Annotated in this window: 128 protein-coding genes, 2 tRNA genes, 1 pseudogene and 1 riboswitch (2 of these 132 running past the window's edge); of the genes and pseudogenes, 55 read left to right on the plus strand and 76 right to left on the minus strand. The window is 71.9% G+C overall.

Annotated features, from left to right (window positions below):
* The 3 genes in view from FHX45_RS13875 to FHX45_RS13885 are tightly spaced (at most 19 nt apart) and all read right to left on the minus strand, a layout consistent with a single transcriptional unit that may run on beyond the window.
* Window positions 1-203, minus strand: the beginning of a protein-coding gene (locus tag FHX45_RS13875) for a molybdopterin-dependent oxidoreductase (protein ID WP_341771451.1). Its footprint begins 1,306 nt before the window's first position; 203 of the gene's 1,509 nt are visible here — the first part of the coding sequence; its start codon is at window positions 201-203; its stop codon lies off the left edge, out of view.
* A gap of 19 nt (window positions 204-222) precedes the next feature.
* Window positions 223-459, minus strand: a complete 237-nt coding sequence (locus tag FHX45_RS13880) for a glutaredoxin family protein (protein WP_167101018.1) — start codon at window positions 457-459, stop codon at window positions 223-225.
* A gap of 7 nt (window positions 460-466) precedes the next feature.
* Window positions 467-1,960: an AMP-binding protein gene (locus FHX45_RS13885; RefSeq protein WP_167101021.1), complete on the minus strand. Its 1,494-nt coding sequence runs from the start codon at window positions 1,958-1,960 to the stop codon at window positions 467-469.
* 189 nt (window positions 1,961-2,149) lie between these two features.
* Between FHX45_RS13885 and FHX45_RS13890 the strand changes: the two genes are divergently transcribed.
* Both FHX45_RS13890 and FHX45_RS28405 read left to right on the plus strand, forming a co-directional pair.
* Window positions 2,150-2,764 carry a sigma-70 family RNA polymerase sigma factor gene (locus FHX45_RS13890; protein WP_208407029.1) on the plus strand — a complete coding sequence of 205 codons (615 nt, stop codon included), beginning with the start codon at window positions 2,150-2,152 and terminating at the stop codon, window positions 2,762-2,764.
* A gap of 40 nt (window positions 2,765-2,804) precedes the next feature.
* Window positions 2,805-3,800: a DUF5667 domain-containing protein gene (locus FHX45_RS28405; protein WP_167101027.1), complete on the plus strand. Its 996-nt coding sequence runs from the start codon at window positions 2,805-2,807 to the stop codon at window positions 3,798-3,800.
* A gap of 3 nt (window positions 3,801-3,803) precedes the next feature.
* On the opposite strand, the gene FHX45_RS13900 is transcribed toward FHX45_RS28405, so the two are convergent.
* The gene (locus tag FHX45_RS13900) at window positions 3,804-4,118 is read right to left on the minus strand and encodes an SMR family transporter (protein WP_167101030.1); all 315 of its coding nucleotides are present in this window, start codon (window positions 4,116-4,118) and stop codon (window positions 3,804-3,806) included.
* A 30-nt stretch (window positions 4,119-4,148) separates the two neighbouring features.
* A riboswitch (guanidine-III (ykkC-III) riboswitch) is annotated at window positions 4,149-4,210 on the minus strand.
* Between the two features lie 137 nt (window positions 4,211-4,347).
* On the opposite strand from FHX45_RS13900, the gene FHX45_RS13905 reads away from it, so the two are divergent.
* Complete coding sequence (locus FHX45_RS13905) at window positions 4,348-5,184, plus strand: HAD family hydrolase (protein WP_208407031.1); 837 nt, start codon at window positions 4,348-4,350, stop codon at window positions 5,182-5,184.
* On the opposite strand, the gene FHX45_RS28410 is transcribed toward FHX45_RS13905, so the two are convergent.
* The 17 genes from FHX45_RS28410 to FHX45_RS13985 all read right to left on the minus strand — a co-directional run bounded on the left by FHX45_RS28410 (window position 5,169) and on the right by FHX45_RS13985 (window position 21,424).
* Complete coding sequence (locus tag FHX45_RS28410; protein ID WP_279588869.1) at window positions 5,169-5,297, minus strand: hypothetical protein; 129 nt, start codon at window positions 5,295-5,297, stop codon at window positions 5,169-5,171. The two genes, FHX45_RS13905 and FHX45_RS28410, sit on opposite strands and share 16 nt — an antisense overlap.
* 19 nt (window positions 5,298-5,316) lie before the next feature.
* A complete protein-coding gene (locus FHX45_RS13910; RefSeq protein WP_167101036.1) occupies window positions 5,317-6,303 on the minus strand; it encodes a 1-acyl-sn-glycerol-3-phosphate acyltransferase in 987 nt (328 codons plus the stop codon).
* A 28-nt stretch (window positions 6,304-6,331) separates the two neighbouring features.
* A complete protein-coding gene (locus tag FHX45_RS13915) occupies window positions 6,332-7,357 on the minus strand; it encodes an NAD-dependent epimerase/dehydratase family protein (RefSeq protein WP_167101039.1) in 1,026 nt (341 codons plus the stop codon).
* 190 nt (window positions 7,358-7,547) lie between these two features.
* Window positions 7,548-7,649: a 30S ribosomal protein bS22 gene (locus tag FHX45_RS13920; protein WP_017986394.1), complete on the minus strand. Its 102-nt coding sequence runs from the start codon at window positions 7,647-7,649 to the stop codon at window positions 7,548-7,550.
* A gap of 226 nt (window positions 7,650-7,875) precedes the next feature.
* Complete coding sequence (locus FHX45_RS13925) at window positions 7,876-8,088, minus strand: helix-turn-helix domain-containing protein (protein WP_167101042.1); 213 nt, start codon at window positions 8,086-8,088, stop codon at window positions 7,876-7,878.
* A 297-nt stretch (window positions 8,089-8,385) separates the two neighbouring features.
* Window positions 8,386-9,192: a pyrroline-5-carboxylate reductase gene (proC, locus tag FHX45_RS13930; protein WP_167101045.1), complete on the minus strand. Its 807-nt coding sequence runs from the start codon at window positions 9,190-9,192 to the stop codon at window positions 8,386-8,388.
* A gap of 23 nt (window positions 9,193-9,215) precedes the next feature.
* Window positions 9,216-10,043 carry an acyl-CoA thioesterase domain-containing protein gene (locus FHX45_RS13935; protein WP_167101048.1) on the minus strand — a complete coding sequence of 276 codons (828 nt, stop codon included), beginning with the start codon at window positions 10,041-10,043 and terminating at the stop codon, window positions 9,216-9,218.
* On the minus strand, window positions 10,040-10,966 hold the full coding sequence (locus FHX45_RS13940) for a proline dehydrogenase family protein (RefSeq protein ID WP_167101051.1): 927 nt from the start codon (window positions 10,964-10,966) through the stop codon (window positions 10,040-10,042). Before FHX45_RS13940 ends, FHX45_RS13935 begins: the two co-directional genes overlap by 4 nt.
* 71 nt (window positions 10,967-11,037) lie before the next feature.
* Window positions 11,038-11,808, minus strand: a complete 771-nt coding sequence (locus FHX45_RS13945; RefSeq protein ID WP_167108901.1) for a sugar phosphate isomerase/epimerase family protein — start codon at window positions 11,806-11,808, stop codon at window positions 11,038-11,040.
* Between the two features lie 25 nt (window positions 11,809-11,833).
* Window positions 11,834-13,468 (minus strand): hypothetical protein, encoded by a 1,635-nt coding sequence (locus FHX45_RS13950; RefSeq protein ID WP_208405919.1) that lies wholly within the window; start codon window positions 13,466-13,468, stop codon window positions 11,834-11,836.
* An 88-nt stretch (window positions 13,469-13,556) separates the two neighbouring features.
* Window positions 13,557-14,564 (minus strand): Ppx/GppA phosphatase family protein, encoded by a 1,008-nt coding sequence (locus tag FHX45_RS13955; protein ID WP_167101054.1) that lies wholly within the window; start codon window positions 14,562-14,564, stop codon window positions 13,557-13,559.
* Between the two features lie 67 nt (window positions 14,565-14,631).
* Window positions 14,632-15,321 carry a response regulator gene (locus FHX45_RS13960; protein WP_167101057.1) on the minus strand — a complete coding sequence of 230 codons (690 nt, stop codon included), beginning with the start codon at window positions 15,319-15,321 and terminating at the stop codon, window positions 14,632-14,634.
* The gene (locus FHX45_RS13965) at window positions 15,321-16,538 is read right to left on the minus strand and encodes an ATP-binding protein (RefSeq protein WP_167101060.1); all 1,218 of its coding nucleotides are present in this window, start codon (window positions 16,536-16,538) and stop codon (window positions 15,321-15,323) included. Before FHX45_RS13965 ends, FHX45_RS13960 begins: the two co-directional genes overlap by 1 nt.
* A gap of 521 nt (window positions 16,539-17,059) precedes the next feature.
* A complete protein-coding gene (locus FHX45_RS13970; RefSeq protein ID WP_167101063.1) occupies window positions 17,060-17,800 on the minus strand; it encodes a phosphoglyceromutase in 741 nt (246 codons plus the stop codon).
* Between the two features lie 534 nt (window positions 17,801-18,334).
* Window positions 18,335-18,847: a type III secretion system chaperone family protein gene (locus FHX45_RS13975; RefSeq protein WP_167101066.1), complete on the minus strand. Its 513-nt coding sequence runs from the start codon at window positions 18,845-18,847 to the stop codon at window positions 18,335-18,337.
* The gene (gene mshA / locus FHX45_RS13980) at window positions 18,844-20,151 is read right to left on the minus strand and encodes a D-inositol-3-phosphate glycosyltransferase (RefSeq protein ID WP_424923806.1); all 1,308 of its coding nucleotides are present in this window, start codon (window positions 20,149-20,151) and stop codon (window positions 18,844-18,846) included. Before mshA ends, FHX45_RS13975 begins: the two co-directional genes overlap by 4 nt.
* 97 nt (window positions 20,152-20,248) lie before the next feature.
* Complete coding sequence (locus FHX45_RS13985) at window positions 20,249-21,424, minus strand: Ig-like domain-containing protein (protein ID WP_167101069.1); 1,176 nt, start codon at window positions 21,422-21,424, stop codon at window positions 20,249-20,251.
* 95 nt (window positions 21,425-21,519) lie between these two features.
* Here FHX45_RS13985 and FHX45_RS13990 point away from each other — a divergent pair, with 95 nt between their 5' ends.
* Window positions 21,520-22,254: an SDR family oxidoreductase gene (locus FHX45_RS13990; protein ID WP_167101072.1), complete on the plus strand. Its 735-nt coding sequence runs from the start codon at window positions 21,520-21,522 to the stop codon at window positions 22,252-22,254.
* On the opposite strand, the gene FHX45_RS13995 is transcribed toward FHX45_RS13990, so the two are convergent.
* Window positions 22,255-23,277 carry a UDP-N-acetylmuramate dehydrogenase gene (locus FHX45_RS13995; protein ID WP_167101075.1) on the minus strand — a complete coding sequence of 341 codons (1,023 nt, stop codon included), beginning with the start codon at window positions 23,275-23,277 and terminating at the stop codon, window positions 22,255-22,257.
* Window positions 23,278-23,303: 26 nt separating this feature from the next.
* Between FHX45_RS13995 and FHX45_RS14000 the strand changes: the two genes are divergently transcribed.
* The 7 genes and pseudogenes from FHX45_RS14000 to purU all read left to right on the plus strand — a co-directional run bounded on the left by FHX45_RS14000 (window position 23,304) and on the right by purU (window position 28,387).
* Window positions 23,304-23,804: a DUF2505 domain-containing protein gene (locus FHX45_RS14000; RefSeq protein ID WP_167101078.1), complete on the plus strand. Its 501-nt coding sequence runs from the start codon at window positions 23,304-23,306 to the stop codon at window positions 23,802-23,804.
* Complete coding sequence (locus FHX45_RS14005; RefSeq protein ID WP_167101081.1) at window positions 23,783-24,583, plus strand: class I SAM-dependent methyltransferase; 801 nt, start codon at window positions 23,783-23,785, stop codon at window positions 24,581-24,583. Before FHX45_RS14000 ends, FHX45_RS14005 begins: the two co-directional genes overlap by 22 nt.
* A gap of 111 nt (window positions 24,584-24,694) precedes the next feature.
* A complete protein-coding gene (locus tag FHX45_RS14010; protein ID WP_167101084.1) occupies window positions 24,695-25,420 on the plus strand; it encodes a GNAT family N-acetyltransferase in 726 nt (241 codons plus the stop codon).
* Window positions 25,421-25,497: 77 nt separating this feature from the next.
* Window positions 25,498-26,181: a 1-acyl-sn-glycerol-3-phosphate acyltransferase gene (locus FHX45_RS14015; RefSeq protein WP_167101087.1), complete on the plus strand. Its 684-nt coding sequence runs from the start codon at window positions 25,498-25,500 to the stop codon at window positions 26,179-26,181.
* Between the two features lie 103 nt (window positions 26,182-26,284).
* Window positions 26,285-26,596, plus strand: a pseudogene (locus tag FHX45_RS28085) (VTT domain-containing protein); the annotation flags it as partial.
* Between the two features lie 172 nt (window positions 26,597-26,768).
* Window positions 26,769-27,509: a maleylpyruvate isomerase family mycothiol-dependent enzyme gene (locus FHX45_RS14025; RefSeq protein ID WP_208405921.1), complete on the plus strand. Its 741-nt coding sequence runs from the start codon at window positions 26,769-26,771 to the stop codon at window positions 27,507-27,509.
* A gap of 17 nt (window positions 27,510-27,526) precedes the next feature.
* Window positions 27,527-28,387, plus strand: a complete 861-nt coding sequence (gene purU, locus FHX45_RS14030; protein WP_167101090.1) for a formyltetrahydrofolate deformylase — start codon at window positions 27,527-27,529, stop codon at window positions 28,385-28,387.
* Window positions 28,388-28,410: 23 nt separating this feature from the next.
* Here purU and FHX45_RS14035 read toward each other — a convergent pair whose 3' ends face one another.
* The 3 genes from FHX45_RS14035 to FHX45_RS14045 all read right to left on the minus strand — a co-directional run bounded on the left by FHX45_RS14035 (window position 28,411) and on the right by FHX45_RS14045 (window position 30,966).
* Window positions 28,411-29,418: a zinc-binding dehydrogenase gene (locus tag FHX45_RS14035; protein WP_167108914.1), complete on the minus strand. Its 1,008-nt coding sequence runs from the start codon at window positions 29,416-29,418 to the stop codon at window positions 28,411-28,413.
* 85 nt (window positions 29,419-29,503) lie between these two features.
* The gene (locus FHX45_RS14040) at window positions 29,504-29,938 is read right to left on the minus strand and encodes an SRPBCC family protein (protein WP_167101093.1); all 435 of its coding nucleotides are present in this window, start codon (window positions 29,936-29,938) and stop codon (window positions 29,504-29,506) included.
* A gap of 110 nt (window positions 29,939-30,048) precedes the next feature.
* A complete protein-coding gene (locus tag FHX45_RS14045) occupies window positions 30,049-30,966 on the minus strand; it encodes an ABC transporter substrate-binding protein (RefSeq protein ID WP_167101096.1) in 918 nt (305 codons plus the stop codon).
* 116 nt (window positions 30,967-31,082) lie between these two features.
* Here FHX45_RS14045 and FHX45_RS14050 point away from each other — a divergent pair, with 116 nt between their 5' ends.
* Together FHX45_RS14050 and FHX45_RS14055 are read left to right on the plus strand one after the other, a co-directional pair.
* A complete protein-coding gene (locus tag FHX45_RS14050) occupies window positions 31,083-31,769 on the plus strand; it encodes an ABC transporter permease subunit (RefSeq protein WP_167101099.1) in 687 nt (228 codons plus the stop codon).
* Complete coding sequence (locus tag FHX45_RS14055; protein ID WP_208405922.1) at window positions 31,766-32,491, plus strand: ABC transporter permease; 726 nt, start codon at window positions 31,766-31,768, stop codon at window positions 32,489-32,491. Before FHX45_RS14050 ends, FHX45_RS14055 begins: the two co-directional genes overlap by 4 nt.
* On the opposite strand, the gene FHX45_RS14060 is transcribed toward FHX45_RS14055, so the two are convergent.
* The 10 genes from FHX45_RS14060 to FHX45_RS14105 all read right to left on the minus strand — a co-directional run bounded on the left by FHX45_RS14060 (window position 32,488) and on the right by FHX45_RS14105 (window position 39,743).
* Window positions 32,488-33,039 carry a YbaK/EbsC family protein gene (locus FHX45_RS14060; protein WP_167101105.1) on the minus strand — a complete coding sequence of 184 codons (552 nt, stop codon included), beginning with the start codon at window positions 33,037-33,039 and terminating at the stop codon, window positions 32,488-32,490. The two genes, FHX45_RS14055 and FHX45_RS14060, sit on opposite strands and share 4 nt — an antisense overlap.
* A 37-nt stretch (window positions 33,040-33,076) precedes the next feature.
* Entirely contained in the window at window positions 33,077-33,373 is a 297-nt protein-coding gene (locus FHX45_RS14065; RefSeq protein WP_167101108.1) for a DUF2516 family protein, read from the minus strand.
* Between the two features lie 208 nt (window positions 33,374-33,581).
* The gene (locus FHX45_RS14070; RefSeq protein ID WP_167101111.1) at window positions 33,582-34,199 is read right to left on the minus strand and encodes a hypothetical protein; all 618 of its coding nucleotides are present in this window, start codon (window positions 34,197-34,199) and stop codon (window positions 33,582-33,584) included.
* 5 nt (window positions 34,200-34,204) lie between these two features.
* Window positions 34,205-34,636, minus strand: coding sequence for a helix-turn-helix domain-containing protein (locus FHX45_RS14075; protein WP_167101114.1), 432 nt, complete (start codon window positions 34,634-34,636; stop codon window positions 34,205-34,207).
* A gap of 152 nt (window positions 34,637-34,788) precedes the next feature.
* Window positions 34,789-35,412, minus strand: coding sequence for an AAA family ATPase (locus FHX45_RS14080; protein WP_208407043.1), 624 nt, complete (start codon window positions 35,410-35,412; stop codon window positions 34,789-34,791).
* 26 nt (window positions 35,413-35,438) lie between these two features.
* The gene (locus FHX45_RS14085; protein WP_167101117.1) at window positions 35,439-35,816 is read right to left on the minus strand and encodes a zf-TFIIB domain-containing protein; all 378 of its coding nucleotides are present in this window, start codon (window positions 35,814-35,816) and stop codon (window positions 35,439-35,441) included.
* 57 nt (window positions 35,817-35,873) lie between these two features.
* Window positions 35,874-38,105, minus strand: coding sequence for an FtsX-like permease family protein (locus FHX45_RS14090; RefSeq protein WP_167101120.1), 2,232 nt, complete (start codon window positions 38,103-38,105; stop codon window positions 35,874-35,876).
* Window positions 38,102-38,776, minus strand: a complete 675-nt coding sequence (locus tag FHX45_RS14095) for an ABC transporter ATP-binding protein (protein WP_167101122.1) — start codon at window positions 38,774-38,776, stop codon at window positions 38,102-38,104. Before FHX45_RS14095 ends, FHX45_RS14090 begins: the two co-directional genes overlap by 4 nt.
* The gene (locus tag FHX45_RS14100) at window positions 38,773-39,297 is read right to left on the minus strand and encodes a PadR family transcriptional regulator (RefSeq protein ID WP_167101125.1); all 525 of its coding nucleotides are present in this window, start codon (window positions 39,295-39,297) and stop codon (window positions 38,773-38,775) included. Before FHX45_RS14100 ends, FHX45_RS14095 begins: the two co-directional genes overlap by 4 nt.
* Before the next feature lie 80 nt (window positions 39,298-39,377).
* The gene (locus FHX45_RS14105) at window positions 39,378-39,743 is read right to left on the minus strand and encodes a VOC family protein (protein WP_167101128.1); all 366 of its coding nucleotides are present in this window, start codon (window positions 39,741-39,743) and stop codon (window positions 39,378-39,380) included.
* Window positions 39,744-39,833: 90 nt separating this feature from the next.
* Between FHX45_RS14105 and FHX45_RS14110 the strand changes: the two genes are divergently transcribed.
* Window positions 39,834-40,292 (plus strand): CGNR zinc finger domain-containing protein, encoded by a 459-nt coding sequence (locus FHX45_RS14110; RefSeq protein WP_167101131.1) that lies wholly within the window; start codon window positions 39,834-39,836, stop codon window positions 40,290-40,292.
* Window positions 40,293-40,475: 183 nt separating this feature from the next.
* On the opposite strand, the gene FHX45_RS14115 is transcribed toward FHX45_RS14110, so the two are convergent.
* Window positions 40,476-41,762: a DUF445 family protein gene (locus FHX45_RS14115; RefSeq protein WP_167101135.1), complete on the minus strand. Its 1,287-nt coding sequence runs from the start codon at window positions 41,760-41,762 to the stop codon at window positions 40,476-40,478.
* Window positions 41,763-41,791: 29 nt separating this feature from the next.
* Between FHX45_RS14115 and FHX45_RS14120 the strand changes: the two genes are divergently transcribed.
* On the plus strand, window positions 41,792-42,958 hold the full coding sequence (locus tag FHX45_RS14120) for a pyridoxal phosphate-dependent aminotransferase (RefSeq protein ID WP_167101138.1): 1,167 nt from the start codon (window positions 41,792-41,794) through the stop codon (window positions 42,956-42,958).
* A gap of 12 nt (window positions 42,959-42,970) precedes the next feature.
* On the opposite strand, the gene FHX45_RS14125 is transcribed toward FHX45_RS14120, so the two are convergent.
* Complete coding sequence (locus FHX45_RS14125; RefSeq protein WP_167101148.1) at window positions 42,971-43,516, minus strand: RNA polymerase sigma factor; 546 nt, start codon at window positions 43,514-43,516, stop codon at window positions 42,971-42,973.
* Between the two features lie 331 nt (window positions 43,517-43,847).
* On the opposite strand from FHX45_RS14125, the gene FHX45_RS14130 reads away from it, so the two are divergent.
* On the plus strand, window positions 43,848-44,645 hold the full coding sequence (locus FHX45_RS14130; protein WP_243869040.1) for a hypothetical protein: 798 nt from the start codon (window positions 43,848-43,850) through the stop codon (window positions 44,643-44,645).
* A gap of 420 nt (window positions 44,646-45,065) precedes the next feature.
* Here FHX45_RS14130 and yczR read toward each other — a convergent pair whose 3' ends face one another.
* Window positions 45,066-46,493, minus strand: coding sequence for a MocR-like transcription factor YczR (yczR, locus tag FHX45_RS14135; RefSeq protein ID WP_167101154.1), 1,428 nt, complete (start codon window positions 46,491-46,493; stop codon window positions 45,066-45,068).
* A 63-nt stretch (window positions 46,494-46,556) separates the two neighbouring features.
* Here yczR and yczE point away from each other — a divergent pair, with 63 nt between their 5' ends.
* Window positions 46,557-47,180 carry a membrane protein YczE gene (gene yczE, locus FHX45_RS14140; RefSeq protein ID WP_167101157.1) on the plus strand — a complete coding sequence of 208 codons (624 nt, stop codon included), beginning with the start codon at window positions 46,557-46,559 and terminating at the stop codon, window positions 47,178-47,180.
* Here yczE and FHX45_RS14145 read toward each other — a convergent pair.
* Together FHX45_RS14145 and FHX45_RS14150 are read right to left on the minus strand one after the other, a co-directional pair.
* Complete coding sequence (locus FHX45_RS14145; protein WP_167101160.1) at window positions 47,172-47,699, minus strand: Clp protease N-terminal domain-containing protein; 528 nt, start codon at window positions 47,697-47,699, stop codon at window positions 47,172-47,174. The two genes, yczE and FHX45_RS14145, sit on opposite strands and share 9 nt — an antisense overlap.
* The gene (locus tag FHX45_RS14150) at window positions 47,699-47,908 is read right to left on the minus strand and encodes a helix-turn-helix domain-containing protein (RefSeq protein ID WP_020419540.1); all 210 of its coding nucleotides are present in this window, start codon (window positions 47,906-47,908) and stop codon (window positions 47,699-47,701) included. The genes FHX45_RS14145 and FHX45_RS14150 overlap by 1 nt, the downstream gene beginning before the upstream one ends.
* 62 nt (window positions 47,909-47,970) lie before the next feature.
* Here FHX45_RS14150 and FHX45_RS14155 point away from each other — a divergent pair, with 62 nt between their 5' ends.
* Both FHX45_RS14155 and FHX45_RS14160 read left to right on the plus strand, forming a co-directional pair.
* Window positions 47,971-48,729 (plus strand): protein phosphatase 2C domain-containing protein, encoded by a 759-nt coding sequence (locus FHX45_RS14155; protein WP_167101163.1) that lies wholly within the window; start codon window positions 47,971-47,973, stop codon window positions 48,727-48,729.
* Window positions 48,730-48,789: 60 nt separating this feature from the next.
* Entirely contained in the window at window positions 48,790-49,425 is a 636-nt protein-coding gene (locus tag FHX45_RS14160; RefSeq protein WP_243869043.1) for a DUF998 domain-containing protein, read from the plus strand.
* Window positions 49,426-49,464: 39 nt separating this feature from the next.
* Here FHX45_RS14160 and FHX45_RS14165 read toward each other — a convergent pair whose 3' ends face one another.
* Window positions 49,465-49,908 carry a nitroreductase family deazaflavin-dependent oxidoreductase gene (locus FHX45_RS14165; RefSeq protein ID WP_167101166.1) on the minus strand — a complete coding sequence of 148 codons (444 nt, stop codon included), beginning with the start codon at window positions 49,906-49,908 and terminating at the stop codon, window positions 49,465-49,467.
* 124 nt (window positions 49,909-50,032) lie between these two features.
* Here FHX45_RS14165 and FHX45_RS14170 point away from each other — a divergent pair, with 124 nt between their 5' ends.
* Both FHX45_RS14170 and FHX45_RS14175 read left to right on the plus strand, forming a co-directional pair.
* On the plus strand, window positions 50,033-50,713 hold the full coding sequence (locus tag FHX45_RS14170; RefSeq protein ID WP_167101169.1) for a TetR/AcrR family transcriptional regulator: 681 nt from the start codon (window positions 50,033-50,035) through the stop codon (window positions 50,711-50,713).
* A gap of 30 nt (window positions 50,714-50,743) precedes the next feature.
* Complete coding sequence (locus FHX45_RS14175; protein ID WP_167101172.1) at window positions 50,744-51,586, plus strand: SAM-dependent methyltransferase; 843 nt, start codon at window positions 50,744-50,746, stop codon at window positions 51,584-51,586.
* Here the strand turns inward: FHX45_RS14175 and FHX45_RS14180 are convergent.
* Genes FHX45_RS14180 through FHX45_RS14190 form a run of 3 tightly spaced genes read right to left on the minus strand, consistent with a single transcriptional unit; the run spans window position 51,583 to window position 53,155 of the window.
* On the minus strand, window positions 51,583-52,200 hold the full coding sequence (locus FHX45_RS14180) for a dienelactone hydrolase family protein (RefSeq protein WP_167101175.1): 618 nt from the start codon (window positions 52,198-52,200) through the stop codon (window positions 51,583-51,585). The two genes, FHX45_RS14175 and FHX45_RS14180, sit on opposite strands and share 4 nt — an antisense overlap.
* Window positions 52,197-52,838 (minus strand): phosphoribosyltransferase, encoded by a 642-nt coding sequence (locus FHX45_RS14185; protein WP_167101178.1) that lies wholly within the window; start codon window positions 52,836-52,838, stop codon window positions 52,197-52,199. Before FHX45_RS14185 ends, FHX45_RS14180 begins: the two co-directional genes overlap by 4 nt.
* A gap of 29 nt (window positions 52,839-52,867) precedes the next feature.
* A complete protein-coding gene (locus FHX45_RS14190) occupies window positions 52,868-53,155 on the minus strand; it encodes a DUF6343 family protein (RefSeq protein WP_167101181.1) in 288 nt (95 codons plus the stop codon).
* A gap of 139 nt (window positions 53,156-53,294) precedes the next feature.
* Between FHX45_RS14190 and FHX45_RS14195 the strand changes: the two genes are divergently transcribed.
* Both FHX45_RS14195 and FHX45_RS14200 read left to right on the plus strand, forming a co-directional pair.
* Window positions 53,295-54,446 carry a glycoside hydrolase family 3 N-terminal domain-containing protein gene (locus FHX45_RS14195; protein ID WP_167101184.1) on the plus strand — a complete coding sequence of 384 codons (1,152 nt, stop codon included), beginning with the start codon at window positions 53,295-53,297 and terminating at the stop codon, window positions 54,444-54,446.
* Between the two features lie 238 nt (window positions 54,447-54,684).
* Window positions 54,685-55,296 (plus strand): TetR/AcrR family transcriptional regulator, encoded by a 612-nt coding sequence (locus tag FHX45_RS14200; protein WP_341771452.1) that lies wholly within the window; start codon window positions 54,685-54,687, stop codon window positions 55,294-55,296.
* A 40-nt stretch (window positions 55,297-55,336) separates the two neighbouring features.
* On the opposite strand, the gene FHX45_RS14205 is transcribed toward FHX45_RS14200, so the two are convergent.
* Together FHX45_RS14205 and FHX45_RS14210 are read right to left on the minus strand one after the other, a co-directional pair.
* Window positions 55,337-55,618, minus strand: coding sequence for a helix-turn-helix domain-containing protein (locus FHX45_RS14205; RefSeq protein WP_341771453.1), 282 nt, complete (start codon window positions 55,616-55,618; stop codon window positions 55,337-55,339).
* Between the two features lie 80 nt (window positions 55,619-55,698).
* On the minus strand, window positions 55,699-56,682 hold the full coding sequence (locus tag FHX45_RS14210) for an AraC family transcriptional regulator (protein ID WP_167101187.1): 984 nt from the start codon (window positions 56,680-56,682) through the stop codon (window positions 55,699-55,701).
* A 369-nt stretch (window positions 56,683-57,051) separates the two neighbouring features.
* Here FHX45_RS14210 and FHX45_RS14215 point away from each other — a divergent pair, with 369 nt between their 5' ends.
* From FHX45_RS14215 to FHX45_RS14260, 10 genes are all read left to right on the plus strand, one after another.
* Window positions 57,052-58,746: an EAL domain-containing protein gene (locus FHX45_RS14215; RefSeq protein ID WP_167101190.1), complete on the plus strand. Its 1,695-nt coding sequence runs from the start codon at window positions 57,052-57,054 to the stop codon at window positions 58,744-58,746.
* A 143-nt stretch (window positions 58,747-58,889) separates the two neighbouring features.
* Complete coding sequence (locus FHX45_RS14220) at window positions 58,890-59,165, plus strand: GntR family transcriptional regulator (protein ID WP_341771454.1); 276 nt, start codon at window positions 58,890-58,892, stop codon at window positions 59,163-59,165.
* Between the two features lie 142 nt (window positions 59,166-59,307).
* Window positions 59,308-60,054 carry a lipase family alpha/beta hydrolase gene (locus FHX45_RS14225; RefSeq protein WP_167101193.1) on the plus strand — a complete coding sequence of 249 codons (747 nt, stop codon included), beginning with the start codon at window positions 59,308-59,310 and terminating at the stop codon, window positions 60,052-60,054.
* An 82-nt stretch (window positions 60,055-60,136) separates the two neighbouring features.
* A tRNA-Ser gene (locus FHX45_RS14230) sits at window positions 60,137-60,223 on the plus strand.
* Between the two features lie 73 nt (window positions 60,224-60,296).
* On the plus strand, window positions 60,297-60,536 hold the full coding sequence (locus FHX45_RS14235) for an ATP-dependent Clp protease adaptor ClpS (protein WP_167101196.1): 240 nt from the start codon (window positions 60,297-60,299) through the stop codon (window positions 60,534-60,536).
* A gap of 262 nt (window positions 60,537-60,798) precedes the next feature.
* Window positions 60,799-61,008, plus strand: a complete 210-nt coding sequence (locus FHX45_RS14240) for a hypothetical protein (RefSeq protein ID WP_167101200.1) — start codon at window positions 60,799-60,801, stop codon at window positions 61,006-61,008.
* Between the two features lie 133 nt (window positions 61,009-61,141).
* A complete protein-coding gene (locus FHX45_RS14245; RefSeq protein ID WP_167101203.1) occupies window positions 61,142-61,402 on the plus strand; it encodes a hypothetical protein in 261 nt (86 codons plus the stop codon).
* A complete protein-coding gene (locus FHX45_RS14250; protein WP_167101206.1) occupies window positions 61,403-61,651 on the plus strand; it encodes a hypothetical protein in 249 nt (82 codons plus the stop codon).
* A gap of 7 nt (window positions 61,652-61,658) precedes the next feature.
* The gene (locus FHX45_RS14255) at window positions 61,659-64,382 is read left to right on the plus strand and encodes an FtsK/SpoIIIE domain-containing protein (RefSeq protein WP_167101209.1); all 2,724 of its coding nucleotides are present in this window, start codon (window positions 61,659-61,661) and stop codon (window positions 64,380-64,382) included.
* Entirely contained in the window at window positions 64,379-64,735 is a 357-nt protein-coding gene (locus FHX45_RS14260; RefSeq protein ID WP_167101212.1) for a hypothetical protein, read from the plus strand. Before FHX45_RS14255 ends, FHX45_RS14260 begins: the two co-directional genes overlap by 4 nt.
* Here FHX45_RS14260 and FHX45_RS14265 read toward each other — a convergent pair whose 3' ends face one another.
* Complete coding sequence (locus FHX45_RS14265; RefSeq protein WP_167101215.1) at window positions 64,736-64,903, minus strand: hypothetical protein; 168 nt, start codon at window positions 64,901-64,903, stop codon at window positions 64,736-64,738.
* Between the two features lie 94 nt (window positions 64,904-64,997).
* Between FHX45_RS14265 and FHX45_RS14270 the strand changes: the two genes are divergently transcribed.
* The gene (locus tag FHX45_RS14270) at window positions 64,998-65,249 is read left to right on the plus strand and encodes a YbaB/EbfC family nucleoid-associated protein (protein WP_167101218.1); all 252 of its coding nucleotides are present in this window, start codon (window positions 64,998-65,000) and stop codon (window positions 65,247-65,249) included.
* 37 nt (window positions 65,250-65,286) lie between these two features.
* Here FHX45_RS14270 and FHX45_RS14275 read toward each other — a convergent pair whose 3' ends face one another.
* Window positions 65,287-67,662, minus strand: a complete 2,376-nt coding sequence (locus FHX45_RS14275; protein WP_341771455.1) for an endonuclease/exonuclease/phosphatase family protein — start codon at window positions 67,660-67,662, stop codon at window positions 65,287-65,289.
* A 122-nt stretch (window positions 67,663-67,784) separates the two neighbouring features.
* Window positions 67,785-68,177: a hypothetical protein gene (locus FHX45_RS14280; protein WP_167101220.1), complete on the minus strand. Its 393-nt coding sequence runs from the start codon at window positions 68,175-68,177 to the stop codon at window positions 67,785-67,787.
* 212 nt (window positions 68,178-68,389) lie between these two features.
* Here FHX45_RS14280 and FHX45_RS14285 point away from each other — a divergent pair, with 212 nt between their 5' ends.
* Window positions 68,390-69,271, plus strand: a complete 882-nt coding sequence (locus tag FHX45_RS14285) for an ABC transporter permease (RefSeq protein ID WP_341771456.1) — start codon at window positions 68,390-68,392, stop codon at window positions 69,269-69,271.
* 90 nt (window positions 69,272-69,361) lie between these two features.
* Here the strand turns inward: FHX45_RS14285 and FHX45_RS14290 are convergent.
* The 4 genes from FHX45_RS14290 to FHX45_RS14305 all read right to left on the minus strand — a co-directional run bounded on the left by FHX45_RS14290 (window position 69,362) and on the right by FHX45_RS14305 (window position 70,693).
* Window positions 69,362-69,448: transfer RNA gene (locus FHX45_RS14290), tRNA-Ser, on the minus strand.
* 45 nt (window positions 69,449-69,493) lie between these two features.
* On the minus strand, window positions 69,494-69,706 hold the full coding sequence (locus FHX45_RS14295; RefSeq protein WP_167101223.1) for a CsbD family protein: 213 nt from the start codon (window positions 69,704-69,706) through the stop codon (window positions 69,494-69,496).
* A 50-nt stretch (window positions 69,707-69,756) separates the two neighbouring features.
* Entirely contained in the window at window positions 69,757-70,209 is a 453-nt protein-coding gene (locus tag FHX45_RS14300; protein WP_167101227.1) for a deaminase, read from the minus strand.
* Between the two features lies 1 nt (window position 70,210).
* Window positions 70,211-70,693 carry a tRNA adenosine deaminase-associated protein gene (locus FHX45_RS14305; protein ID WP_167101230.1) on the minus strand — a complete coding sequence of 161 codons (483 nt, stop codon included), beginning with the start codon at window positions 70,691-70,693 and terminating at the stop codon, window positions 70,211-70,213.
* A gap of 58 nt (window positions 70,694-70,751) precedes the next feature.
* Between FHX45_RS14305 and FHX45_RS14310 the strand changes: the two genes are divergently transcribed.
* A complete protein-coding gene (locus FHX45_RS14310; RefSeq protein ID WP_167101232.1) occupies window positions 70,752-71,978 on the plus strand; it encodes a M20 metallopeptidase family protein in 1,227 nt (408 codons plus the stop codon).
* Window positions 71,979-71,999: 21 nt separating this feature from the next.
* The gene (locus FHX45_RS14315; protein WP_167108939.1) at window positions 72,000-72,953 is read left to right on the plus strand and encodes a prephenate dehydrogenase; all 954 of its coding nucleotides are present in this window, start codon (window positions 72,000-72,002) and stop codon (window positions 72,951-72,953) included.
* A 3-nt stretch (window positions 72,954-72,956) separates the two neighbouring features.
* Here the strand turns inward: FHX45_RS14315 and FHX45_RS14320 are convergent, their stop codons facing one another.
* Complete coding sequence (locus tag FHX45_RS14320) at window positions 72,957-73,259, minus strand: antitoxin (RefSeq protein ID WP_167101235.1); 303 nt, start codon at window positions 73,257-73,259, stop codon at window positions 72,957-72,959.
* A 92-nt stretch (window positions 73,260-73,351) separates the two neighbouring features.
* Here FHX45_RS14320 and FHX45_RS14325 point away from each other — a divergent pair, with 92 nt between their 5' ends.
* Entirely contained in the window at window positions 73,352-73,792 is a 441-nt protein-coding gene (locus FHX45_RS14325) for an SRPBCC family protein (RefSeq protein ID WP_167101238.1), read from the plus strand.
* A 52-nt stretch (window positions 73,793-73,844) separates the two neighbouring features.
* Here FHX45_RS14325 and FHX45_RS14330 read toward each other — a convergent pair whose 3' ends face one another.
* A complete protein-coding gene (locus tag FHX45_RS14330; RefSeq protein ID WP_243869045.1) occupies window positions 73,845-74,552 on the minus strand; it encodes an SGNH/GDSL hydrolase family protein in 708 nt (235 codons plus the stop codon).
* Between the two features lie 78 nt (window positions 74,553-74,630).
* Window positions 74,631-75,266 (minus strand): NAD(P)-dependent oxidoreductase, encoded by a 636-nt coding sequence (locus FHX45_RS14335; protein ID WP_167101244.1) that lies wholly within the window; start codon window positions 75,264-75,266, stop codon window positions 74,631-74,633.
* 91 nt (window positions 75,267-75,357) lie between these two features.
* On the opposite strand from FHX45_RS14335, the gene FHX45_RS14340 reads away from it, so the two are divergent.
* Window positions 75,358-75,921, plus strand: a complete 564-nt coding sequence (locus FHX45_RS14340; RefSeq protein WP_167101247.1) for a TetR/AcrR family transcriptional regulator — start codon at window positions 75,358-75,360, stop codon at window positions 75,919-75,921.
* Here the strand turns inward: FHX45_RS14340 and FHX45_RS14345 are convergent.
* Window positions 75,918-76,382, minus strand: a complete 465-nt coding sequence (locus FHX45_RS14345; protein ID WP_167101249.1) for a GbsR/MarR family transcriptional regulator — start codon at window positions 76,380-76,382, stop codon at window positions 75,918-75,920. The two genes, FHX45_RS14340 and FHX45_RS14345, sit on opposite strands and share 4 nt — an antisense overlap.
* A gap of 92 nt (window positions 76,383-76,474) precedes the next feature.
* Between FHX45_RS14345 and FHX45_RS14350 the strand changes: the two genes are divergently transcribed.
* From FHX45_RS14350 to FHX45_RS14365, 4 genes are all read left to right on the plus strand, one after another.
* Window positions 76,475-77,371: an ABC transporter ATP-binding protein gene (locus FHX45_RS14350; RefSeq protein ID WP_167101252.1), complete on the plus strand. Its 897-nt coding sequence runs from the start codon at window positions 76,475-76,477 to the stop codon at window positions 77,369-77,371.
* A complete protein-coding gene (locus tag FHX45_RS14355) occupies window positions 77,368-78,963 on the plus strand; it encodes an ABC transporter permease (RefSeq protein ID WP_167101255.1) in 1,596 nt (531 codons plus the stop codon). Before FHX45_RS14350 ends, FHX45_RS14355 begins: the two co-directional genes overlap by 4 nt.
* Window positions 78,964-79,076: 113 nt before the next feature.
* Window positions 79,077-80,336 (plus strand): MFS transporter, encoded by a 1,260-nt coding sequence (locus tag FHX45_RS14360; protein ID WP_167101258.1) that lies wholly within the window; start codon window positions 79,077-79,079, stop codon window positions 80,334-80,336.
* The gene (locus FHX45_RS14365; protein ID WP_167101261.1) at window positions 80,333-81,784 is read left to right on the plus strand and encodes an NAD-dependent succinate-semialdehyde dehydrogenase; all 1,452 of its coding nucleotides are present in this window, start codon (window positions 80,333-80,335) and stop codon (window positions 81,782-81,784) included. The genes FHX45_RS14360 and FHX45_RS14365 overlap by 4 nt, the downstream gene beginning before the upstream one ends.
* A 25-nt stretch (window positions 81,785-81,809) precedes the next feature.
* Here the strand turns inward: FHX45_RS14365 and FHX45_RS14370 are convergent, their stop codons facing one another.
* The 3 genes from FHX45_RS14370 to FHX45_RS14380 are packed head-to-tail and all read right to left on the minus strand — an operon-like array spanning window position 81,810 to window position 84,681.
* Window positions 81,810-82,613, minus strand: a complete 804-nt coding sequence (locus tag FHX45_RS14370) for an ABC transporter ATP-binding protein (RefSeq protein WP_167101263.1) — start codon at window positions 82,611-82,613, stop codon at window positions 81,810-81,812.
* A complete protein-coding gene (locus FHX45_RS14375; protein WP_167101266.1) occupies window positions 82,610-83,659 on the minus strand; it encodes a FecCD family ABC transporter permease in 1,050 nt (349 codons plus the stop codon). The genes FHX45_RS14370 and FHX45_RS14375 overlap by 4 nt, the downstream gene beginning before the upstream one ends.
* Entirely contained in the window at window positions 83,656-84,681 is a 1,026-nt protein-coding gene (locus FHX45_RS14380; RefSeq protein ID WP_167101269.1) for an iron chelate uptake ABC transporter family permease subunit, read from the minus strand. Before FHX45_RS14380 ends, FHX45_RS14375 begins: the two co-directional genes overlap by 4 nt.
* Window positions 84,682-84,771: 90 nt before the next feature.
* Here FHX45_RS14380 and FHX45_RS14385 point away from each other — a divergent pair, with 90 nt between their 5' ends.
* Entirely contained in the window at window positions 84,772-85,749 is a 978-nt protein-coding gene (locus tag FHX45_RS14385; protein WP_208405927.1) for an ABC transporter substrate-binding protein, read from the plus strand.
* 55 nt (window positions 85,750-85,804) lie between these two features.
* Window positions 85,805-86,131 (plus strand): putative quinol monooxygenase, encoded by a 327-nt coding sequence (locus FHX45_RS14390; protein ID WP_167101272.1) that lies wholly within the window; start codon window positions 85,805-85,807, stop codon window positions 86,129-86,131.
* Here FHX45_RS14390 and FHX45_RS14395 read toward each other — a convergent pair.
* Entirely contained in the window at window positions 86,128-86,688 is a 561-nt protein-coding gene (locus tag FHX45_RS14395; RefSeq protein WP_167101275.1) for a TetR/AcrR family transcriptional regulator, read from the minus strand. The genes FHX45_RS14390 and FHX45_RS14395 overlap by 4 nt on opposite strands.
* A 15-nt stretch (window positions 86,689-86,703) precedes the next feature.
* Entirely contained in the window at window positions 86,704-87,468 is a 765-nt protein-coding gene (locus tag FHX45_RS14400; RefSeq protein ID WP_167108945.1) for a metal-dependent hydrolase, read from the minus strand.
* A 21-nt stretch (window positions 87,469-87,489) separates the two neighbouring features.
* Here FHX45_RS14400 and FHX45_RS14405 point away from each other — a divergent pair, with 21 nt between their 5' ends.
* Entirely contained in the window at window positions 87,490-87,918 is a 429-nt protein-coding gene (locus FHX45_RS14405; protein ID WP_424923807.1) for a PPOX class F420-dependent oxidoreductase, read from the plus strand.
* A 62-nt stretch (window positions 87,919-87,980) separates the two neighbouring features.
* On the plus strand, window positions 87,981-88,517 hold the full coding sequence (locus FHX45_RS14410; RefSeq protein WP_243869047.1) for a hypothetical protein: 537 nt from the start codon (window positions 87,981-87,983) through the stop codon (window positions 88,515-88,517).
* A 23-nt stretch (window positions 88,518-88,540) separates the two neighbouring features.
* On the opposite strand, the gene FHX45_RS14415 is transcribed toward FHX45_RS14410, so the two are convergent.
* From FHX45_RS14415 to FHX45_RS14425, 3 genes are all read right to left on the minus strand, one after another.
* Entirely contained in the window at window positions 88,541-89,620 is a 1,080-nt protein-coding gene (locus tag FHX45_RS14415; protein ID WP_167101284.1) for an MBL fold metallo-hydrolase, read from the minus strand.
* Between the two features lie 115 nt (window positions 89,621-89,735).
* Window positions 89,736-90,059 (minus strand): divalent-cation tolerance protein CutA, encoded by a 324-nt coding sequence (gene cutA / locus FHX45_RS14420; protein ID WP_167101287.1) that lies wholly within the window; start codon window positions 90,057-90,059, stop codon window positions 89,736-89,738.
* Window positions 90,060-90,086: 27 nt separating this feature from the next.
* A complete protein-coding gene (locus FHX45_RS14425) occupies window positions 90,087-90,449 on the minus strand; it encodes a hypothetical protein (RefSeq protein ID WP_167101290.1) in 363 nt (120 codons plus the stop codon).
* A gap of 145 nt (window positions 90,450-90,594) precedes the next feature.
* On the opposite strand from FHX45_RS14425, the gene FHX45_RS14430 reads away from it, so the two are divergent.
* Together FHX45_RS14430 and FHX45_RS14435 are read left to right on the plus strand one after the other, a co-directional pair.
* Complete coding sequence (locus FHX45_RS14430; RefSeq protein ID WP_341771457.1) at window positions 90,595-91,530, plus strand: Ppx/GppA phosphatase family protein; 936 nt, start codon at window positions 90,595-90,597, stop codon at window positions 91,528-91,530.
* Between the two features lie 10 nt (window positions 91,531-91,540).
* Entirely contained in the window at window positions 91,541-93,328 is a 1,788-nt protein-coding gene (locus FHX45_RS14435; RefSeq protein WP_167101296.1) for a thiamine pyrophosphate-requiring protein, read from the plus strand.
* Between the two features lie 91 nt (window positions 93,329-93,419).
* Here FHX45_RS14435 and FHX45_RS14440 read toward each other — a convergent pair whose 3' ends face one another.
* From FHX45_RS14440 to nicT, 5 genes are all read right to left on the minus strand, one after another.
* Window positions 93,420-94,562, minus strand: a complete 1,143-nt coding sequence (locus FHX45_RS14440) for a CoA transferase (RefSeq protein ID WP_167101299.1) — start codon at window positions 94,560-94,562, stop codon at window positions 93,420-93,422.
* Between the two features lie 10 nt (window positions 94,563-94,572).
* Window positions 94,573-95,601 (minus strand): flavin-containing monooxygenase, encoded by a 1,029-nt coding sequence (locus tag FHX45_RS14445; protein WP_167101302.1) that lies wholly within the window; start codon window positions 95,599-95,601, stop codon window positions 94,573-94,575.
* Window positions 95,602-95,667: 66 nt separating this feature from the next.
* Window positions 95,668-97,863: a heavy metal translocating P-type ATPase gene (locus FHX45_RS14450; protein ID WP_167101305.1), complete on the minus strand. Its 2,196-nt coding sequence runs from the start codon at window positions 97,861-97,863 to the stop codon at window positions 95,668-95,670.
* 4 nt (window positions 97,864-97,867) lie between these two features.
* Window positions 97,868-98,077 (minus strand): heavy-metal-associated domain-containing protein, encoded by a 210-nt coding sequence (locus tag FHX45_RS14455; RefSeq protein ID WP_167101308.1) that lies wholly within the window; start codon window positions 98,075-98,077, stop codon window positions 97,868-97,870.
* Window positions 98,078-98,108: 31 nt separating this feature from the next.
* Window positions 98,109-99,146, minus strand: coding sequence for a Nickel transporter NicT (nicT, locus tag FHX45_RS14460; protein WP_167108948.1), 1,038 nt, complete (start codon window positions 99,144-99,146; stop codon window positions 98,109-98,111).
* Window positions 99,147-99,297: 151 nt separating this feature from the next.
* Between nicT and FHX45_RS14465 the strand changes: the two genes are divergently transcribed.
* Window positions 99,298-99,579 (plus strand): metal-sensitive transcriptional regulator, encoded by a 282-nt coding sequence (locus FHX45_RS14465; RefSeq protein WP_167101311.1) that lies wholly within the window; start codon window positions 99,298-99,300, stop codon window positions 99,577-99,579.
* A gap of 63 nt (window positions 99,580-99,642) precedes the next feature.
* On the opposite strand, the gene FHX45_RS14470 is transcribed toward FHX45_RS14465, so the two are convergent.
* Window positions 99,643-100,185, minus strand: coding sequence for a TetR/AcrR family transcriptional regulator (locus FHX45_RS14470; RefSeq protein WP_167101314.1), 543 nt, complete (start codon window positions 100,183-100,185; stop codon window positions 99,643-99,645).
* Window positions 100,186-100,270: 85 nt separating this feature from the next.
* Here FHX45_RS14470 and FHX45_RS14475 point away from each other — a divergent pair, with 85 nt between their 5' ends.
* Window positions 100,271-101,428: an MFS transporter gene (locus tag FHX45_RS14475; RefSeq protein WP_208405928.1), complete on the plus strand. Its 1,158-nt coding sequence runs from the start codon at window positions 100,271-100,273 to the stop codon at window positions 101,426-101,428.
* Between the two features lie 22 nt (window positions 101,429-101,450).
* Entirely contained in the window at window positions 101,451-102,059 is a 609-nt protein-coding gene (locus FHX45_RS14480; protein WP_167101317.1) for a D-sedoheptulose-7-phosphate isomerase, read from the plus strand.
* A 182-nt stretch (window positions 102,060-102,241) separates the two neighbouring features.
* Here the strand turns inward: FHX45_RS14480 and FHX45_RS14485 are convergent, their stop codons facing one another.
* The gene (locus FHX45_RS14485; RefSeq protein WP_167101320.1) at window positions 102,242-102,463 is read right to left on the minus strand and encodes a DUF2188 domain-containing protein; all 222 of its coding nucleotides are present in this window, start codon (window positions 102,461-102,463) and stop codon (window positions 102,242-102,244) included.
* A gap of 119 nt (window positions 102,464-102,582) precedes the next feature.
* On the opposite strand from FHX45_RS14485, the gene FHX45_RS14490 reads away from it, so the two are divergent.
* From FHX45_RS14490 to FHX45_RS28615, 3 genes are all read left to right on the plus strand, one after another.
* The gene (locus FHX45_RS14490; protein WP_167101323.1) at window positions 102,583-102,957 is read left to right on the plus strand and encodes a helix-turn-helix domain-containing protein; all 375 of its coding nucleotides are present in this window, start codon (window positions 102,583-102,585) and stop codon (window positions 102,955-102,957) included.
* On the plus strand, window positions 102,954-103,547 hold the full coding sequence (locus tag FHX45_RS14495) for an ImmA/IrrE family metallo-endopeptidase (protein WP_167101326.1): 594 nt from the start codon (window positions 102,954-102,956) through the stop codon (window positions 103,545-103,547). The genes FHX45_RS14490 and FHX45_RS14495 overlap by 4 nt, the downstream gene beginning before the upstream one ends.
* A 124-nt stretch (window positions 103,548-103,671) precedes the next feature.
* Window positions 103,672-104,562 carry an HNH endonuclease gene (locus tag FHX45_RS28615; RefSeq protein ID WP_208405929.1) on the plus strand — a complete coding sequence of 297 codons (891 nt, stop codon included), beginning with the start codon at window positions 103,672-103,674 and terminating at the stop codon, window positions 104,560-104,562.
* A 6-nt stretch (window positions 104,563-104,568) separates the two neighbouring features.
* Here the strand turns inward: FHX45_RS28615 and FHX45_RS14505 are convergent, their stop codons facing one another.
* The 4 genes from FHX45_RS14505 to FHX45_RS14520 all read right to left on the minus strand — a co-directional run.
* Complete coding sequence (locus FHX45_RS14505; protein ID WP_167101329.1) at window positions 104,569-105,069, minus strand: hypothetical protein; 501 nt, start codon at window positions 105,067-105,069, stop codon at window positions 104,569-104,571.
* A 75-nt stretch (window positions 105,070-105,144) separates the two neighbouring features.
* The gene (locus FHX45_RS14510) at window positions 105,145-106,326 is read right to left on the minus strand and encodes a CoA transferase (protein ID WP_167101332.1); all 1,182 of its coding nucleotides are present in this window, start codon (window positions 106,324-106,326) and stop codon (window positions 105,145-105,147) included.
* Window positions 106,323-106,652 carry a putative quinol monooxygenase gene (locus FHX45_RS14515; protein WP_167101335.1) on the minus strand — a complete coding sequence of 110 codons (330 nt, stop codon included), beginning with the start codon at window positions 106,650-106,652 and terminating at the stop codon, window positions 106,323-106,325. Before FHX45_RS14515 ends, FHX45_RS14510 begins: the two co-directional genes overlap by 4 nt.
* Before the next feature lie 37 nt (window positions 106,653-106,689).
* Window positions 106,690-106,767, minus strand: the 3' end of a protein-coding gene (locus tag FHX45_RS14520) for an SDR family oxidoreductase (protein ID WP_167108957.1). The gene runs 612 nt beyond the window's last position; 78 of the gene's 690 nt are visible here — the last part of the coding sequence; the start codon falls outside the window, past its right edge — the gene reads right to left on this strand; the stop codon is at window positions 106,690-106,692.

A 106,767-nucleotide genomic window follows, 5' to 3' on the forward strand; every position in this document is an offset into this window, starting at 1 on the left:
GCGGTGCCGAACGCCGCGACCGCGAAGTCCTTGAGCCAGACCGGGGCCAGGTCGATCGCCGCATCACCCACCGCGACGAACGGCGAGGCGCCGGCGCCGACGAACCCGGCCACCAGGTGCCCGGCACCGAGTGCCGCGACCAGGGAGACCACCCCGGTCAACGCGGCCACGGGTGCGGACAGCCGGGGCGAGTCGGTGCGCACCCCACCAGTCTGACCCCGGTCAGGCCAATGCGGCGCGGAAACGGTCCTCCTCGACCTTCCAGTAGCCGTGCTCGGCACCGTCGACGAGGATCACCGGCACCCGGTCGCCGTACTCGGCCTGCCAGTCCGGGTCGCTGTCGACGTCCTCGGCGCGCCACGGCACGCCCAGCTCGACGCAGATCCGCTCGACGTCCCGCTCCGCCTGGACGCAGGACGGGCACCCCTGCCGGGTCATCACGGTCACTTCGTGGGCCATGGCGACATCATCCCCGCAGCTGGACCCGGCGCAGCTTGCCGGTCGGGGAATGCGGCAACCGCTCGGCGAACTCGACGGCGTGCGGCACCTTGTACCCGGCGAGGCTGGCCGCGCAGTGCTCGACGACCTGCTGCTCGGACAGCGAAGCCCCCGCCGACGGCACGACCACCGCCTTGACCGCCTCCCCACTGCGCTCGTCGAGCACGCCGACCACGGCGACCTCGGCGACCTCCGGCAGCTGCGCGATGACCTCCTCCACCTCGTGCGGGAAGACGTTGAAGCCGTTCACGATGATCAGGTCGTTGGCGCGGTCGACCAGGTGCAGGTCGCCGTCGCTGTCCAGGAACCCGACGTCGCCGGTGCGGAACCAGCCGTCGGCGTCCGGCCCGTGCGCCCCGTCCGGCCAGTAGCCGGAGAACAGGTTGGCGCCGCGGATCGCGACCAGGCCGGTGCCGTCGCCGTCCTCCTCGAAGACGTCCTCCGGGTCCTCCGGATCGAGCGGCACCGGTTCGCCCGAGCCGTCCGGGCCGACCAGCCGCACCTCCACACCGGGCAGCGGGCGCCCGGTCGAGCCGGGCTTCGGGTAGCCGGTGACCAGCGTCGATGTCACCACCGGCGCGGTCTCGGTGAGCCCGTAGCCCTCGAAGACGCCCAGCCCGGTCTTCTCCCGGATCGCGGCCAGCACCTTCGGGTGCAGCGGTGCGGCGCCGGAGGTGAGCAGCCGCACCGTCGCCAGGCCGGCGGCCAGCTCGTCCGGTTCCAGCTCGGCCAGCTCGGCGTACATCGCGGGCACGCCGCCGATGACGGTGACCCGGTGGTCGGCGCACGCGCGCAGCGCCTGACGGGCGTCGAACCGCTCGGCGAGCACCGCGGTCGCGCCGGACGCGGCGCTGAGCAGCAGACCCGGGCCGAGGCCGTAGACGTGGAACAGCGGGATCGCGATCAGCACCCGGTCGTCGTGCCCCACGGGCGCCGGGTCGAGCCGGCTCAGCTGGTCGAGGTTGGCCAGCAGCGCGCGGTGGGACAGCATCACGCCGCGCGGCGGACCGGTCGTGCCCGAGGTGTAGGACAGGACAGCGATGTCCTCTCCCCCGCCCGCGGCGGGGAAGCCCGCACCGGGACCGAGTTCCGGCCGCAGCACGGGCACCGCGGCGGTGCCGTCGTCGGGGTTCCGGCTGATCACCAGGTTCGCGCCGCTGTGCGCGAGGACGGGGTCCAGCTCCGGCCGCGGTGCGAGCGGCGAGACCGGCACCGCGATCGCACCGGAACGGGCGACACCGAACAGGCTGACCGCGAAGTCCGCCGAGGTGGGCAGCCGCAGCGCCACGCGGTCACCGGCGCGGACGCCGTGGTCGGTGAGCCGCTGCGCGAGCCCGCCCGCGGCGGCGTCCAGCTCGGCCCAGGTCAGGCTCACCCCGCCGGTGGTGTCGATCACCGCGACGGCGTCCGGCCACCGGTGCGCGGCGCCGGCGAGCAGGTCGGCGATGTTGACCGTGTGCATGTGGCCAGTGTGGCACCAGCGCCGCCCGTCATGGGGTGGCCCGGCGATCGTCGCTCTTCCGGGAGCCAGCACTACCTACTTCCGGGTAACTACCCGTATGCTGCTTCTCGCGCGTCGGAGTGGTGGTGATCACTCGGGTCGGACAGAGGAGTCGCCGTGACGAACTGGCTTGCCGCCCGCCCAGCGGGCCTGCACGTCGGCACGGTCGCCCGCACGGCGGAAGTGCCGGACGAGCAGGCGGGGCCGTGGGCCCTGGTCCGCGCCGCCCAGCAGGGCGACACCGCCGCCTTCGGCGTGCTCTACGACCAGTACGTGGACGTGGTGTACCGCTACGTGTACTTCCGGCTCACCGACCGCGAGCTCGCCGAGGACATCACCAGCGAGACGTTCCTGCGGGCGCTGCGCCGGATCTCGTCGGTGAGCTACCAGGGGCGTGACGTCGGCGCGTGGTTCATCACCATCGCCCGCAACATCGTCCTCGACCACCTCAAGTCCAGCCGCTACAAGCTCGAGATCGTCACCGGCGAGATCGGCGACTCGGGCACCGCGCCGTTCGCCGCCGCGAGCGGGCCGGACGCCGGGCCGGAGCAGCAGGCGGTCACCAGCGCCACCCGCGACGCCCTGCTGTCCGCGATCGCCGGCCTGGGCGACGACCAGCGCGAATGCATCGTGCTGCGGTTCATCCAGGGCCTGTCGCTGGCGGAGACCGCCCGGATCATGAAGCGCAACGAGGGTGCCATCAAGGCGCTCCAGCACCGCGCGGTGCGCAAGCTCGCGCAGCTGCTGCCGGACGCGTGGCGCTGATGGGCGTAACGACCGCGCGGTTTCCCTCGTTGCAGCACATGTGGACGAGCCCCGGTGGTCGGCGCGTGAGCTGGAGGTCATCTCCGGACTGCGCGGACTCGGTCGTGCCGGCGAACCGGACGACGACACCCGGGCCCGCATCCGCGCGGACATCTCCCGCAAGCTCGCGGCCGAGCCGAGTCGGCGGCGGCGGGCCGTGGCGACGGTCCTCGCCGCCGCGGCCGCGCTGATCGTTCTCGCGGGCGGGCTCGGGCTGGTCCTCTCCCGCGGGGCGCTGCCCGGCGACCCGCTCTACGGCGTGAAGCTGGCCGGCGAGAACGCCGAACTCCAGCTCACCTTCGACGACGGTGCGCGGGGGGCGAAGCACCTGGAGTTCGCCACGCACCGGCTGGCGGAGCTCTCCGCGATGCGGTCCCCGGTCGCCCGTGATTTCCTGACAACGTTGTCGGCCTTCACGTCGGAGGCGAAGGCCGGCAGCGCGCAGCTCACCGTGCTCGGCGTAGCCGGCGACAGCGGGCGGCTGGACCAGCTGCGCACGTGGACGCACGAGCAGAGCGGCAAGCTGGACCGCCTCGCGGTCCCGGACGGAGCGCGGCCCGAGTTCACGCAGGCGGCCGCGTTGCTGAACCGCATCGACGAGCGCGCCGTGGCGCTGTCCGAGCGCCTGCCCTGCTACCGGATCACCACCGGCGCGGCCGACGAGCTCGGCGCCGTGCCCGCCACCGGCGAGTGCACCGGGCCGCCGGAGGCCACGCCCGGCACCCCGTCCGGCGTCCCGCTGCCGCCGGTCAGCGCGGTGGCACCGCCGCCGGTCGCGATCCCGGCCAACCCGGCCACGCCGGGCACGACGCAACCGGTGGTGCCCCCGGCGACCGGTCCGGTCCCGTCGGCGGGCGGGCACGCGCCGACCGTGGCGCCGCCGCCGATCAGCGCGCCCACCGCAACCCGTCCACCGACGACGCCGACCACCACGCCACCGCCGTTGATCTCGGTGCCGCCCCTGCTGCCGGGCCTGCCCGGGCTGGGGATCGGCTGACGATCAGTGCAGGACCTTGAGTCCGAGCACCCCGGCGACGATGAGTCCCAGGCACACCAGCCGGGTCGCGGTCACCGGGTCGCCGAGGGCGACCATGCCGTAGACCGCGGTGCCGATCGCACCGATGCCCACCCACACCGCGTAACCGGTCCCGATGGGGATCGACCGCATCGCGACCGATAGCCCGGCCATGCTGGCGACCAGGGCGACGGCGAACACCACGGTCGGCAGCGGACGGCTGAACCCGCGGGCGGCGTTGAGGGCGGCCGCCCACACGGTCTCGAGCAGGCCGGACACGATGAGCACGAGCCACGCCACGGGTACCTCCGAAGACTGAAGCGACGTTGTCCTGCGTCGTCTTGTCCTGCCGGGTACGACGTCCCTCGTCCGGGGTGGCGTGCCACCACCGCCGAGAATACCCGCCGACGCCATCGCCTGATCCGGATCTGTGACGTGCTCGCTACGCTGATCCCTAGGACAAGCGCAGGAGGCGGTGTGCGTGTGGCGGAGCAGGGGTGAGAGCCCGGAGCGCGAGCGGCTCGCCGAGATGGCCGGGGAGGCGTCGGCCGACGCCGCCGTGGCCATGGAGTCCCAGCCGGACGCACCGCCGGCACCGCCGGACCTGACCGCCGCCGCGTTCTTCGACGTCGACAACACGATGATGATGGGCGCGTCGATCTTCCACTTCGCCCGTGGCCTGGCGGCCCGCAAGTACTTCACCACCTCGGACCTGGCCGGGTTCGCCTGGCAGCAGATCAAGTTCCGGGTCGGCGGACGTGAATCGCACAGCGGCGTGCAGACCAGCCGGGAACAGGCGCTGTCGTTCGTCGCGGGCAAGACCGTCGCCGAGATGAACCAGGTCGGCGAGGAGATCTACGACGAGCTGATGGCCGACAAGATCTGGTCGGGCACGCGGGCACTGGCGGAGATGCACCTCAACGCCGGCCAGCGGGTCTGGCTGGTGACGGCCACTCCGGTCGAGCTGGCCGCGATCATCTCCCGGCGGCTCGGGCTGACCGGTGCACTGGGCACGGTCGCCGAGCACGTGGACGGCGTGTACACCGGCCGCCTGGTCGGCGATCTGCTGCACGGCAGGGCGAAGGCGCACGCGGTGCGGGCGCTCGCCGCGCGGGAGGGCCTGAACCTGCGCCGCTGCACGGCGTACTCGGACTCGTCGAACGACATCCCGATGCTGTCGGTGTGCGGCACGGCGGTCGCGGTCAACCCGGACGCCGGGCTGCGCGAGGTGGCGCGTGCCCGCGGCTGGGAGATCCGCGACTTCCGGACCGGCCGCAAGGCGGCGAAGATCGGGGTGCCGTCCGTGCTGGGGGCCGGTGCCCTGGCGGGCGCCGTCGCGGCCGGGATGGCCTACCGCCGCCGCTGACCCCGGTCGTGGGTCGATTCGCCGGCGGCAATTCCGGTGATCAGGTTCGCCAGCTTCAGCACCGTGCCCACGGCCCGGCCCACCGTGTACCCGACACGCTTGATCAGCCCCATGCCTCCCAGCATGGCACGGTCAGTCCCGGAACGGGCTGCGCCGGTGCGCCAGCCGCCGGTACAGCGTGGTCTGGATGACCTCCCGCACCTGGTCGGTCAGCGAGAACACCAGCATCGGGTCGTCGCGGTCCTCCTCGGCGTAGGAGTCGGTCCGGATCGGCTCCCCGAACTCGATGTGCCACTTCGTCGGCAGCGGGATCGCGCCGAGCGGCCCCAGCAGCGGGAAGAACGGCGTGACCGGGAAGTACGGCAGCCCCAGCAGCCGCGCCAGCGGCTTGAGGTCGCCGATCTTCGGGTAGATCTCCTCCGCGCCCACGATGGCGCAGGGGATGATCGGAACCCGCGTGCGCAGCGCGGCGGACACGAAGCCGCCACGCCCGAACCGCTGCAGCCGGTACCGGGCCGAGAACGGTTTGCCGATGCCCTTGTAACCCTCCGGCCACACGCCCACCAGCTCACCCGAGCACAGCAGCCGCTCCGCGTCCGCCGCGCACGCCAGCGTCTGCCCGGTCTTGCGGGCGAGCGTCCCGAGCAGCGGTGTCTGGAAGACCAGGTCCGCGCCGAGCATCCGCAGGTGCCGGCCGGGGGTCTCGTCGTGCACCGCGATGGCGGTCATCACCGCGTCCAGCGGCAGCGTGCCGGAGTGGTTGCACACGATGAGCGCGCCGCCGTCGTCCGGCAAGTTCTGCGTGCCGTGCGTGGTCACCCGGAAGTACTTCTCGTACAGCAGCCGCAGCGGCGGCAGCAGCAGGGTGTCGGTCAGCTCGGCGTCGAAGCCGAACTGGTCGACGGCGTAGTCGCCGGTCAGCCGGTGCTTGAGGAACCGCACGAGCCGGGAGACGGCGTCCGGTGCCGGCTCCGGCTCCGCCGCCGGTGCGGTCCGCCCCGGAAAGGCCACCACGGGCGCGTCGGCCGGGGTCTGCCCAGGCCGGGGCGGCTCGTCCGCCGGCTTCTCGCGCCCGGGTGCGTGCAGGGGGATGACCCGTGCTTGCGCGCTGGTCGTCACTTCTTCGGCCCCGCTTTCCTCTCTCTGGTCATCGGATCGCCGCCAGCACCTTGCCGGCCGCCGCGGCCAGCTGCGCACCGTCCAGCACGGGCCGCAACCCGCGTCCGGTGACGTAGTCGTCGAAGGCCGCCGCGGTGGACCACCGCGGCCGGTAGCCGAACACCTCGGCCAGCCGGGTCGTGTCGACGACCCGCCCGTAGTTCAGCAGCCGCACCTGGTCCGGCGAGAAGTCCGCCTTCGCACCACGCAGCACCTTGGCCACCGTGCCCACCGCGGCCCGCGGTACCGGCAGCTCGACCCGGCCCGCGCGCCGGATCGCCTGTGACAGGGTGAGTACCCCGTCACCCCCGGCGTTGAACACCCCCGGCTTGTCCTCCAGGGTGGCCTGCTCCAGGATCGCCAGCGCGTCGGAGGCGTGCAGCAGCTGCAACCGCGCGTCGTAGCCCAGCACGGTGGGCACGACGGGGAGCGCGAAGTAGCGGGCCAGCACGGTGTCCACGTCCGGCCCGATGACGTTGGTGAAGCGGGTGGTGGTGATGGTCAGGTCGGGGCGGCGGCGGGCCAGCCCGCGCACGTAGCCCTCCACCTCGACCGCGTCCTTCGCGTAGCCGCTGGACGAGGCCGGGATGAGCTCGGCGTCCTCGGTGAACACGGCCGGCGACCGCGGCCCCGCGCCGTAGACGGCGGCGGTCGACTTCACCACGAGTTTGCGCACCTTGGGGGCCCGCTGGCACGCGGCGAGCAGGCGCATGGTGCCGATGACGTTGACTTCCTTGATCGCCGTGCGGCGCGCGGGTCCCGCCGGGTGCACGGTGGTGGCGCAGTGCACGACGGTGTCGACTCCGGCGGAGTCGAGGATCCGGGCGATCAGCGGGTTGCGGATGTCGGCACGGACGAACTCGCCGTGGCCGAGGCGCTGCAGGATCGCCTTCGGTGGCGGCGCGGTGTCGACACCGATCACCCGCTCGACATCCGGGTTGTTGCCCAGCCGTACCAGCAGCCTGCCGCCGAGTTCGCCGCCGACCCCGGTGACCAGCACGACAGTGGACGCCATGAAACCCCCTGACACGGGTGTGGGACGTGGTGTTCGCGGCAGTGGCCGATGCTACCCCGCAACCCGGCCCGAGTCAGGTGCGCTCACCCCCTGTTAACCCAGGTCAGGGACTTACGCCGGGAATGCCGGAAAAGGCACGCGGCCCGCCCAGGATCTGGACGGGCCGCGTGCGGAACTTTCGCGCAGGGACTTACTTGCCCTGCTTGCGCCGCTGCATCCGCGTGCGGCGCAGCAACTTGCGGTGCTTCTTCTTGGACATGCGCTTGCGGCGCTTTTTGATCACCGAGCCCACGGGCGCTCCTTCACGTTTCGTCTGCTTCACACGCTGCCCAGCGCAACGTCCAAAGAGTTGAAGCGCTACAGGCACGAGCGGGCTTCAAGGTTACCGGGCGGGCCCGCGCACCGGCGCGGGCCCCCGGCCTAGTGGATGTTTCGAGCGGCGGAACCGTCGGCGCTCCTCCAGCGAGGGGCCGCCTCAGGTTCCGCTGCCCGCACCACGCACGAGGCTCTTCCTGGTCTCAGCCCACATCGAAGTAGGCGCTCTCCAGGTACTCGTGGACTGCCTTCTCGGGCACCCGGAACGACTTGCCGACGCGAACGGCCGGTAGCTCGCCCGAGTGCACGAGCCGGTAGACGGTCATCTTGGAGACCCGCATCAGCGCAGCCACCTCGGCGACCGTCAGGAACTGGACCTGCCCGACAGCGGGCACGTCCTTGTTGTTCGACGGCATACGTCACCGTGCCCTTCGACACGTGTCGTGCCGCTCGGCTTCCCCACCGGGCGGTACCGACACGCACGTGCTTCACCCTTGAGGGTAGCGGGACAGCTGGGGCCAATGCGACGCCCGGACGGTACTTTCCCGCGAAAGTGCCCGGTCGGCGGCGCCCGTTCGGCCTAGTCGGAGAAGCGGCTGGTGGCCGCCGACCCGCGGGTCGGACCCGGACAGCGAGAGGCATTCGGCCGCACCCCCGGCGGCCGAATGCGCCGGGAGCCTACCAATCCGGCAGCCTCTTGAACAACGTTTCCGCTACTCGTGGGCCTTGCCGAGCTCCACCGAGCGGTCCCGGGCCGCCTCGATGGCGGCCAGGAGCGCCGCCCGCACGCCGTGCTTCTCCAGCTCCCGGATGGCGTTGATCGTGGTGCCCGCCGGCGACGTGACGGCCTCCCGGAGGATCACCGGGTGCTCGCCGGTCTCGGCGAGCATCTTCGCCGCCCCGACGGCCGACTGGATGATCAGCTTCTCGGCCACCGCGCGCGGCAGGCCGAGCAGGATCCCGGCGTCGATCATGGCCTCGACCAGGAAGAAGAAGTACGCAGGGCCGGATCCGGACAGCGCGGTGACCGCGTCCTGCTGCGACTCGGGCACCTCGACGACCTGGCCGACGGTGGACAGCATCTCCGTCACGAGCGCGACGTGCTCGCGCGTGGCGTGCCTGCCCGGCGACACGGCGCTCATCGCCTCGCCGACGACCATCGGCGTGTTCGGCATCACCCGCACCACCGGCACGCCGTCCGGCAGCCGCCGCTCGTACAGGCTCGTCGGCAGGCCCGCGCACAGCGACACGACCAGCGAATTCGGCCCCACCAGCGGTGCCAGCTCGGCCAGCACCGGCTCGATGTCCTGGGGCTTGACCGCGACGACCAGCACGTCGGCGCGCTTGGCCGCCTCCGCGACCTCGACCCCGGCGATCCCGTACCGCTCGGTCAGGTCCGCGGAGCGCTCCGGGTGGCGTTCGGTGAACAGCAGCTCGGCCGGGCCGCGCCCGCCCTGCAACAGGCCCGCCAGCAGCGCCTCACCGATCTTCCCCGCCCCGAGAACCGCAATCACCGTCATGCCACCAGCGTGCCAAAGCCACCTCAGGGCGCCGGTGCCAGGGCCAGCTGCCGCGCCTGGCAGACGAGTTTCCCGGCGGAATCGATCACCGTCGCGTCCGAGTCGAACCACGCTTCCTGCACCGTCCGGCAGTCGACCTGGACGCGGAGCCAGCCGGGCGCCGGGCGCGCGCGGACCAGCGCGGTCAGCTGGGCGGTGGGGGCCCAGCCCGCCCGGCCCAGGTTGACCACCACGGGCGGGTTGATGTCGCCCGCGAGCAGCGCGAAGAAGGCGTCCGGCGCCGCATGCCGCGGCTTCACCCACAGCCGGAGGCGGGGCGGGTCGCCGGGCCGGCCGGTCAGGAAACCGGCGGTCGCGGGGTCCACCCGCACGTCGCAGCCCTTGGCCAGGTTGAACACGCCTTCCGCGGTCTCCCCGGCGAGGTGGATCGCCCGCGGCGGCGGCTCGGCCGGCATCCGCGGGAGGTCCGTCCAGTCCGGCCGCCGCACCGGCAGCCGCCCGGTGGTGACCGTCGCCTCGACGCAGCTGCGCCCGCGCTGCTCCAGCCGGACGGCGACGACGGTCGCGCGGCGGCCGACCTTGCGGATGTCGGTGCGCAGCAGCGCCGGGCCGATGGCGGGCGGGCGCAGGAACTCGGCGCTCACCGCGAGCGGATCGGTGGAGGGCTCGCCGTGCTCGGACAGCACCGCGAGCGCCGCGCGTGCCATCAACGCGATCACGAATCCCCCGTGCGGGTGGGTACCGATGGACCACTCGTGCCGCAGGTCGGCGGTCAGCGTGCCGTCCCCCAGCGACCGGACCGCGCACGCCACTTCGAACGCGGCGGGGTCGGGGACCTCTGCGACGCTCACGAACGGCTGACCAGCGCGCGCAGGAAGAACAACAGGTTCGCGGGCCGCTCCCCGAGCCGCCGCATCAGGTACGGGTACCAGTGCTCCCCGAACGGCACGTACACGCGCACGGTTTCCCCCTCGCCCGCCAGGCGGCGCTGCTCGTCGGGCCGCACGCCGTAGAGCATCTGGTACTCGTAGCTGCCCGGCTTGCGGCCGTACCAGCGGGCGCGTTCGGCCAGGATGGCGATCAACCGGGGGTCATGGGTGGCGAACATGGGGTAACCATCCCCCGCCAGCAGGAGATTCGCACAACGGACATAAGCCAGGTCCACCTCGTGGACACGCGAGTACGCCACCTCGTCCGGTTCGGCGTAGGCGCCCTTGCACAGCCGGATCCGCGAGCCCGCGCCCGCCAGTGCCCGCACGTCGTCGCCGGTCCGGCGCAGGTACGCCTGCAGCACGCCACCCACCCATGGCCAGGTGCGGCGCAGCTCGCCGAGCACCCGCAGCGTCGCGTCCGTCGTGGTGTGATCCTCCATGTCGAGGGTCACGGTGGTGCCGCACTGCTCGGCCGCCGCGCACACGCGGTGGGCGTTGTCGAGCGCGAGCCGCTCGTCCAGCCGCAGCCCGAGCGCGGACAGCTTCACGCTGACCTCGGCCCGCCCGGCCAGCCCCGCACCGTAGAGGCGGTCCAGCAGCGCGAGGTAGGTCTGGACCGTCTGCTCGGCCTGCGCGGGCTCGGTCACGTCCTCCCCGAGGTAGTCCAGGGTGACCGCCAGCCCGTCGCCGGTCAGCCGGGCCACGCGGGTGACCGCGTCGGCGACGGTGTCCCCGGCGACGAATCGCGCTACGACACCCGAGGTCCCCGGGGCGGCCGCCACGATGCGGCGGACCGCGTCGCTTCCGGCGGCGGCGAGAATCGGTGATCGCAGCGGGTTCACAGCCGGAACTTTACGTGTTCATCCATCGGAATCCCACGATCCAACTCGGAAAGTTGATCTTGTAGGGGGGCTCACCGGCCGAGGTGGAAGCGCGCGAACAACAGCGCTTCGGCCAGGTCACGGGCGCGGTCGGCGCTCGCCGCGCGGCGCGTGTTGACCTCCAGGACCACCTGACCGGTGAACGACGCCGCCACCAGCTTCTCCAGCAGCTCCGCGCACGGCTGGTTCCCCCGGCCGGGAACCAGGTGCTCGTCCTTCGGGACTCCGGTGCCGTCCGCGAGGTGCACGTGGGTCAGGCCCGGCCCCATGCGGTCGGCGAGCGCCAGCGCGTCCATCCCCGCGGCGGCGCTGTGCGACAGGTCGAGCGTGTAGTGCCGGTAGCCGACCTCCGTCGGGTCGATCGACGGCCGGAACGCGGACACGCGCGCGTCCCGGCGACCGCCCGGCGGCCGGACCTTGAACATGTTCTCGACCGCGATCTCGACGCCGGTGTCGTCCTCCAGCTCGGCCACGAGGTCGGCGAACGCGTCGCCGTAGCGGCGCTGCCAGCGGAACGGCGGATGCACGACGACGGTGCGCGCCTCCAGCTCGAGGGCCGCCTCGACGCTGCGGCGCAGCCGCACCACCGGGTCCGGCGACCACACCCGCTGCGTGATCAGCAGCGACGGCGAGTGCACCGACAGCACCGGCACGCCGGTCCGCCGGGAGAGGCGCCGCAGCGCCCCGACGTCCTGGCTGAGCGGGTCGACCCAGACCATCACCTCGACCCCGTCGTACCCCAGCCGCTGGGCCAGCTCGAAAGCCGCGCCGGCCCGCAGCGGCCAGACCGACGCGGTGGACATTCCGATCGGTACCGGCACGCTCGCCTTACCTCGACAACAACAGCAGGGCCGCGGGCGAGACGGTCACCACGAGACCGACCAGCACCGCGAGGACCGTGGTCTGGATGTCGTCGGCGCGGCGGATGCGCCGGACGATCCACACCAGCCCGACGATCACCACCAGCGCGGCGATCAGCGCCGCCGCCGGGATCTTGCCCCACAGCCAGTTGAAGCCCAGCCACACGGCCGCGCCACCGACGACCCCACCGGCGAGCTGAGCGGCCATCGAGAGCCACTGCTTCGCCGGCGAGGGCTCCGTCTCCGGTTCCGCGTCGGGTTCGGCGGCGGCCTCCTCCGGCTCCGCGGCCTCCTCGTCGTAGTCGTAGCCGGGTTCGGCCCCCTCCTCGGCTGGGCCGAACTCGCCGAACTCGTCCGCGTCCTCGACGTCGTCGAGGTTCTCGACCTCCTCGATGTCCTCGGCGAACGGGTCGTGGAACCCGGTGGCCTCCAGGTCCGGTCCGGGCTCGTCCGGCTGCGGCGGACCGCCGGGCGGGAACGTCGCCGGGTGGAACCCGGTCGGCTCGTCGGGACCGCCCGGGTCCCGCACCGGCGGCATGATGCCGACCTCGGTGTCCTCCTCGGCGCGGGCCGCCTCCCGGCCACGGCGCCAGCGTTGCAGGCCCGCGGGCGGAGCGGCCAGCCCGGCCGGCGGCGCGTCCGGCGACGGCTCGTCGGCCGGCTTGATCTCGCCCACCGGCTCGAACTGCTCGGTGCTCGGGTCCGGCGGCGGGGTGACACGCGCCGGGGCACGCCGCGGGCGGCCCGGCGGCGGGAACGTACCGGTGGCCCGCCCGCCGGTGGGCGGGACGTCCGGGTCGACCGGCGCGTCGAGCCCGTCCAGCCGCGCGGCGAGACCGGTGCTCGTCTCCTCGCCCGGCGGACGGCGGCGCAGCGGTGGCGGTACCGCCTCGACGGGCGGCACCGGCAGGGCGCCGGAGTCCTGCGGCGGCAGCGGCAACGCGCCCGACTCCTGGGGCGGGCGGCGCAGGTACGCGGAGTCCTGCGGGTGCGGGCGCCGCAGCGGCATCGAATCCTGCGGCGGCGGCAAGGCGCCGGTGTTCGGGCGCGCGAAGCCGCCCGAGTCCTGCTGGCGCCGCGGGAGGGCACCCGGGTCCGGACGAGCCGGGCCCGGCGGCTCCGGCGCCGGCGGGCGCGGCATCGCGGCGGAACTCTGCTGACCGGGCGGTATGGGCGAACCCGGCGAGTCCGGCAGGACCGGCCGCGGCATCGCCGCGGAGCTCTGCTGACCCGGCGGCACGGGCTGGCCCGGGGGAACGGGGTGACCCGGCGGCACGGGCTGACCCGGCGGTACCGGCGGCGGGCCCTGCTCGGGCCGGCGGAACCCGGCCGGGTCCGGACGGCCCGGCGAGTCGGGCACGGCCCGGCGGCCGCCGTTGCGCCCCGGGGGCGCACCGTTCGCGCGGACCCGGTCGATGATCGCCTGCGGGCCGGTCTCGGTGACGTCGTGGCCGCGGCGCGGGCCGTCGGCCTCCTCGGGCGCCACGTCCTCGTCGTCGGCCGCGCGACGGCGCCGCCGCCGGCCCTCGATGTTCCCCCCGTGGAGGGCGAGCAGCTCGGCGACGGTCTTCTGCGACCGGTCTTCTCGGCTCTCTCGGCTCATCGTGTCATCCCAACCAGCGCGTAGGGCCACAAGACGCGGGCTCGTGTACCGCACACGCCCACCACCGCCTTACGCATCCTTCCGCCTTTCACCGTGCCTGATCGAGCTCACCGAGGTCCAGCCGTGTGCTGTCACCGGTGGTTCTGCCGCGGCGAACAGCCGCCTCGTCACCGTTGGAGTGATCAAGCCGCCGCAGGATGACGCCCTCTCGCAGCGCCCAGGGGCAGATCTCCAGTTCGTCCAGCGACAGCGCCCGCATCGCGGCCTGGGCCACCAGCGCGCCACCGGCCAGCTGGTGCGCGCGGCTCGCGCTGACGCCCTCCAGCTCGGCGAGGTCGGCCGCCTCCATCCGGGAGATGAAGGCGATGAGCTGCCGCAGTGCGGTCTGGGACAGGGTACGGCGTACCCGCGGGCCGGCTGCGGAGGGCGCCGCCCCGGTCAGTCTGGCCAGGGAACGAAAGGTCTTCGAGGTCGCCACCACGCGGTCCGGCGGGCCGAGCTTGGCGACCCGTCTGGCCAGCGGCGCGAGCTGGTCCTCCAGCCACGCCGAGGTGGATACGAGCTCGGACCGGGTCGGCGGGTCGTGCGCGAAGCGGGTGCGGCTGATCCGGCCCGCGCCGAGCGGCAGGGACTCCGCCAGCGCCGGCTCCTCGTCGATCCCCATCGCCACCTCGAGCGAACCGCCCCCGATGTCGAGCACCAGCAGCTGGCCGGCCGACCAGCCGAACCACCGCCGCACCGCGAGGAAGGTCAGCCGGGCTTCGTCGACCCCGGACAGCACGGTCAGCTCGACACCGGTGGCGTCGGCGACCTTGCGCAGCACCTCGGAGCTGTTGTCGGCCTCGCGCACCGCGGAGGTGGCGAACGCCATCAGCTCCTCGCAGCCCAGTGCCGCCGCGGCGACCTTGGCGTTCTGCACGGCCTCGACCAGCGCCTGCGCACCCTGCTTGGCGAGGTGGTTGTGCTTGGTGATCTGCTCCGCCAGCCGCAGCACGGTCTTCTCGGAGTGCATCGGCGTCGGGTGGGCACCGCGGTGTGCGTCCACCACGAGCAGGTGGACGGTGTTCGAACCGACGTCGAGTACCCCTAAGCGCACAAAACCCTACGGTACCGGTACCTCCCGTGTGCGGCCGCAAAGTGCCGGATAGGCCACCTCGGCTTGCTCAGGACTCGAACTTGTACCCGAGACCGCGCACGGTGACCAGGTGGCGCGGCGAGCCCGGATCCGGCTCGATCTTCGAGCGCAGGCGCTTGACGTGGACGTCGAGCGTCTTGGTGTCGCCGACGTAGTCCGCGCCCCACACCCGGTCGATCAGCTGCCCGCGGGTGAGCACCCGGCCGACGTTGCGCAGCAGGTATTCGAGCAGGTCGAACTCCTTGAGCGGCAGCGACACCTCGCCGCCGTCGACGGTGACCACGTGCCGCTCGACGTCCATCCGCACCGGACCGGCCGCCAGGACGGGCGGCGACAGCTCGCCGTCGCCGCCGGTCTCGCCGCCACGCCGGAGCACCGCGCGGATGCGGGCGATCAGCTCCCGCGCCGAGTACGGCTTGGTGACGTAGTCGTCGGCGCCCAGCTCCAGGCCCACGACCTTGTCGATCTCGCTGTCCCGCGCGGTCACCATGATCACCGGCACGGCCGAGCGCTGCCGCAGCTGCTTGCACACGTCGGTGCCGCTCATCCCGGGCAGCATCAGGTCCAGCAGGACGATGTCCGCCCCGTTGCGGTCGAACTCGTCCAGGGCCTGCTGGCCGTTCGTGGCGACCGCGGCCGTGAACCCCTCCTTGCGCAACAGGAAGGCCAACGGGTCGGCGAAGGACTCCTCGTCCTCGACGATGAGCACTCTCGTCACTACTTTCCTCCCTGGTTCCGGCCGTCCTTGGCGGCGGTCACGAGCCGCGACAGCTGTGCGGTGGTCTGGTCGTCGCGAGCGTCGGGGGTTCCGTCCCCGTTGCGCCCGGACTGGTGCATCGGGATCCGCAGTGTGAACGTCGATCCCGTGCCCGGCCTGCTCCACAGCTTCACGTCGCCGCCGTGGTTGGCGGCGACGTGCTTGACGATGGCCAGGCCGAGCCCGGTGCCGCCGGTGGCGCGCGAGCGCGCCTTGTCCGCCCGGTAGAAGCGTTCGAAGACGCGCTGCTGGTCCTCCTCGGCGATGCCGATGCCGCGGTCGGTCACCGCGATCTCGACCATGCCGCCGGACAGGCGGCGGCTGATCGTCACCGGGCTGCCCGGCTGGGAGTAGTTGACCGCGTTGTCCAGCAGGTTCGACAGCGCCGTGACCAGCAGCGTGCGGTCGCCCTCGATGAGCAGGCCGCTGGGCTCGTCCGTGGTGATCTGGATTTCCCGGGACTCGGCGGAGAGCCGGGTGCGGCCCAGCGCCTCCCGCACCACGGCGTCCACCTCGACCACGTTCAGATCGGGCAGCCGCTCGGCGCCCTGCAGCCGGGACAACGCGATCAGCTCGCTGACCAGGGTGCCGAGCCGGGTCGACTCGTGCAGGATCTTGCCACCGAAGCGGCGCACCTCCGTCACGTCCTCGGCCGCGTCCAGGACCGCCTCGGCGAGCAGCGCGATCGCGCCCACCGGCGTCTTGAGCTCGTGGCTGACGTTCGCGACGAAGTCGCGCCGCACCGCCTCCAGCCGGGCCGCCTCGGAGTGGTCCACCGCCTCGACGACGGTGAAGCCCTCGCCGAGCGGCCGGATCTCGGCGACCACGGCCTCCGGCTGACGGCCGCGGGCCTCCAGGGGCGACAGGTCGATATCGAGGGGATCGCCGGTCTCCTGGACCTGTTCGGCCGCGACCCGCGCCCGCGGGTCCGCGCGATTGGCCTGGACCAGGCCGAGCACCTCGGCGCGGTGGTTGGACAGCACCAGGTCGCCGAAGCGGTTCAGCACCAGGATCCCGTTGTTCGACGAGCGGACCAGCCGGAGCAGCAGCTCGGCGACCGTGGGGCCGACGGGCCGTCGCTGGGCCCGCCGCTGCCGCAGCCGCGGAACGAGGTAACCGGCGATCAGGCCGGCCAGCAGACAGCCGACGGCCAGCAGAACCGCACCCGGCGCACTCACGGGTGAATCGTAAGCATGGAAGTGGCGCTCCGGCCTAGTCCCGGACGACTTCTCGTGACGGCTGTGACACCTCCACGAGGGGTGTTTCCCCGCCCGTCAACCAGCGTTCACGCGTCCTGTCCCGTCCCGTGACCATTCACCCCGTCGAGTCGCGCCAGTTCGTCTTCGGACAGCCGCAGCAACGCGGCCGGGCTGGCGAGCACGTTCGGGCCCTGGTGCACGGTGGTCCGCGGCCGAGCTGCCGATCGGCTCGTTGACCGAGTGGTCCAGGCCAGAACGCCAGGTCCGGTCCAGATCGTCCAGGTGCCGGGCGCAGCACCGCCGGCAACTCCGCCGGCGGCCACGCGTCCGGGTGCTGCACCGGCGCGGCCTGCTGGCGGACCTGCTGCTCAAGACGGCGATCGTGGCCGGCGCGGTCGTGGTGTTCGCGGTCTGCGAGGTGGTCCTGTGGCGGCGGATCGAGCGCCGAACGCGCGAACGGCCGGCTCCCGGGGCGGGAACCGGCCGTTGGCGGGTGCGGTCTAGCGGCCCTGGTTGGCCACGGCGGCAGCGGCCTCCGCGGCGGCGTCCGGGTCGAGGTAGGTGCCGCCGGGGGTGACCGGCTTCAGGTCGGCGTCGAGGTCGTAGCGCAGCGGGATGCCGGTGGGGATGTTCAGGCCGGCGATGTCGTCGTCGGAGATGCCGTCGAGGTGCTTGACCAGGGCACGCAGCGAGTTGCCGTGGGCGGCGACGAGCACGGTCCGGCCGGCGCGCAGGTCGGGCACGATCGCGGAGTCCCAGTAGGGCAGCAGGCGCGCCACCACGTCCTTGAGGCACTCGGTGAGCGGCGCGTCCGGCCCGTAACGCACGTCGGTGTCCTGGCTGAACTCGCTGCCGCGCTCGATCGGCGGCGGCGGCACGTCGTAGGAGCGGCGCCAGAGCATGAACTGCTCCTCGCCGAACTCGTCCCGGACCTGCTTCTTGTTCTTGCCCTGGAGCGCGCCGTAGTGCCGCTCGTTGAGGCGCCAGTCGCGGCGCACCGGGATCCAGTGCCGGTCGGCGACGTCGAGCGCGATGTTGGCGGTCGAAATCGCCCGGCGCAGCAGCGACGTGTGGACGACGTCCGGCAGCAGCCCGCTCTCGGCGAGCAGCTCACCGCCCTTGCGGGCCTCCTGCTGCCCGAGCTCGGACAGGGGCACGTCGACCCAGCCGGTGAACAGGTTCTCGGCGTTCCAGGTGCTCTGCCCGTGGCGGAGCAGCACCAGCGTCCCAAGTTCGGCCATACCGCTAGCCTGCCAGAACACGGCGAGCGACCGGATGACGGCCCACCGGGCAGCGGCCTTCTACGGACAGTGTGCCGCCACCCGGTAGAGGATCGCCCGACCGCTTTTTGACGCGCTGGGCCGCGGTCTTGAAAGTGACACTTACTGCACACCGTTAACACAGACAGTGAGAATCACTCGAACGGAGTAACCAGTAGTCTTGTGATTACTGGTGGACATCTGCCAAGTTGACTTACGTCCCGCTCGGCTGGAATTCCACGCACTCCCCAGCCGGTCGCGGGGTACGACCGCAGCCTGTCTCCCCCTGCCGGGCTGCGGCCCGCCGGCCCCGTTGGCACTCCCCCTCGCCACCGGGTCCAGAAGCGGCGGGAGCGTTCGCGGGGCGGCTTGAGTTCGCGACTCCCCCTCCCTCAAGCCGCCCCGCCCGCTCGTCCGCGTGCTCGCTCCGCTCGCCGCGGGCGGGCGTCACGGTGCGAGCTCCTCGCCTTGGCGGGCGCTGGGCGCGATGGGCGTGGACCAGCACGCCCCCCGCGGTTACTCAGTCAGGCTGCCGGGGTCATGGGGTTGTTCTGGCTCTATCAGATGCTTGAACGCCTGCAGGTTCGCGAGGCTCTCCCCGCGGCTCACCCGCCAGTCCCACTCCCGTTTGATGCTCGTCGCGAAGCCGAGTTCCAGGATCGTGTTGAAGTCGCCGTCGGCGGCTTCCAGCACCTGCCCGAGGATCTTGTCCAGCTCGGCCTCGGTGACCGTGCCCTTGCCGAACCGGCCCACCAGATAGATGTCCCCCAGCGCGTCGACCGTGTAGTGCACGCCGTAGAGCTTCGCGTTGCGGCGCAGCAGGAACCGGTACACCTGCTCGTGGTCCTCGTCCGGACGCCGGCACACGAACGCCTCCACGGCCAGCGCGTGCTCGCGCTCGATGAGCCACACGGTGGTCTGGAGCTTCTTGGTGCCGGGCAGGGTGACGAAGTACTTCCCCTCGTCCTTGCGGTCGTAGGCCAGCCCGGCCTCGTCCAGCGCGGTCCGGATCGTCTTGTCCAGCGTCATACCGCGACCTCCTCGTGCAGCGCGGCCAGCGTGCGCGAAGCCGCCGCGTACGTCTCCAGCAAGGCGTCCGTGGTGCGTGCCCAGGAGAAGCGCCGCGCGTGCACCAGCGCGTTCTCGGCCAGCTCGTCCCGCCGGGCCGGCCGCAACGCGACGCTGGCCAGCGCACCGGCCCACTCCCGCGCGTCGTGCGAGGGCACCAGCAGCCCGGACACGCCGTGCGCGACCGCCACCGGAAGACCGCCGACCTCGGCCGCCACCACCGGCGTCCCGCACGCCTGCGCCTCGAGCGCGACCAGGCCGAACGACTCGTTGTAGCTCGGCACCGCCACCACGTCCGCGGCGCGGTACACCTCCGCCAGCCGTTCACCCGGCTGCGGTGGCAGGAACCGCACCACGTCCTGGATACCCAGCGAAACCGCCAGCTCACGCAGGGCCTGCGGCTGCTCCAGCCCGGTGCCCGACGGGCCGCCCACCACCAGCACCACCAGCCGCTCCCGCAGCCCGGGACGGCGCCGCAGGAGGTGCGCCGCCGCGTGCAGCAGCACGTCGGGAGCCTTGAGCGGCTGGATGCGGCCGGCGAAGGCCAGCACCACCGCGTCGCGCGGCAGACCGAACCGTCGTCGCGCCCCGGCCCGCGAACCGGGCACGAACCGGTTCAGGTCCACGCCGGGCGCGACCGTGTGCACCCGCTCCGGATCGGCCCTGTAGAGCTCCACCAGCTGCCGCGCCTCGACCGGCGTGTTCGCGACCAGCCGGTCGGCCTCGGCGACCACCTGCTCCTCGCCGATCACCCGGGTCCGCGGCTCGGGCTTGTCGCCGGCCGCGAGCGCCGCGTTCTTGACCTTCGCCAGCGTGTGCGCGGTGTGCACCAGCGGCACGCCCCAGCGATCGCGCGCGAGCCACCCCACCTGGCCGGACAGCCAGTAGTGCGAATGGATCAGGTCGTAGTAGCCCGGCTCGTGGAACGCCTCGGCGCGCAGCACGCCCGAGGTGAACGCGCACAGCTGCGCGGGCAGCTCGTCACGGCCCAGCGGTTCGAACGGGCCGGCCGGGATGTGCCGCACCAGCACCCCGGGCGCCAGCTCGGCGACCGGCGGCTGGTCGGACGAGGTCGCGCGGGTGAACACCTCGACGGCGATGCCGCGCCGGGCCATTTCGACGGCGGTGTGCGTGATGTAGACGTTCATGCCGCCGGCGTCCCCGGTGCCGGGCTGTTCCAGGGGTGACGTGTGCACCGACAGCACCGCGACCCTGCGCGGCGAAGGCGTCTGCGTCCAGCGGGATCCGCGCAGCGAGATCGTCACCTGGTTCAACTCCCGTGTCAGTCTGTCCGCATCGGGGCGGTGCCTGTGCACGACAACGCTCACCGGCCTCCGCCATCTTCCCAGCGGGGTGAAACCGTCACAGAGCCGACTTGGCCCGCCAGGCGTTCCAGCTGACCAGCCAGTCCATGACGTCGGAGTTGACGACCGGGCCCAGGCGGGAGCCGGTGATCTCCACCGGATCGCCGATCAGTGCCGAATCGAAGTAGTCCTTGGCGTCGGCCTCCAGCAGGTTGACGCAGCCGTGCGAGGTGTTGGCGCGCCCGATGTTGGCCGCGTTGTCCTGGTTCTCGTGGATGAACTCGCCGTGGTTGGAGATGCGGCAGGCCCACTTCTTGTTGACGTTGGTGTAGCCGTAGCGCGCGTTGTCGAAGATCGCACTCGGCTCCTTGGTCATGACGATGTAGGTGCCGTTCGGCGTGTTGCGATTCACATCGGAATCGAGCCCGTTGCTGCACGGGTAGCTCTTGGCCAGCGCGCCGCCGCGGTAGACGTTCATCTTGTGGTCCGGAGTGTTGATCTTGACCACCTGGTTGCGGCCGATCTTGAACTCGGTGGTGACATCGGCCCGCGGGTAGACGCCACCGCCGAGGTCCACGCCGTAGAGCTTCGCCTCGACCTTGACCTTCGTGTTCGCCGGCCAGTACTCCTTCGGCCGCCAGTCGACCTGCTGGTCGGACAGCCACCCCCAGGAGCCCTCGACATCGGTCGAGGTCTCGATCTTCAACGCCCGCTCCACCGCGGCCTTGTTCTTGACCGCGCTGGTGAACTTCACGCTCACCGGCATCCCCACGCCGACCGTCGCGTTGTCGGCCGGGTTCAGCGTGACCCGCGCCGTCGAGGCCGGCTTGAGGGTGCGGAAGCTGCCGGACAGCTGCACCGGCTTGCCGTCGGTGCCGGTGGCCGACGCGGCGTAGGTGTAGGTCTTGTCGTAGCCGAGGGTCTCGCTGCTGGTCCAGGTGGTCTTGTCGGCGCTGAGCGCCCCCGCGACGGCCTTGCCGTCGGGGTTGGTGAGCTTGACCTCGGTGAGCGTGCCCTGCGCGACCTTCACCGTGACCGGCTGCAGCACGGGCACGTCCCGGGCGTCCACGGCCGGCTCGGCGGTGATGACCGCCACCGGCTTGGTCTCCGCCGGCGCGCCGCCCCCGGTGTCCTGCCCGCCGCCACCACCGTCACCACCGCTGGTGCAGGCCGCGGCCATGGTCGCCGCGCCCGTGGCGAGCGCGGCCTTGAAGACCGTGCGCCTCTCGATCACCCTGTACCTCCGCACTCCGTACTTCTCCTCAAGCGTCCAGCGACGCTCGGCCCTGCCGCGTTACCGGCCCGTCCCCCGCTGGGAGTATGTGCGGTATGACGACCAAGCGAACCGCCGTGATCACCGGCGCCAGCGCGGGTATCGGCGAGGCGACCGCTCGCGCTCTCGCCGAAGCCGGGTTCCACGTCGTGCTCGGGGCTCGCCGCCTCGACCGCCTGGAAAAACTGGCCGCCGATCTGTCCGGAACCGCACACGTACTGGACGTCACCGACCCCGATTCGGTTGCGGCGTTCGTCCAGCGGGTTCCAGATTGCCACGTTCTCGTCAACAACGCGGGTGGTGCGCGTGGTCTGGAGCACGTGGCGGACGCCGACGAGGACCATTGGCGCTGGATGTGGGAGGTCAACGTCCTCGGCACGCTGCGCATGACGAAAGCGCTGCTGCCGAAGCTGATCGCCTCCGGTGACGGTCATGTCGTGACCGTCACCTCGATCGCAGGCCACGAGGTGTACGCGGGCGGTTCCGGCTACACCTCGGCCAAGCACGCCCAGTCGGCGCTGCACCGCACGCTGCGGTTGGAGCACCTGGGCGACCCGATCCGGATCACCGAGATCGCGCCGGGGCTGGTCGAGACCGACTTCTCCGCCAACCGCTTCGACGGCGACACCGACCGCGCGAAGAAGGTGTACGCGGGGCTGACCCCGCTGACCGCGCGGGACGTGGCGGAGGTCATCGCGTTCGCGGTGACCCGGCCGCCGCACGTGAACCTGGACACCATCGTGCTGAAGCCCCGCGCGCAGCTCGACGGCACCCGCGCGCACCGCATCTGATCACAGGGAGCAGTTGATCAGCAGTGGTTCGGGACGGAGGGTGACACCGAAGCGGTCGCGCACGCCGTCCCGAACCTCGCGCGCCAGCGCCAGCAGATCGGCGGTGCTGGCCGGGCCCCGGTTGGTCAGGGCGAGCGTGTGCTTGGTGGACAACGCCACGCGCCCGCCCGGCCCCGGATGCCCCTTGGCGAACCCGGCCCGCTCGATCAACCAGGCCGCGGACAGCTTCACCCCGCCGTCGGCCGGGTACCGCGGCATCTCGACACCCACCAGTGCCCGCGGGATCTCGGCGACGATCGGGTTGGTGAAGAACGAGCCGGCGCTCCACGTGTCGTGGTCGGCCGGGTCCAGCACCATCCCCTTGCCGCGGCGCAGCGTCAGCACCGCTTCGCGGGCCCGCGCCGCCGGGACCCGCGCCCCCGGTTCGACGCCGAGCGTGCGGGCCAGCTCGGCGTAGCGGATCGGCGCCGACAGCCCGTCCCCGCGCAGCGCGAAGCGCACGCTGAGGACGATGCCCGCGTCGGTGCCCTTGAGCACGCTGGTGCGGTAGCCGAAACCCAGCTCGTCCGCGGTCATCCGGCGCACCTCGCCGGTGCGGCGGTCGTAGCAGTCGATCGAGGTGAGCAGCTCGGCGACCTCGCAGCCGTAGGCGCCGACGTTCTGGATCGGGGTCGCCCCGACCGAGCCGGGGATGCCGGACAGGCATTCCAGCCCGCCGAACCCGGCCTCGACGGTCGCCGCGACGAACTCGTCCCAGTTCTGCCCGGCCGCGACCTCGACCTCGGTGCCGTCGATGCGCCAGCCGCGGGTCGCGATCTTCACCACCGTGCCGGGGAAGCCCGCGTCACCGACGACGAGGTTCGACCCGCCGCCGAGCAGCAGCACCGGCCCGTCGGCGGAGCGCACCGCGTCCAGCAGCTCGGCGGTGGTCCCGGCCACCGCGAACGCGCGCGCCGGGCCGCCCAGCCGCAGCGTGGTGTGGTCGGCCAGGGTCGTCTGGGTCGGTGTTTCGAGACGGCTCACGAGGACAAACGGTACTGTCTGGCCCCATGGCATCCCGTATCGAGCACCGTGCGGAGTACGCGTACGGCGTCTCCGAGGTGTTCCGGGCCGAGACCGGTGAAGAGGCGCTGAAGGCGCGTCTGGCCGAGATCGGCGGCAAGAACAGCGCCCTGCTCAGCCACTCCGCGGACGAGAACGGCGCACGCTACCAGCTGCGCCAGGGGATCGAGGCGGACAAGCTGCCGCCGATCGTGCGCAAGCTGCAGCCCGGCGACCTCTACGTCGACCGGGAGCACACGTTCACCCGCGACGGTGACGGTTACACGGGTACCGCGCGGGCGACGGTGAGCGGGATGCCGGGCGAGATCACCGCGCGCACCGAGATCCGGCCGGCGGGTGACGGCACCGTGGTGCAGACCCGCGGTGAGGTCAAGGTCCGGATCCCGCTGGTCGGTGGCAAGCTGGAGAGCTTCGTCGCCGCCGAGCTGACCACCCTGCTCGCCCGCGAGGCCGAGTTCAGCCGCGAATGGCTGGGGCGCGCCCGGTAGGCGCGCCGACCCGGGGAACCACGAATCCCAACCGCCTCCGCCGCGTCGACCGCTGGCTGGCCGGTGCCCCCGAGGTGGCGGCCGCGCTGCGCCGCGCGCCGGACCCGCTCGTCGTGGACCTCGGGTACGGCGCGTCCCCCGTGACCACGGTCGAGCTGGCTGCCCGGCTGCGCCGCGCGCACCCGCGGATCCGGGTGCTCGGGCTGGAGATCGATCCGGCGCGGGTCGCGGCGGCCCGGCCGGCCGCGCACCCGCCGGTCCTGGAGTTCCGGCAGGGCGGGTTCGAGCTCGCCGGTACCCGGCCGGTGCTCGTGCGCGCGTTCAACGTGCTGCGCCAGTACCCCGAGGACGAGGTCGCGGGCGCGTGGAAGCTGGTCCTGGACCGGCTCGCGCCGGGCGGGTTGTTCGTCGAGGGGACCTGCGACGAGATCGGCCGGCTGTCCACCTGGGTCACCCTCGACGCCGACGGCCCGCGTACGCTCACCTTGTCGTGCCACGTCGGCTCGCTCGACCAACCGTCCACTTTGGCCGAGCGGCTGCCGAAGGCGCTGATCCACCGCAACGTCGCGGGCGAAGGCGTGCACGACCTGATGTCCACACTGGACACGTGCTGGGCCACCGCCGCACCGCACCAGGCGTTCGGTGCCCGCGCCCGGTGGCTGGAGACCGTGCGCCTGCTCGCCGCGCGCGGCTGGCCGGTGCTGACCCGGCCGCGCCGGATCCGGCTCGGCGAGCTGACCGTGCCGTGGGACCGGGTCGCCCCGGGTGGCAGCGGGTAGGGCTGCCCCTACTTCGGTAGGAGGGACACCACGTACGGGGCTTCCCCGGGTTGTCCCTGATCTTGCCGGAAGTCCCTGGTCCCGCGGTCCTCGCCGGGACACGATCGGCGCATGACCACGACGCTCACCAGCACCCAGTACGAAACCGCCATCACCACGGACCGCGACGTCGTCCGGGCGTGCCAGCGCCTGCGGCACGAGGTGTTCACCACCGAGTTCGGTGCCGCACCGCGCCCGAGCGGCCTGGACACCGACGAGTTCGACGAGGTGTGCGAACACCTCGCCGTGTTCTCCGGCGGCGAGGTCGTCGGCACCTACCGGCTGCTGCCGCCCGGCCGGACCACCCGGCTGTACTCGCAGTCGGAGTTCGACCTGGACGGTGTGGCGCCGCTGCGGCCGCACCTGGTGGAGACCGGCCGTTCGTGCGTACGCCCGGACCACCGCTCCGGTGGCGTGATCAACCTGATGTGGGCGGCGATGGCGCGCTACGTCGTCGGCCACGGCTACCGCTACCTCGCCGGCTGCGCCTCGGTGTCGCTCGCCGACGGCGGCACCTCGGCCGCGGCCACCTGGGCGCTCGCGCAGGCCCGCCACCGCCCCCCGGACGACCTGCGCGTCGCACCGCACCGGCCGTGGCTGCCTCTCCCGCGGACCGGGCGTGCGCCGAGCTACGCCCAGGTGCCCCCGCTGCTGCGCGGTTACCTGCGCCTGGGTTCGTGGGTGTGCGGGCCGCCCGCCCACGACGCGGACTTCGCCGTTGCCGACTTCTTCACCGTGCTGGCGGTCGACGAGATCAACGAGCGCTACCGCCGGTACTTCCTCGGGGACGATGCATGAACCCGTGGGACGTGACTTCACCTTGTACCCCTCACTGCGTCACCCACCGGCTGCCTGAGGTCGGCACACTGCGAAGCGTGCGACGGTGGATGGGGCTCGGCGCGGTCCTCGCCGGCGTGCGGCGGGGGAACCTGCAGCCGCACGCCCGCGGTGTGCTCGACGCCCTCGGCGTCACGCTGGAGGCGAACACCGACCTGCTGCGCGTCCCCGCCGGCACCGGAACGCTGATCGTGGCCAACCACGTGTCCTGGCTGGACATCGTCGCGGTGCTCGCGGTCGATCCGGTCGGGTTCCTGGCCAAGCGCGAGGTGCGCTCCTGGCCGCTGATCGGCTCGCTCGCGCAGGCCTGCGGCACCCGGTTCATCGCCCGCCGCGAACTGCGCGAACTGCCGGCGGTGGTCGCCGGGCTGGCGGACGCGCTGCGGGCAGGCGAATCGGTCGTGGTGTTCCCGGAGGGCACGACGTGGTGCGGCGGCACGGGCGGCACGTTCCGGCGGGCCGCGTTCCAGGCGGCGATCGACGCCGGTGCGCCCGTGCGGCCGGTGACCTTCGAGTACGCGCAGGGCGGACAGCCGAGCACGGTCGCGGCGTTCGTCGGCGACGACGCGCTCCTGCCGTCGCTGAACCGGGTCACGCGCGCCCGCGACCTGCGCATCAGCCTGACCGCGCACCCGCCGCTCGACCCGCTCGGGGACCGGCGGGAGCTGGCCGCGCGGGCGCAGGACGCGGTCCGCGCCACCCGGGTCCCGGCCCATGCTTGACTTCCTCGACCACCTCGGCGAGCTGCTGCAGAGCACGCTCGGGTCGCCGTGGCTGTGGCTGATCGTGTTCGCGGTCGCCGGGCTCGACGCGCTGCTGCCGTTCATGCCGAGCGAGACGACGGTGATCACGGTCGCCGTGCTGCTCGGCACGGACCTGCCGAAGCTGGCGTTGCTCGCGCTGCTCGCGGCTGCCGGGGCGCTAGCCGGGGACTGCCTGTCACACGCGGTCGGCCGCGGTGCCGCGCCGGCGCTGACCCGGTGGCTGCGGGCGGGCGAGCAGGACCGCTACGAGTGGGCTCGCGACCAGGTCGAGCGCAACGCGGGCCTGCTGATCGTCGCCGGCCGGTACCTGCCCGGCGGCCGGGTGGCGAGCGGGCTGGCGACCGGCAGCATGGGCGTGCCGTGGGCGCGGTTCGTCACACTCGACGCACTGGGGGCCGGGATCTGGGCCGTCTACAGCGTGGTGATCGGCGCCATCGGTGGCGCGAGCTTCGACGGTCAGCCGGCCAAGGGACTGCTGCTGTCGTTCGGGATCGGGCTGCTCATGGTCGGTGTCATCGAGGTGGTGCGGCGGATACGCTCTCGGCATGGAGCACGCCTCGTACCTCGCGATCATCGCGAACCAGAGCAGGGAGCTGTGGGCGGCGGCGGCGAAGGCGGGGCCGGAGGCCCCGGTGCCGACCTGTCCGAAGTGGACTGTCCAGCACCTCGTCGCCCATCTGGCCAAGGTCCATTCCTGGGTCCGCTCGGCACTCACCGACCCGACCGGCGAGAACGTGCGCCGCGGGCAGCCGCCCGAAGACTGGACTGAGCTCCTGGAGTGGTCGGCGGAGCAGATGACCGCCATGGTCGACGAGCTCGCCGACCCGTCCGCACCCGCATGGCTGCCCTTCACCCGCTTCGAGCAGAACGCCGGGTCCTGGGCCCGGCGGCAGGCGCACGAGACCGCGATCCACCGGCTCGACGCCGAGCACGCGCTCGCCGGCAGCGCCGATCCCTCGTCGGTCCCGTCGCTGGTGTTCGACCCGGAGTTCGCCGCGGACGGCATCGACGAACTGATCGCCTGGATTCTGCCCACCCGGGCGAAGTGGGACCGGTTCACGGTCTCCGGCTCGGTGCTGGTGCACGCCGCCGACGCCGGCCGCATGTGGCGGGTCGTGCTGCACCCCGGCGAACCGGCGACGATCGACCCGGTGACCGCGGCGTTCGAGGCCGACGTGACCATCGCGGGCACGGCCGACGCCGTGTACCGGCGGGTGTGGGGACGGCCCAGTCACGCCTCGGTGGCCGGTGACGTGAGTCTCCTGGCGCCCCTGGCCGCGCCGTGAGCGGGGAAGATGGTGCGGTGTCCGAACGACGTTATGTGATCACCTTCGGCTGTCCCGACCGCACCGGCATCGTCGCGCGCGTCGCGTCGTTCCTCGCCGACAACGGCGGCTGGATCGTCGAGGCCGCCTACCACACCGACCCGGACACCGGCTGGTTCTTCACCCGCCAGGAGGTCAGGGCGGATTCGCTGCCGTTCGGAGTGGACGAACTGCGGTCCCGCTTCGCCGAGGTGGCCACGTCCCTGTCGGCGGAGTCGAACTGGCGCGTGGAGGACACGGCCGAGCGACGCCGCGTGGTGATCCTGGTGTCGAAGGAAGGGCACTGCCTCTACGACCTGCTGGGCCGGGTCGCGGCCGGTGAGCTGGACGTCGACGTGCGGGCGGTGATCGGCAACCACGACAACCTGGCCGACATCACCCGGGCGCACGGGATCCCGTTCCACCACGTGCCGTTTCCCGCCGGGGACAAGGCGGAGGCGTTCAGCGAGGTGCGCAAGCTGGTCGACGAGCACGATCCGCACGCCGTCGTGCTGGCGCGGTTCATGCAGATCCTGCCGCCCGAGCTGTGCCGGGCGTGGTCCGGCCGGGCGATCAACATCCACCACAGCTTCCTGCCGTCGTTCATCGGCGCGCGGCCGTACCACCAGGCGCACCGGCGCGGGGTGAAGCTGGTCGGCGCGACCTGCCACTACGTCACCGCCGACCTGGACGCCGGGCCGATCATCGAGCAGGACGTGATCCGCGTCGACCACGGCGACACCGTGCCGGATCTGGTGCGCAAGGGCCGCGACATCGAGAAGGTCACGCTCGCGCGCGGGCTGCGCTGGCACCTGGAAGGCCGCGTTCTCGTGCACGGCAACCGCACGGTGGTGTTCTAGGCCCGGCGATCGCGCCGGGCGGATCAGAGCCGGACGAGCATCTTGCCGGTGTTGGCCCCGGCCAGGAGGTCCAGGAACGCCTGCGGCGCGTTCCGCAGCCCCTCGACGATCGTCTCCTCGTACTTCAGCTCGCCGGAGCGGACCAGCGGGGCGACCTCGTCGAGGAACGTCGCCTGCAGGTCGTAGTGGTCGCTGACCAGGAACCCGCGGATGCCGAGCCGTTTGCCGATGATCTGGCCCAGGTTCCGCGGCGCGGCGGGCGGCTCGGTGAGGTTGTAGATGGAGATCATGCCGCACACCGCGAACCGGGCGTGCACGTTGGCCGAAGCGATCGCGGCCTCCAGGTGCTCGCCGCCGACGTTGTCGAAGTACACGTCGATGCCCTCGGGCGCGGCCTGCGCCAGCTGTTCGGCGACCGGCCCGTCCTTGTAGTTGAACGCGGCGTCGAAACCGAGGTCGTCGGTCAGGTGCCGGACCTTCCCGGCGGACCCGGCGCTGCCGACGACCCGTCCGGCGCCCTTGAGCTTCGCGAGCTGACCGGCGACGGACCCGACCGCGCCGGCCGCACCGGAGACGAACACGGTGTCGCCCGGCCGGAACTTCGCGATCTCCATCAGCCCGGCGTAGGCGGTGAGGCCGGTCATCCCGAGCACGCCGAGGTACGCCTCGCGCGGCGCCGCCCCGGCGTCGATCTTCGCTGCCTGCTCCGGCGTGACGACCGCGTGCGACCGCCAGCCGAATCCGTGCAACACCAGGTCACCCGGCCGCAGCGCGTCCGTGTTCGACTCGACGACCACACCGACCGCGCCGCCCAGCATCACCTTGCCGACCTCGTAGGGCGGCACGTACGACTTGGCCGAGCTCATCCGGCCCCGCATGTAGGGGTCGACGCTGATCTCCAGATTGCGAACCAGCGCCTGGCCGTCGCCCGGCCGGGGCACCTCGACGTCGACGATGTCGAAGTTGTCGAGCGTCGGTGCGCCGTGCGGACGGGAAGCGAGCCGGATCTCGGTCGCGGTGGTGCTCACGATGACTCCTGGTGCCGTGGGATGTGGTCCACCGGCGCCAACGCGCTAACCGGGGCAGCGACCCGGGTTCGTGTCCGAAGCCACCGGCTCAGACGAGCTCGGCCAGCTTGGCCAGCACACCGTCGTAGATCCGCCGCAGCCCGGCCGGCGCGAAGGTCTTCTCGAAGAAGCCGCCGATGCCCCCGGCGCCCTGCCAGGTGGTCTCGATCCGGACGACGCTGCGCTCGCCCACGGGCCGCACCGTCCAGGTGGTGACCATGCTGGAGTTGGCGTCGGTCTCGACCAGGGTGCCCGCTTCCGGCTCCGTCACACTCGCCGCGACGTCCCGCACCCGCTTCGAGGTGGCCTGCAACTTCCACTTCGCCTTGGTGCCGGCCCCGGTCCCGCCCTCGACCACCTCGTAGTCGCGGTACTGCTCGGTCAGGATCTTCGGCCGGGTCTCGGCGTAGTCGGCGACGAGTGCCCGCACCTTCTCGGCCGGCGCGTCGATCGTCCGTTCCGCGGTGGCCGTGACCTTCGCCATAACGCCTCCTGATCTGCTCGAACTCCGTTGCCCGCGACTCTAGGACCCCCGCCGCGGGGAGCTGTGGCCGCGGTGCCGGTGGCGGCGCGGAACGCCGCCACCGGAGCGGATCAGATCAGGCCCTGTCCGCGCAGCCAGTCCTTCGCCACGTCGGCCGCCTGGTCGCCGTCCTCGTCGACCTGCTTGTTCAGCTCCCGCAGCTGGTCGGTGGTCAGTTTCGCGCTCACCGCGTTGACCGCCGCCGCGAAGTCCGCGCCGCGCTCGTCCAGCACCTTCTTGTTCACCGCGGGCACGATGTTCTCGGTGGCCACGATGTGCTGGTCGTCCTCCAGCGCGGTGAAATCGGAGCTGCCGACCAGCGGGTTCACCGAGTCGAGCGGGATGACCGTGACCGCACCCGAACGCAGCTGCTCGACCCGCGGACCGGACTCCTGGATGCTCGAGAACGTGGCGTTCAGCTTGTAGACGTCCCGGAAGCCGACGAAGCAGTTGGCCCGGGTGCCGCACTCCGGCGGCCCGCCGAGGACCACCTTGTCCAGCTTCTTCAGATCGCTGATCGTCTTCAGCCCGTGCTGCTGCGCGAGGTCCGACTTCACCACGTAGGTGTTCTTGTTCTCGGCCGGCGCGTAGTCGAGCAGCCCGACGCCGGACGGCGCGAACAGCTCGGCCAGCTTCGCGTGCTCGGACGCCGCGTCGGTGGGCGCCTGCTCGTTGAAGCCGGAGCTGATGGCCGCACCCTGGTACTCGGGGATGAACTGCAGCTCGCCCGACTTCAGCGACGGGTACACCAGCTCACGCGAGCCTATGTTGAACTTCCGCTGGACCGGATAACCCTTCGCCTCCAGCGCCTGCGAATACACCTCCGCCAGGATCTGGCTGTCCGTGAAGTTGAAGGACGCCACCACGATCGGCGCGCCGCCCTTGCCCGGCTGCGCCGACCCGCTGTCGCCGCCACCGCCGCACGCCGTCAGCCCCAGGACCGCTACCGCGAGCGCCCCCGCCGCCCGCAGGCTCCGTGTCCATCGCATACCTGTTCACCCTCCAGTGCCGTTCGTCAGAGCGACCCTAACCGCAACCACCGACAGAATTCACATCGTGAGATCGCACGCCGGTGGTTGTCGGCCCCCGCCCGTATGCTCGCCGCGTGAGCGAGTACCTGCTGGCCGCGGGCGATCGGCCGCTGTTCGAGTGGCGCTGGGTCGAGCGCAACGCGGACCAGATCGTGCAGCGCCTCGGCGAGCACCTGGCGCTGACCGCCGCCGCGCTCGCGATCGGGCTGGTGGTGTCCCTGGCGCTGGCCGTGCTGTCGCTGCGGTGGCGCTGGTTCTACGCGGTCGCACTGGGCACGGCGGGCGCGCTCTACGTGATCCCCAGCCTGGGTGCGTTCGCCCTGCTGGTGCCGTTCTTCGGGCTGTCGTTCACCACCGCGGTGATCCCGCTCGCCACGTACACGCTGCTGATCCTGCTGCGCAACATCGTCACCGGCATCCAGCAGGTGCCCGAGGAGGTCCGGGAAGCCGCGATCGGCATGGGCTTCACGAGGGTGCGCCTGCTGCTGCAGGTCGAGTTCCCGCTGGCGCTGCCGGTGGTCGTGGCCGGGCTGCGGGTGGCGGCGGTCACCACGATCGGGCTGGTCACGGTCACCGCGATGCTCGGGATGGGCGGTCTGGGCTTCTTCATCCGGCAGGGCATCCAGACGACCACACCGAACCCGACGGCGATCATCGTCGGGATCGGACTGTCCATCGTGCTCGCCGTGCTGGTCGACGCGTTGTTGTGGCTGAGTGAACGGGCGCTCGCCCCGTGGGCGCGGAAGGCGGGCCGGGCATGAACGCGGTCGAGCAGGCGCTGGACTGGCTGGGCCGGCCGGGCCGGTGGAGCTGGACGGACCCGGCCGGCATCCCGTACCGGACGGTGGAGCACCTCGGGTTCTCGGTGTTGTCGCTGCTCGTCGCGGCGGCCCTCGCCGTGCCGTCCGCACTGCTGCTGGCGCACTTCCGCCGCGGCGCGTTCCTGGCGAGCAGCGCGGTGAACATCGGCCGGGCGATCCCGAGCTTCGGCCTGATCATCCTGTTCTGGTACCTGGCGAGCAGGTGGGGCGTCGGCACGTCGTTCTGGCCCTTGCTGCTGGCACTGGTGGCGCTCGCGCTGCCGCCGTTGTTCAGCAACACCTACGCGGGCGTGGTGTCGCTCGAGCCGGACGCGGTGGACGCGGCGCGTGGCATCGGCCACACCGAGCGGCAGATCATGCTGCGGATCGAGCTGCCCCTGGCGCTGCCGGTGGTCCTGGCCGGTGCGCGGGTGGCGTTCCTGCAGCTCGTGGCGACCGTCGCGATCGGCGCGATCGTCAACGACGGCGGGGGCCTGGGCCGCTTCATCGTGGACGGGTTCGCGCAGGGCGCGGGCGGCTACGGCGAGATCCTCGCCGGGGGCCTCGCGGTCATCGTGCTGGCCCTCGCGTGCGAGGGCGTGTTCGCCCTGCTGGAGCGGTTCGCGGTGCCGCGGGGCCTCATCCTCTCCCGACGCACGACACTGACGACCCGCCCCGCCTAGCTCACCGGCTTCGCCAGTCCCTCAATCACCTCGGCCCCGGGCAGCGAGGCCAGCAGCTCCCCGGTGACCAGCAGCTTCCCGCCGCGCGTACCGCTGCCGATGACGAGTTCGGGCGAGTCCGCGACGGCCTTGTCGACGAGGATCGGCCAGTCCGCGGGCAACCCGACCGGCGTGATGCCCCCGTAGGCCATCCCGGTGAGTTCGACCGCCTCGTCCGTCGGCGCGAAGGACGCCTTGCGGACGTCGAGACGCCGTTTGATGACGCCGTTGACGTCGGCGCGGGTCGTGGCGAGCACCAGCGCGGCGGCGAAGCGCACCTCCCCGGCCCGCTTGCCGGAGACGACGACGCAGTTCGCGGAGGCCGACAGCGGCGAGGAGTAGGCGTCGCAGAACGCGGCGGTGTCGGCCAGGCCGGGATCGATCTCGACGACACCGGCCTGGGTGTCGTCGAGAGTGGCGAGCGCCTTGGCGACGGGCTCGGCCAGCAGGTCGGTGCGTTCGGTGGCCGGGTGGACGGTCAGCGTCCCGGCGATGCTCCAGGTCCTCACGACCGCCAGGATAGGCGGTGCCGGTCCCGGAGGCGGTTCACCAGTTCTTGCCGCCGCGCTGGACCTCGATGAGCCGCGGCCGCACGTCCACGAGGTAGACCAGCACGGCCACGAGCCCGGCCAGCCAGAAGAAACTCCCGGCGCCGACGAACTGGAACAACCCCATGGCGATGGTGCCCGCACCCGTGATGGCCAGCCAGATGGGCTTGGTCTTGCGGTCCGCGGCCTGGTAGGCGTCCGCGCGCTGGACGAGTGCGTGGATGAACGCACCCACGCCAACCGCTGTGCCGGCCCAGCTGATGACCTGCAAGATCCAGAACGCGATGAACGGCACCTTCCCAGCCTACGTCCCTTCGCCCCCATCGTCCGATTCGGTCATCCCCAGAATGCCACGAACGCGAGTACGGCGTCACCGCCGCCGATTTCCGTGGCCCGGCCATGCCGTCGGCGAGACCGCCACGCACCGGTGACCCGGCCCCACGGCAGGAAAACGGCCCGGTCGCCAGGACCGGGCCGTTTTCCGAACCGTGTTCGCGAACCGCTTACTTGGTGGTCTTCGGCGTGGTCGCGTTCGCCGGGCGCTTCGCCGGCGTCGTGCTCCGGCGGGCGGCCGGGGCCTTCGTCGGCGCGGTCTTGGGAGCCGCCTTCGGCTGCTCGTCGACCTCGTCCTCGATGGTGCCGGCGACCTCGTCCGCGGCCTCGGCGACCTTCTCACCACCGGCGCGGGTGCGCTTCGCGACCAGGCCGAGCACGTCCTCGACCTTCTCGCGCGCGTCGGTGCTCACCTCGCCGACGCGCTCCTGCGCGGCGGTCAGTGCCTCCTCGACCTGCTCGAGCACACTCTTCACCCGCGGCTCGGCGCGGAACTTGTCCCACGCCTGCTCACCGGTCTCGGCCAGCTTGTTGTACAGGTTCAGCGCGGCCAGGGTGTACTCGTCGATGACCTTGCGCAGCTCGGCCGGGTCGAGCTTCTCGCGCAGGGTGGTCACCTCGCTGGGCAGCTCCTCGAAGTTCTTCCGCGCGGCCTCGCTGCCCTCGGCGACGCGCTCCCGGGCCTTGCCCACGGCGTCGACGACGGCCTGGCCGGCCAGGTTGCCGGCACCCAGGGCGGCGAGCAGCGGGGTCCGGAGCTGGTCGATGGCGGTCTTGGTGTTGGGCATTGTGCTCACTCCTTGGCGATGGCGGTTGTCGGTCCTCGATCGCCGCCCGCCGCCGCGTTCTCCCGGCGGAACGACTCGTACACGTCGAGCAGGACCTGCTTCTGCCGCTCGGTCAGCTCGGTGTCCGCGCGGATCGCGTCGGGCACCGGCCCCCCGGTCGGCAGGTCGAGGATTCCGGCCTGCACGTAGAGCGCCTCCGCGGAGATCCGCAGTCCCTTGGCGATCTGCTGCAGGATCTCCGCGCTGGGCTTGCGCACCCCGCGCTCGATCTGGCTCAGGTACGGATTGGACACTCCGGCGAGCTTTGCCAGTTGCCGCAAGGAGATCTTCGCGTTGTTGCGCTGCTGGCGGATGTACTCACCGATCCCGGAGGCGATGTCGGCGACCTTGTCGACCGGTCCGCCCGCCGAGTTGTCGTGTCCGTTGTCCTCCGGCATGTCAGTCCTTCTCCTCGCGACGGGATCCACGCTACGCCGAGGTGCTAGCTGTTGCAAGCACACTGCTTGCAACCATCGAGTGTTAGCTGGGTCACGCCACCACGCACCGCCGGCCGAGGGCGGCAGGTCCCGTTCTTGTCCTCGGTGGACGGTTACGGCAGGCGCGATCGCACCCACTGCGCCACGTGCTCGACGCTCGCCGCGAGCGGCACGGTCGTGGTGTCGAAGAGGGAAACCGGCGGATCGAGCGTCTCGGCGTTCTTCCGCAGCCAGTCGTTGAACTCGAGCATCTCCGCGATGCGGGGTTCGTCCCACCCGCGCCAGGCCGGGCGACGGCGGAGGCGCCGGGCGAGCACCTCGGGGTCGGCGACGAGGGCGAGGTAGTGGATCTCGCTGAACAACGCCCGCTCGGGCAGGGTCTCGAACTCCGGCGGCACCACCGTTCCGCACAGCACGACCGGCCGGCCGTTCTGGTGAACCATCGCGGCCATCCGCAGCCAGGTGCCGCGGAACGCCGGATGCCCGTTCACGTCGTCCCGCAGCCCGGCCACCCAGAGCACGTCCTGCTCCAGGACCATGACCCGGCCGCCGAGCCGGTCCACCAGGGCCGGGCCGACCGTCGACTTGCCCGCACCGCTCGGTCCGGTGAGCGCGAACAGCGGCAGCCGGCGAAAGGGCCAGCGGTGGCCGCACCGGTGGCACCACCGGATGTCGCCGGCCACCGCCGGCACCTCGGCCAGATCCCCGCACCGAGGGCAGATGCGCGGGTCCAGCATCGCTTCCGGCATCGCGTCAGTCGGCGTCAGTCGAAGAGCTGCTCGAGGAAGCTCCGCTTGCGGTGACCCCGATGCCCGTAGGGACGCGGAGAGTCGGAGTAGTGACCACCGTGGTACGGCCGTGGCGAGTCGTCGTAACCGTGCCCACGGTAAGGACGGGGGGAGTCGCCGTATCCATGACGACCGTACGGTCGCGGTGAATCCCGGTACGGCTCGCCGTGCCCCACGCCCTGGTACGGCGGCGGAGCAGCGGCCGGACCGCCGTAGTAGGCGCTCTCCGCACCCACGATCTGCTCCAGCTCGCCGTGGTCCAGGAAGATGCCCCGGCAACCGTCGCACTGCTCGATGTGGATGCCGTTCTTGTTGACGGTCCGCATCACGTTCTGGCATTTCGGACAAATCACAGGTCTCACATTACGCAGGATCCGGGCCGTGGTCCGCCGGTTCCGGCTCGACGCGCATCATTCGGCCCGCAGCGCCTCCACCCTGGTGACCGCCCGGAGCGCGGGCATGACCGCGCCGGTCACCGCGAACACCAGGACCACCGCCATCGCTGCGGTCAACGCGATGAACCCGGCGTCAACGTGGAACACCACGCGGGGGCCCATCAGCCGCACGGTCAGCGCTGCGGTGCCGATCGCCACCGCCACGGCGACCACGACTCCGAACACCAACGGGATCGCGTTCTGCCAGAGCAGTGACCGCGCCAGGACCGGCAGCGGCACACCGGACGCGTGCATCGCCGCGAAGGCCCTCCGTCGTTCGCTCAGCTGACCAGCCAGCAGCACCAGCAGACTGACCGCCGCGATGACGAGACCCAGCAGGCCCCCGGTGTAGAGCACGCCGGTGGCCGCTGCCAGGAAGTCCTGGCCACTGCCGCCGAGGTACTCGTCGTCGCCCCGGACCGTCGCCTGCCAGCCGAGCGGTCCCAGCGCGGCCCGGACCCGGTCCAGTGAGTCCGGCGCGAGCAGGACCGCGATCGTCGGTCCGGTCGCCGGCAGCTGTTGCCGGCTCGCCGCCGCCGGCGTGACCGCCACCGAAATCCCGCGGACGAGCGCCGCGGTCCCGGGAGACGCGGACGCCGCGTCCGCCGGGACCGTGAACCGCGCCTCGTCCACGGTCATCGTCGAACCGGGGTGGACGCCCGAGCCGCCCACCACGTAGGCGGCGCCGTCGGCACACCCGGACGCGCCGAGGAGCTGCGCCAGCACCGGGCACGGCGCGACCAGCAGCCCAGCCGGTCGCCCATCCCCCCGGTGCGCCGTCAGCCGCTGGATCGGGTAGGCGCCGGTTACCCCGGGCGTCCCGTGGAGCAGCCGCAGCGCCTCCGCCTCGGTGCTGTCGACGACGTTGGCCATCGCTGTGCCGCCGGCCGCCGCCGGTGCCCGGTCCACGTGCGCGGCCGACGAACCGATCATCGTCTGCAACGTGATGACCCCGGCCAGCACGACCACCACGCCGGCCACGACCCGGTTGGGCGTGCCGCTGTCGAGCTGCAGCCGACGGACGGCCAGCTGGCACGCCGGGCTCCCGCCCCTGATCCGCCGGACCACGAACCCGGTCACCCAGGGCATGACGGCGGGCACGGCGATCAGCAGGAACGCCGCTCCGGCGAGCAGGAACGGGAGGGTGCTGCCAGGGCGGGACTCCACCCCCAGAAGCTTGTCCGGCAGCAACGCGACGACGCCGAGCACGAGCAGGACCAGCCGCCACCACAACCGTCTGCGCTCCGGCTTCGCCTGGCGCAGCACCGCGAGCGGTTCGACGATGAGCCGCCGCAGCCCGAACCACGCCGGGCCGATCGCGAGCACCGGGACGAGCAGGGCCACCACCACCCCCAGCGGCCAGCCCGGCACGAAGTCCGAGGGGAACACCCTGATCCCCTCGAACTCCAGACCCGCTGCCAGGCTCCGCACGGCGAGGTAGAGCGCGAGGCCGAGCGCTCCGCCGGCCAGCGCACCGGCCAGCGACTCACCGGCCGCGATGCGGTGCACCTGCCCGCGGCGCGCGCCCGCTAGACGGAGCGTGGACAGCCGGCGTTCCCGCTCCGCGCCGCCGATCCGGCTCGCGGCGCTCAGCAGGACGAGCATCGGAACGAACAGCAGGACGACCCCGACGATCAACAGGAAGATCAGCTGGGGGGACGAGCCGTCCGGCGGGGCGCTCGCCCCGAAACCGCTGATCGCCGAGCCTGCGTTGGCGGCCCGCATACCGGTCGCGCCCACGTAGGCGAACAGCTCGTCCGGCCCGTCGAGCCCGCCCGGCGCGATGGCGCCGACCACGCGCTCGGGAAGCCTCTGCCGCAGCAACGGGTCCGTCGCGAGCCGGTCGGCCAGCGCCGGCGACACGACCATTTCCCCGGGGTGCGGAATCGCCGCCAGCCCGGGCGGGACCGGCGCGTCCGGACCGGTGGCTTCCAGCCAGCTCACCGTGAACGTCCGGTCTCCGACCGGCGTGCTCTGCGTGGACAGGTACAGCGACGCGGGCCCGTCCACCGGCACCGGTTCCCGCCCGGCGATGCGGTCGCCCCGCTCACCCAGTGCGTTGATCGTGCTCGTGGCCAGCAGGAGCATCAGCAACGACAAGCCGATGCCGATCGTGGTGAGCACCAGCCGGGGCAGGTTGGCACGGAACGTCCGGCCGCCCCCGACAGCCAGCCGGAAGCCCAGTGCGAAGTCGTTGAACCAGTTCACCGGGCGGCCACCCGTTCCGGAGTCCGCCCGTCCCGGACGATCACCTCGCGATCCGAGTAAGCCGCCACCCGCACGTCGTGCGTGACCAGTACGACGGCGGTTCTCAGGTCCTTCGCCGCCGCCACGAGCAGACGCATGACGCGCTCGCCGTTCAGCGAATCCAGCGCCCCGGTCGGCTCGTCGGCGAAGACGACCTTCGGCGTGGTGACCAACGCGCGCGCGATCGCGACCCGCTGTCCCTGGCCGCCGGACACCTCGCCGGGCCGCTTCCCGGCGAGGTCGCCGAGCTCGAACCGGTCGAGCGCCTCCCGTGCCGCGGCCTCGGCCGGTTTGCGCTTCGTCCCGCCCAGGCGCAGGGGCAGTGCGACGTTCTCCAGGCAGGACAACTCGGGAACGAGCTGGCCGAACTGGAAGACGAACCCGAACTCGGTGCGGCGCAAGGAAGAACGATGCGCGTCGGACATGGCCGCGAGATCCTGATCGCGGTAGCGGACCACACCGCTGTCCGGCCGCACGATCCCGGCGAGGCAGTGCAGGAGCGTGGACTTGCCCGATCCGGACGGTCCCATGACGGCGACGATTTCGCCCGCGTCGACGGCGAAATCCGCGCCACGCAACGCTTCCGTCGGCCCGAAGGACTTGCGCAACCCATCGGCGCTGAGCAGGCTCATGTCCGCACCTGCCGGGCGAGCTCGTCGAGCCGGGCAGCCGTCAGCTCGAGCCAGCTCAGGTCGGCTTCCAGGTGGAACAGGGCGTGGTCGCAGATCAGCGTGTCCGCCAGGTCGCCCTCGGCCTTGCGCCGGGTCAGGTCACGCATCACCTTCAGGTGCTCCGCCCGCTGCGTGTCGAGCACCATTCCGGCGTCCCGATCGGACAGCAGGGCGAGCACGACCTTGGTGTAGAGCGTGTTCTGCAGGTACGCCTCGGGTTTCTCCGGCGTGGTGAGCCACTGCTCGACGTCGGTGATCCCCGCGTCGGTGATGGCGTAGCTCTTGCGCTCCGGCCCGTCGCCCGGCTCGATCCCGCTTTCGGTGACCAGCCCGTTGCGCAGCAGGCGCGCCAGCGTGGCGTACACCTGCCCGTAGTGCAGCGGGCGGTCGTGACCGAAGCGCTCGTCGTAGGCACGTTTGAGCTCGTAGCCGTGCCGCGGGCCGGTTTCGAGCAGCCCGAGAAGCGTTTGTCCGATTCCCATGCGCCGGACTATACACACAATGTATAGTCGTCGTCTATACACCCAGTGTGCAGCGGGAACCCCGGATCGTTCCGGGCCGGTCAGCAGGCACAGAGACAGAAGGGATGACCGGCCGGATCGGCGTAGACGCGAAAGGTCTCCGGCTCCTCGTCGAGCGTTTTCGCGCCCAGTTCCAGCGCGCGGGCGTGCGCGGCTTCGAGATCGGTGACGTCGAGGTCGAGGTGCAGCTGCTGCGGCAGGTCCTGCCCCGGCCACGCGGGCGGCCGGTAGGACTCCACCCGCTGGAAGGAGATTCGCACCCCGCTCGGATCGCTCAGGTTCACCCAGTCCCGGTCGTCCCCCACCGCCGGCTCGGGCAGGTCGAGCAGGCGGGCGTAGAACCCCGCCAGGGCAACGGGATCCGGGCAGTCCAGAACGATCGCACCCAGCTTCGGCACCGCGCTCATCAGAAGTCCTTCCAGAATGGGGAACACCGAGCGACGAGTATGGGAGACGGGCGACACCAGCGCAACCAGTGTCCGGCTTACACTGGTGACGTGAGCTCGTCCGACGTGGCACTTGTCGTGGATTTCCTCAACACCCTCGACGTGGCGGACGGCACCGACGTGCTCACCCGCGGCGCCGGATGGCGCGGCTGGAGCCGCGAACGCGGCCTGGTGCCGGGGCCGGTGTCCGCGGCACGGGCCGCCCGCGCCGCATTGCGTGCGGCCGTGGGTGACGCGCTGCGGGCGGCACCGTTGACGGTTCCCGTCGTGGTCGAGGTGGATGTACGCGTGGGACCGGTACTGGTGGCGCGAGACGCCGTGGGCGCCGTGATGGCGGCCGCGGCCCGGCTGGTCGTGCTGGGGCACTGGTCGCGCGTGAAGATCTGCCCGGCGGACGACTGCCGGTGGGTGTTCTACGACGAGTCCCGCAACCGGTCGCGCACCTGGTGCTCGATGCGGGTGTGCGGCAACCGGGAGAAGGCGCGGAGCTGGCGGCAGCGGCAACCCTGACTGCGCACGGCCGGAGCCGGGCGCCGCTCGGTGTTGACCGGCGTGCACGACCGGGTTCGCGCGCGGGCCGATGCCCGGCCGCATCGCGCGGAGTTCTACGCGGAGTCGCCGCCGGCCTGCACCGGCCACCCGGTGGAATTACCCACAGCGGGCCTGTGGACAACTCGCCGGTCTGTGGACAACTCAGAAGAGCAGCTGGGCGACCGTGTAGATGACCAGTCCGGCGAGCGCGCCGACGACGGTGCCGTTGATCCGGATGAACTGGAGGTCCCGGCCGACCTGCAGCTCAACCTTGCGCGAGGTCTCCTCGGCGTCCCAGCGCTCGACGGTGTCGGTGATGATCGTGGTGATCTCGGTGGAGTAGTTGCGCACCACATACGCCGCCGTGCCTTCGAGCCAGCCGTCGACCTTGCCGCCGAGCCCCTCGTCCGACACGAGCCGCTCGCCCAGGCTCCGCAGCCCCTCCCGCACCCGGCGGCGCAGTTCGCTGGACGGGTCCTCGGCCGCGCTGAGCAGCATGCCCTTCGCGGTGCTCCACGCCGAACCGATCAGCTTCTGCACGTCGGGGTGGTCGAGGATCTGCTGCTTGACCTGCTCGGCGCGAGCCATCGTCTCGGGGTCGTTCTGCAGGTCCTGGGCGAACTCGCCGAGGAACTTGTCCAGCGCGAGGCGCATCGGGTGGTTGACGTCGGTCTTGACCGCCCAGGCGAACGACAGCACCTCGCCGTACACCTTGTCGGCCAGCATCGCGTCGACGAACTTCGGCGACCAGCTCGGTGCCCGGTCCGACACCACGCGCAGCACGGTCGCGTGGTTGTCCCGCACCCATTCGTAGGCGCGGTCGCACATCAGATCCACGAGCTTGTAGTGCGCGCCGTCGGCGAACACCTGCTGCAGCAGCTTGCCCAGCGGCGGCCCCCACGGCTGACCGACGACCCGGCGCACGACCGCCTGCTCCATGACGGCCTGCACGTCCTCGTCCTTGAGCACCGTCACCACCCCGCGCACGACGGTGGCCAGCTCGGAGGTGACCCGCTCGGCGTTCTCCGGCTTCGCCAGCCACTCCCCGAACCGCCGCGAGACCTCGACGCGCCGCAGCTTGTCGCGGATCACCTGCTCGGACAGGAAGTTCGTACCGACGAACTCGCCGAGGCTGCTGCCGATCATGTTCTTCTTGCTCGGGATGATCGCCGTGTGCGGGATCGGCAGGCCCAGCGGCCGCCGGAAAAGCGCCGTCACCGCGAACCAGTCGGCCAGCGCGCCGACCATGCCGGCCTCGGCGGCGGCGCGCACGTAGCCGACCCAGCCGGTCCAGCCCGCGGACTGCGCCCACGTGGTCAGCAGGAAGATCACGGTCGCGCCGAGCAGGAAGGCGAGCGCCACCAGCTTCATCCGGCGCAGCGCCCGCCGCTTGCCCTCCTGGTCCGGGACCGGGGGAAGGCTGATGTCAGCGGGGGTCGGTTGCTCCACAGGCCCATTGTCCGTGAGGATCGGCGATTATGCGCGAACCAGCTCTCGTCCCCCGGCTGCGGCCGTTCACGTCGACCATCTTCGCGGAGATGACCGCGCTCGCCGTGCGCACCGGGGCGGTCAACCTCGGCCAGGGCTTCCCGGACACCGACGGCCCACCGGGAATGCTCGACGCCGCGAAGAACGCGCTGTTCGGCGGCGCGAACCAATACCCGCCGGGGCCCGGCCGGCCGGAACTGCGGGCGGCGATCGCGCGGCACCGTTCGCGCTACGGACTGTCCTACGACCCGGACACCGAGATCCTCGTCACGGCCGGCGCCACCGAGGCCATTTCCGCCGCGCTCCTCGCGCTGACCGGACCCGGCGACGAGGTGATCGTGATCGAGCCCTACTACGACTCCTACGCGGCGGCCGTCGCGTTGGCCGGCGCGACCCGGCGGGTGGTGCCGCTCACCGAGACGGCCGACGGGCGGTTCGCGCCCGACCTCGACGCGCTGCGGGCCGCGGTCACCCCGGCGACCCGGGCGATCCTGGTGAATTCGCCGCACAACCCGACCGGAACAGTGTTCACCCGCGAGGAGCTGTCCGCGATCGCGGAGTTGTGCTGCGACCGCGACCTGATCGCGGTGACCGACGAGGTGTACGAGCACCTGGTCTTCGACGACGCCGAGCACGTGCCGCTCGCCGCGTTCCCGGGGATGCGCGACCGGACCGTCTCGATCTCCAGCGCGGGCAAGACGTTCAACTGCACCGGCTGGAAGATCGGCTGGGTGTGCAGCAGTCCCGGGCTCGTCGCCGCGGTGCGGGCCGCGAAGCAGTTCATGACGTTCGTGTCCGGCGGCCCGCTGCAGCCGGCCGTCGCGTACGCGCTCGACCACGAGCTGCCGTGGGTGGAGTCGCTGCGGACGTCGCTCGCCGCCAAGCGCGACCGGTTGTCCGCGGGGCTCGCCGCGGCGGGGTTCGCGGTCCGGCCGAGCCGCGGAACGTACTTCGTGTGTGCCGACGTGCGGCCGCTCGGGTTCACGGACGCGGCCGAACTCGCGTGGCAGCTGCCGGAACGGGTCGGTGTCGCGGCCGTGCCGGTCGGCGCGTTCACCGATCACCCCGCGGAGTGGCAGCACGTGCTGAGGTTCGCGTTCTGCAAACGGGACGACGTCCTGGACGAAGCGATCGAGCGGCTGCACAAGCTGGCTTGATCACCGTTCCGCTCAGGGGTGGTCGTAGCCACGCGCCTCCAGGTACCGGCGCAGCCGGTCCAGCGCGCGGCGCCGGAGCGGGCCGACGCTGCCGACCGCGATACCGAGCTCGGCCGCGATCTCGGCGTGCGTCGCGGGCGGGTCACGCAGCAGAAGCTCCGCCAGGCGCTGCTGGTGGCCCGGGAGCGCGGCGACCCCCTGCCGCAGCACCGCGTCCCGTTCGGCGATCAGCAGCACCCGCTCCGGTGCCGGGCCCCGGTCCGGCCGGTCGCGCTCGACGGGGACCTCATGGCGCCGCATCTCGAGCACCCGCAGCGCATGCCGCCGGGCGGTGGTCGCCAGCCAGCCGGGCAACCGGGCCGGGTCGCGCAGCTCGCGTCGCTGCGCCAGCGCCGCCCAGGTGTTCTGGCAGACGTCGGACGCGTCGGCGTCACCGAGGCGGTGTGACCGCGCCACACCGAGGATGACGGCCGACAGCCCGCGCACCAGTGCGGCCCACGCCGTCTCGTCCCCCCGCCACGCGCGAGCGAGCAAATCGACGAAGTCGGAATCGATCATGGGACTCCTCGTGATCACCAGTCCCCACTCAGATGGCACCGGCAGTCGGAAAGCTCCCGAAAACCGCAGGTAGGCCGGAAGTTGAGTAGAAATACGCACACCGTCCGTGATCAACTAACGAACAGGCACACGGATGGCGGAACCAGGGTTCCGTCGTACGGGGCTGGATCCATCGCTTTCGAGGTGAAACACTCGCCACCGGAGCCAGAACCGGCGGACATCAGCGCACCTGATGACCAGGCCGAAACATTCTCAGACTTGTCGTTCGTGGACGGTGGTGGTGGCGATGCGCGGCGCGGTGGGTGCGCGTCGGTCCGCGTGGCCACTTCCGATGGAACTCAAGCTGCTGCTCACGGGCGGATTCGTGTTCGCGGGCTGGCTGCTGTTCGCGGTGCTGGGAGCGCAACCCGCCGCCGCGGACGAGGGTCCGTCCGAACCGGACAGCGTCGTCACCGGACAGCAGCCGGGCCTCCTCGGCGCGGTCACCGGAATCCTCGGCACCGTCGACCACGCCGTGAACAGGGTCAGCGACGCCGTTGGCACCACCCTTTCGGCCGTCACCGGAACGGTGGATGCCACGGTTCCGAGGGTGACCGAAAAGGCCGACCGGACCACGAACCCGATCAGCGACACCGTCGCCCGCACCGTCGAGACCGTGATCCCCCTGGCGCCCGAGCCGGCCGGGCACGGGCAGACGGAAGCGGCGGTGCAGACCGGGGCGGAGCCGGTCATCACCGAACCGGTCACCGCGCCGATGGTCACCGAGCCAGCGCCGCCGCCCACCGTGCTCAGCGCACCGGTCGCCCCGGCAGCCGCACCGGCGCAGCCCGCCGTCCACCGGAGGCCGGTCACCGTGACACACGAACCGGCGCCACCGAAGCATCCGCAGGACAGCGTCGATCCGGCGCGCGCGGACAGCACGCCGCCGGCTCCGGCACCGGCCGGCCCGGGTGATCCGGGCGTGGTCATCTCCGTTTCCCACGACTCGGGCAACGGCGGCCGCGACCTGGTGGCGGTACTGGGGCCACCCGCCGCGACCATCCCGGTTCAGCCTATCGAGGGAGCGCTGACCAGCGCTTTCGTGGGTACGGCCACACCAGCGGGTCTGCCACCCACCTCGCCCGACTAGACGCGAGGCTCGTTCACACAGGCGACCCGCGTCCACAACAAGATCGAGGCGTGGGTTCGACCGGGGCGTTTTCCGCACCATCCGAGGGCCACTGAGACTTCCCGACCGGCCAACCGCGCCTGGCCGGATCGGGTGCTGGTCCCGGCGTCGCGATGCCCCCGCGACGCCGGGGCCCCAACGGGCACGTGTCCGGAGCTTCCGCTCACCGCGCCGAGCGGAAGCCCGATGCGCGCCTAGCCGCGATGGCCCGCCGGCACGTCGAGGGGCGGTGCCGGCGGGTCACCGCGGTGCCCGGTCCGGAGGGATCCGGGCCGGGCGACCGGCAGCCGGTGCGCTGGACGTCATCCGCCGAGCTTCCTCCCTGGAGCGGCAGATCCGACGGTCCAGCGCACCGGCGGCTCCGGTGGTGAACCGGAAGCGTCAGGCCACCGGTAGTTCGTCGGCCGGGGTGGCGCGGATCGAGGCGGCCGCAAGGGCCAGCCGGGTGGTGGCCTCGGTCAGGCGGGACGCCGGCTGGGCGAACGGGAGCCGGATCCAGCGTTCCAGCCCGCCCTGGGCGCTGAACCTCGAACCGGGCGCGATCTGCACTCCGTGATTCGCCGCGGCGACCGCCAGACGGGTGCTCATCGGCTCGGGCAAGCGGCACCACAACGACGAACCGCCGGCCGGCACGCGGAACCGCCACTCCGGCAGCTCCCGCCGCACCGCCTCCACCAGCGCGTCCCGCAGCCCGCGCAGGTCCGCGCGCCGCGCCGCCAGTGCGTCGTCACCCGCGGCGAACAACTCGGCCAGCACCAGTTGCTCGAACACCGGCGACCCCAGGTCGGAGCCGAACCGGGCCGAGGACAACCGGGTCAGCAGATCCTCCGACGCCCGGATCCAGCCGATCCGCAGACCACCCCAGTGCGACTTCGACGCCGTTCCCACGCTGATCGCCCAGTTCCCGGCGAACGCGGCCAGCGGACGGGGCCCGTCGAGCGGATCGGCCTCCAGGTCCAGCTCGACGAACGTCTCGTCGACCACCGCATGCGTTTGCGTGCGCGCCAGCAGCGCACCGAGGCGCTCCCGGCCCGGCTCGTCCAGCCGCTCCCCCGTCGGGTTGTGGAAGTCGACGATGAGGTACGCCATCCGGGGCGCGGTCTGGCGAACCGCGGCCTCCATCCCGGCGAGGTCCCACCCGTGCTCGCCGAGCGCGACCGGCACCGGCGTGGTGTGTGCGTTGCGGATCGCGTCGAGCGCGTTGGGGTAGGTCGGCTGCTCGACGAGCACGCGGTCACCGGGATGCGTCAGCATGCGCAGCGCGAGCACGAACGCGTGGTGCGCACCGTTGGTGATCATGATCTGGTCCGGGGTGGTCGGCAGGCCCCGCGCGGCGTACCGCTGCGCGATGCGCTCCCGCACCGCGGGAAGGCCGCGCCCGGTGTAGCCGTGGCCGCCGAGCTCGTCGACCAGCAGCAGCCGCGCCCGATCGACCGCGGCCGCGAGGCCCGGGATCGCCGGCGACGCGGCGCGGGCGAGGTCGATCGCCTCCGGGCTGTCCGGTGGCGCGGCGGCCGGCGGCCGGCTCCGCGGCGTGGTGATCCACGACCCCGCGCCGCGCCGGCTGGCCACCAGACCGGCCTCCCGGAGCCGGTCCAGGGCGGCCGCGACGAGCGTGCGGCTGACCTCCAGCGCCTCGGCCAGCTCGCGTTCCGACGGCAACCGGGTGCCCACCGGGAGCTGGCCGTCCAGTACCCCGAGCTCGATCGCCGCCGCGAGGTCCGCCGCACCGTGACGAGAGCCACTGCGTCGCCAAGCGCCGAGCACCAAGGCCAATCTGCGGGCGGAAATGCGGCCTATCGCGTCCATGACAGCCAATTATTGCAAATTGGCCCTGGCCGGGAACAGCCAGTTCACCGCAAAGTGGGTTTCGTGACTGCGATCGATCTTCGGCCGGTGCGCGTGTCGATCAGCCCCGCGCGCCGGCTCACCCAGCTGCTGGCCGGACTCGCCCTCTACGGCACGAGCATGGCGATGATGACCCGCGCCCGGCTCGGCCTCGACCCGTGGGACGTCCTGCACGAGGGCATCACCAAGCGGACCGGTCTCACGTTCGGCACGGTCGTGGGGATCGCCTCGGTCGCCGTGCTCCTGCTGTGGATCCCGCTCCGGCAGCGGCCCGGGCTCGGCACCGTGCTGAACGTGCTCGTCATCTCGGTGGTCGTGGACCTGGTGCGCGCCGTCCTGCCCGACCAGCAGGTGCTCGGCTGGCGGATCACGTTGCTGATCGCCGGCATCCTGCTCAACGCCGTGGCTACCGCGGTCTACGTGGGCGCCCGGCTCGGCCCCGGGCCGCGCGATGGCTTGATGACCGGACTGGCGGCGCGCACGGGCTGGTCCGTCCGGCTGGTGCGCACCGGCATCGAAGTCACCGCGCTGGCGGCAGGCTGGCTGCTCGGCGGCACGGTGGGTGCGGGGACCATCCTCTACGCGCTCGCGATCGGCCCGCTCACCCAGGCCCTGCTGCCGCACGTCGCCTGGCGCGAATCACGCTAGCGCCTGCCGGACCCGCCGCGCGTCCACGTCGAACCGGGCGAGCACGTCGGCGGCGGGTCCGCGCGTCGCGGCGAGCGCGAGCAGGACGTGTTCGGTCCCGAGTTCCTTGCCGCCCAAGGAGATCGCCTCGTTCTGGCACACCTGCAGGACCTTCTTCGACTCGGTCGAAAACGGCGTGCGCCATCGCCTCCGCCCACCGGCGCCACCGGTGAGCGCGTCCGGCCCGTGCGCCTGACCGACCCGGTCCAGGATCGCGTCCACGTCGATGCCGAACTCGCCGAGCGCCTCGGCGTCGGCCTCGGTGATCCCGCCCCGGCGCCGCACCCGCGTGGTCTCGGCGGCCACGTCGTCGAGCGCCACGCCGAACCCGGCGAGCAGGCGCCCGGCCGTGCTGTCCGGCAGGTGCAGCAATGCCGCCAGCAGGTGCAACGGGTCGATCCGTGGCGAACCGAGGCGGATCGCGTCCTGCTGCGCCCCGGCGACCACCGCGCGGGCATCCGAGGTGAACCTCTCGAACATCACTGCCTCCCGTACTTCTTGTGCACTGCCTGCCTGCTCACGCCCAGTTCGGCCGCGATGTCCTGCCACGACCACCCCTGGGCCCGTGCGCTGCGCACCTGGACGGCTTCCAGCTGCTCGAGCAGCCGCCGCAACGCGGCCACCGCACGCAGGCCGACCTGGGGATCGCGGTCGCCGGCGCGGGCGGCCAGATCGGTTGCCTTTGTCATGACGTCAACCTACGTTGACAACGCTCGTGCGTCAACCATGGTTGACAGTTAGGGTCGGACGGATGATCCGCACAGCCCAGCGACCCGGTGTCGGTCTCGACGGCGGCCCACGCCCGACGGAGGACCGCATCGTGGTGCTCGATCACGCGGTGGCAGTGCTCGACGGCGCCACCTCGGCCGACCCGGAACAGCCTTCCGGCGGCTGGTACGCGGACCGGCTGGCATCCCGGCTCGCCCGCGACCTCGGCGCTCCCGATGCCGGCGACCTGCGTGACGTGCTGCGCGCGGCGATCGCCGGCGTCGCGCGCGAGCACGGCCTGCGTCCCGGAGCGTCCCCGTCCAGCACGGTGGCGATGCTGCGCTGGGACGCCGAACGGGTGGACGCGCTGGTGCTCGCGGACAGTCCCATCGTCGCGTTTGGACAGAGCGTGGACGTGCTCGCCGACGATCGTCTGGTCACGCTCCGCCGCGCCGGCCGGTTGCGCACGCAGCATGCCGTGCGGGCGCTGCGCAACCAGCCGGGCGGGTTCTGGGTGGCCGAAGCCGATCCGGACGCCGCCGCCCACGCCCTGGTTCGCAGCTGGCCCCGCGCCGCGCTGGACGCCGTGCTGCTCGCCACCGACGGGGTGTCCTGCGGCGTCGGCGACTACGGCCTGTTCACCTGGCGGGAAACCCTGTGGCTGGCGCGCACGCGAGGTGTGGACGCGGTGCTCGACACGGTCCGGGCCGCGGAGGACGGCGACCCGGACCGCATCCGCTGGCCGCGGGCCAAGCGTCACGACGACCAGGCGCTGGTGCTGGTCGAGTTCCCGCGACCCTAGGGGAAAGATCGGGGACTTCTCCGGATCTTGGGGACCACTTGCGGCGGAAAGCTGGGCCGCATGGAGATTTCCGGAGGTACCAAGGGCGACAGAGCCCGCCCCTGGCTGCTCGCGGCGAACGTCGCGATCGGCTGGGGACTGCTGACCGTCTTCGTCCTGCACATCGTCAGCGCCCGCAACCCGGTGTGGGACACGTTGTCCAGTTACGCGCTCGTCAAGGGCGGGATCGGACTGCTGGGCGTGAGCATGATCGCCGTCGCCGCCGGATCGGTCGCGCTGCTCGCCGCATTCCGGGCCGCCGGGCACCGGCTCAGCCCGGCGGCACACGTGTTGTTCTGGACGTGGTCACTCGGACTCGTCGCGGCGGCGCTGTTCCCCGCGAGCTATCCCGAGCGGTTCCGCCCGGCAAGCGGCGAGATCCACGAATATGCTTGCGCGGCAGCGTTCCTGAGCCTCGCCGCGCTCGGCTGGACCCTGCCCGCGCCGGTGCGCACGCACCCCGCGATCGTGCGGCTCACCCTGCTGACGCTCGGCGGCGTGCTGCTGTTCGGGGTCAGCTACCTGATGCCCGGGGTGCTGCCGATCGGGCTGACCCAGCGCCTCGCGCTCGCCGCCGACATCGGCCTGCTCGTCACGCTCGCCCGCGCGGTCGCCGTGACCGCGCCGGCAAAACCGCGGGAGCGCGTGCCCGGCTGACCCGGGCCGGCCACGGACGGGACGCCGCGCCGGCCCACCTCAGGCGGTTCCGGTGATCCGGAAGACCGGGAAGCCGGGCGCGACGTCCCGCAACACCTCGTCCGGCGACTGGTGGTCGACACCGTCGAAGAAGCGGCTGACCTCCCACGCCCACCGCTTCAGGTAGGCCCGCAGGATCGGCACCTTCTCCGCTTCGGTCAGCTCGGCGAACCGGAACGTCTCGACCCGGCGCCCGACCCGCAGCTGCCCCTCACCGGCCGCGCGCAGGTTGCGCACCCACTGCGTCTGGCCGCGCGGCGCGACGAGGTAGCGCTGCCCGCCGACCTTCAGCAGGTTCACCGGCGTGGACCGGATCTGCCCGGACTTGCGGCCCCGCACCAGCAGGACCCGGCTGCCGGCCACGCTCAGGCCCAGTTTGGTCAGCACGCCCACGACGGCGTTGAACACTCCGTCGGCCTTGCCCGGCCGGAGGTAGCGGTTCATCTCGGTTCTCCCTTCCGAGAGCGGTGCTCTCTGTTGAGATCAGTGAACACCTCGGGGTTCGCGCTGTCAAGAGCGCTGCTCTCCAATTTGTGCGCCGCTCTCAGAATGTGGCAGACTGTCCCGCATGCCTGCCACCAGGACCGCCCGGGAACGCGCCCGCGCCGAACTGACCCGCGAGATCAAGGACGAGGCGCGCCGCCAGCTCGGCGAGGTCGGACCGCACGGGCTGTCCCTGCGCGCGGTCGCGCGTGAGCTCGGGATGGTCTCCTCGGCGCTCTACCGGTACTTCCCCAGCCGCGACCACCTGCTCACCGACCTGATCATCGACGCCTACAACGAGATCGGTGAGGCCGCCGAACGCGCCGACGACCCGTCCGCGAAACCCCGCGAACGGTGGATGCGCGTGTGGGCCGGCACGCGGGACTGGGCGAAGCGGAACCCGCACGAGTACTCGCTGATCTACGGCTCCCCGGTGCCCGGCTACCACGCGCCCCAGGACACCATCGCGCCCGCCGGGCGCGTCGCCGTCGCGCTGGTCCGCGTCATGGAGGCGGCCGAGCTCGGGCCCGCGATGGCCGGCCCGCCCCTGTCCGCCGAGCTGGCCGGGCAGGCCGACCGGGTCCGGACGGCCCTCGGCACCTCGCTCACGGACGACGACCTCGTCCGGCTCATCACCGCCTGGACGCACCTGTTCGGCGCGATCAGCTTCGAGTTGTTCGGCCAGTACGCCCGCACGGCGGACCCCGCGGACCACTATTTCGCCTACGCCGCAGCGCAGATGGCCGATTTCGTCGGCGTGCGGTGACACCTTCACGCGTTGTGGCAGACTCGTCACATGGCGGCAGACGACGAGGTGCTGCGGGCTGTCGAGGGAAGCCTCGACCGGCCGTCCGCGGCACGGGTGTACGACTACTTCATCGGCGGGAACCACAACTACGCGATCGACCGCGCCTTCGGTGACAAGGTGCGCGCACGGCTGCCCCTGATCCCCGACTCGGCGGTGGCCTGCCGCCAGTTCCTCGGCCGCGCGGTCCGGTACACCTCGAAGGCCGGCATCCGCCAGTACGTCGACATCGGCTCGGGCCTGCCCACCGCAGGCAACGTGCACGAGGTCGCCGACGAGGCCCGCCCCGAGCAGGACACCACGGTCGTCTACATCGACAACGAGCCGATCGCGCTCGCGCACTCGCAGCTGCTGCTCGCCGACACCGCGGACCCGGACCGCCACCAGGCGATCGCCGGCGACCTGCTGGAGCCGGTCAACCTGTGGCAGCGGGTCGCGGACACAGGCGTGATCGACTTCGAGCAGCCGGTCGCGCTGGTGATCAACGCGGTGCTGCACTTCATCAAGGACGAGCAGCAACCGCACCAGGCGCTCGACTTCTACCGCGACCAGCTCGCGCCCGGCTCGATGCTGATCATGTGCCAGCTGACCGACGAGAACCCTGCCGACGACGAGGAACGCCAGGCGCTGGACGACCTCAAGGCCTACTACGAGACCACCACCAACCCCGGGCAGTACCGCTCGCGGGAGGAGTTCCTGAAGTTCTACGGCGACTTCGAGCTGGTGGAGCCGGGGCTGGTCTTCGCGCCGGAATGGCACCCCGACGAGCACGCGCTGTTCGCCGACGCGCCGTCGAAGTCCCGCATCCTCGCCGCGGTCGGCCGCAAGCCCTAACGCAGGTGGTCGCTGAACCAGGCGGCCGCCAGCTGCGCCACGGCCTCCAGCGCGCCCGGTTCCTCGAACAGGTGCGAAGCCCCGGGGACGACCTCGATGCGGTGCGGGGCGGTCAGTTCCGCCGCCGCCCGCTGGTTCAGCCGCAGCACCTCGTCGTCGCGGGCGCCGACGATCAGCAGCGCCGGGCTCTGCACGCGGGGCAGCGCGTCGCCGGCGAGGTCGGGGCGCCCGCCGCGGGAGACGACCGCCCGCACGCGCCCGGGTTCGGCCGCGGCGGCGCGGAGTGCGGCGGCGGCACCGGTGCTCGCCCCGAACAGGCCGAGCGGCAGGTCCGCCGTCTTCTCGTGCCGGGACAGCTCGGCCATCGCCGCCCGCAGCCGTCCGGTCAGCAGATCGATGTCGAACCGCGTGCCGCCACCGTCCTCGCCGGGGCTGAGCAGGTCGAACAGCAGCGTGGCGAACCGGTTGTCCTGCAGCTCGCGGGCCACCGCGATGTTGCGCGGGCTGCGCCGGGAACTGCCCGAGCCGTGGGCGAACACGACGACACCGAGGGCGTCGGCCGGAACCGTCAGGTCGCCCTCCAGCCCGGGATCGACGGTGAGCGGAACGGTCATGGCGTCTCCAGCAACTCGAGGACCTCGTCGTCTCCGGTCTGGCGGAAATCGGTGTACCACTGCCCGACCGACCGGAACCCGTGCGGTGCCAGCAGGCACAGCACCTCGTCGGCGTCGCTCTTCAACGCCGCCGCGGCCTCCGGGGCGCACACCGGTGCGGCGAACACGAGGCCGTGCGGGCGGTCCTCGCGCAACGACCGCAACGCTGCCCGCGCGGTCACCCCGGTCGCGAGCCCGTCGTCGACCACGAGCACGTCCCGCCCGGCCCGCGGCACCGGCGGACGGCCACGCTGGTAGACGACAGCGCGGCGGCGGGCCTCGGCGCGCTCGGCAAGGCACGCCGCTTCCAGTTGCGCGGGCCGCAGTCCCAGCACGGACAGCGAGTGCTCGTCGTAGTAGGGCGGGCCGTCCGGCGTCACCGCGCCGACACCGAACTCCGGCTGCCCGGGCGCACCGATCTTCCGCGCGACCGCGACGTCCAGCGGGGCGCCCAGCACCTCGGCCACCGCGTGACCGACCACCACGCCACCGCGCGCCAGGCCCAGCACCAGCGGATCGAGCCATTCGCGCTCACGCAACAGCTCGCCGAGCTGCCTGCCGGCCTCGCGGCGGTCACGGAACGTGTGTCGCCGCCTCATGCTCCCGGTCTACCCGTGGCCGCGGCGCGTCAACCCGGTTCGCCGCGGCGCTTGCGGTGCACGACCCACAGCAGGTCGACCACCAGCCCCACCACCAGCAGGGACATCAGCACCGTCACCCACCACGCGTGGATGGTGGCGAACAGGACGGCGGTCCCGATGGCGAGGACGATGCCGATCGACGCGAGCCAGATCCGCAGGGTCAGCGCGCTGTAGGTGGGCGCCGCACCACCGAAGCCGGCCGTCGGGTCGTGGTAGCCGGGAAGGCCCCGCTCGTACTCCGCACGGGTGCGAGGCCGCTCACGCGGGAATCGCATCCCTGCGACTACCCGTGCGCCGGCACTCGCACACGTGCGCGGGCTCACCCGGTCCGGCCACGGCCCGGTGGACGCCCCGGGCCCTGGGTTACCGTGAGCCGCGGAAGCCATCCCGCGCCGAGAGGACCACCGAAAACCCATGAGGCCGGCCCAGCCCCTGACCCGGCGACTGCTGCTCGTCCTGGCTGCCGGGGCCCTGCTCACCGCCGGCGTCGTCTACACCGGCGGCGACGAAGCCGACCAGCAGGTCCCGGCCGCACCGCCGGCACCGCAACCGCGGATCTCCGCCGTCAACGGCCCGGACGCCTGCGCCACCGTGATCAGCCAGCTCACGCCCCGCCAGCGGATGGCCCAGCTCGTGGTCGTCGGGGTGGACGCCGCGGATCCGCGCGCCACCACCGACCTGGTCCGCTCCGAACAGGTCGGCGGGATCTTCCTCGGCGGCAACGCGACGGCGCTGCTGGAGAACAAGGCGCTCGACGAGGTCCAGCGGGCCGCCCGGGTGCCGGTGTCCGTCGCGGTCGACGACGAGGGCGGTCGCGTCCAGCGCATCGACGACCTGGACGGGTCGATGCCCAGCGCCCGCCGGATGGCCGCCACGCTCACGCCCGCCCAGGTGCGCGACCTCGCCCGCGACCGGGGACGGGCGATGGCCGCGCGCGGGGTGACCACCGACTACGCGCCGGTGCTGGACCTCACCGACGCGGCCGCGGACGAGGTGATCGGCGACCGCTCGTTCAGCGCCGACCCGGCGACCGCCCGGCGTTACGCGCAGGCCTTCGCCGCCGGGCTGTCCGACAGCGGTGTCCAGCCGGTGCTCAAGCACTTCCCCGGCCACGGGCACGCCACCGGCGACTCGCACAAGGGCTCGGTCACCACGCCGCCGCTGTCGCAGCTGCGTGACGCCGACCTGCTGCCGTACCGGAACATCGGGGACTTCGGCAATGCCGCGGTCATGGTCGGCCACCTCGAGGTGCCGGACCTGACCGGCGGCGAACCCGCGTCGCTGTCCCCGGCGGCCTACCAGCTGCTGCGCGGCGACTTCGGTTTCCGCGGGCCGATCCTGACCGACGACCTGGGCGCGATGAAGGCGATCACCCAGCGCTATCCGCTGCCGCAGGCGGTGGTGAAGGCCCTGCAGTCCGGCGCCGACCAGGCGTTGTGGTCATCCGGCGGCCGGGTGTCGGCCGTGCTGGACGCGCTGGAGCAGGCGAGCACCGACGGGACCTTGCCGGGGAACCGGGTGACGGACGCGCTCACCACGGTCCTGCGCGCCAAGCACGCGTGCTGAGGGAGTGGGGCGGCTGCGCCGGCCGCTCCTCGACGCTGAGGTACCGGCCGGCGCAGCGGGATCTGGGGCGTCTCGCCGCGGCAAAGTCTACGTAACCGTCGCGTCGGTTCAAGGTTTCGTGTTCGGATCGAAACAGTCCCTGGTCAGGGCGCTTCCTCATCGGCGTTTCGCCGGTTCCGGGAACCGGCGCGACCAGGCCGCCAGGGCGACTCCGCCAACGGTGAGCACGAGGTGCCCGGTGAGCTGCCCGGCGTTCGCGGAAGCGGTGTGGCGGCTGGCCATGCGAGGCGGACTGGAGGACGTCAGCCCGCGGCAGGTCGCCGCCGAGGCCGGCGTCTCCGCCCGCCTGCTCCAGTGCCACTTCGGCACACGGGACCAGCTGTTGCTCGGCGCACTGGAGATCCTCAACGCCGACGCCGAGCGGCGCGCCCGCGAGCGCCTCATGCACCTGGACGGAACCGGCGACATGCGCGCCATCGTGCGTGGTGTGCTGCTGGAGATGCTGCCGCTGGACGAGGAGCGACGCAGTCGCTACCTGGTGCACGTGGCGTTCTTCGTCCGCTTCCTCGCCGACGAGGACCTCGCGGAAGCCGTCCGCGACGGCCCGCGCGCCCTCGAAGACCTCGTCACCGATCTCCTCCGGCAGGGCCGGGAACTCGGCCAGGCACGGCCCGACATCGACGCACGCGCCGAGGCCGCGTTCCTCCTCGCCGGAGCCGAAGGACTCCAGACGTCGATGCTGCTCGGCCAGCGCACACCGGACGAGGCGGAAGCCCTGCTGAACCACCGGATCGACCGGATCTTTCCAGGAGAACCGGCCGAGCACCCCGCAGGAGCGCGGCCGGCCTAGCGCACCGCGCTGGGCCGGCGCGGTGCCGGCTCCACGGGTCTCACTGGCGCTGCCGCCACTGTTTCGTCGCCCGCGCCGCCGCGCGCAACTCGTCCGGCGGCACGCCCAGCACCCGGCTCAGGTGCTGCTGCCAGTACGGACCGGGCACCCGTTTTCCCCGCTCCCAGCGGGAAACCTCACCGCGGCCCAGGCTTTCGTTGCCGGAGACCAGGACGAGCTCGTCCGCGAGCTGGTACTGGGTGAGCCCGCGCCGCTGCCGGGCGGACCGGATCAGCCGTCCGATGGGGACCGCCTCCTGGGCCGCCACCGTCTCGCCGCTCACCACCCGGGTACCGCGCGCGCCCCACCGGCGCACGCTCCCCGGCGTGCCGTTCTGCTTTCGTCCCGCACGATTTCACCCCTTCAGACCTCGAGTAGACGCCGCGACCGGCGGCGCAGCGTCGCGTTGGGCGACTCGCCGAACCGGTCCCGGTAGGCAGCCGCGAAACGGCCGTGGTGCATCAGCCCGTACTTGCTGGCGACCTCCCCCACCGTGGTGACCTCGACCTGGGCGGCCGACAGCTCGTCGTGCACCCGCTGCAGCCGCACCCCGCGCAGGTACTCGCCGGGCGAACTGCCGAGCTGCTCCCGGAACGCCTTCTGCAGTGCCCGCACGCTCACCCCGGCCTGGTGCGCCAGGCTGGCCGTGGTGTGCGGGGCCTCCGGCCTGCCGTGGATCAGGTCGAGCGCCGCCCGCAGCGGGCGCGAGGGCACCGGGCGGTCCCGGCCCTCGATCATCGCCGTGTAGTTGTGCGGCTGCGCCAGCAGCAACCCGGTGATCAGGTTCCGTTCGAACACCTCGACGGCGGCCGGGAGCGTGAGGATCGTGTCCGACTGGTCCAGCTCCGACACCCCGTACGCGAGCGTCCGGTACCAGCTGCGGCCGTAGCCCCGCGAGAGGTCCATGCCCGACCGGAACCGCACGGGCTCGGACACCGGGCCGTGGATGAGCTCGGCCAGGCGCGCCTCCAGCGCGGGCCGTTCGATCCGGACCACGAGCTGGACGCAGTCGGCGGACAACCGCATGCGCATGGGCTCGTCCGTGCCGACCACCGCGGCCGTGCCCGGCGTGACGGTGATCTGCTCCGGTCCGCACCGGACCACGCCTTCACCGAACACCGGAGCGAGGATCACGTAGAACGAGCCGAGCTCGCCGAGTTCGACGCGGACGTCGGTGCCGTAGGCGAGCATCGCGATCGTCACGTTCTCCAGGCGGCGGTAGTTCACCCTGGTGTTCAGCTGCGGGCCGCGGCCGACGGTGTGCATCTCGTGCGCGCAGAAGATGCGGCTCACCTGCTCGCGGGTGTCGTCCACGTCCCGCGAGTGGAAGAGCCGGTAGCGATCCAACGGCAGTACTGTCATGTTTCCGGGCAGTCGAGAAGGTCAACGATCGGTGGCGCCGACTCCCATACACCTCCACGGCACCACTCTCCGTTGTTCGCTGTTCAATTGCTACCGACGAACGGGCGAATTTGCGGATTGCAAATTGCATCTCGTGAGATTCCCGGCGCCGGCCAGGGCCGCGACGGCACTACTGGGGGACGGCGCCACGAACGACTCCTCCCTGGTCAGCGCGAACGACCAGACCAGCCTGGAGGGGCCGCGGCCGACCGCGGTAGGGGCCAGTTCGGAGGCATCCGAACGGAAAAGTGAGGTCAACCACAATCCGCCGACGATCTGGCCTCGTTGGCCTCGCGGCGGCGGAGGATTCAGGCTGTGGCAGCTGCGGACGGGGAGGTGGGCTTCGCCTTCCAGCCGCTGTACAGCCTCAACACCGGCGGGGTCGTCGGCGTGGAAGCCCTCGCCCGGCCGGCCGCCGGCCGCGTCCAGGACCTGCTGCGGGCGGCGCAGCGCCGCGGACGGCTGGTCCACGTCGACGCCGGGCTCGCCGCGCAGGCGGTGCTCGCCGAGGCGGCCCACGAGACGCTGCTCCCGCTGCACCTGAACCTGACCGCGCTCTCCGCCGCGGCGCCGCACCTGGTCCTCGATCCCCTGCTCGAATCTCTCGGCCGCACCGGCCGCCGTCCCCGGGAGATCGTGCTGGAGATCGGGGCGCCGTTCCACGGGGTGTCGCCGAACGCACTGCTCGCCGGAATGCACCGGTTCGGCGAACTGGGGTTCCGGCTGGCCTTCGACGGGCTCGGCTCGGGTGACCTGCCGTTGAACCTGCTCGCCGAGGCCCTGGTCGACCTGGTCAAACTGGACCGCACGGCGCTGCGGCGCTTGCCCGGCGATGCCGCCACGGTCGCGCTGGTCGAATCGCTCGTGCACTTCACCGCACGCACCGGCATCCGGCTGGCCGCCACCGGCATCGAGGCCGAGGAACAGCTCGCGACGGTGCGCCGGCTGGGGATGCGCATCGTGCAGGGCAACCTGTTCGCGCCCGCCCGCACCAGCGGCATGCCGTCCGGGCTGGTCACTGAGCCGCCCGGGCCGGCGCTGCCGGTGCCGCCGACCCCGACGACCGCGCCGCGCGTGGACGACTTCCTGCACCCGGCGACCACCCTGCCGGACGACGCGACGTGTGACGACGTCCGGCGGGTCCTGCTCGACCACGACGCGCCGAGCGGGATCGTCGGACTGGACGGCGCGCGGCGGCCGCGGTGGTCGATCGACCGCGCGCGGTTCCTGCTGGACCTGACCGGCCCGTTCGGGCACGCACTGCACGCGAACAAGCCGGCCGCGCGGCTGGCCGACCCGCCGCGCACGATCCGCACCGGCGCCGGTGCGCTGGAACTGCTCGACCTGGTCACCGACGCCGACCTGACCCGAACCGGCGACGACGTGATCGTGATCGGCCCGGACGGCGAGTGCCGCGGCGTGGTGTTCGTGACCGAGATCGTGCGTGCCATGGCCGAGGCGAAGATCGAGGAAGCGGCCGCGCTGAACCCGCTGACCCGGTTGCCGGGCAGCGACGCGGTCGCCCGTGAGGTGGACCGCCGCATCGCCGAGGGCCACCCGCTCGTGGTGGCGTGGCTGGACGTCGACTCGTTCAAGCGGGTCAACGACACGGTGGGCTTCGCGGCGGGCGACGACCTGATCCGGGCGCTGGGCCGGACGCTGACGGAACTGGCGGCGAAGCTGCGCAGCGTCACGGTGAGTCACGTGGGTGGCGACGACTTCCTGATCGCGTGCGCCATCGACGAGATCCCGATCGTCGCGGACGCCCTGCTGGACACCCCGTGGACGGCCGAGCACCTGCCGGTCACCGTGTCGCTGGCGACGGTCGTGTGCGCGGGCGATGCCGCGAGGTCCTACCGCGAGGTGTCGCGGCTGCTGGCGCCGCTGAAGAAACACGCCAAGGACGTCGACGGGTCCAGCTGGGTGAACAGCTGGCCCGGGACCGATCGGTTCGAGATCCTGCGCGGGCGCGGCCACGACTCATTGCGTGAGCCGAATCAAGTCCGATGAGAACACGGCACCGGACCGAATTCCGCCACCCGGTAGCGTGAACGCGCCGGGACGTTCATGGTCAACCCCGTCATAGCGCGCACAAGTGCATCAGGGAGCAACCGCCGAATCGGCCCCTATTAACGCCGTTCTACGTTCTCCGCGTGACCGTCCCAGACTTCGACCCGAGCGGACAGCCGGGCTACCTCTACGAGATGATGGCCGAGCACCTCGCGGCCCGGATCGAGTCGGGTGAGCTGCTCCCGAACACACCTCTGCCCGCCGAACGACGGCTGGCGGCGGAGTACGGCGTGTCGCTGGGCACGGCCCGCCACGCGACGCACATCCTCCGCCAGCGCGGCCTGGTGTTCACCATCCGGGCGAAGGGCACCTTCATCGCCGACGAGGGACGCCGGCAATCCTTTTCCGGGAACTCGTGACAGCGATTCGCTCGCGGGACGGCCACCGCGTCCACTGATCGGGTCCGAAACGAAACCGAGACCGGTCCGGCGAAACGAAACTGTCGGTAGGTCCGGTTAACCTCGCATCGAGTGGACGACCACCTCGGCGTGGAGGTGTGCGATGGCGGTTCTCCGGACGGTCGCCGGCGAGATCGCGAGCGTGGTGGCGCACGCGGTCCGGTACCCGGCGGGTATCGGGCGGCGCTGGTCCGTGCGCCCGGGTGGCGCGGCGCCGGTCCGCCCGCTGGTGGTGCTGCCCGGTCTGGCCGACAACACGGCGGTCTTCACCGACCTCAAGCTCGCGCTGGAGCGCTGCGGCGCCGGGCCGGTCGTGTCGTTCAGCTACAGCCTGCTGCTGCGGGACGTCCGGTCCGCGGCGGCGCGGCTGGCCGAGCAGGTCGAGCAGCTGTGCGAGGTCACCGGCGCGACGCGGGTCGACCTGGTGGGCCACAGCCTGGGCGGCCTGATCGCCCGGTACTACGTGCAGCGGCTCGGCGGGCACCGCCGTGCCGGGACGGTGGTCACCGTCGGCACGCCGCACGGCGGCACGGTCGCGGCGTGGTTGTTCTCGCCTCTTCCACTGGCCCGGCAGCTGCGGCCGGGCAGCGACCTGGTGGCGGAGCTGAACCAGCCCGCCCCGGGGTGCGGCACGAAGTTCGTCACGTTCTCCAGCGACGGCGACGAGGTGGTGTTGCCCAGCAGGCACGGCCGGATCGAGCACCAAGACCTGGACGTGCGCAACGTGGTGCTCCCCGGGGTCGGCCACCTGGCGCTCGCCGCACACCGCCGGGTCGTGGACGAGATCTGCGCGTTGTTCCGGCCGCTCGGCGCTCCCGGCGACGGGGAGCCGCTGAGCCGCTCGGCGTGACACGCCGGGCAGGTCCGGGGCTTGCGCCGGACAGAAGCGGCCCTAGCCGGAGCGCGCGCGGGCCTGCTGTACCCTTCTGGGCGGAGGATTGGCCGAGCGGCCTAAGGCGCACGATTGGAAATCGTGTTGGGTGTAACAGCCCTCACGGGTTCGAATCCCGTATCCTCCGCCGCTGAACAGGCGAAACGCCGGGCGACCCGCACAGGGCGCCCGGCGTTTCCCCGTTGGGGGAGTCCGGGCGCATGTCGGACCAGCAGTGGGTCGTGGTGCTGCACGACGACGACGTGAACTCCCACACCACCGTCGCGTTCGCGGTCGCCCGCGCCTACGGGCTGCCCGTGGAACGCGGGTTCAAGATGGCCCACGACGTCGACACGACCGGCGAGGGCTGCCTGACCTGGTGCACCACCCGTGAGCAGGCCGAGGCCCTCGTCGCGGACCTCCAGTTGTGGGGCCTGCACGTGACGCTCCGGAGCCGGTAACGATGGCGGGATACCAGTTCAGCGCACGCCCGGCCCCGGGCGGGACGGTCGAGATCAGCATGGCCGGGCCGTTCGCGGCGCGACTGCGCACGGAGGTCGCCGGTCTGCTGCGGGCGCTGGAGCCCGGCGTGTTCCGGCGCCGGCGCGGGCTGCCGGACGCCGAACTGTTCCCCGATGCCTACGACGACCAGGCGCGGAGCGCGGGCTTCCGCGAACGGCATGGTGCCGATATGCGCGCGCTGCTGATCGAAGCCGGCAGCGCGTGCTCGCGCAATGCGTTCCGGTCGACGAGCTCGTGCTCTACGACCAGGCGGTCGCGGACTGGTTCATCGTTCTCGCGCACGCCAGGAACCGGCAGCACCGGCACGGACGGGGAGACCGGCGGCTCCGGATCCGCGACTGGCTGCGGGCGATCCAGGAGCACATCGCGCTCGCCTCCGGTGGCACCGCGTGCCCCACCTGCAGCCACTGAGCGGATGGTGTCCACACTTCACCCGGATGCACCAGTGCCCAGGCTCATGGTCCGGCGCGCTCTACCGATAGTTTGGTAACAGGCCGCGCACGCGGCCGGACGGACCGCTAGCTCGAGGAGAACCCGCGTCACTATGGCCGGAGTGGAAGAGATCCGCGCTGGGATCGCGATGGCGAACGAGAAGTGCAATGCCGGCGTCGCAGCCCTCCAGCAGGCCGCTCAGGCACTCGAGGAGGCCCAGCAGATCCTGGGTCAGGTCACCTCGGGCAGCACGCAGCCGGAGGTGACCCAGGCGAACAGCATGCTCGCCGAGGCGCTGCAGGGCATCAGCGGGCAGCAGAACACGATCCAGGCCGCCGTGTCGTCGGCCGAGTCGTACGCCGCCCGGCTCTAGATGTTCTCGCTCCCCGAGCTGCAGGCCCAGCTGGCCGCGTTCCGTGCGAAACTGGCCGAGGCAAGCGAACACACCAACCGTGCGGTGGAGCTCTTGGACGAAGCACGCGAAGTGATCGTCAACGCCCATGAACACGCCGAGGCGTGGGTGCCGCCGGAACTCGCGGCGGCGGCCGACCGGCTCGGCAAGGACGCCGACCGGCTGCGCGCCGCGGACGACCTGGTGAACACCTACCTGGCCCGGCTGTAGGCGCGCGATGCCGAAGCCCAACGAGCAGAAACGCCGGGTCGTCGCGGCCCTGGGCGCCATGCGCGAGAAGCTCGGCATGGTGCTGGGCGCCGCGCAGGCCGGACGCCAGATCGCCGAGACCGAACTGGCCCGGCTGCAGCTGGAACAGCAGATCGTGCGGGCCGGCATCGACGCCGCGGCCGGGGACGAGCACCTCGCCGCCGCACTGCGCAGCCCGGTGATGGCCGGAGTCCGGGACAAGCTCAACGCGCAGCACGCCGCGTTCTACACGGACGCGGCGACCGTGCCGGCCCGGCTGCGCGACCTGGTCGCGCAGGTCGCGCCCGGACCGGCGAGCCTGCCGCCCAGCGCGTGGCTGGGCCGGCCCGGTCGGGAACCGCTCAGCCCGCCGCCGCTGTGGCGCATCGGCTCGTCCACGATGGACTCTTCCGGCCCGTTCCCGGTGGTGGTGCCGCTGCTGGACGACTCGCACCTGGCGATCACCACCGCCGTGCACACCCGCCGCGCGGTCGAATCGCTCATCGAGGGCCTGCTGCTGCGGGTGTTCAGCGCGATGGAGCTCGGTGCGGTGCGGGTGCACCTGTGGGACGTCGCGCAGCTGACGGCCGTGCTGCCGAACCTGTATTCGCTGTCCCGCACGTCCGCGGTCACGCTGTACGACCCGGACCAGCTCGGCGTCCTGCTCGACGAGCTCACCGGGCACATCCGCCGCATCCACGCCCAGACCATGCAGTCCGGGCACACGTCACTGCGCGGGCTGCGCGACCAGCTCGGGCAGCGGGTCGAGCCGTGGCGGATCGCGGTGCTGTTCGGCAACGGCGAGACCTGGGCGCCCGAACCGCTGCGCGAGCTCAAGCGCATCGCCGGCGCCGCGCTGGCCGCCGGCATCTCGCTGATCACCGTGGACGTCCCGGCGATCCTGGGCGGCTCCTTCGAAAACATCCGCATGCTCGACGAGCACCACGCGGCGACCAGCATGACCGGGCCCGACCTGGTCGTCGACCTGGACCCGCCGATCCCGTCGACCGAGGTCAGCGCCGCCGCCAGCCGGCTCGCCGACGCCCTGATCGAAAAGCAGGGCGGCCCGCGGTCGTTCCGCGATTTGCTGCCGGCCGAGCTGGGCCAGGAGAGCTCCGCGCGCGAGCTGCGCGCGCCGGTCGGGTTCTACGAGGGCGATCCGGTCGAGGTGGTGATCGGCGACGCGAGCCCGCACGCGCTGATCGGCGGGCCGAGCGGGTCGGGCAAGACCAACTTCCTCTACGCCCTGCTCGGCAGCCTCGCCGCGCGCTACCCACCGGACGAGCTCGCGCTGTACCTGCTGGACTTCAAGGAGGGTGTGTCCTTCGCCGGGCTCGCGCCGGGCCGCCGCGACGCGAGCTGGCTGCCGCACGCGCGGTTGATCGGGGTGAACGTCAACACCGACCGCGAGTTCGGCCTGGCGCTGCTGCGGTTCCTCGCCGACGAACTGCGCCGCCGGTCGGCCGCGGCGAAGGAGCACGAGGTCACCGACCTGGCCGGGCTGCGCCAGCAGGACCCGGACGGGCACTGGCCGCGGATCGTGGCGGTGATCGACGAGTTCCAGTACCTATTCGCGGGCCGGGACGGCGTCACCAACCAGGCGACGGCGCTGCTCGAGGACATCGCCCGCCGCGGCCGCGCGCAGGGCATCCACCTGATCCTGGCCAGCCAGGACATCGCCGGGATCGACGCGTTCTGGGGCAAGCCGGCCGTGTTCGAGCAGTGCACGCTGCGCATCGCGATGCCCAAGGCGCGGCGCGTGCTCGCCGAGACCAACAACGCCGCCGTCGCCGCGCCGAAGTGGCACGCGGTGATCAACCACGACTCCGGAGTGGCGCACGGCAACCAGCTCGCGCACGTGCCCGACGCGAGCAGCAAGGACATCTTCTCGACGCTGCAACGGGAACTGTGGGAGCGCTACGCCCGGGAACACGAGCGGCCACGGCTGTTCGACGGCGCGCACTCACCGGTGCTGGAGCACTCGGCCGCGTACGGCGCGCTCACCACGGGCGGGACGCCGCGGGCGCTGCTGGGCCAGTCGATCGACGTGGCCGACACCGCGTGCGCGGTCGAGCTGACCGGGGCGCCCGGCCGGAACCTGGCGGTGATGGGCACGGCGATCGCCGAGGCACTGTCCATCATGGACGCCGCGGCTCGGTCGCTCGGCAGGCAGTACCCGCCGCACGAGGTCGAGTTCCTGGTGTCCTGCCTGGTGGACCGGTGCGCGTCCGCGGTCGGCGAGCTGGCCGACGGTCTCGAGGCCGACGGGCACCGCGTGGTGCGGCTGAGTGACGTGGAGCTCGGCGAGCACATGGCGAAGCTCGCCGAGGAACCACCCGAGCACGCCAGGATCCTGCTGCTCTACGGCGTGGACGGAGCGTTGCCCATCCTCGAGCAGAAGGCACCCGGTCAGCTGAGGAGCGGGCTCGACCACTTCCGGGTCGTGCTCAAGCAGGGTCCCGGAAAGGGCACCCACACGATTGGCTGGTGGCGCAGCACGGCGCGGCTGAAGGACACGCTCGGGTTCGCCGGCACCGACGACATCGGGGCATGGGCGGCACTCGACGTGCAGGGCGCGGAGCTGAGCCAGTTCGCGGCCGGACAGGTCGTGCACTGGTCGCCGCGGCCAGGACGCGCGTTGTTCTTCGACCGCAGCACGCACGTGTCTCCCGAGGTGATGATTCCCTTCGACCGCCCGGAGCACCAGACATGAACGCCGGCCAGGAGTACAAGCAGATCGTCGGGCTGGCCGGCAAGGCGGCGCAGGAGCTGCGGGCGTGGGAGCGGCGGCGAGCCGAGGAGCTGGACGCCGAGATCGCCGCCGCGGAAGCCGCCGTGGCCGAGGCCCGGGAGCGCGAGACCCGCACCGTGCAGGGCGCGCAGCACTGGTGGCGGATGGCGCAGGACAACGTGAGCCGCCTGCCCTGGCTCGAGGTGGGCGCCGACCCCGCGCCGGCCCCGCACGCCTACGCCTCCCGGCTGGACCTGTACCTGCGCGAGGTCAAGGAGGCGTACCAGGAACTGGTCGACGCCGTACTGTCACTGGGCTGGCGCGCGCGGCGGTAGCTAGTTGGCCGGGCGCATCCAGGTCTCCGGCTCGAGCGTGTCCGGCTTCGGTGTCGGACGGCGCACGTAGACCCGCGCCCAGGTGAGGTCGCCGCGCAGGGTGGCCGGCACCGCGGGCGCGACGTCGCGGCGGGAGAGGTGCTCGACCGTGGCTCGTGTCCAGTGCATGGTTGTCAGACGTTGCGCGGGTGTGGTTGGTTCCTCACGGAACCACTGGGGAGTCGGTGACGGGCGATGACCGACGGAGCGAAAAGAGGTCCGGGTGAACCACGATCTGACCACCAGGTCCGTCGAGGAGCAGCCGGCCGCCCGGCGCCGCCAGGCCGCGCAGCAGGTCACCACGGCCCAGGATGACTGGGGGCTGGTCGAGGTCGGTGTCTCGCCCAGTGGCGAGGTCATCGAGGTCGCCGTCAACTCGGCGCTGTTCGAGCAGGTGCAGCCGATGGACCTCGCCGAGGCGATGCTCCAGGCCGCCCGCGCCGCTCAGCGCCGGGCTCGGCAGCTGCACCGCTGACCGCCGCCGCGCTGGGGGCGGCGGCGGTCAGCTGGCGTCAGCGGGCCGGGCGGTAGCGGATGATCTGCGGATCGTGGTCGCTGGCCTGCTCGGCGAACTCGGCGTTGATGTGCACGACGTCGTAGTCCACCCGCGCCAGCGCGGGCGAGGTCAGGATGTGGTCGAGCACCTGCGAGTTACCCTCGTAGACGTAGCTGTACCGCTCGCCCGCGGGCAACCGGTCGATCTGATCGGTCAGCGCACCGCCGGCGGTGAGCGTGCGCAGCGCCGGGGAGAACTGGTAGTCGTTCAGGTCCCCGGCCACGACGACATCGGCCCAGGGGTCGGCGGCCAGCAGCTGGTCGACGAACCCGCGCAGCACCCGGGCCTGCTGCCCGCGCTGCACCTCGGAACCCCGGGTGGGCGGCTGGTACCGGCCGTGCACCGGCTGGTCCCCGCCCTTGGAGTTGAAGTGGTTGGCGATCACGAACACGGTGTGCCCGTGGAAGACGAACTCCCCGGCCAGCGGCTTGCGGCTGTTCGTCCACGCCGGGTTGCCCGGGTCGATCCGTCCCGGCGACACCGACAGGCGCGGCCGGCCGTGGTCCGCCACCACCGACACCGGCGTCGTCGCGTCCCCACCCGGACGGTCCACGAAGGACACCCGGTTCGGGTTGAAGAGGAAGCCGACCCGGATGTTGCCGCCCGGCTCCCCACCGTCGGTCCGATCCTGTGGGTCGATCTGGCGCCACTCGTAGCGCGGGCCGCCCGCCGCGACGATCGCGTCGGTGAACCGCTTCAGGGTTTCATCGGCGGCCACCACGCCGTCGCCGCCGGCGCCGTTGTTGTCCTGGATCTCCTCCAGGGTCACGATGTCGGGCGCGGCGAGGTTGTCCACGACAGCGTGTGCCAGCTGGTCGAACTTCGCCTGATCGTCCACAGCGGACAGGTTCTCGACGTTGTAGGTCGCGACGGCGAGCTCGCTCGGCGACTGCTTGCGCGTCACCTCGCGCTGGATGCCGCCGTCCTTGACCTCACCCAGGGCGGTGGCCTGCACGGTGTAACCGCCGTAGCTGTCGTACTCGATCGGCCCGGAGGTGAGCCCGGTGAGCGTGTCCCCGGTGTTCGCCTGCGGGAAGGGGTGCTGCGCGAACGGGATCAGCGACTCGACCTTGAGCACGCCGGTGTTCGGCGAGTCGTATCCGGTGTAGACGGTGCCACCGCGTCCGGTCGGGTTCTCCGCCGGTTTCGTGGTCACGTAGACCTCGTGGTAGCTGGTGGACGGTCCGACGACGCGGGCGTCCGGGACCGTGACGACCTCGCCCTCGTGCGCCTCCCAGAAGTCCAGCGCGTACTTCGCCGGCTCCAGCGGCAGGTTCTCGATGTTGCCGCCCGGCTGCGGCACGAGCGCGCCCGGGACGGTGTCCGGCGTGATCACCGTCGGGGCGGGCAGCGTGTTGCCGGTGGACTGGACGGTCCAGCGCGCACCGGTGATCTCGGTCGTGGACTGGTGAACGGAGGTGGCCGGGCTGTCCGGGTAGTACTCGGTGACGGTGCCGGACACCGTGACCGCGTCGCCGACGGCGACCGCGGGCGTGGCCGAGCCGGTGAACACCAGCACGCCCTCGCTGGTGCGCGGGTCGTTGTCGGGCCGCGGATCGGTCATGCAGAAGCCGCGCGCGGAACCGAACGCCCGCACGGCGGTGACGATGCCGGTCACGCCGGTGACCTTGGTGCCGGCCAGCGGCGAGATCCGCGTGGTGCCCTGGACGTCGTGGATCCTGGCGGGTGCGCCACCCGCGTCACCGCCGGAGGTCTGACCACGGCCGTTGACCGGGGTGGGGGCACCGGTCGCGAAGTCGGCCGCGTTGTCATCGGTGTCGGTGAGGGCCGCCCGGGCGACCGAGGTGGTGTTCCCGGGCGCGGGGGCCGGATTGCGTTCGCGGACGGCCGCGGAGCCGTAACCGACGAGGTCACGGATACGTGGATCGGCGGCGCAGTCCGGCGCGGTGAGACAGGTCAGGGGTGTGGTGCCGTGGACGAGCGCGACGGTGCCGGACGTCGCGGCCATCGCGATCGAGCCGGTGGCGTCGGCGGCGGGCAACGGCACCGTGCCGCCCGAGCCGGTGGCCTCGGCCACCAGGTAGCGGCCGCCCGCGGCCACCGAGCCGGTCAGCGGAGTGACCTGCCAGCGGCTCGACGCGCTGGGCGAACCGGGCAGGTACTGCACACTCCAGCCGTCCAGCCCGACCGTGCCGCCCGCGGTGGCGAGTTCGATGAAATCGCTGGTCAACGTGGCGCCGCTGTTGCCACCGCCCCCGTAGACCTCGGCGATCACGACGTCGGCGCTCGCCGCCGAGGCGGGTGCCGCCGCTACCGCCGATGCGGCCAGCGCGGTGGCGGCGAGCACGCCGATTCTTCGAGTGGTCGTCACCCTGAGTCCCCTCGTCTGATCATCAGTCGAGGCATCTTCCCTCGGTGAGGTGAGGCGAAGAAAGACTCAGCGACAACAACCGGTAACGGTTCGCCCGCCCGGCCTACGACCGAGGACGGGTGTCAGTGGTCGTTGGTGTATCCGCTGTGCGTGGCGTAGCCGTTGTCGCCCTTGTAGTAGAGATCGATGTAGACGCCCTCCGGCAGGTTGTAGGCGCCGCCCTCGCTCGCCCGGTGGGTGGTACAGGTGCCGAAGCCGCTGGCCACGGCTTCGTACTTCCACGGCCCGGCCCACACGTTGACGACCGCGCTGGCCCCGTTGGCCGCCGTGTCGCACACCGCGATCCGATCCCCGTACTCCTCGGCGTAAACGGTGACGCCGAGCGCCGAGAAGGTGTGGTCCCAGCCGTCCCCCGGCGGGTCGGGCATGGCGGAGGCGCTACCGGCCGGGACGAGCACCCCGGCGGCCGCGAGGGTCACCACGGCGGACAGGGTGCGGATGTTGATCAGTGTCATTGGCCGAACGTAGGCTCGCACCCCGACCAACTGCTGACACGATCGGGTGACGACTTGCCGAGGTCAGGACCGGTCGGTGCGGGCGGGCTACGGGAATCGGCGGTCGGCGGAGAAACCGCTCCCGTACCGCCTCAACCCACCGGTTCCGGCGGTAGCTTGGCTCCGTGCAGCCATCAACTCTGGAACGAGCGCGGAGCGCCGGCGGTGCTCCGGTGGATGATCCGCGAAGCTGGAGCCGCGCGCGCGAGGACCTGCGACGGGGATTCCGGTCCTGGCGGCTGTGGGGCCACCTCGGGTGGAACGACATCAGGAGCCGCTACCGTCGCTCCCTGCTGGGACCGTTCTGGATGACGGTGACGATGGGCGTCACGACCGCCGGGCTCGGCAGCGTGTTCAGCCTCATCTGGCACAGCCCGGCAGCGACGTTCTTCCCCTACGTCGGCACCGGCCTGATCGTCTGGGCCTTCATCGGAGGCTGCCTGTCCGACGGGATGGGCAGTTTCACCGAGAGCGCGGAACTCCTCTCGCAGACGTCGGCACCGCTCACCGTCTACGTGTTGCGGACCGTGTGGCGGCAAACGCTCATCCTCGCCCACAACCTGATCATTTACTTCGTCCTTCTCGCGTTCTTCTTCCGCCGGCTGCACGAGCACGGCTACACGATGGACGGGCAGGCGTGCGGGACACCGGACGGCATGGTGTGCCACCCCGGCCTCGGCTGGAACACGTTCCTGGTGCTCCCCGGTTTCGGGCTGGCACTGGCCGGTGGCATCGCCGCGGCGCTGATCCTGGGCATCGTCGCCACGCGGTTCCGGGACGCCCCACCGCTGATCGGCGCGATAATCCAGCTTCTCTTCATCCTCGTCCCGATCACCTGGCCCTTGGACAAGCTGATCCAGAACGCACCGGGGAAAGCCTGGATCATCGAGCTCAACCCGCTGTACCACTACGTGCAGATCGTGCGGCAACCCTTGATCGGACAGCAGCTGCACTGGTGGAGCTGGCTGGTGGCCGGCGGTCTGACGCTCGCCGCGTGGACGGTCGCACTCGTCATGCTGCGGAACTACCGGGCGCGTGTGCCGTACTGGATCTGACCGCTCCGGCTCCGCCCGCGATCCGGCCCGCGGAACGACAGAACGCCCGCCCCCGTAACGAGCGGGGGCGGGCGTTCTGCCTGTTCGCAGCGGTAGCGGTGGGATTTGAACCCACGGACGGGGTCAACCGTCACACGATTTCGAGTCGTGCTCCTTCGGCCGCTCGGACACGCTACCGCCGACTAGGTTACTAGACGCCCGAGAGCGGCTCGCAGGCACTCCTCACCTGGTGCGGAAGCGGCGCTGCGCGTCGCGTGCCGCGGTGGCCGCCCAGTCCGCGACCTCGGTCGTCGTCTCACGCACGATGCCGCGGATCCGCTCGGCGCGGCCGGCCGCCTGGTGACGGCGGCTGCCGGTCAGGCGGCCGAACAGCTCCCGCGCCCCGCCCTTGGCCTGACGGGACCGGCTCGTCATCCGGTTCTTCACGACGTTCATCGACCCTCCTTCGACGCGGTCGCTCCGGGGCTACCCCGCCACCCGGCGGATCACACGTCGCGGTGACCGGCGAAGAACTCGGCCAGCAACGCGACGCAGTCGGCCTCGAGCACGCCGCCGCGCACCTCCGGCCGGTGGTTGAGCCGGCGATCGCGCACCACGTCCCACAGCGACCCGACCGCGCCGGTGCGCGGCTCCCACGCCCCGAACACGACGCGGGCCACGCGCGCGAGCACCAGCGCCCCGGCGCACATCGTGCACGGCTCGACCGTCACCGCGAGGGTGCAGCCGTCCAGCCGCCAGCCGTCGCCGAACTGGCTGGCGGCCGCCCGCAGCGCCAGGATCTCCGCGTGCGCCGTCGGGTCGCCCAGCTCCTCGCGCGCGTTGTGGGCGCGGGCGAGGAGGCGGCCGTCGGGAGCGAAGACCGCAGCGCCGATCGGCACGTCCGGGCCGGCCTCCCGCGCGGCGGCCAGCGCCGCGGACACCAGGTCGGCGTCGGACACGTCAGATCTCGTCGAGCAGCGCGGTGAACTCGCTGCCGAACCCGCAGCGCTGCGCGATCATCTGCAGCTGCTCGTCGGGGTAGAGATCGACCTCACCGGCGATCACCTCGAGCTCGGGCCCCGGCAGGCCGAGGTCGGCGAGGATGTCGAGGTCGCCCTCCGGCCAGATCGAGTCGTCCTCCTCGTCCGGCGGATCGACCCGGAGCACGTCGAGCACGTCGGCGGCGATGTCGTAGTCCAGTGCCGCCGCCGCGTCCGAGAGCAGCAGCGACGGTCCGCGCGGGCTCGGGCGCACGATCACGAAGAACTCGTCGTCCACCGCGAGCAGGCCGAACACGGCCCCGGTGGACCGCAACTTGGCCAGCTCGGTGATGGCGGCGTCCAGCCCCGCGAGCGCACCGGCGTCGAGCGCGCTGCAGCGCCACTTGCCGTCCTCCCGGACCACGGCCACCGCGAATCCCGAAACCGGCTCCTTCACCGACATAGCGCACACCGTATACCTGGACGGATCATCGGTGCAGTCGCTCTGCGAGGATCGGATGATGACGGGACCCACCGAGTTGCCCCCTTTGCCGGACACCCGGCTCGCCGTGTTGCGCTCCGAAGCCGAGGCTCTGCAACCGGCCACCGTCGCGCTGCGCCGTGAGATCCACGCCCACCCCGAGCAGGGCCTGCACCTGCCGCACACCCAGGCCGCCGTCCGCCGGGCGCTCGAGGACCTGCCGCTGGAGATCGTCGAAGGGAAGTCGACCAGCGCGCTGACCGCCGTGCTGCGCGGCGCGCAGGACGGGCCGGCGGTGCTGCTGCGCGGCGACATGGACGCGCTACCGCTGCAGGAGGACACCGGCCTGGAGTTCGCCTCCGAAGTGGACGGGACCATGCACGCGTGCGGACACGACGGCCACACCGCGATGCTCGCCTCGGCCGCGCGGCTGCTGGCGGCGCGCCGCCACGAGCTGGCCGGCTCGGTGGTGTTCATGTTCCAGCCCGGCGAGGAGGGCTACCACGGCGCCCGGCACATGATCCACGAAGGCGTGCTCGACGCCGCCGGCTCGCGGGTGGAGCGGGCCTTCGGCATCCACCTGCTGGCGCACGTCGAGTCCGGCCTGATCACCACGCGTCCCGGACCGCTGATGGCCTCGAACGACACCTTCACGATCCAGGTGACCGGCAAGGGCGGGCACGGTTCGAGCCCGCACATCGCGATCGACCCGATCCCCGCGGCCGCGGCGATGGTCGGCGCGTTGCAGACCATGGTGACCAGGCGGATCAGCGTGTTCGACCCGGCGGTGGTGTCGGTGACCCGGATCGCGGCCGGCACCACGACCAACATCATCCCGGAGACCGCGGAGGTGGCCGGGACGATCCGGACCCTGTCCGAGGCGACCCGGGCCCGGGTGAAGGCCGAGCTGCCGAAGGTGTGCGAGGCGGTCGGTGCGGCGCACGGCTGCCGGGTGCTGGTGGACGTCGAACCCGGCTACCCGGTGACCGTGAACGACCCGGATCAGGCGCTGCGCGTGCTCGACCTGGCCCAGCGCGTACTCGGCCGGTCGGAGCTGCTGACCGACCCGAACATGGGTGCGGAAGACTTTTCCTATGTGCTGCAACGGGTCCCCGGCGCGTTCGCGTTCCTCGGGGCGTGCCCGCCCGAGGTCGATCCGGCGGCGGCGCCAACCAACCACTCGAACCGGGTGCGCCATCACGAAGGCGCTTTCCCGGCCGGGGTCGCGATGTACGCGGCCTTCGCGCTCGACGCCCTGGCAGGATGACGCCCCGTGCGAGACGTATGCGTGATCGGACTCGGGTTGATCGGCGGCTCGGTGCTCCGTGCGGCCGCCGCGGCCGGGCGGACCGTCTGGGGCGCGACGACCGCGGCGGCTGACGCGGAGGCGGCGCTCGCCGACGGCTTCGACGCCTCCACCGACGTCGTGGCCGCGCTGCGCCGGGCCGCCGACCGGGATGCGCTGGTGGTGCTGGCGGTCCCGCTGACCGCGGTCGAGGAGGTGCTGCGGACGGTCGGTGAGTGCGCGCCGTCCTGCCTGCTCACCGACGTGACCAGCGTGAAGGCCGGCGTGGTGAGGGCCGCGCGGGCGTTCGCACCGCAGGCCCGGTTCGCCGCCGGGCACCCGATGGCGGGCACCGCGGAGTCCGGCTGGCGTGCCGGCACCGCGACGTTGTTCCGGGGCGCGGCGTGGGTGGTCTGCGTCGAGGACGACACCGACCTCACGGTATGGGCCGAGGTGGCCCGGCTCGCGATCGACCTCGGCGCGCACGTGGTCCCGCTGACCGCGGCCCGGCACGACGAGGCCGTCGCGCGGATCTCCCACCTGCCGCACCTGCTGGCCGCCGTGCTCGCGGCCGTGGGCGCGGACGGCGGGCCGGTCGCGCTGGCCCTGGCCGCCGGGTCCTACACCGACGGCACGCGGGTCGCCGCGACCCGGCCGGACCTGGTGCGCGCCATGACCGAGGGCAACCGCGAGGCGCTGCTGCCGGTGCTCGACGAGGCCCTCGGCCGGCTCGGTGCGATGCGCGGATCACTGGCCTCGACCGGCGGTCTCGCCGTCAGCATCAACTCCGGTCACGAAGGCGCGCAAGCGCTGGCGAGCGCCCGGCAGGCCACGCCGTCGGGCGTCCGCGTCGCCCTGGACGCACCGGACGCCCGGAACGGCCTGCGCGCGCTCGGGGAACGCGGCGGCCGCATCACGGCTCTCGCCGACGGCACCGCCATCGGCGAGGTGCCGTAGGTCCTACGGCTCGGTCGGTCCCGTCGGTCCTGTGGGTCCCGTCGGTCCTGTGGGTCCCGTCGGTCCTGTGGGTCCCGTCTGGGGGCCCGCCGGACCGGGACCGCCCTGCGGGTCGGAGCCGCCGCCGGACTGCTTGTGCAGGAAGTCCTTCGCCTTCGACGTCACGCTGTCGATCTTGTCCGCGTGCTGGCCGAGCTTCGACTTGGCGAACCCGCTCGCCTTGTCGATGCCGCTTTCGATCTTGTCCGCGTTCTGGTCGAGCGCCTGCTGCGCCTTCTTCTTGATGTCGTTGAAGTCGATGCCCATGAACCCATGAAACCCCAAGGTCAGCGGCCCCGCATCCGGTGAAGCCCTGGTTTACTGCTCGGTAACCCCGACTCCGGACGGAAAGGCCAGCAATGCCGCGCAGAACGTTCTCCTTCGAGATCACCCGCACCAGCAGTGCCCCGCCGGCGACCCTGTTCCGGCTGGAGAGCGACGGCGCACGCTGGTCCGAGTGGGGAAAACCGCTCATCGTGGTGTCCCGCTGGGACCGGTGGGCAGGCCCGGGGGGCGGGGTCGGAGCGATCCGGGCCGTGGGCGCGTGGCCACTGCTGATCCGCGAGGAAACGCTGGAATACGAGCCGGACCGGCGGCACGTCTACACCTTCGCCGGCGCGGCGCCGGTGCACGACTACCGCGCCGAGGTGCTGTCCGAGCCCGACGGCAACGGCACGCGGCTGACCTGGCGCGGCTCGTTCCAGGAGAAGGTGCCGGGCACCGGGCCGATCGTGCTCGCCGCGCTGCGCATCGCGATCACGGTGCTGTCCGCACGGCTGATCAAAGCCGCCGAGCGCTGACCGGTGCCGAGGAGGTCCCAGCCGCGGGCCGGTGTGCAACCACCCAACGTCCCTAGGACGAGCGGGTGACCGCATCCGCGAGCGTTTCGGCCCACAACCGGTACCCGGGCGGCCCGGGGTGGAAGCCGTCGGCCGCGAAGAGGGCCGGGTCGACCACCTCACGGGGTACGGCGCAGTACGTGACACCCGCCAGAGCGGCGAGCGTCGCCGCCGCCGTGTCCAGCGCTTGGCCACGCAGGCCCAGGACGAGGCGCAACGGCTGCGGAAGTGCCGGGAACGCGCCGAGCGGCGGCACCCCGGCCAACAGGACCGGCACCGGCCCGAGCGCGCGCCGCGCGGCGACCACCAGGGCCAGCAGGTCACGCCGGTACCGGCCCGGCGAGCGCAGTTCGATGGTGTCGTTCACCCCGAGGGCGACGACGAGCAGGTCGGCCGGTTCCCGGCAGGCTTCGTTCAGCAGCTCGGACCGCACGGTGCGCGCGTTGGCACCGGTCCGGCCCGCCACACGCCAGGAAACCCCGCGGTGCAGGCGGCTTGCCAGTGCCACCGCGAGCTGCCCGGTCAGCGCGTCCTCGTGCGTCCGCGCCCCGACGCCATCCACAGTGGACTCGCCGACGACCAGCAACCGCAGCGGGTCGGGCCCGGGCACGGACCCGTGGCTTGGCCCGGCCGCCCCCGGCAGCCTCGGCGTGGTCCGGCGTACGCGCAACCCCTGGGTCACCAGCACCGGCGCGAGCCCGGCGGTGGCGGCGAACGTCAAACCCGCTCGGAACGGAAACACTCCGGCACCCGCCTGCTTCGCACGCCGCGTCCCCGCCATCCTGACCTCCGGCTCCCGTCAACCCTTCGCCACCGAGACGGCAACCCGGGACAGCGCGGGATCAGCGACCGCGCGCAGGATGTAGTCGGCCAGGTCGGCCCGCGAGATGGTGAAGCTCCCCCGCACGTTACCCCTGGTCTCGCTCGCGATGCGGCCGGTGTGGGGACCGTCGCTGAGCTTCGGTGGTCGCACGATGGTCCAGTCGAGCCCGGACGCGGTGACCCGGCGCTCCATCTCGCCCATGTCCGCGTAGCTCTCCCGCAGGATGCGGATCAGGACGGGTTTGAACACCAGCCTGGTGAACCACCCGTCCCCCTCCCGGTGCATGCCGCTGTTGCTGACCACGACCAGGCGCCGCACGCCGGCCGTCTGCATCGCGGTCATGATGCTGCTCGTCCCGTCCCGGCAGATCACGCTCGGTCCACGGCCACGCGGCCCCAGCGCGGACACGACGGCTTCGCGACCGCTGATGGCGGGCACCAGCGCGTCCGGGTCGAGCACGTCCGCCGGCACCACCTCCAGTCGCGGCTGCCCCGGCACGTCCAGGCGGGCCGGATCCCGCACCACCGCGGTCACCTGGTGGCCCGCCGTGAGCGCCTGCCGCACGACGTGCGCGCCCGTCCCACCGGTCGCACCGAACACCGTCAGTTTCATGGCTTCCTCCGTGGTTAGTGTTCACTCACCTGCTATAGTGAGTGAGTACTCACCAACCGTCAAGCACGGCCTGAGAGAACGCTGAGGAGCGATGGGAACGCGGGAGAAGATACTGGCCGCGGCCGCGGGGATCATGCGCGAGCAGGGTTATGCGCGGGCCACCACCAAGGAGATCGCCCGCGCCGCCGGCTTTTCGGAAGCCGCGCTGTACAAGCACTTCGCGGACAAGACCGAGATCTTCCTGGGCGTGATCTCATCCCAGTTGCCGGCCCTGGACACCGCGCTGGGCGAACTGACGGCGGGGCGGCACACCCTGCGCGGCAACCTGGTCCGCATCACCGCGACCGCGATCGACTTCTACACCGAGAGCTTTCCGATCGGCGCGTCCCTGTTCTCCTCACAGGACCTGCTGGACGCCCACCGCGCCGCGATCCGCGAACACGGGGCGACCCCCCGCACCCCGGTTGCCCGCCTCGCGGAGTACCTGCGCGCGGAGCGCACCCTCGGCCGCCTACCGTCCACTTCGGACCCGGACGCGATCGCGGCCCTCCTCCTGGGCGCCGCGTTCCAGCAGGGCTTCCTCCGGAACTGGGACGCCGAGTCCGGCGACCCGGCGGGACTGGCCCGCAAGCTGGTCAAGGCCGTGGTGCCCTAGCGGTTCGCACGTTCCTTCTCCCAGCGCTCGAACAGCAACGGGAGCTGCTCGATGAGGAAGGCGAGGAAGTCCCGCATGTCGGCCAACCGCTTGCCGGCGGGCGTGTCCTCGCCCACCACCGGGATGCCCTCGACGGCCGCGTCCCGCCACAGCTCCATGAACCGGTCGCGCTTGCGCATACTGGCGAACCACATGTCGTCGGTCACCCGGAAGTGGTCGCGGCGCGATCCGGGTTCCCGCTCCCGAACGATCATCCCAACCTGCTCCAGGTAGCGGACGGCTCCCGACACCGCGGCCGGGCTGATCTGCAGCTTCTCCCCGATCTCACCCGCGGTGAGCCGGCTTTCGTCGGTCACCACCAGGGCCGCGAACACCCGCGCGGGCATGCGCTGGAAACCGAGCTGCGTGAGCACCAGCGCCAGGCGCTCGACGTAGCGGCGCACCGCCTCCTCGTCCCGCATGCAGATCACCCTTCCGCAGTCGTCCAGCGCTTCAGCCAATCTATACGTTTTCCTAACTTCACAACTTTGTGAAATAACTGTACGTTCGGCGCATGGACAACGCCATCTCCATCGCGGGCCTGCACAAGTCGTTCGGCGCGACGAAGGCCCTCGACGACCTGAACCTGCAGGTCAAGACCGGAGAAGTGCACGGCTTCCTCGGCCCCAACGGCGCCGGGAAGTCGACCACCATCCGTGTCCTGCTCGGTCTGCTGCACGCGGACCAGGGCACCGTCCGCCTCCTCGGCGGCGACCCCTGGCGCGACGCCGCGAGCCTGCACCGCCGGCTCGCCTACGTCCCCGGTGACGTCAACCTCTGGCCCAACCTCTCCGGCGGCGAGGTCATCGACCTGCTCGGGCGGCTGCGCGGCGGACTCGACAGACGCCGCCGCGACGAGCTGATCGAACGCTTCGACCTCGACCCGAAGAAGAAGGGCCGCACCTACTCCAAGGGCAACCGGCAGAAGGTCGCGATCGTCGCGGCCCTGTCCTCCGACGTCGAGCTGCTGATCCTCGACGAGCCGACCTCCGGCCTCGACCCGCTCATGGAGGCCACCTTCCAGTACGCGATCCAGGAAGAGCGCGACAAGGGCCGCACGGTGCTGCTGTCCAGCCACATCCTCGCGGAGGTGGAGGCCCTGTGCGACCGGGTCAGCATCATCCGCAACGGGCACGCGGTCGAGACCGGCACCCTCAGCGAACTCCGCCACCTCACCCGGACGTCGATCGTGGCGGAACTCGCCGGTCACCCGAACGGCCTCGCTTCGCTGGACGAGGTGCACGACCTGAAGGTCGAGGGCAACCGCGTCCGGTTCGACGTCGAGACCCAGTCGCTGGACGAGGTGCTGCGCAAGCTCACCGAAGTCGGCGTGCGCAGTCTGACCAGTCAGCCCCCGACGCTGGAGGAGCTCTTCCTCCGCCACTACACGACGGAAGCGAGCGCACGATGAGCGCGCTGGTCGGTACCCGGCACCTCGTCCGCCTCGCGCTGCGGCGGGACCGGGTCGTGCTGCCGATCTGGGTGCTGGTGATCGGCCTGTTGCCGGTCACCTCCGCCGGCGCCTACGGGCAGCTGTACCCGGACGCCGCGAGCCGGGCGTCCCTGACCGCGGGGATGAGCGCGAACCCGTCCATCACCCTGCTCTACGGGCCACCGTTCGACCTGTCCACGGCCGGCGGGTTCACCGCATGGCGGTACGGCGTGTTCGCGCCGCTTTTCCTGGCCCTGGCCTGCATCTTCACCGTCACACGGCACACCCGGCAGGAGGAGGACACCGGACGCCAGGAACTGCTGTCCTCGGCGGTCACCGGCCGCTACTCCGCTCTCACCGCCGCGGTGGTCACCGCGGGGATCGGCGCGGTCGCCACCGGCTTGCTGGTGGCCCTGGGCCTGACCGGAGCGGGTCTGCCCGCCGGCGGTTCGGTGGCGTTCGGTCTCGGGATCACGCTGACCGGACTGGTGTTCGCCGCGGTCGCCGCGGTCGCGGCCCAGCTGGCCGAGTACTCGCGTACCGCCAACGGCATCGCGGCAGGCGTGCTCGGGGTCGCCTTCGCGCTCCGCGCCATCGGCGACGCGGCCACGGACGCGTCGTGGCTGTCGTGGCTGTCGCCGCTCGGCTGGGCGACCCGGCTGCGGCCCTACGCCGGAGACCGCTGGGCCGTGGCGTTGCTGCTCCTCGCCGCGGCGCTGGTGCTGGGGCTGGTGGCCTACCGCCTGCTGCCGCGCCGGGACGTCGGCATGGGCCTCTTCCCAGCCCGGCCCGGCCCGCCGGTGGCCGCACCCGGACTGCGGTCGCCGTTCGCCCTGGCCTGGCGCCTGCACCGCGGCGCGCTGCTCGGCTGGATCGCCGGCTTCGCGGTGTTCGGCGCGATGTTCGGGTCCCTCGCGGCGGGCATCGGTGACATCGTCGGCGACAGCGCCCAGACCCAGCAGATGTTGGAGCGGCTGGGCGGGGCGCAGAACCTGATCGACACGTTCCTCGCGGCGATCGCGAACATCTTCGGGATGATCGCCTCCGTCTATGCGGTGCAGGCGACGATGCGGATGCGCGCGGAGGAGACCGCGCTACGGCTGGAACCGCTGCTGGCGACCCGGGTGCGACGCTTGCAGTGGGCCGCCGGGCACCTGGTGTTCTCGCTGCTCGGCACGGCCCTGCTGCTCGTGGTGTCCGGCCTGTTCGCCGGTCTGCTGCACGGGCTGCGGGTGGGCGACGTCGGCGGCCAGATCCCCGCGGTGATCGGGGCGACGGTGGCGCAGGTACCGGCGGTCTGGGTGGTCACCGGGATCACCGTGGTGGTCTTCGGGTTCGCGCCCAGGTTCGCGACAGCCACCTGGGCAGTGCCCGGACTGTTCGTCCTGCTGTCGCTGTTCGGCCCGGTGGTGCAGGCACCGCAGCCGGTGCTCGACATCTCGCCGTTCACCCACATTCCGAAGCTGCCCGCTGCGGAGTTCACCGCGACCCCGTTCGCGTGGCTGCTCGGGATCGCCGTGATCACCCTTGCCACGGGTCTGGCACGGTTTCGGCGGCGGGACATCGGGTAGTCCTGGCGCGGGCGAGTGGCGGAGCCCGGACCGGTCGGGGGTCCGGGCTCCGCCACTCCGTTTTTGTCGGTACCCCTCGCTAACGTCGTTCTCCTCGACGACGTGGGGGGAACATGCGATGGGGGTTACTGGGACACCCGGATTTCCGGCGTCTCTGGCTGGCCGACGCCCTGAGCCAGTTCGGCGACCGGATCAACCTGCTGGCCGTGCCGTTGCTCGCGGCGCTCACGCTGCGAGCCACCGCCTGGGAGATGTCGCTGCTGCGGGTGCTGGAGACGCTCGCCTTCCTGCTGCTGGCCCTGCAGGTGGGCGTGTGGACCGACCGGATGCGCAAGCGGCGCGTGCTGGTCCTGGCCGATCTGGGGCGTGCGGTGGCCTTCGGATCGGTGCCGCTCGCCGCGGTGGCCGGGGTATTGACGATGACGCACCTGTACGTGGTGGTTGCCGTAGCCGGGGTGCTGTCGGTGTTCTTCGACGTCGCGCACCGGACTTACCTGCCGGGCCTGGTCGACCGCGACCGGCTGGTGGAGGGCAACGCCCGGTTGCAGGCGAACGTGTCGGTCGCGGCGGTGGCGGCGCCGAGCCTGTCGGGTTGGCTGGTGCAGCTCTTCGGCGGGGCCGCCGCGGTCGGGGTCAACGCGGTCAGCTTCCTGTGGTCCGCGTGCTGGTTGCGGCGGATCGGGGCGCCGGACCGGGTACCGGTCGCGCGGGCCCGGGCGCCGCTGCGCCGGGAGATCCGCGACGGCCTGCGGTTCGTCGGGCGGGACCCGGTGCTCCGGGCGAACGCGGCACACAGCGTCTGCGCCGGCGTGTGCCAGCAGTTCCAGGTCACGGTGGCCGCGCTGTTCCTCCTGCGCGAGGTGCACCTGTCGCCCGGCGTGATCGGATTGCTGCAGGCAGGCGGGCTGACCGGGGCCGCCCTCGGTTCGGTCGTGGCGCGGCGGCTCGGCGTCCGCTTCGGCGAGGCGCGGGTGATGTGGGCCGCCGCGCTGCTGTGGGGCGCGGGTTACCTGATGATCCCGCTGACCGCGACGGGCGCGGCGGTCGCCTGGTACCCGATCGGCAACTTCCTGACCGGGCTGAGCATCGTGGTGCTCAACGTGCACCAGCTCAGCTACCGGCAGGCGGTCACGCCGGAGTGGTTGCAGGGCCGGGTCGCGGCGACCAGCACGTTCCTGTACTTCGCTCCGGGGCCGGCCGGGAGCCTGCTGGCGGGGGTGCTGGCGACCACGGCCGGGCTGCGCGGCACATTGTGGCTGGCCGGCGCCGGAGTGGCGGCGTCGGCGCTGTGGCTGGTCTGTTCACCGCTGCGCCGGATGCGGCGGTTGCCCGAGGCATACGAGGAGGAGCGCACGGGTAGCCACCGCGCATGACCCTCGATGGAGTACCGCGTCAGCTCTTCCTCGCCGGCCAGTGGCGGGACGCCGCGGACGGCAGCCGCTTCGGCGTGCACGACCCCGGGACCGAACAGCAGCTGTGCGAGGTGTCCGACGCCCAGGACGCCGACGTCGCCGAGGCGATCGAGGCGGCCACCGCGAAGCAGGAGGAGTGGGCCGCCACGCCGCCGCGTGAGCGGGGCGAGATCCTGCGCCGCGCGTGGCAGCTGATGACCGACCGCGCCGACGAGCTGGCCCGGCTGATGACGCTGGAGATGGGCAAGAGCCTGGCGGAGTCGGCGGCGGAGGTCACCTATGCCGCCGAGTTCTTCCGGTGGTTCTCCGAGGAAGCGGTACGCGTCGACGGGCGGTACTCGCGCAGCCCGGCCGGAGGTGGCCGCGTCATCGTCTCCAAGCACCCGGTGGGGCCGTGCATCCTGGTGACACCGTGGAACTTCCCGCTGGCGATGGGCACGCGCAAGATCGGACCGGCCATCGCCGCGGGCTGCACGATGATCGTGAAGCCCGCGCAGCTGACGCCGTTGTCGATGCTGAACCTCGCCGGGCTGCTCAAGGAGGCCGGCCTGCCCGACGGTGTGCTGAGCGTGCTGCCCAGCACCTCCGCCAGCCGGGTGGTGAACCCCGCGCTCGCCGACCCGCGGATCCGCAAACTGTCCTTCACCGGCTCCACCGAGGTCGGCCGCAAACTGGTCGAGCAGTGCTCGCCCAACCTGCAGCGGATGTCGATGGAACTGGGCGGCAACGCACCGTTCCTGATGTTCGGGGACGCGGACCTGGACGCGGCCGTGCAGGGCGCGGTCACGGCGAAGATGCGCAACAACGGCGAGTCGTGCGTCGCGGCGAACCGGTTCCACGTGCACTCCTCGGTGTCCGGCGAGTTCGTGCGGCGGCTGACCGACGCCATGTCGTCGCTGAAGGTCGGGCACGGCACCGAGGACGGCGTGCAGGTCGGGCCGTTGATCAACGCCGAACAGCGGGACAAGGTCGTCGAGCTGGTCGAGGACGCCCTGTCCCGCGGCGCACGCGCCACCACCGGCGGCAAGGCGCTCGACGGTGACGGCTTCTTCTACGCGCCGACGGTGCTCGCCGACGTCCCGCCGGACGCGCGCATCCTGCGCGAGGAGGTGTTCGGCCCGGTCGCGCCCGTCACCACGTTCGAGGACGAGGACGAGGCGGTCCGGCTCGCCAACGACACCGAGTTCGGGCTGGTGGCCTACGTGTTCACCCGCGACCTCGACCGGGCCATCCGCGTCGGCGAGCGGATGGCGACCGGGATGGTGGGACTCAACACCGGTCTGGTGTCGAACGCGTCCGCGCCCTTCGGCGGCGTCAAGGCGTCCGGGTTCGGCCGCGAGGGCGGGGCCGAGGGCATCGAGGAATACCTCGACGTGAAGTACCTGGCCCTGGCGCTCAACGAAAGCTGACCACCACAGTCCGGTTCGGACAGTCCTAGTGCGTGCCCTCCCGCAGGTGCGCGCTGACCGGGATCACCAGCGGGGTGCCGGAGACCGGATCCGGCAGGACCTTCGCCGACAGGCCGAAGACCTCGTCCAGCAGCGGTTCGGTCAGCACCTCGGACGGTGCGCCCTGCGCGAGAATGCGCCCGCCACGCATGGCGACCAGCGTGTCGGCGTAGCGGGCCGCCAGGTTGAGGTCGTGCAGGACCATCACGACCGTCGTGCCGCGGTCGCGGTGCAGGCGGTGCACCAGGTCCAGCACGTCGATCTGGTGCGCCAGGTCGAGGTAGGTGATCGGCTCGTCCAGCAGCAGGAGCCCGGTCTCCTGCGCCAGTGTCATCGAGATCCACGCGCGCTGCCGCTGCCCGCCGGACAGTTCGTCCACCACGCGGTCGGCGAGCACGTCCATTCCGGTCAGCCGCAGCGCGGTGGAGATCGCGTCCTCGTCCGAGGACGACCACTGCCGGTACCAGCGCTGGTGCGGGTGCCGTCCGCGTGCCACCAGGTCGCCGACCGTCAGACCCTCGGGCGCGACCGGCGACTGCGGCAGCAGACCGACCACCTTCGCCACCTCACGCGTCGGCAGCTTGTCGATCCGCTTGCCGTCCAGCAGCACCGCACCCTCTCGCGGAGCCAGCAGCCGCGCCAGCGCCCGGAGCAACGTCGACTTGCCGCAGCCGTTCGGGCCGATGATCGCGGTGATCGTGCCGTCGAGGACGTCCAGGTCCAGACCGCCGACGACGAGACGCTCGCCGTACCCCAGCTTCAGGCCCTGGGCCCGCAGTCGTGACGTCATGCTCGTGCCTCCCGGCGGCTCCGGACGAACAGGAAGATCAGGTACGGCGCGCCGAGGACCGCGGTCAGCACCCCGACCGGCAGGTCCGGCAGCAGCAGCCGGGTCAGCAGGTCCGCGCCCACGGTCAGCAGCGCGCCCAGCACCATCGACCCGGCCAGCGGCGGTTGCGCGGTCTTCGCCAGCCGCATCGCAATCTGCGGTGTCGCCAGCGCGACGAACGTGATCGGCCCCGCCGCGGCGGTGGCGATCGCGGCGAGCGTGGCCGCCAGCAACAGCAGCGCGCCGCGGGCGCCGTCGACCCGGATGCCGAGGCCGCGCGCGGTGTCGTCGCCGAACTGCAGGCCGCCGACGGTCCGCCCGCACACCAGCGTGACCGGCACCAGCACGGCCAGCGCGATCGCGACCGGGCCCACCGAGTCCCATCCGGTGTCGGCGAGGTTGCCCACCAGCCACGTCGTCGCGCGTGCCGCGTCGTTCACGTCCCCGGCGGCGAGCAGCCAGTTCACGATGTTGTAGCTGATCGCCCACAGTCCGATGCCGATCAGCACCATGCGGTAGCCGTCGACGCCGCGCCGCCACGACAACGCGTACAGCAGCACCGCCGCCAGCAGTCCGCCGAGCAGCCCGGCGACGGGCACGCCGATCGCGCTCACCATTCCGCTGACCTGACCGCGGTACCCGCCGGCGACGATCGCGGTGACCGCGCCGACCCCCGCGCCCCACGTGATGCCCAGGATGTCCGGGCTGGCCAGCGGGTTCCGCGCGACCGACTGGAACAACGCGCCGGACAGCCCGAGCGCGGCGCCCACCAGCACGCCGGCGAGCGTGCGCGGCAGGCGCAGGTCGAAGATGATCCCGCGTTCCCGGCGGGTCCCGCCGCCGAGCAGGGTCTCCAGTACGTCCCAGATCCCGATGCGCGAACTGCCCATGCCGATGTTGATCGCGGCGACGAGCACCAGCAGCACCGCCGCGACGACCACGACCGCGATCACCCGCGGCTTGACCGTCCACGCCACCGGCCCGGCGGCCAGCACCTTGCGCGTCATACCTTGCTCAGCCCCCGCCGCCGCACCAGCACGATGAACACCGGCGCCCCGATGATCGCGAGCAGGATGCCCACCTCGAAGTCGTCACCGGTCAGCACTCGCCCCAGCACGTCGGCCGTCAGCAGCAGCACCGCGCCGAGGAGCCCGGCCACCGGCACCAGCCAGCGGTAGTCCGGGCCGGTGATCGCGCGGGCGAGGTGCGGCACGACGAGCCCGAGGAACGCGATCGGCCCGCACGCGGCGACCGCCGAGCCGGTCAGCAGCGTGATCGCCGCGACGCCGAGCACACGCGTGCGCAGCACCCGCTGGCCGAGCGCGGTCGCGACGTCCTCGCCGAGCGCCAGCGTGTTGAGGCCGGGCGTGTTGATCAGCGCGAGCAGCAGGCCGGCCACCAGGAACGGCGCGATCTGCCCGGTGATCGCGAAATCGCGCCCGGCGATCGACCCGATCCGCCAGAACCGGTAGATCTCCATGCCGCGCTCGTCGCCGAGGATGATCGCCGACACCAGCCCGTGCAGCAGCGCGCTCACCGCGGCCCCGGCGAGCGCGAGCGTCACCGGTGTCGCGCCCTTGCCGCCGACCGCGCCGAGCAGGAACACCGCGACGCTGGCCAGCAGGGCACCGGCGAACCCGAACCAGATGGACCCGTAGAGCCCGTCGATCCCGAGCACCACGACCGCGAACACGACCGCGAGCGCGGCGCCGTGGGTGACGCCGAGCAGGCCGGGATCGGCGAGCGGATTGCGCGTGTGGCCCTGCATGAGCGCGCCGGCGACGCCGATCGCGAGCCCGACGAGCAGGCCGAGCACCGTGCGCGGCACCCGCAGCGACCGGACGATGATGTCCGGTTCGGACCCGGCGGGGTGGGTGAGCGCCGTCCACACCTGCCCGAGCGGGATCGTTTTCGTACCCAGCGCGACGCTCGCCGCGCAGACGAGGACCAGCAGCACGGCGAGCACGCCGATACCGGCCAGCCGGCGCTGCCTGCGCGTCCGTGGCCGGGCTGTCGCCACCACCGTCACTGCTGTCGCCTATCCAACTCGATCTTCCAAACGGGACGAACCGCATCTTATGCTTCTCGTTAGGCTAGGCTAACCGAAAGAGAGATGCCGATGACGAGACCGTGGCGAGCAGCACTGGCGCTGGCGGTGACCGCGTGCCTGACCCTGACCGCGTGTGGCGGCGGCGCCGGAGAATCCGCGCAGCAGAGCGGGGCGAGCCAGGCGGGCTATCCGCGCACCATCCAGCACGCGATGGGTTCGACCGTGCTGGAGACGCAGCCGAAGACCGTCGCCGCGCTCGACACCAGCTACGTGGACGCCGCGCTCGCGCTGGAAACCCAGGTCGTGGCGTACACGAAGTACCGCAACTACGACCAGCTGCCCGACTACCTCGGCGACGACCGCAGGTTCGGCGCGGGCGCCAAGGTGATCGGCCCGCTGGAGAGCCCGGACGTCGAGCAGCTCTACGACATCAAGCCGGACGTGATCGTCTCGGCGAAGGTGCGCCACGAGAAGTACTACGACCAGTTCACCGGGGTCGCCCCGACGGTCTTCTCGACGACGACCGGCGCGATGTGGAAGGACAACACCCGGCTGCTCGCGCGGGTCCTCGGCAAGGAGTCCCTGGCCGAGCAGAAGATCGGCGCCTACGAGCAGCGGGCGCAGCGGATCGGCCAGGAGATCGCCGCGAAGCTCGGCCGCACGCCGACGGTGTCCATCGTGCGGTTCGTCGAGGGCGAGCCGACCGTCCGGCTCTACAGCAGCACGTCCTACCCCGGCGTCGTGATGGCCGATGCCAAGCTGTCGCGTCCGGCCGGCCAGCCGGACGCGGCCGACAAGATCTCGGTGAACCTCAGCCAGGAGGACATCGCGAAGCTGGACGCGGACATCATCTTCGTGTCGTCGTACTCGGACGAGACGAAGACGGCGGAGGACCCGAAGGCGAAGTTCCAGGCCAACCCCCTGTGGGCGACGCTGAAGGGCAAGATCGTCGATGTCTCCGACACGACGTGGTTCAGCGCGGTGAGCCTGCAGGGCGCCTCGGCGATGCTGACGGACCTGGCGAACCAGTTCGGCGTGACGCCGTGACCCGGGCGGGGCCGCGTCCGGTGTGGACGCGGCCCCGCCGCTCTACGGTGGACCCATGATTTTCATCACCGCGAAGTTCCGCATCCTGCCGAAGCACGCCGACGACTGGCCCGCGATCGCGCGGGACTTCACCCTCGCCACCCGCGCCGAGGACGGGTGCCTGTGGTTCGACTGGTCCCGCAGCGTCGAGGACCCGACGGAGTACGTGCTGGTCGAAGCCTTCCGCGACGGCGAAGCGGGTGCGGCGCACCTCCGGTCCAGCCACTTCGAGACCGCCCAGCGGACCCTGCCGCCCTACCTGGCGGAGACACCGCGGATCGTCAACTTCGAGGTGCCCCAGGACGACTGGTCCGAGCTGGGCGAGCTGGCCGTGCAGCGCTAGGCGCGCAGACCGTCGGCGATGATCCGCGTCAGCGGCCGGCCCGCCGGGGCCCGCCGCCGCATCGCCAGGTACCCCGCCAGCAGCGCGGTCAGGTCACCGGGCTCCACGTCCGCCCGGACCGCGCCGGCCGCCTGCGCGCGGCGCAGCAGGTCGCCGAACGCGGCGCGGAACTCGCTCCGTTCGTCCGGCGCCGCCGCGAACGGGGTGCCGGTGCTCGCCCCGAGGGCGTCGCACAGGGCCTTGTTCAGCAGCGCCTGTTCAGCCACCACATCGAAGAACTCGAAGAACGCCCCGCCCGGGTCGGCCGCGTCGAGCCGGTCGCGTGCCTGCCCGGCGAGCCACTCGATGCGGTCGAGCACGACCGCCTCGAACAGCATCTCCTTGCTGGGGAAGTGCCGGTAGACCGTTCCCGCGCCCACCCCGGCGCGCCGCGCGATCTCGTCCAGCGGCACCGACGGGCCCTCGTCGGCGAACGCCTCCTGAGCGGCGGCCAGCACGCGCGCTCGGTTGCGGCGCGCGTCGGCACGCAGCCCGGTGCGGCCCGCGGAACCAGTCATCGGAAGCGATTCTAGTCAGCGGCCGGCCGCGACGACCGGTTCGGCGAACAGCCCGACCAGCCCGGACCACGCACCGGGCACCAGCACCACCGCCAGCACCGTGAACACCGGCACGATCAGGAACTTCTCCACGCCCTTGCCGGTGCGGAAACGCAGGAACCCGGGCGGCCGCAGCTCGTACCAGGTCTCACCGGCGATCGGCACCGGGAACAGGAACGGGCACCCGGCCTCGGTGAGCGCGTCACCGAGGCAATGCGTGACGCAACCGGCCGCGACCGCGATCCCCAGCCAGCCGGTCAGCTGGGACAGCTCCGCCGCCGCGCTCGCGGTCAGCGCCCACCAGGCCACCCCGCCACCCGCGACCAGCAGCAACCAGTCCCCCAGCGCGTCCGCGGCGAGCAGCAACGCGAACAGCACCACGGCGGTGACCACGTACCAGCCACCCGCCCGGGTGCCGGCCGTCGTCGCCGCGCCTGTCCCGAGCGCGAACAGCAATGTGTGTGACAGGTGCCGGTGGCTGCCCCGGCGCCGCTCGTCACGCGGCCCCTTCGTCACCGCGTACAGGCCCGCGGAAGCGTGCCGCAGCAACCAGCACACCATCCCGGTGATCGGGCCGAGCAGTTTCGAGGCGCGGGCACCGGGGTGGTCCAGGTCCGGCAGCAGCGCGAAGCCGGCGGTCGTCGCGGCGAACGCGAGTGCCTGGTGGACGGAGCCGGCGCCGATGGCCGGGGCGAGGGCGAGACCGGCGCACCAGCCGGTCAGCGCGTGGGTGGAACCCATCATGGAAGAGATCTTGGCAAGATGGACCGGGACGGATGCGAAGGGACGGGCATGATCACGACCACGGCAGCGCCCAGCGACGAGCTGCGGGCGTTCTGGGCGGAGCGGCACCTGTGCCTGCTCACCACGCTCCGCCCGGACGGCGGACCCCACGTCGTGCCGGTCGGTGTCACGGTCGACGAGGACTTCACGACGGCGCGGGTGATCTGCCGCCGCGGCAGCGTCAAGGCCCGCAACGTCCGGCGCGGTGACCCCGCGCTCGCCGTGGTGAGCCAGGTCGACGGCCGCCGTTGGTCGAGTTTGGAGGGAACCGCGGTGATCCGGGAGGATCCGGAATCGGTGGCCGACGCGGAAAACCGGTACGCCGTGCGCTACCACCGCCGGCCGGCGCCGCACCCGGAGCGGGTGGTGATCGAGATCAGCATCGGCCGCCGGCTGGGCATGAGGTAAAGCACACCGATGGCGGGTTGCGGGCGAACCGGAAGATAAGGCAGTAATTCAGGGTGCGGACCGTGAAGACCCTCAAGATCGACAGCCCGTTCGCGGGCGGCACGACGTGGGACGTCGTCGATCGGACCGTGATCGGCGCACTCGCGCCGTCGATGATCAGCACCCTGCGCCGGGGTTCCGAGGACTTCCTGTGGTTCGCCGAGCGGCGCATCGCCGGGCACCAGCTCGGCCGGCCCGGTCGCTGGGACCACCCGGTGGAGCGGGAACTGCTCGGATGGCGTTCCCGGCTGGCCTTCGCACTCGACCCGCCCGTCGCGATCCCGGAGATCGACCTCAAGCTGTCCCACTGGGTCCGCAACACGCACGCGGTGTTCCTGCGCCGCCTGCCCGAGACCGGCGGCGTGGTGCAGCTGGAGAGCGTCCAGGACGTGGACGCCTGGCTGCACACGCTGATCGACCACTACAAGGCGGTGAAGGCCGCCGGCGAGCAGCAGCTCGACCCGGACGCGCGGGCCACGTTGATGGCGTGGTTCCGGAACACGTTCTTCAAGATCCGCCAAGCCGCCGATCGGGTGGGCCTGTCGAGAGTGCGTCCCTGAGGTCCACCCGCCGGGCCTTGCGATCAGCCGATCGGCTGCCACCAGGGATCGACCGGTGGCGGGCTGTCCACGTCGATCCGCTCGCCGGGGCGGGGGATCGCCAGCGTCACGTCGTGGGCCTTGGCCTCGCGCCACACCCGTTCGGCGGGTTCGCTCCAGCCGTGCATCGCGAGGCGGAACGTTCCCCAGTGCACCGGGATCAGCAACCCGCCACGGGCGTCGAGGTGGGCGGCGACTCCCTCCTCGGGTGTCATGTGGATGTCGGGCCACGCCGGGTGGTAGGCGCCGATCTGCACGAGTGCCACGTCGAACGGCCCGTGCTTCGCACCGATCTCGCGGTAGCCGTCGAAGTAGCCCGAGTCCGCCGTGTAGAAGGCCTTCCGGCCGGCTCGCGACACGATCCACGACGCCCACAACGTGTTGTTCCGCGTGAACGCGCGGCCCGAGAAGTGCTGCGCCGCCGCCGCGGTCACCTCGACACCGGCCACCGAAACCGACTCGTCCCAGTCCAGCTCGATGATCCGGTCCGCCGGGATCCGCCACCGGCGCAGGTGCGCGCCCACCCCGAGCGGCACCACGAACGGCGCGCGCTGGGTGCGGGCCAGCCGCACCACCGTCGGCCGGTCCAGGTGGTCGTAATGATCGTGCGAGACGATGATGACGTCCAGCTCGGGCAGGTCGGCCAGCTGGTGCGGCGGCCGGTGCAGCCGCTTCGGTCCGGCGAACCGGGACGGCGACACCCGCTCGCCCCACACCGGGTCCACCAGCACCTTCCGGCCGTCGATCTCGATCAGCGACGAGGCGTGACCGAACCAGGTGACGTGCAGCCCCGCATCTGCGGGCGCGCCGGGCGGCACCAGCGGAACCGGCCCGGTCGGCTTGCGCTGCTGCTTGCCGAAGAGCATCTCGCCGACCAGGTCGCGGGCGCGGGCGGGCTGCACGAGCGGCGGGGCGAGGTTCCGGAACCGTCCGTCGTGGAACTGCGGGGACCGCCGCATGCGCTCCGGGTCGGGCTTGCCGCCGAAGGAGACCGGGATCTCCCCCAGCGCCCACACCGCCGCGCCGAGCAGCGCGGGGAGGGACCACCGGATCATCTTCGCCATGACCTCGAAACTACGCGGGGCCCGGTGAAGTTCCCACCGGAGCAGCCGGGCGGGGCGGGGCGGGCGCGGCGCGATGCCGGGACCGTCCACTTGGCACGGTCGTGACCCGCGCCGGTCACGCCGGCCTGGTCTCCGCGATCAGCCACTCGAGGTACTCCGCGCTGCCGCCCTCGATGGGCGTCGCGATGATCTCCGGCACCTCGTAGTTGTGCTGCCGCTTGATCAGCTCGACCAGGGGGGCCACCCGGTCGGCCGCGGTCTTGATCTCGACCCGCCATTCGGGGTCGGCGTGCACCTCGCCGTCCCAGCGGTAGACGCTGACGATCGGGCCCACGATCTGCGCGCAGGCACCCAGCCGTGCCTCGACGGCCCGCGCGGCCAGCTCACGAGCCGTCGTCTCGCTGTCGGTCGTGGCGGCCACGATCACGTGTTCACGCATGGGCAGGATTACAGCACCGGACCCGGCTCAGACCCAGCCCGCCTGCCGGCCCTCGCGTTGTTCGTCGGCGTCGGCGCCGGCTTTGTGGGTGAGTGCGGCGACCGCTTGCGCCATTTCGGTGCGCACCTGGTCGCCGTCGGTGCGGCGGGTGTGCACCGTCATCGCGATCTCGCACTGCGCCGGCCCGCGGTCGATGACGTGCAACTCACCGCAGTCGTCGCCCTCGCTCTCGGTGCCCCACGCCAGTTGCCTGCTCGCCGCATCCGCGCGTAGCCAGCCCTCCGCAAGGTCCTGCGGGAGGAAGCGGGGCAGGTTGGGCGCATCGGAGATGAACGCGAACGCCTCGTCGGCGGGCAGATCGGCGGTCGCGGTGTAGCTGTACGTCTCCATGACGTCGGAAATAGCCGTGTGACAGAGGGATAAACGGGGTACGCCGGACCTTATGCGACTCGGCGTGCTCGACATCGGTTCGAACTCCGCGCAACTCCAGATCGTGGATGCCCACCCGGGGGCCCCGCCATTACCCGCATTGGCTGTGAAAGAGCCCACACGGCTGGCCGAGCAGATCGACGAGACGGGAGCGATCGCGGAGGAGGGCGTGTGCCGCGCGGTGGACGCCGTGGAGTCGGCGCTCGCCGCGGCCCGGCTGCACCGGGTGGAGCAGCTGTTCCTGTTCGCGACGTCGGCGATCCGCGACGCGGCCAACCGCGACGAGATCATCAACCGGATCGAGGAACGCACCGGAGTGCGCCCGCAGTTCCTCACCGGTGAGGACGAGGCCAGGCTGACCTACTCCGCGGCGCACCGCTGGTACGGCTGGTCGGCGGGCCGACTGCTGCTGCTCGACATCGGCGGCGGGTCGCTGGAGATCGCGCTGGGACGGGACGCCGAACCGCAGCTCACCCTGTCCCTGCCGCTCGGCGCCGGGCGGCTGACGCGGATGTTCCTGACCGACGACCCGCCGACGGCCAAGCAGGTCAAGGCGATGCGCCGGCACGTGCGGGACATGCTGCGCGAGGTCGCCGACCGGCTGAGATGGGAGGGTGTGCCGGCGCGCGCGGTCGCCACCTCCAAGACGTTCAAGCAGCTGGCCCGGCTGGCCGGCGCACCGCCGCAGCGGCGCGGTCCGTTCGTGCGGCGCACGCTCACCGTCGACGCGCTCAACTCGTGGATCCCCCGTCTGGCCGAGATGAAGGCGTCCGAACGGGCGCGGCTGCGTGGCGTGTCCGCGCCGCGCGCGCGGCAGATCCTGGCCGGCGCGATCGTGGCCAAGGCGACCATGGACACGCTCGACATCCGCAAGGTCGACGTGTGCCCGTGGGCGCTGCGCGAGGGGATCATGCTGCACCACCTGCACACCCTCCAGGTCTACGACGGTCTGCCGCTCCAGGCGATCAGCACCGCGGGGCCGGAGGTGTCGGGCCGGGGTCTGCCGGGTAAGCCGCTGGTGGGACTGAGCCGAGGAGCGTGAGGAGTTTTCCATGTCGGAGACGGTCGGCGACTACCTGCTGCGGCGCCTGCGGGAATGGGATGTGGAGCAGGTTTTCGCCTACCCGGGCGACGGGATCAACGGGATCGTCGCCGCGTTCGGCAAGGCGGACGACCGGCCCCGGTTCGTGCAGGCCCGTCATGAGGAGATGGCCGCGTTCGAGGCGGTGGGGTACGCCAAGTTCAGCGGGCACGTCGGGGTGTGCATGGCGACCTCGGGGCCGGGCGCCATCCATCTGCTCAACGGGCTCTACGACGCCAAGCTCGACCACGTCCCGGTGGTGGCGATCGTGGGACAGACCGCGCGCAGCGCCATGGGCGGCAGCTACCAGCAGGAAGTCGACCTGCAGCCGTTGTTCAAGGACGTCGCGAGCGAATACCTGGTCGAGGTCAACGTCGCCGAGCAGCTCCCCAACGCGCTGGACCGGGCTATCCGCACGGCACTGGCGAAACGGGCACCGACCGCGCTGATCATCCCAGCCGATCTGCAGGAGCAGCCGTACACGCCGCCGAAGCACGCGTTCAAGCAGGTGCCCTCCAGCCCGCCCGGGTTCCCGCACCCGGTGGTGATCCCGCCGGAGGACGAGCTCGCCCGTGCCGCCGAGGTGCTGGGCGCCGGGGAGAAGGTGGCGATCCTGGTCGGCCAGGGGGCGCGCAACGCCGCCGCCGAGGTCCGGGAGATCGCGGAGCTGACCGGCGCCGGTGTGGCGAAGGCGTTGCTGGGCAAGGACGTCCTGCCCGACGACCTGCCCTACGTCACCGGCTCGATCGGGCTGCTCGGCACCCGGCCGAGCTACGAGATGATGCGCGACTGCGACACGCTGCTGATCGTGGGCTCGAACTTCCCGTACAGCCAGTTCCTGCCCGAGTTCGGCCAGGCCCGCGCCGTCCAGATCGACATCGACGGCAGCATGATCGGCATGCGTTACCCGACCGAGGTGAACCTGGTCGGCGAGGCGAAGGGGACGCTGCGGGCGTTGCTGCCGATGGTGCACCGCAAGGACGACCGCGCGTGGCGGGAGAAGATCGAGAAGAACGTCGCGTCCTGGTGGGAGACCGTCGAGCAGCAGGCGATGGTCGACGCCGACCCGGTGAACCCGATGCGGGTGGTGCACGAGCTGTCGAAGCGCATTCCCGTGGACGCGATCGTCACGGCCGACTCGGGGTCGTCGACCAACTGGTACGCGCGGAACCTCCGCATCCGCGGGCGGATGCGGGGCTCGTTGTCCGGCACCCTGGCCACCATGGGACCGGGTGTGCCGTACGCGATCGGGGCGAAGTTCGCCTGCCCCGACCGGCCGGTGATCGCGCTGGTCGGCGACGGCGCGATGCAGATGAACGGCCTGGCCGAGCTGCTCACGATCCGCCGCTACCGGCAGCTGTGGTCCGATCCGCGGCTGGTGGTGTGCGTGTTCCACAACAACGACCTCAACCAGGTCACCTGGGAGCTGCGGTCGATGGGCGGCGCGCCGAAGTTCGAGCAGTCGCAGTCGCTGCCCGAGTTCTCCTACGCCGGGTTCGCCCGGTCGCTGGGGTTCGAGGCGGTCGCCGTGGACGACCCGGACCAGCTCGGCCCGGCGTGGGAGCGGGCGCTGTCGGCGGACCGGCCCGCGCTGCTGGACGTGCGTTGTGATCCGGAGGTGCCGCCGATCCCGCCGCACGCCACGTTCGAGCAGATCAAGTCGACCACCGAGGCGATGCTCAAGGGCGACCGCGACGCGTGGCACATCCTGGTCGAGGGGCTGAAAACCAAGGCGCAGGAGCTGCTGCCCAACCGCTGAGACGTGGTCCGGACATGGCTTTGCGTGGCGGCGCGGGTAGCGGTGCCGGCTGACGGCCCACCGCAAGCGGCTCCGCCGCAAACAACAGAATCTAGACGCCGTCCTTGAGCCAGCTTCGGACCTCGTCGGTGTGCTCGCCCAGCCGGGGCGGCGCCTGGCGGTAGGCCGGCGGTGTCTTCGCCAGCCCGATCGGGTTGCGCACGACATCCAGCCCGCCGAGCGGGACGCGTGGCGCGAGCCCGAGCCGGTCGGCGAGCTGGAAGGCCTCGGCGAGGTCGTTCACCGGGCCGCACGGCACACCCAGGGGCGTGAGCAGCTCGAACCACTCGTCGGCGGGCCGGGCCCGCAGCCGGGCGCCCAGCAGGTCGGCGAGCTCGCCGACGTGCGCGACCCGCTGCGAGTTGGTGGTGAACCGCTCGTCGGCCGCCAGGTCCGGCACGCCGAGGGCCGCGGTGAAGGCCGCGAACTGCCGGTCGTTGCCGACCGCGACGACGATCGGCCGGTCGGCGGCCTGGAACACCTCGTACGGCGCGATGGACGGGTGCCGGTTGCCCATGATGCCGGGGACCACGCCCGCCATGACGTGGTTCGCGCTCTGGTTGACCATGCTGGACAGCAGCGCGCCGAGCAGGCTGATCTCCATCAGCTGGCCCTCGCCGGTCGCGTCGCGGTGACGCAGCGCGGACAGGATGCCGACGGCCGCGTGCAGCCCGGTCAGCACGTCGACGAGCGCGACCCCGACCTTGGTCGGCTCGCCCGGGGCCGGCCCGGTCACGCTCATCAGCCCGCCCACGGCCTGCAGCAGCAGGTCGTAGCCGGGCAGGTCCGCCCCGGCGCCGCTGCCGAACCCGGAGATCGAGCAGTACACCAGGCCGGGGTTGGCCGGGGCGAGGTCGTCGTAGCCGAGGCCGTAGCGCGCCATGGTGCCCGGGCGGAAGTTCTCGACCAGCACGTCGGCGCGCGCGGCGAGCTCCTTGGCCGTGGCCAGGTCCGCCGGATCGGTGAGGTCGAGCGCGATCGAGCGCTTGTTGCGGTTGACCGACCGGAAGTAGACGGCCTCGCCGTCGGCGTGCGGTGGCCCCCACGCGCGGGTGTCGTCCCCGCTGCCCGGCCGCTCGACCTTGATCACCTCGGCGCCGAGGTCGGCGAGCAGCATGGTCGCGTAGGGCGCGGCGAGCACCCGGCTGAAGTCGGCGATGACGACGCCGGACAGCGCCCCGGTTCGATCGGTCACACCGTCCCTTCTACCTCATCGGGGCCAGCTTCCGGACCACGTACCGCGCGTCGCGGCCGACGCCGCGCAGGCTCGCGGACACCAGCGTGCTCTGCCACTCCAGCCCGACGTACCCGAGGCCGGGCACCGACGTGGACACGCCGCGCCGGTGCTTCGGCACGCCGCGCCCGTCCAGCGCGCCGAGGCCGTCGAGGTAGGGCATGTCCGGCCGGTACCCGGTGGCGAGCAGGAGCGTGTCGACGGGTTCGCGGTGGCCATCGGACCACACGACGTGGTTGCCGTCGAGGCGGGTGAACATCGGGCGGCGGTCCGGCTGCCCGGCGCGGATCAGCCCGCGGTAGTGGCCGGTGTCGATCACCGGCACGGTCGGCGGCTCGCCCTTGATGCGCCGCGGCAGGTACGCGACACCGGTGACCGAGAACCAGAACTGCAGGTCCTTGCCCAGCGGCCGTTGCGGCGCGTACCGCACCGGCCTGCGGGTCGCGAGCGTCACCAACGCGACCTCGGCCAGCTCCGCGGCGATCTGCACGCCGGAGTTGCCCGCGCCGACCACGACGATCCGCTGCCCGGCGAACGCGCTCGGCTCGCGGTAGTCCGCCGCGTGGATCACCTTGCCCGCGAAGGACTCCAGCCCGGGCAACGCCGGCGTGTGCGGCTTGCCGAACCACCCGCTGGCTGCCACTACGACCGGCACCTCGAACTCCTCCCCGGCGCGCACGACGAAATTCCCGTTGTGGCGCACGGATTCCACCCGGTGCCCGGTGCGGATGTCCACGTCCAGCCCGGCGGCGTAGTCCCGCAGGTAGGCGACCACCTCGTCGCGCACCGGGTAGTGCCGCGGATCGCCGGGAAAACGCTTGCCCGGCAGGGAACTGTAGCCCGCGGGCGAGAACAACGTGAGGCTGTCGTAGTAGCGCGGCCAGGATCCGACCGGCTCCGCTCCCGCCTCCAGCACCACCGGCTTCAGCCCGGCCTCCCGCAGCGCGTGGGCCGCGGCGAGACCGGACTGGCCGCCTCCGATCACGATCGCGTCGGGCATCACGCCTCCCCAGGTCCGAAACCGCTACGGTAGTCGGCTCCTGGGGAGGCGCGAATGGTTACTTCCCTACGAGAACGCGCGCAGCCGCAGCGAATTGGTCACCACGAAGACCGAGCTCAGCGCCATCGCCGCCCCGGCGATCATCGGGTTGAGCAGGCCGAGCGCGGCCAGCGGCAGCGCCGCCACATTGTAGGCGAACGCCCAGAACAGGTTGCCCTTGATCGTGCCGAGGGTGCGCCGCGCGAGCCGGATCGCGTCCGCGGCGACGCGCAGGTCGGCCCGCACGAGTGTCAGATCGCTCGCCTCGATCGCCACGTCGGTGCCGGTGCCCATCGCCAGACCGAGGTCGGCCTGCGCGAGCGCGGCCGCGTCGTTGACCCCGTCCCCGACCATCGCGACCCGGCGGCCCTGGTCCTGCAGGCGTTTCACCACCTCGACCTTGTCGGCCGGCAGCACCCCGGCGATCACCTCGGTGACGCCGACCGCGCGAGCCACCGCCCGCGCGACCGTCTCGTGGTCGCCGGTCAGCAGCACTGGACGCAACCCGAGAGCCCGGAGCTGCCGCACCGCTTCCGCCGAGGACGGCTTGACCGTGTCGGCCACCGCCAGGGCCGCGCGCACCTGGCCGTCCCAGCCGACCGCGACCACGGTCCGCCCGAGTTCCTCCGCCCGGGCCTTCGCCCGCGCGAGCGCGTCCGGAAGGTGCAGACCCCGCTCGGCGAGCAAGGCGCCGCGCCCGGCGACGACGGCACGGCCGTCGACCACGCCTTCCACGCCGAGACCTTCCAGGTTCCGGAACTCCGTCACCGGCACGTGGTCGTCCACGGCGGCCGCGACGGCTCGGGCGATCGGGTGCTCGGACGCGTGCTCCAGCGAACCGGCCAGCCGCAGCACCTCGCCGCGGTCTTCGCCGTCGGCGAGGCACACGTCCACCAGCGCCATCCGCCCGCTGGTGACGGTGCCGGTCTTGTCCAGCAGGATCGTGTCGATCCGCCGCGTCGACTCCAGCACCTCGGGGCCCTTGATCAGGATGCCGAGCTGCGCGCCCCGGCCGGTGCCCACCAGCAGCGCGGTCGGCGTGGCGAGCCCGAGCGCGCAGGGACAGGCGATGATCAGCACCGCGACCGCCGCGGTGAACGCCGCCGCGGGCGGCCCGCCGAGGGAGAGCCAGGTGATCAGGGTGCCCAGGGCGAGCACCAGCACGATCGGCACGAAGACGCCGGCGACCCGGTCGGCCAGCCGCTGGACCTGGGCTTTCCCGGTCTGCGCCTGCTCGACGAGCTTGGCCATCTGCGCGAGCTGCGTGTCCGAGCCGACGCGGGTGGCGCGGACGACGAGCCTGCCGCCCGCGTTGACGGTCGCGCCGACGACGGCATCCCCCTGCCCGACCTCGACCGGCACGGACTCGCCGGTCAGCATGCTCACGTCGACCGCGGACGAGCCCTCCTCGACCTCGCCGTCGGTGGCGATCTTCTCGCCCGGCCGCACGACGAACCGGTCCCCCACCACCAGTTGCCCTGCCGGGATCCGCACCTCGGCGCCGTCCCGCAGCACGGCGACGTCCTTCGCCCCCAGCTCGAGCAGCGCCCGCAACGCGGCACCGGCGCGGCGCTTGGCGCGGGCCTCGAAGTAGCGCCCGGCCAGGATGAACGTGGTCACCGCCGTGGCGACCTCGAGGTAGATGCGGCTGTCACCGCCGCGGGCCAGGGTGAACTCGAACGGGTGGCGCATCCCGATCTCCCCTGCGCCGGTGAACACGAGCGCGTACAGCGACCACAGGTAGGCCGCCAGGGTGCCGACGGAGATCAGCGTGTCCATCGTCGCGGCACGGTGCCTGAGGTTCGTCCACGCCGCCGTGTGAAACGGCAGGCCGGCGCCGAACACCACCGGGGTGGCCAGCGCCAGTGAGATCCACTGCCAGTAGTCGACCTGCCAGGCCGGGACCATCGCCAGGACGACCACCGGCAGCGACAGGACCGCCGCGGCGATCACCCGGTCGCGCAGGCCGGTCACCTGTTCGCCGCCCCCGTCGCCGGGCTGCGGCAGCGTGGCCGAGTACCCGGCGGCGACAACCGTGTCGACCAGCTCCCGCGGGTCGAGTTCCGCGGGGAAGCTGACCTTGGCCTTCTCGGTGGCGTAGTTCACCGTGGCGGTGACGCGGTCGAGCTTGTTCAGCTTCCGCTCGATGCGGTTCGCGCACGCGGCGCAGGTCATGCCGCCGATGGCCAGTTCGACCTCGGTGAGCTCGGGGGCGGCGGTCATCGGGTCACCGCGGGGCGAGTGCGTACCCGGCCTCGTCGACGGCGGCGCGGATCGCGTCATCGCTCAGCTCTCCGGCGCTCACGACGGTGACCGCGCCGGTCGGCAGGTCGACCTTGACGTCCTGGACGCCCTCGATCCTGCCGACCTCCTCGGTGACGGACGCGACGCAGTGCTGGCAGGTCATCCCGGTGACGGTGTAGACGGTCTCAGTCATGCCGGAACTATACCCCCTACCCGTACAGGGGCTACTCGGCGTCGGCGGTCCAGCGCTCCTCGATGCGCCCCAGCCGCCACACCAGCCAGGCGACCACCCAGGTGAACGCGAACAGACCCACGATCACGAACCCGGCGTGGTCGAGGTTGATCTCGGCGATCGACGCCAGCGGGCCACTCGTGATGCCGGTCCGGTCCACGACCACCGAGATCAGCTCGATCACGCCGATCACCAGCGCCACCACGACGGACAGTGCGGTGACGGCGATGTTGTAGAAGATCTTGCGGGCCGGCCGGGCGAACGCCCAGCCGTAGGCGTAGTTCATCAAGAACCCGTCGGCCGCGTCGAACAGGGTCATGCCCGCCGCGAACAGGATCGGCAGCACGAGGACGGCGTACCAGGGCAGGGCGAACGCGGCCGCGCCACCGGCCAGGACCAGCAGGCCGACCTCGGTCGCGGTGTCGAAACCGAGGCCGAACAGGACGCCCACCGGGTAGATGTGCCACGGTTTCCGCACCGCCGCGGTGACCCGGCCGAGGACGCGGTTGAGCAGGCCCCGGCCGGCGAGCCGGGCCTCGAGCTCGGCCTCGTCGAACCGGCCGCCACGCAGGTCGCGGGCGAGACGGAGGATGCCGACCAGGACGACCAGGTTGATCACGCCGAGCAGGCACAGGAACGTGCCGGAGACCGACAGGCCGATCACGCCGGTGACGTCGTGCAGCGTGGAGGAGCCGTCCTCGACCTCGCCGGCCAGCGCGCGCACGCCGAGCGAGAGCAGCAGGCACAAGCCGAAGACGATCGTGGAATGCCCGAGGGAGAACCAGAAGCCGACGGTGAGCGGACGCCGTCCCTCCGCGATGAGCTTGCGGGTGGTGTTGTCGATCGCCGCGATGTGGTCGGCGTCGAACGCGTGACGCATGCCGAGGGTGAACGCGGTGACCCCCAGGCCCACCCCGAAGACGCCGGACGCGCCGATCGCGAAGTGCCGCGGCACGACCAGCAGGAGGAGCACCCCCCACCCGGCGACGTTGAGCGCCAGGATGCAGCAGGCCATCGCGGCCACCGACAGGCGTTCCCGCCTGCCGAGGGGAACTCCACCCCGCACCGGAACCTCCCTCACCTGCTCAGGTACTCAGGTGAACAGATGCCCCCGGTTGACGCAAGGGTGTACATACGGGGAGCGGGTATGATGGCCCGGAGTGCCGAGAGCGGAGGCGGACATGGCGAGCTACAGCGGTGACAAGGACGCCTACCTCAAGCGACTGCGCCGGGTGGAGGGCCAGATCCGTGGCCTGCAGCGGATGGTCGAAGAGGACAAGTACTGCATCGACATCCTGACGCAGGTCTCCGCGGCGACGAAGGCGCTGCAGGCGTTCTCCCTCGAACTGCTGGAGGAGCACCTCTCGGGCTGCGTGGTGGACGCGGCGCGCGCGGGCGGCCGCGAGGCCGAGGTGAAGGTCCGCGAGGCCAGCGACGCCATCGCCCGGCTGGTCAAGTCCTGACGCGTCGCGTCCAGCCCGTCCACTCCGCGCGGTTCCCCTGGGCAGCGGGAGCTGGACCCGGCGTCACCCGCCGAGCAGGGCAGTCGCGATGGCCTTGGCCCGCAGCGCCGGTTCCGCACTGCGCTCCCGCAGCGCCGTGACCAGCGCGCCGTCGATCAGCAGCATCAACTGGGCGGCGAGCGTCTCGCTCTCCCGGTAGCCCGCCTTGTCCAGCAGTCCGGCCAGGTATTCGGTCACCGCCGCCTTGTGCGCGCGGGCCAGCTCGTAGACGGCCGCGTCCGCGTCGCCGACCTCGGCCATCGCGTTGATGAACGCGCAGCCCCGGTAGTCGGCGCGCGCGAACCGCTCGGCCAGGAAGTCGAAGACCGCCAGCGGGTGGCCGCCGCGCGCCGCGACGCCCTCGGCCAGCAACCGGCGCCACGCCTGGTCCCGCTCGGTGAGCACCGTCTCGACCAGGTCGTCCTTGCTCGCGAAGTGCCGGTAGAACGAGGCGCGCCCGACGCCGGACGCCTCCAGCAGCCGCTCGACACCCACCGCGCGGATGCCATCGGCGTAGAACAGGTCCTCCGCGGTCTGCACGAGTCGTTCACGGGCACGAGTGGGCATGTCCCCACCATATCCGAGCTTGACCGAAAACGGAACTAATCAGTACCGTTAATACGGAACCGATCAGTACCGTTTTGAGGGGCTCATGACCACCACGACCCGCCTGCCCGCCCGGATCGGCGTGCTGACCGTCGCGACGTTCGCCGTCGGCACGGACGCCTTCGTCGTCAACGGCGTCCTGCCGGAGCTGGCCCGATCCCTGGACGTGAGCGTCGGCCAGGCCGGCCAGCTCGTGTCCGTCTTCGCGATCGCCTACGCCGTGTTGTCCCCAGTGCTCGCCGCCGCTACCGGGAACTGGCCACGACGCACCGTCCTGCTGGCGGCGCTCGGCGTCTTCGTCCTGGGCAACGCCGTCACCGCGCTCGCGCCGGACTACGGCCTGGCACTGGCCTCGCGGGTGATCGCCGCGGCCGGTGCCGCCGCCATCACACCGACGGCCGCCACCGCCGCGGCCGCCCTGGCCCCACCGGACCGCCGTGGCCGCGCGATGTCGCTGGTCACGCTGGGCCTGGTGTCATCGACGGCGCTGGGCGTGCCGATCGGGACACTGCTCGGTTCCGTGGCGAGCTGGCGGCAGACCATGTGGCTGGTCGCCGCGCTCGGCGTGGTCGCCGCGGCCGGTGTCGCGCTCTGGCTGCCGCCGGTGCCGAACCCGCCGGCGACCACCCTGCGGGAGCGCCTGGCGCCGCTGCGGGACCGGGCCGTCGTGCTCATCCTCGCCGCGACCGTGGCCATGTTCACCGGGATCTACCTGGTCACGATCTACCTCAGTGTGATCGTCGAAGGCGCGACCTCGGGCGACGGCGTCCGCCTCACCGTCCTGCTGTTCGCCGCCGGAGTGGCCGGCACCATCAGCAACATGGTCACCGGCGGCTGGACGGACCGCTTCGGCCCGATGCGGGTCATCACCGTCGCGATGACCCTCGGCGTGCTCGACTACGCGTTCATGCCGTGGACCACCGCGACGTTCACCGGCGCCCTGATCGCCGTCGTGGCCTACGGTCTCGCGTCATGGGCCGTGATGGTCCCGCAACAACACCAGCTGATCGCCGCGGCGCCGGCGACACCGTCCCTGGTCGTGTCGCTGAACGCGTCGGCGGTCTACCTCGCGGTGTCCCTCGCCGGAGTGCTCGGCGCCGGCGCGCTCGAGCTGGTGCGCGCCGCTTTCCTGCCGTGGTTCGCGGCCGTGTTCCTCCTCGCCGGGCTCGCCGCTGCCGCCGCGGCGGCGAAGTTTAAACGTTGAACCACAGGCAATTCCCCTGCGCATGAGCGCGTCCACCCTTCCCAACGTGGCGCGTGGACACCTGGACATCCTGGACGAGACGCTGAGCGCGCTCCGCCGGCAGACGGGGCGCCTCACGCGCTGGGGTCAGGCGCTCGCCGAGCGGCTGGGCGAAGGCAACCGGCTGCTCGCGGCGGGCAACGGCGGCTCCGCCGCCGAGGCCCAGCAGCTCACCGCGGAGCTGCTGGGCCGCTACCACGACGACCGGCCACCGTTCTCGGCGATCGCCCTGCGCGCGGACACCTCCAGCTTCACGGCCGTGGGCGACGAATACGAGTACGACCACGCCGAGGTGTTCGCCCGGCAGGTGCGGGCACACGCACGCCCGCGCGACGTCCTCCTGCTGCTGTCGGCCAGCGGCCGCAGCCGCAACCTGGTGCGGGCGGCCGAGGAAGGCGCACGCGCCGGGGCAACGGTGTGGGCGCTGACCGGCCCGACGCCCAATCCGCTCGCCAACGTCGCCGCGGACGCCCTGTGCCTGCCCGGCACGGCCGCCACCGTGCAGGAAGCTCACCTGGTCGCCATCCACATCCTGTGCGCGGAGGTGGAGAACGTGCTGGCCGGCGGGGGCGCCGAGCGGCGCGTCTCCTGACCACATCCCGCCGCGCAGCCGGCCTCGCGGCGGTAAGCGCGCGGCGCACCGCCGTTCCCCGCGAGGCGGCCGGGCGAAATCCGTGGCCGCCGGATCGGAAGCGGCCGAGATTGTCAGACCCCACCCCTAATCTCGAACCCGTGTTCGACCACCTCACCCCCGGCAGCGAGCCGCCGGGCACCTCACCCCGGAGCGGGCAGCGGATCGTCGCCGTAGAGCCGCCTGCCCTCGATCGATCCGTCTCGTCGCTGGATCCTGAGCACACTCGGGCGGTCGGCGCGCGCCAGCTTCGCGGCCGCACGCACCGCGTCCCGCTTGCGCTCGTGGTGCGACAGCACCTCCCCGCCCCGCCTGACGTCCCAGCTGCCCAGCATGGGCGAGACCCAGTAAACGACCCGCGACATGATCCGGCTCCCTCCTCCACTGTTGCACACCTGCAACACTGTCCCAGTATTACACCACTGTTGCTCCTCCGCAACGGTTCGGCAACACTGCGACGCGACGAGAGGCGGAGGTGGGCCACATGGGCGGACGACTGGACACGAGCAGGCTGTACGCGGCGCTGGACGCGGAGCGGGAGTCTCGCGGCCTGTCCTGGCGGCAGCTCGCGGCCGAGGCCGGGGTGAGCGCGTCCCTCGTCAGCCGGATGAGCAACGGCCACCGGCCGGACCTGGACGGGTTCATCGCGCTCGTCCAGTGGCTCGGCATGCCCGCCGAGACGTTCATGGTGTGGCCGGAGGGTGAGCCCGACGGGCGGCGCCGGCCCTCGCTCGAAGCGCAGCTCGCGCCGCTGCTCCGGGCCGAGGAAGAACTCAGTGCGGCCGACCAGCAGCACGTGATCGACGTGGTCGGCCTGACCATGCGACACATCCGCGCAAGGAACAAGGAGCTGCAATGACCCTCCGCCGGGGTTTCAAGAAGCAGGCCAGGGAACTCGCCCTGGAGGTCCGCGCCGAGCTGGGCCTGCCGGTCTTCGCGCCGCTGGATCCGTGGGCGCTGGCCGAGCTCTACGGCATCGAGGTGTTCGACCTGTCCAACCCGATCCTGCCGCCGGAGTCCGTGCGCTACCTGACCGAGGAGCGCCCGCACGTGTTCTCCGCAGCGCTGGTGCCGCTCCAGCCCAGCGGCGCGGTGATCATCGAGAACCACGTGCACCCGCCGCGCCGCAGGCGGTCCACGATCGCGCACGAGATGGCGCACGTGCTCCTGGAACACCCGTTCGGTCCCACGCTGACCGACGAGAACGGCTGCCGCTCGGCGGTGGCCGAGATCGAGGAAGAGGCCGCCGAGCTCTCCGGCGAACTCCTGATCCCCACCGACGCCGCGCGCGTGGCCGCGTTCAAGGGCTGGTCGGATCACTCGGTGGCCAACCACTTCCGGGTCAGCGTCGCGATGGCCACGTGGCGCATGAACATGAGCGCCGGCCGACGGATCGCCGCACGCACACGCGGCAAGGAGGAGACGGCCCACTACGCGACACCCGCCTGAGGTTGTCCACAAACCGATCCACAGGTGCCCAAATCTGTGGACAACTCGTCTGTCCATTGAGGACGCGCGTGCGTGGCCGGACACCGCCGCTCCCACTAGCGGGTTAATTCTGGTAGAAGAACTTGTGGACCTTGAAGCAGAAGTCGACGTCCGGCATCGGATCATGGCGCGGCTTCAGGAGGCTGTCGATGCGTCGCCGTCGGGGACGTTGAGTCGTCGAGAATTGAGCGCGTTCGAGGTCGACGGACGCACTTGGCGACTGCTCGACCAAGGACGCGGCATTCGCAATCCCAAGGACCTGCAGGCCACGCTCACGATCATGACGTCGTTGCACGGTCCCTACGGCGATGAGCCGATGGAAAGCGGCTTGTTCCGCTATCACTACCAGTCGTCATCCGACGCCGGCGACAACACCAAGCTCAGAAGGGCGTGTGAGCTGCAGCTCCCCTTGATCCTCTTCTGGATGTTGGAGCCGGGGCTGTACGTGCCCGTGTTCCCGGTGTACGTGGTCGCGGACGACCGGCCGAACCGGGTGTTCCTCATCGCCTTGGACGAAGGACTGCGATTCCTCCCCGATCCAATGGACCCCGGTGAAGCCGCGAAGCGGTACGCTCATCGAATAGCGCGGCGACGGCTGCACCAACCCGTGTTCCGCGCGAGCGTGCTCCGGGCATACGAAGTGCGCTGCGCGGTGTGTCGGCTCCAGCACGGAAACCTGCTCGACGCCGCTCACATCATCCCCGACGGTGCTGATCACGGCGCTCCGATCGTGTCGAACGGGCTCAGCCTGTGCAAGATCCACCACGCCGCCTACGACAACCAGCAGCTCGGCATTTCACCGGACTATCGCGTCCACATCGCGCCCGACCTCCTCGTCGAGGTGGATGGGCCGATGCTGCGACACGGACTGCAGGAAATGCACGGCCAACTCATCGGGTTGCCGTCGCGCCCCAAGGAGCGCCCTGACCGCGACCGGCTGGACGAGCGTTACCAACAGTTCCTCCGCGCGTCCTGACGTTGTTCACGCGGCGGGGATGGATTCCTCGCCGAAGAGTTCGGCGACCGCGCGCGCCCGGAGCCGTTCCAGGCGCGTCGCCTGGCTGCGGGCGTTCGCGATCAGTTCGTCGAGGCGGTCGGCGTCCAGGCGCGAGTCCGCGGTGGCCCGCGCGCGCAGCGTTCGCCAGGTGGCGACCTTGCCCTCGACGCCGAGCCGGAGGCCTTCGAGTTCGACCACGCGGCTCAGTGGCGACCGGCTCAGGAGGCGGCCGTTCAGCTTCAGCCTGCCCGCCTTCTCCAGCAGCCGGCCTGCCCACTGCCCGGCCGGGCGGGCGGCTTCGCCGAGCGTGCGCATCATCTCGACCAGGGCGTCGCGGTCCTCGGCCATTTCCTCGGCGAGCCGGTCGAGCTTCCCGTTGCCGGCCCATTCCGCCTCGGCACGCGCCAGCCGCCGCGCCAGTTCGGCGCAGGCCGTCACCACGACGACGTGGTCGTTGAGGTAAATCCCGAGCAACGTGCGACCCATACCGGTGAGTACCCCACGACGCGGAGATCAATCCAGGTCACTGCCTGCCCGCGACGCGATCCGGCGGGCCCGCGCTCACACCACCCCGTCCGCGCGCAGCCGCGCGATCTCCGCCGGCGCGTGGCCCAGCTCGGTGAGGATCGCGTCCGTCTGGCCGCCCACCTGCGGCACCGGGTCCATCCGCGGTTCCACTCCGGCCATGATCACCGGCGGCAGCAGCGCCGCCATCGTCCCGCCGGGGATCGGCACCTCCCGCCACCGGTCGCGCTCGGCGAGCACCGGGTGGTCCAGGAACTCGTGCACCGAATTCACCCCGGCGTTCGCGACCCCGATCCCGTCCAGCAGCGCCATGACCTTCTCGCTGTCCAGCTCCCGGAACCGGGCCGCCACGACCGCGTTCAGCTCGTCCCGGTGCGCCACGCGCGCGGACCCGGTCGCGAAGCGCGGGTCGTCGGCGAGCTCGGGCCGCTGCAGGAAGTGGGTGCACAGCGCCACCCACTCCGGCTCGTTCTGGATCGAGAACAGCACGTCCTTGCCGTCGGCCGCGGTGTAGGCCCCGTACGGCGCGATCGTGGCGTGCTGGGTGCCGACCCGCGGCGGCTGGGTGCCGCCGTAGCGGGTGTAGTAGGCAGGCTGTCCCATCCACTCCGACAGCGCGTCGAACAGCGACACCTCCACCGGCCGCGCCTCGCCCGTGGTGGCCCGCGTGAACAGGGCCGTGAGGATGCCCGAGTAGGCGTACATGCCGCCCGCGATGTCGGCCACCGAAATTCCGGCCCGTGCCGCGCCCTCCGGGGTGCCGGTCAGCGACACCAGACCGGTCTGGCACTGCACCAGCAGGTCGTACGCCTTGCGCCCGGCCCACGGGCCGTCCGTGCCGTATCCGCTGACCGTGCACGGGATCAGCCCCGGGTACCGTTCGCCCAGCGCCGCCGGCTCCAGCCCCAGCCGCGCGGCTGCCCCGGGCGCGAGGTTCTGCACGAACACGTCGGCCCCGGCGAGCAACCGGTCGAGGATCTCGCGGCCGCGCGGGTCCTTGACGTCGAGCGTCAGCGACTCCTTGGAGCGGTTCAGCCAGACGAAGTAGCTGGACTGCCCGTGCACGGTGGTGTCGTAGCGGCGCGCGAAGTCGCCGCCGCCCGGCCGCTCGACCTTGATCACGCGGGCGCCGAGGTCGGCCAGCTGACGCGTGGCGAACGGCGCCGCGACCGCCTGTTCCAGGCTGACGACGGTGATCCCGGCGAGCGGCCGGGTCACAACGCGCCCAGCTGCGGGTCCCCGTCCGGCAGCGGCGTCAGGAACTGCAGGTCCATCGGCTTGGCGAGCAGCCCGTCCAGTGTCTTGCCCAGCTCGGCGAGCGCGGGGCCCTTGCCGTGCACGCGCAGCGCCTGGCCGGAGGCCCACTTCTCCACCATCACGAACGTCGACGGCGAGCTGGAGCCGCGGTGCAGCGCATAGCGTTCACACCCCGGCTCGGCGTGCACCGCCCGCACCGCCGTGCGCAGCGCCTCCTCGACCTGGGATTCCTTGCCCTCAGCGGCCTGGAGGGTGGCGATCACGACGACGACATCGGTCTGGTTCATCCCGCCATACCACCGGATACCGGGTGCGACCGCAAGGTCACGGGCGCCACTCCGGTTCGATCACCAGCTCGGTGAGGTGCGTGTCGCCGGGCGCGGCCAGCACGGACCGCACCGC

Source organism: Amycolatopsis granulosa, from assembly GCF_011758745.1.
GTDB lineage: Bacteria > Actinomycetota > Actinomycetes > Mycobacteriales > Pseudonocardiaceae > Amycolatopsis_E > Amycolatopsis_E granulosa.

What these genes read in the sequence shown, in the direction of transcription:
- FHX45_RS14235 (WP_167101196.1), top strand. Translation starts at nt 60,297, where the DNA reads ATGTCGGACCAGCAGTGGGTCGTGGTGCTGCACGACGACGACGTGAAC.
- FHX45_RS14390 (WP_167101272.1), top strand. Translation starts at nt 85,805, where the DNA reads ATGATTTTCATCACCGCGAAGTTCCGCATCCTGCCGAAGCACGCCGAC.
- FHX45_RS13880 (WP_167101018.1), bottom strand. Translation starts at nt 459, where the DNA reads ATGGCCCACGAAGTGACCGTGATGACCCGGCAGGGGTGCCCGTCCTGC.
- FHX45_RS14155 (WP_167101163.1), top strand. Translation starts at nt 47,971, where the DNA reads ATGATCCGCACAGCCCAGCGACCCGGTGTCGGTCTCGACGGCGGCCCA.
- FHX45_RS14000 (WP_167101078.1), top strand. Translation starts at nt 23,304, where the DNA reads ATGGCATCCCGTATCGAGCACCGTGCGGAGTACGCGTACGGCGTCTCC.
- FHX45_RS14025 (WP_208405921.1), top strand. Translation starts at nt 26,769, where the DNA reads ATGGAGCACGCCTCGTACCTCGCGATCATCGCGAACCAGAGCAGGGAG.
- FHX45_RS14195 (WP_167101184.1), top strand. Translation starts at nt 53,295, where the DNA reads ATGAGGCCGGCCCAGCCCCTGACCCGGCGACTGCTGCTCGTCCTGGCT.
- FHX45_RS14245 (WP_167101203.1), top strand. Translation starts at nt 61,142, where the DNA reads ATGGCCGGAGTGGAAGAGATCCGCGCTGGGATCGCGATGGCGAACGAG.
- FHX45_RS14435 (WP_167101296.1), top strand. Translation starts at nt 91,541, where the DNA reads ATGTCGGAGACGGTCGGCGACTACCTGCTGCGGCGCCTGCGGGAATGG.
- yczR (WP_167101154.1), bottom strand. Translation starts at nt 46,493, where the DNA reads ATGGACGCGATAGGCCGCATTTCCGCCCGCAGATTGGCCTTGGTGCTC.
- FHX45_RS14295 (WP_167101223.1), bottom strand. Translation starts at nt 69,706, where the DNA reads ATGAACGTCGTGAAGAACCGGATGACGAGCCGGTCCCGTCAGGCCAAG.
- FHX45_RS14100 (WP_167101125.1), bottom strand. Translation starts at nt 39,297, where the DNA reads ATGGGAATCGGACAAACGCTTCTCGGGCTGCTCGAAACCGGCCCGCGG.
- proC (WP_167101045.1), bottom strand. Translation starts at nt 9,192, where the DNA reads ATGACGGTGATTGCGGTTCTCGGGGCGGGGAAGATCGGTGAGGCGCTG.
- FHX45_RS14305 (WP_167101230.1), bottom strand. Translation starts at nt 70,693, where the DNA reads ATGTCGGTGAAGGAGCCGGTTTCGGGATTCGCGGTGGCCGTGGTCCGG.
- FHX45_RS14475 (WP_208405928.1), top strand. Translation starts at nt 100,271, where the DNA reads ATGACCACCACGACCCGCCTGCCCGCCCGGATCGGCGTGCTGACCGTC.
- FHX45_RS14445 (WP_167101302.1), bottom strand. Translation starts at nt 95,601, where the DNA reads ATGCCCGACGCGATCGTGATCGGAGGCGGCCAGTCCGGTCTCGCCGCG.
- FHX45_RS28410 (WP_279588869.1), bottom strand. Translation starts at nt 5,297, where the DNA reads ATGGGGCTGATCAAGCGTGTCGGGTACACGGTGGGCCGGGCCGTGGGC.
- FHX45_RS13975 (WP_167101066.1), bottom strand. Translation starts at nt 18,847, where the DNA reads ATGACGCTGGACAAGACGATCCGGACCGCGCTGGACGAGGCCGGGCTG.
- FHX45_RS14400 (WP_167108945.1), bottom strand. Translation starts at nt 87,468, where the DNA reads ATGGGTTCCACCCACGCGCTGACCGGCTGGTGCGCCGGTCTCGCCCTC.
- cutA (WP_167101287.1), bottom strand. Translation starts at nt 90,059, where the DNA reads ATGCGTGAACACGTGATCGTGGCCGCCACGACCGACAGCGAGACGACG.
- FHX45_RS14365 (WP_167101261.1), top strand. Translation starts at nt 80,333, where the DNA reads ATGACCCTCGATGGAGTACCGCGTCAGCTCTTCCTCGCCGGCCAGTGG.
- FHX45_RS14325 (WP_167101238.1), top strand. Translation starts at nt 73,352, where the DNA reads ATGCCGCGCAGAACGTTCTCCTTCGAGATCACCCGCACCAGCAGTGCC.
- FHX45_RS14470 (WP_167101314.1), bottom strand. Translation starts at nt 100,185, where the DNA reads ATGCCCACTCGTGCCCGTGAACGACTCGTGCAGACCGCGGAGGACCTG.
- FHX45_RS14165 (WP_167101166.1), bottom strand. Translation starts at nt 49,908, where the DNA reads ATGAACCGCTACCTCCGGCCGGGCAAGGCCGACGGAGTGTTCAACGCC.
- FHX45_RS14385 (WP_208405927.1), top strand. Translation starts at nt 84,772, where the DNA reads ATGACGAGACCGTGGCGAGCAGCACTGGCGCTGGCGGTGACCGCGTGC.
- FHX45_RS14105 (WP_167101128.1), bottom strand. Translation starts at nt 39,743, where the DNA reads ATGAGCGCGGTGCCGAAGCTGGGTGCGATCGTTCTGGACTGCCCGGAT.
- FHX45_RS14335 (WP_167101244.1), bottom strand. Translation starts at nt 75,266, where the DNA reads ATGAAACTGACGGTGTTCGGTGCGACCGGTGGGACGGGCGCGCACGTC.
- FHX45_RS14355 (WP_167101255.1), top strand. Translation starts at nt 77,368, where the DNA reads ATGAGCGCGCTGGTCGGTACCCGGCACCTCGTCCGCCTCGCGCTGCGG.
- FHX45_RS13990 (WP_167101072.1), top strand. Translation starts at nt 21,520, where the DNA reads ATGACGACCAAGCGAACCGCCGTGATCACCGGCGCCAGCGCGGGTATC.
- FHX45_RS14175 (WP_167101172.1), top strand. Translation starts at nt 50,744, where the DNA reads ATGGCGGCAGACGACGAGGTGCTGCGGGCTGTCGAGGGAAGCCTCGAC.
- FHX45_RS14415 (WP_167101284.1), bottom strand. Translation starts at nt 89,620, where the DNA reads ATGGCGAAGATGATCCGGTGGTCCCTCCCCGCGCTGCTCGGCGCGGCG.
- FHX45_RS14070 (WP_167101111.1), bottom strand. Translation starts at nt 34,199, where the DNA reads ATGCCCAACACCAAGACCGCCATCGACCAGCTCCGGACCCCGCTGCTC.
- FHX45_RS14190 (WP_167101181.1), bottom strand. Translation starts at nt 53,155, where the DNA reads ATGCGATTCCCGCGTGAGCGGCCTCGCACCCGTGCGGAGTACGAGCGG.
- FHX45_RS14040 (WP_167101093.1), bottom strand. Translation starts at nt 29,938, where the DNA reads ATGGCGAAGGTCACGGCCACCGCGGAACGGACGATCGACGCGCCGGCC.
- FHX45_RS14505 (WP_167101329.1), bottom strand. Translation starts at nt 105,069, where the DNA reads ATGGGTCGCACGTTGCTCGGGATTTACCTCAACGACCACGTCGTCGTG.
- FHX45_RS14125 (WP_167101148.1), bottom strand. Translation starts at nt 43,516, where the DNA reads ATGATCGATTCCGACTTCGTCGATTTGCTCGCTCGCGCGTGGCGGGGG.
- FHX45_RS13950 (WP_208405919.1), bottom strand. Translation starts at nt 13,468, where the DNA reads ATGAGCCGAGAGAGCCGAGAAGACCGGTCGCAGAAGACCGTCGCCGAG.
- FHX45_RS14250 (WP_167101206.1), top strand. Translation starts at nt 61,403, where the DNA reads ATGTTCTCGCTCCCCGAGCTGCAGGCCCAGCTGGCCGCGTTCCGTGCG.
- FHX45_RS14345 (WP_167101249.1), bottom strand. Translation starts at nt 76,382, where the DNA reads ATGCGGGACGAGGAGGCGGTGCGCCGCTACGTCGAGCGCCTGGCGCTG.
- FHX45_RS14160 (WP_243869043.1), top strand. Translation starts at nt 48,790, where the DNA reads ATGGAGATTTCCGGAGGTACCAAGGGCGACAGAGCCCGCCCCTGGCTG.
- FHX45_RS14370 (WP_167101263.1), bottom strand. Translation starts at nt 82,613, where the DNA reads ATGACGTCACGACTGCGGGCCCAGGGCCTGAAGCTGGGGTACGGCGAG.
- FHX45_RS14255 (WP_167101209.1), top strand. Translation starts at nt 61,659, where the DNA reads ATGCCGAAGCCCAACGAGCAGAAACGCCGGGTCGTCGCGGCCCTGGGC.
- FHX45_RS14360 (WP_167101258.1), top strand. Translation starts at nt 79,077, where the DNA reads ATGCGATGGGGGTTACTGGGACACCCGGATTTCCGGCGTCTCTGGCTG.
- FHX45_RS14450 (WP_167101305.1), bottom strand. Translation starts at nt 97,863, where the DNA reads ATGACCGCCGCCCCCGAGCTCACCGAGGTCGAACTGGCCATCGGCGGC.
- FHX45_RS14170 (WP_167101169.1), top strand. Translation starts at nt 50,033, where the DNA reads ATGCCTGCCACCAGGACCGCCCGGGAACGCGCCCGCGCCGAACTGACC.
- FHX45_RS14280 (WP_167101220.1), bottom strand. Translation starts at nt 68,177, where the DNA reads ATGACACTGATCAACATCCGCACCCTGTCCGCCGTGGTGACCCTCGCG.
- FHX45_RS13970 (WP_167101063.1), bottom strand. Translation starts at nt 17,800, where the DNA reads ATGGCCGAACTTGGGACGCTGGTGCTGCTCCGCCACGGGCAGAGCACC.
- FHX45_RS13925 (WP_167101042.1), bottom strand. Translation starts at nt 8,088, where the DNA reads ATGCCGTCGAACAACAAGGACGTGCCCGCTGTCGGGCAGGTCCAGTTC.
- FHX45_RS14310 (WP_167101232.1), top strand. Translation starts at nt 70,752, where the DNA reads ATGACGGGACCCACCGAGTTGCCCCCTTTGCCGGACACCCGGCTCGCC.
- FHX45_RS13945 (WP_167108901.1), bottom strand. Translation starts at nt 11,808, where the DNA reads ATGTCCACCGCGTCGGTCTGGCCGCTGCGGGCCGGCGCGGCTTTCGAG.
- FHX45_RS14425 (WP_167101290.1), bottom strand. Translation starts at nt 90,449, where the DNA reads ATGGAGACGTACAGCTACACCGCGACCGCCGATCTGCCCGCCGACGAG.
- FHX45_RS14260 (WP_167101212.1), top strand. Translation starts at nt 64,379, where the DNA reads ATGAACGCCGGCCAGGAGTACAAGCAGATCGTCGGGCTGGCCGGCAAG.
- FHX45_RS14490 (WP_167101323.1), top strand. Translation starts at nt 102,583, where the DNA reads ATGGGCGGACGACTGGACACGAGCAGGCTGTACGCGGCGCTGGACGCG.
- FHX45_RS14320 (WP_167101235.1), bottom strand. Translation starts at nt 73,259, where the DNA reads ATGGGCATCGACTTCAACGACATCAAGAAGAAGGCGCAGCAGGCGCTC.
- FHX45_RS14145 (WP_167101160.1), bottom strand. Translation starts at nt 47,699, where the DNA reads ATGTTCGAGAGGTTCACCTCGGATGCCCGCGCGGTGGTCGCCGGGGCG.
- FHX45_RS14185 (WP_167101178.1), bottom strand. Translation starts at nt 52,838, where the DNA reads ATGAGGCGGCGACACACGTTCCGTGACCGCCGCGAGGCCGGCAGGCAG.
- FHX45_RS14045 (WP_167101096.1), bottom strand. Translation starts at nt 30,966, where the DNA reads ATGCGATGGACACGGAGCCTGCGGGCGGCGGGGGCGCTCGCGGTAGCG.
- FHX45_RS14075 (WP_167101114.1), bottom strand. Translation starts at nt 34,636, where the DNA reads ATGCCGGAGGACAACGGACACGACAACTCGGCGGGCGGACCGGTCGAC.
- FHX45_RS14005 (WP_167101081.1), top strand. Translation starts at nt 23,783, where the DNA reads ATGGCTGGGGCGCGCCCGGTAGGCGCGCCGACCCGGGGAACCACGAAT.
- FHX45_RS14010 (WP_167101084.1), top strand. Translation starts at nt 24,695, where the DNA reads ATGACCACGACGCTCACCAGCACCCAGTACGAAACCGCCATCACCACG.
- FHX45_RS14465 (WP_167101311.1), top strand. Translation starts at nt 99,298, where the DNA reads ATGGCGAGCTACAGCGGTGACAAGGACGCCTACCTCAAGCGACTGCGC.
- FHX45_RS14480 (WP_167101317.1), top strand. Translation starts at nt 101,451, where the DNA reads ATGAGCGCGTCCACCCTTCCCAACGTGGCGCGTGGACACCTGGACATC.
- FHX45_RS14515 (WP_167101335.1), bottom strand. Translation starts at nt 106,652, where the DNA reads ATGAACCAGACCGATGTCGTCGTCGTGATCGCCACCCTCCAGGCCGCT.
- FHX45_RS14340 (WP_167101247.1), top strand. Translation starts at nt 75,358, where the DNA reads ATGGGAACGCGGGAGAAGATACTGGCCGCGGCCGCGGGGATCATGCGC.
- FHX45_RS13915 (WP_167101039.1), bottom strand. Translation starts at nt 7,357, where the DNA reads ATGGCGTCCACTGTCGTGCTGGTCACCGGGGTCGGCGGCGAACTCGGC.
- FHX45_RS14495 (WP_167101326.1), top strand. Translation starts at nt 102,954, where the DNA reads ATGACCCTCCGCCGGGGTTTCAAGAAGCAGGCCAGGGAACTCGCCCTG.
- FHX45_RS13885 (WP_167101021.1), bottom strand. Translation starts at nt 1,960, where the DNA reads ATGCACACGGTCAACATCGCCGACCTGCTCGCCGGCGCCGCGCACCGG.
- FHX45_RS14455 (WP_167101308.1), bottom strand. Translation starts at nt 98,077, where the DNA reads ATGACTGAGACCGTCTACACCGTCACCGGGATGACCTGCCAGCACTGC.
- FHX45_RS14150 (WP_020419540.1), bottom strand. Translation starts at nt 47,908, where the DNA reads ATGACAAAGGCAACCGATCTGGCCGCCCGCGCCGGCGACCGCGATCCC.
- FHX45_RS14180 (WP_167101175.1), bottom strand. Translation starts at nt 52,200, where the DNA reads ATGACCGTTCCGCTCACCGTCGATCCCGGGCTGGAGGGCGACCTGACG.
- FHX45_RS14055 (WP_208405922.1), top strand. Translation starts at nt 31,766, where the DNA reads ATGAACGCGGTCGAGCAGGCGCTGGACTGGCTGGGCCGGCCGGGCCGG.
- FHX45_RS14265 (WP_167101215.1), bottom strand. Translation starts at nt 64,903, where the DNA reads ATGCACTGGACACGAGCCACGGTCGAGCACCTCTCCCGCCGCGACGTC.
- FHX45_RS14080 (WP_208407043.1), bottom strand. Translation starts at nt 35,412, where the DNA reads ATGCTGGACCCGCGCATCTGCCCTCGGTGCGGGGATCTGGCCGAGGTG.
- FHX45_RS14405 (WP_424923807.1), top strand. Translation starts at nt 87,490, where the DNA reads ATGGACCGGGACGGATGCGAAGGGACGGGCATGATCACGACCACGGCA.
- FHX45_RS14395 (WP_167101275.1), bottom strand. Translation starts at nt 86,688, where the DNA reads ATGACTGGTTCCGCGGGCCGCACCGGGCTGCGTGCCGACGCGCGCCGC.
- FHX45_RS14485 (WP_167101320.1), bottom strand. Translation starts at nt 102,463, where the DNA reads ATGTCGCGGGTCGTTTACTGGGTCTCGCCCATGCTGGGCAGCTGGGAC.
- FHX45_RS14350 (WP_167101252.1), top strand. Translation starts at nt 76,475, where the DNA reads ATGGACAACGCCATCTCCATCGCGGGCCTGCACAAGTCGTTCGGCGCG.
- FHX45_RS14095 (WP_167101122.1), bottom strand. Translation starts at nt 38,776, where the DNA reads ATGAGCCTGCTCAGCGCCGATGGGTTGCGCAAGTCCTTCGGGCCGACG.
- FHX45_RS14375 (WP_167101266.1), bottom strand. Translation starts at nt 83,659, where the DNA reads ATGACGCGCAAGGTGCTGGCCGCCGGGCCGGTGGCGTGGACGGTCAAG.
- FHX45_RS13905 (WP_208407031.1), top strand. Translation starts at nt 4,348, where the DNA reads ATGGCCGGGGAGGCGTCGGCCGACGCCGCCGTGGCCATGGAGTCCCAG.
- FHX45_RS14130 (WP_243869040.1), top strand. Translation starts at nt 43,848, where the DNA reads ATGGAACTCAAGCTGCTGCTCACGGGCGGATTCGTGTTCGCGGGCTGG.
- FHX45_RS14225 (WP_167101193.1), top strand. Translation starts at nt 59,308, where the DNA reads ATGGCGGTTCTCCGGACGGTCGCCGGCGAGATCGCGAGCGTGGTGGCG.
- FHX45_RS14120 (WP_167101138.1), top strand. Translation starts at nt 41,792, where the DNA reads ATGCGCGAACCAGCTCTCGTCCCCCGGCTGCGGCCGTTCACGTCGACC.